This is a genomic window from Arthrobacter sp. TJ-240, assembly GCF_058269195.1.
On record NZ_JBZCNG010000006.1, the window covers coordinates 57,672 to 171,128 of the forward strand.

A 113,457-nucleotide genomic window follows, 5' to 3' on the forward strand; every position below is an offset into this window, starting at 1 on the left:
TCGCTCGACTCGGGCGCTGTGGAGGAGGGCCTGCTGCCGGCGCTGCCTGGCCTCACGGAACGCCACGTCGTCGTGGTCGCCTCGGTCCGCGATCCGCGCCTCGAGGAGATGGCGGCCGACCGCTCGACGGCGGCGGCGACGTTCCGTGCCGCCGCGGCGGAACGCGCCCTGCTGGACCGGGCGGCGGTGGCCGACCAGCTCCGTCTCGTCGGCGCGGAGGTCGTGGACGCGGTGCCCGCGGAGCTCCCCCCGCTCCTCGCCGACACGTACATCAGGCTGAAGGCCACAGGCCGCCTGTGAGGGGCTTCGACCCGCCACGGCCCGCAGACCCGCCTACCACGCGCTGCCGGCCGAGGTGCGCGCCGTGATCGGCGGACTGCTCGGTGGGCAGCCCGACGACGTCCGCCCCGCGGGCGGCGGGTTCACCCCGGGGTTCGTCGCAACGGTGGTCCGCGGAGACACGGCCCTGTTCGTGAAGGCCGCGTGCGAGACCGATCCCTTCACCTACCCGGCATACCGGCGAGAGGCGGCCATCCACGGGGTCCTGCCGGCCGGACTGCCGGTCCCCCGGCTCCTCGCGTCGCGATCCGTCCGCGTCCCCGGGCCGGGCGGCACCTGGACCGTCCTCTGCCTCGAGCACATCGAGGGTGCCCTGCCGGGCGGACCGTGGACCGGCGAGCAGGCGGCCGCGGTCCACGCGGCGCTCCTCGACGTGGACCGCGGACTCCGGACGGTCCCCACCCACGCGGCCGGCGGGTCGATCACCGACGGACTCACCGACAACCCGTCCGTGATGGGCGTGTTCGGCCGATGCGCCGACGGGGATCGGCCGCCGTCGTTCCTGCCTGCCCTGGGTGAACAGCAGTGGCTCGACCTCCAGTCGCTCGTCGAGCGCGCCCCGTCCCTGGTGCGCGGGTCGTCGCTCCTCCACAACGACCTGCGGCCCGACAACGTCATCATCGAGCGCTCGTCCGGGCGCGCGCTCGTCTGCGACTGGAACTTCCTCACGCGGGGTCCGGCGTGGGCCGACTGGGTGGGGCTGCTCCCCTATCTCCGGCACGACGGTCTCGACGCGGACGCCCTGCTCCGCGCGTCGCCCCTCTCGGCCGACGCCCCCGAGGAGGCCGTCGACAGCTGGCTGGCCCTGCTGGCCGCGTACATGGTGGTCAGCGGCCTCTCGCCCGAGGTCCCGAGCAGTCCCAAGCTCCGGTCCCACGGGCGGTTCACCGCCGGCATCATGATTGACTGGTTGTCCGAGCGACGGAAGTGGGCGGCATGACCTCGATCTACCAGCAGGCGATGGGCAGCGACTTCGGCCGACTGCAGCCGGAACTGCGCGAGTACTTCGGTCTCCACGCCGGCAGCAGTCTCGCCGGCCACGGGCACGGGGTGTTCGACGTCGCCGGGTGCCCCGCCTGGTTCGCGCGCCCCGCCTTCCGGCTCACGGCGCTCGACAACGCGTTCTTCCCCGAGTACCGCGACGATGTCCCTTTCACCATCAGGAACTTCCCACACACGGACCCGTTCGGCCGACCGGCGCTCACCGCCCGGCGTGAACTGGATTTCGGGACCGCCCTGCGCGTCTTCGAGGACACGACCTCCCTGCAGGACGGCGTCCTCACCGACTACGTCGGCCGCCACCGGCGGATGGCCACCCTGCTGACCTGCACCGCCACGGACGAGGGGCGCATCCGCATGGTGTCCTCGCGGACGCGGGTGTTCGCGGGCCTTCGCCTGCCCCTGCCCGACGCCGTGGGTGCGCTCGCCTACGTGGAGCAGTGGTGGGACGACGACGCGGGTGCCTTCAGGATCAAGACCCGGGTGGTGCACCGTCAGCTCGGGACCCTGCTGGTGTACGCAGGGTCCTTCCACTACGCGCTCGAGGAGTTCGACGGCGTCCTGCCCGCGGAGGTCAGTCCTCGGCGGTGGGAGCACCGCGTCTGACCGGGGCCGGAGCGAGCCACCCGGCCGGGTGGCCGGGTGCGTGGACAAGGCGGACGGGGGCTCAGCCCTCGGCGCGCACCTGGTCCAGGGCGTCGGCGACCTGCGCCATGCGCCTGAGCACCCGGGTCGCATCCGCGGGCGTGCGGCCCTCGAGGCCGGGCCGGGTGGTCACGGTCAGTGCCCCGAGCATCGTCACGGGCAGCCCGACACGCCGCCACGCGGTGAGCACCGTCTCCGCCAGGACCGTCACCTGGGGAAGGGCGGTCCCGGGATCGAGGATCGCGAGCTCCAGCGGGCGCCCCGCCTCGATGTCCTCGGCGAGTGCCTCCCAGTGCCGGTCGGAGACCCCGGGCAGGTCGAGGGACAGTCCCGTGGCGGCGCTGGAGCGGGCTGCATCGAGGGCGACGTCCCCGCCACCCGGCACGAGCACCGTCCCGGCGGCCCCCGCGGCGACGACCGACGCCGTCACGAGGTCCCACGCCTCCGTGGCCTCACGCCGGTCGACCGCGCGCAGCGTGCGGTAGCCGCTGGCCGTCGGGACGCGTCCGGCGAGGATCGCCCCGGCCTCGGGCTCGTCGAACTGGAGCAGCACCTCGGCGCCCCGCACGACGGCGGACACGCGGCGCACGAGGTCCGCGGCCCCTGCAGCGAGCGACGCGTAGACCTCCCGGCGGGCGCCGGGGTCGATCAGGACGCGCTCACCGTTGTGGAGGTGGACGCCCGCGGCGAGGGACAGCGGTCCCCGCAGGTGCAGCTTCAGGTGGGACGCCGGGCGCTCCTCGGCGCCGGCGACGTCGCCGAGGGCGTTGATGTCGGAGGACAGGGCCGACTCCGCGCGGCGCTGGTCCCTGCCGGGCCGCTGCACGAGCCGCCAGCCGTGCGGCTGCAGGTCGAAGGGCAGCTCGACGAGGATCCCGAGCGTCCGCCCGAGGGCGTCGCTCCCCGGCCCGCGCGCGGGCAGCGACGGCAGGAAGGGCAGGTTCGCTCCCCCGAGCTCGCCGCGCACGGCACGGTTGGCCTCGAGGGGGTCGGTTCCGGGCCAGTCCCCGGCGGCGGTCGCCGCCACGGATCGGACGGGCTCAGGCATGGGTACCGTGGACGGGGGTCCCGGACGCGGGCGGCGCCGCGCCCTCGGTGCCGGGCCTGCGGTTCTCGGAGATCGCCTGGTGGTGGCGGATCACCTCGGAGATGATGAAGTTCAGGAACTTCTCGGCGAACGCGGGGTCCAGCTGCGCCTCCTCGGCCAGCATGCGGAGCCGGGCGATCTGTGCGGCCTCGCGCTGCGGATCACCGGCGGGGAGGTCGTGCTCGGCCTTGAGGTGCCCCACCCGCTGCGTCGCCTTGAAGCGTTCGGCCAGGAGGTAGACGAGGGTGGCGTCGATGTTGTCGATCGAGCTCCTCACCGAGAGCAGCTCCGCCATCACCTCGGGGGCCACGTCTCCCGTGAGTGAGCTGGCTGCCGGGTCGAAGCCGCTGCGTGGATGCGTCATGACTCCAGTCAAGCAGACGCCGGAGGCACTCCGTGAACTGCGACTACCCTGCGGCTGCCGGCTCGGGTCGCAGGGCGGAACGCGCGGAATCGATGGTCGCCTGGCCGAGTACACGCGTGCCCTGGTACAGCACCACAGTCTGGCCCGGTGCCACGCCGCGCATCGGTTCGACCAGCCGCACCACGAGCTGCTGCACGCCGTCGGCCCATTCGACCGACGCGCGTGCGGGCACGGGATCGCCGTGGGCCCGCACCTGGGCCGTGCAGTCGAACTCCTCCCCGGTCCGCACCTCGTCGATGGGCAGGCCGGCCCAGGACACCTTGATGCCGCGCATCTGGTCGATTGCGAGCAGGTGCTCCGGCCCCACGATCACCTCGTTCTGCTTAGGGCGGATCTCCAGCACGAAGCGCGGCTTGCCGTCCGCGGCCGGGGTGCCCAGCTTGAGGCCGCGGCGCTGGCCGACGGTGAAGGCATTGGCGCCCGGGTGACTGCCGATCCTCTCGCCGTCGACGTCGAGGATGTCGCCCTCGGTCATCTCGATGCGCTCCTCGAGCCAGCCGCGCGTGTCCCCGTCGGGGATGAAGCAGATGTCGTGGCTGTCGGGCTTGTTTGCGACGGAGAGGCCACGCCGCTCGGCCTCGGCCCGGACCTCGGCCTTCGACGGCGTCTCGGCGAGCGGGAACATGGAGTGCTTGAGCTGCTCGTGGGTCAGCACGCCGAGCACGTAGGACTGGTCCTTCGCCCAGTCGGCCGCGCGGTGCAGTTCGGGATTGCCGTCGGCGTCCTCGACGACCTTCGCGTAGTGGCCGGTGCAGACGGCGTCGAACCCGAGGGCGAGGGCCTTCTCGAGCAGGGCGGCGAACTTGATGCGCTCGTTGCAGCGCATGCAGGGGTTCGGGGTGCGGCCCGCCGCGTACTCGGCGACGAAGTCGTCGACGACGTCCTCCTTGAAGCGCTCGGAGAAGTCCCACACGTAGTACGGGATGCCGAGGATGTCGCAGGCACGCCAGGCGTCCCGTGAGTCCTCGATGGTGCAGCAGCCGCGGCTGCCCGTCCGGAGCGTCCCGGGCATGCGGGAGAGGGCCAGGTGCACGCCGACGACGTCGTGCCCCGCCTCCACGGCGCGTGCCGCCGCCACCGCGGAGTCGACGCCGCCGCTCATAGCTGCCAGTACCCTCATGAGAAACCCGTTCCTGCCGTCCTGATGGATGATGCGTGCCCGGCCATGCCCGCCGTGCGGGCCCGGGCGTAGGCTCCCCCGATGGCGCCCACCACGGCGTCAACGTCGTCGGCCGTGGATGTATGCCCCAGGCTGAACCGCTGGGCGCCGCGCGCCTCGTCCTCCGTCAGTCCCATGGCGAGCAGCACGTGCGACGGCCGGGGCACGCCCGCGGTGCAGGCGGAGCCGGTGGAGGACTCGATCCCCGCGAGGTCGAGGAGGAACAGGAGCGAGTCGCCCTCGCAGCCCGGGAACGTGAAGTGGACGTTGCCGGGGAGCCGTGTGCCCTCGGGGGCGGGGTGCGCGACGCCGCGCAGCACCGCGTCCGGCACCTCGCGGAGGATGCCCTCGATGAGGCGGTCCCTGAGCGCTGCGAGGCGGGGAGATTCCGCTCCGAGGCGGGCGACGGCGTCGTCGGCCGCGGCGGCGAATGCGACGATGCCCGCGCCGTCGAGCGTGCCCGAGCGGATGTCGCGTTCCTGCCCGCCGCCGTGCTGCACGGGCGTGAGGGTGACGGCGCGGCCCACGAGGAGGGCACCTACGCCCACGGGGCCGCCGATCTTGTGCGCGCTGACGGCCATGGTGGCGAGACCGGAATCGGCGAAGGACACCGGGAGGGCCCCGAACGCCTGCACGGCGTCGCTGTGGACCGGGACCCCGTACCGCGCGGCCTCGTCGACCACGGCCCGCACCGGCTGGACGGACCCCACCTCGTTGTTCGCCCACATGACGGTGACGAGCGCGGTCCTGTCCGGTGCGTCGGCGAGCGCGGCGCGTAGCGCGTCGAGGGACACGACGCCCGCGGCATCCACGGGCAGCCAGACCACCTCGGCCCCCTCGTGCCGTTCGAGCCACTCGACGGTGTCCTGCACGGCGTGGTGCTCCACGGCGCTGCAGAGGATCCGGGTACGGGCCGGGTCCTCGGCGCGGCGAGCCCAGTAGAGGCCCTTGACGGCGAGGTTGTCCGCCTCGGTGCCGCCCGAGGTGAAGACGACCTCCGACGCGTGGGCCCCGGCGGCCGCGGCGATCGTCTCGCGGGCCTCCTCGACGGCGCGCCGGGCACGACGGCCCGAGCCGTGGAGGGAGGACGGGTTTCCGCTCCGGCTGAGTTCGCGGGTGAGCGCGGCGAGCGCCGGCGCCGAGATCGGCGTGGTCGCCGCGTGATCGACATACACGGGCATCCCTCGATTCTACGGGCGCCACGCCGCCCGGCCGATTCCTGTGGAGCACGTCACGTACGCGGCCGCGGCGGTCCTCCCAGCCCCCGGTGGTACAAAGACAGGGTGGACAGTCAAGAAGCGGCTCCTTCCTCGCCCGGCAGCTACCTGCCCGGCCTCCGGCACGCGACGCATACGTTCGGCACGCGCACCCTGGACTTCGACCGGCAGGTGGCCCTCATGGCGGTCGTCAACCGGACCCCGGACTCCTTCTACGACGGCGGCGCGACCTTCGCCCTGCAGGCGGCCGTCGACGCCGCCCTGAGGGCCGTCGAGGACGGCGCCGACTGGGTGGACATCGGCGGGGCCCCCTTCTCCCCGGGGGAACCGATCCCGGTGTCGGAGGAGGCGGAGCGCATCGTGCCCGTCATCGCCGCGGTCCGGGCGGCGTCCGACGTCATCATCTCCGCCGACACCTTCCTGCCGGAGGTGGCCCGGCAGGCGCTCGCGGCCGGCGCGAACGTCGTCAACGACACCACGGGCCTGCGGGATCCCGACATGGCGGCGGTGGTGGCCGACGCAGGGGCGCACCTGGTCATCACGCACAGCCTCGCCGAGCCCCGCACCGTGTACCCGCGGCCCACGTACGGCGACGTGGTCGGGGAGATCGCCGATTTCCTCCTGCGCAAGGTGGACTCCGCCGTCCGGCTCGGCATCCCCGAGGACCGCATCCTCCTCGACCCGGGCCACGACCTCAACAAGAACACGCTGCACTCGCTCGAGATCACGCGCCGGTTCTCCGAGATCGCCGGGCTGGGCTTCCCCACCCTGGCCGCGGTGTCCAACAAGGACTTCATCGGCGAGACCCTCGACCGCCCGAAGCGTGACCGCGTGGAGGGCTCGCTCGCCGCCGCCGTCATCTGCATCCTCGGCGGCGCGCGCGTGGTCCGCATGCACAACGTCGCGGCGTCCCGGGCGGCCATCAACCTCACGGAGGCGGTCCTCGGGTGGCGCGAACCCGTCTACCTGCGCCACAACATGGGTGACGTCAACGAACCGGTGGCACCGTGATCACCTCCCTCATCCCCGCGTCCCCCGGCGCCGTCGACGACGCCGGCCTGCACCGCCTCTACGCGTACCCCGTCTCGGACCGGCCCTTCATCAGGTTCAACTTCGTGGCGGCCGCGGACGGCGCCGCGACGAGCGGCGGCTTCTCCGCAGGGCTCGGGAACGACGGCGACAAGCGCATCTTCGCCGTCCTGCGGCGCCTCGCCGACGTGGTGCTGGTGGGCGCGGGGACCATCCGCGCGGAGGGCTACGGGGGCAGCCTCGTCGACGACGACGCCCGGTCCTGGCGCGCGGGGCACGGGCTCGCGGAGCACCCCGCGGTCGCGGTCATCTCCGGCAGCCTGAACCTCGACCCGGCCGGCAGCTTCTTCGGCAGCGCCCCCGTCCGCCCGCTCGTCCTCACCAGCGCGTCGGCTCCCGCCGGGCGGCGCGCGGCACTGGAGGACGTCGCCGACGTCGTCGACTGCGGGGAGGACACCGTCGCCGTCCCCGCGGTCCTCGCCGAACTGCGCCGGCGCGAACTGCTCCGGGTCCTGTGCGAGGGCGGCCCGGCCGTGCTCGGTGACTTCACACGCTCCGACGCCGTGGACGAGCTGTGCCTGTCCATCAGCCCGCTGCTCGCCGGCGGCGACGGCCCCCGCATCGCGGTGGGTGACAGCCCCGACGACGCCGTGGCGCTCACGCTCGTGTCGCTCCTGACCGAGGACTCCGCCCTCTACACCCGGTACCGGCGCGCCTCCTGACCGTCCGGCACGTGCGGGCGCCGGGTCGGACAGGCACCGTTCGACGGGCGCCGTTCCCACTGTGGTGCCGGCCGACGGCCCGGGGCAGCACTCCCCCGCATCCGGCCGGGCAACCGGTCGGACACGACGGGTGAACTTCCCCGGCGTGTCCGCCGTTGTACCTGTACCCGTCTGTCCCCTTTGCGTTCCCTGTGCGCTCGTCCGCCCGGTCGCCTTTGTCCCGTACCGCCGGTGCCTCTAGTCTCGGGGTACCCCGGCGGGGCCTTCCGGCCCGGCAGGCCCGTCCGGACCGCTGACCTCCCACGAAAGGCCTGATCGATGCCAGAGGCACCACGGAAGTCGTACTACGACATCCTCGGCGTGCCCCCGGGAGCCGACGCGAAGGACATCAAGGACGCGTACCGCCGGGCTGCCCGCGCGGCACACCCCGACCTCGGCGGCACCGCCGCCCGGTTCCACGACGTCGCGGTCGCCTACGAGACGCTGAGCGACCCGCAGCGCCGCGAACGGTACGACGCCGACACGGGACGGGGCCGGCCTGCCGCGGCCGCCTGGGGCCGGGAAGGGGCCGCCCGCCGGAACGGCACCCCGCAGCCGGCGTCGACGCGCACCAGGGTCGAGGACGAGGACGCCGCGAAATCCCCGCCCGAGTACCTGCCCCCGTTCTCGCCGTCCTCCCCTCCCGTCGTCCCCCTGATCGACGCCGGTCGGCAACTCCACGGGGTCGCCCGGCAACCCGGGATGTTCGGCAGGCTGTCCGCCGGTGCGCGCGCACGGGTCGACGGCGAGCTGCGGACGTCGGCCCTGCTCGAGCGCGCCCTGCTCCCCACCTACCCGGCCGCGCGCCTCGTCAACGGTGTCGTCCTCGACGACCGGGAGAAGATGGCCGCGGGCGCCGTCCTGCTCGCCGGCTACCGGATGGCCGTCATCGACTCCTTCACGGCTCCCCCGGGCAATTTCTCCTGGGACGGCCGGGCCCTGCGTCACCAGGGCCGGCCGGTCGACCTCCGGATGCCGCGTACGGTGCGGGCCGTGCAGGACCTGTTCCCCGATTGCAACGTGACCGGATGGATCGTCATCCACGGGGCGCCGGACAATCCCTTCGCGCCTGTCATCGACGTACCACCGGGGTTCGACCGCGGCGCGCCGGGCCTGGTGCAGGTCGTGAACGCGGGGACCGCCGTGCGGACCCTGCGTTCCTTCCTGTCCTCGGGGCCCACACCCAACGTGGTGCAGCTGCCGGTGCTCGCGCGCCTGCTGGCAGCGGCCGGAAGCTAGGATGAACGGGTGTTCCGTATCCTCTTCCACACCCCCGAAATACCCGGCAACACCGGCGCCGCGATCCGCCTTGCCGCCGTCGCCGGCGCCGAGCTCCACCTCGTGGAGCCGCTCGGGTTCTCCCTCGAGGATTCGAAGCTCAAGCGGGCCGGGCTCGACTACCACGACCTCACCGTGCTCCACGTCCACGCGAGCCTGGAGGACGCGTGGGCGGCCCTGCAGCCACGCCGGGTGTTCGCGTACACCTCGGACGGCGACGTGTCCTACACGGACATCGCCTACGACCCCTCGGACGTCCTCATGTTCGGCAGGGAGTCGGACGGCCTCCCGGACGACGTCAAGCACGACGCCCGCGTGACCTCCCGCGTGCGCGTCCCCATGCTCGCCTCCCGCCGTTCGCTCAACCTCGCCAACACCGCGTCGATCGTCCTCTACGAAGCCTGGCGTCAGCAGGGCTTCGCGGGCGCCCAGCGATGACCACCGCCCAGGAGTCCTGATGCCCGCTCGCCACGCCGCAACACTGCCCGACGGCGGTGCCGAGGACTACGACCGCCTCGCCCCGGCCGTCTGGAACCCCGTCAGCAACGCCGTCGTCGCCGCCGCCGACGTCCTCGTGGGGGAACGCGTGCTCGACGTGTTCGCCGGCACCGGCACCGGCACCATCCCTGCCGCGCAGCTCGCAGGACCGGACGGGCACGTTGACGCCGTCGACCGGTCCTCCGCCATGCTGGACCTCGCGGAGGCCAAGGCCGAGGCGCTCGGGCTCGGCAACGTGTCCTTCCACCGCACGGATCCCGAGGCCTGGGTCACCGACGTGCCGTACGACGCCGTCGTCAGCTGCTACGGCGTCTTCCTCCTCGACGACATGGACGCCGGCATGGACCGGATCGTGGGCCTGCTGCGGCCCGGCGGGCGGATCGCCCTGAGCGCTTGGGACGACGGCGCCCTCGAACCCCTCGGCGACCTCCTCCTGGCGACCCTCCGCGACACGGGAGCGGCCGGCGTGGGTGCCGCGGAACACCCCACCGCCCCGGTCTTCGTGGAGAACTCCAGGAGGCTCGCCTCCGTCGACCGGCTGGCGGACTGGCTGGCGGCGCGGGGCCTCATGGAAGTGTCCGTCGAGAGGTTCGGCCTGGCCGTCCCCCTCGACGCCGACCACGCCTGGTCCCTCGCGCTCGGCAGCGGCTACCGCGGGCTGCTGCCCGACGAGCCCGAGGCGCTGCAGCGCGTGCGGGAGGCGTTCGTCGAGCGCCTCGGCACCAGCCTCGTGCTCAACGCCGATTCGCTCATCGCAGTCGCCTCCCGCCCGCCCGCCCGCGGCGTGGATCCGGGGACACAGCCGGGTGCCGTCCCGGGGGTCGGGTAGCCGTCGGGCCATCCCTCGACGCCGCAGCACCGAATGTGAGGTGTCAGGGGAAAACCGGCGGTGAGGGGGGTGGTGGCATGGTGCTCGTGCATCAGGGACGTGCCCCCCGACCGCGGCGCGGCACAGGCCGCGGTGTTCGGTCCGGGACGACCGGCGCTCTATGCTGGAGCCCTATGGAAACGCCACGAGTAAGCCGGGTCAGCCCTCCCGCTCCCGCCGCGGACGAGGTGGACGTCACCGCCGTCGCAGGTCCTACCCTGACCGATCTGCTGCTGCGGATCGCGCGGCAGGACCGCACCGCCTTCGCCATGTTCTACGAGCAGACGTCCAGGCGCGTCTACGGCCTGGCCCGACGTGTGCTCATCGACCCCGAACTCAGCGAGGACGCCACCCAGGAGGTCTACCTCCAGGTCTGGAACACCGCGGACCGGTTCAACCCGGCCATGGGCACCCCGATGGCGTGGCTCATGACGCTCGCGCACCGCCGCGCCGTGGACAGGGTGCGGTCGGAGCAGAGCGCGACGGACCGGGAGGCCCGCTACGGAGCGGCCACGCAGACCGTCGACCACGACGACGTCGTCGACACCGTCACGCAGCGCCTCGAGGCGGAGAGCGTGGTCAGGTGTCTCGACACCCTGACCGGGACGCAGCAGGAATCGGTGAAGCTCGCCTACTACGGGGGCCTCACGTATCGCGAGGTGGCCGAGACGCTCGGCGTCGCGGTACCGACCATCAAATCGAGGATCCGCGACGGGTTGATCCGACTCAAGACCTGTTTGGAGGTGACCTGAGATGCAGGACAAGGATATGAACAGACGATTCGCAGACGACCTCGACACGGACCTGGCACGAGGTCACGTTCTCGAGTGGGCCGAGCTGTACGCGCTGGACGCGATCAGCGACGAGGAACGGCGGGGTCTCGAAGCGTTCCTCGAGGACGCCGAGCCCACGGTCAGGACCGCTTTCGCGGACCGGGTCCGCACGTGCCGTGAGACCGTGACGTCGGCCTATGCTGCCGACGAGGCCGAGCCGCCGGCCGATCTCTTCGAACGGATCCTCGGGCGGCTGCCGGCTGCGGGTGACACCGGCACCGCTTCACCGGTCCGTGAACCGTCGCTCGTGTCGGTCGGCGCAGGCAGTTCCGCCGCCGCGCCGGAGGACGGGTCCGCCGGCGACGAGGTACTCCCCGGAGGGCAGGACGAGCTGGCGGAGCGACGCGCCGCACGGACGTCCCTGAGGTCACGGGCCTCCCGCTGGGTGGTGGCGGCGGCCGCAGCCGCCGTGATCGCCGTCGGCGGCGTGACCATCGCGCAGAACCTGCAGCCGACCACGGTCGAGCAGCAGGTCCTCCAGGCGTCCGACGTCCGGAAGGCGCAGCTTGCCCTCGAAGCCGGCGGTACGGCCGATCTCGCCGTCTCCGGCGAGGAGGACGCGGCGGTCGTCACGCTCTCCGGCGTACCGGCCCCGGCCGAGGGATACGTCTACCAGATGTGGCGGATCCCCGCCGACGGGACGGCGCCGGTGTCCGAGGGCCTCATGACCGGCGAGGACGTGGCGGGAACGAAGGTGACCGAACTGTCCGGCATCAGCGGTTTCGCGGCGGTCGCCATCACGGTGGAACCCGAGGGTGGCTCCGAGACGCCGACCCTGCCGATCGTCGCCCAGATCCCCCTCGGAGCCTGAGCCGCCCGCTCACCCGGCACCTGCGGGTACGGCCCCGCCCCTGTCGGCGGGGCCGTACCCGCTCCTGCGGCGTCGCCCGGGACCCCCTGGCACCGCCCGTCGCGGGCGGCTAGAAGCCCGCGATCGTCTCGTCGGTGTTGATGCCGACCACGTGGAAGGCCTCGGCGCTGCGCCCCTCGGGCAGTCCACCCCGACGGGCATTCTCCTGGAGGATGGCCCGCACCCTCGACTGCATCCGCCCGATGTCCGGGTGCTGGCTCCGGTGCGCCGTGATGGCGGCGACCTTGAGCTCCTCCAGACCGGTCACGTCCACGAAACGGTTCTCGAGGTGCGCCGGCCCGCCGTAGAACCACAGCCAAGGGACACGGAAGCTCCGGAGACCGGCGGCCTCGAGCTCGGGGTAGGCGAAGGGATTCTCCACCGCCGGGTACACGGCCCTCGTCACCGCTTCCCCGCAGGCGAGGTGGTCCGGGTGGCTCTTCTGGATCCGGTCCCAGCTCCGCTCGGGATGCATGGACAGCACGATGTCCGGGCGCACCTCGCGCATCCGCCGGACGATCTCCCGGATCACCGAGTCCGTCGGCTCGAGGTAGCCGTCGGGGCCGCCCAGGAAGGTCACGTCGGTCACGCCCACCAGTGCGGCGGCATCGCGCTGCTCGGTGCGCCGCAGAGCCGCGACACCGGGGCGGTCCTCGGCCGAGAAACCCCCGGCGTCGCCGTCGGTGAGGATGCAGTAGCTGACGGACACTCCGGCGGCGGTCCATCCGGCGATGGTGGCGGACGCTCCGAAGTCGATGTCGTCCGGATGCGCGGCGAACACCAGCACGCGCTCCGGGCCGGATGGAGCCGGGTCAGAAGCCATGCGCTACAGGCCGCGCTTGCGGATCTCTTCGGTGGCCTGCGGCAGCACCGTGAAGAGATCGCCCACGATGCCGAAATCCGCGATCTCGAAGACGGGAGAGTCCGCGTCCTTGTTGATCGCCACGATCACCTTCGAGGTCTGCATGCCTGCCTTCTGCTGGATCGCGCCGGAGATCCCCGCCGAGATGTACAGCTGAGGTGACACGGTCTTGCCCGTCTGACCGATCTGGGCCGAGTGCTCGATCCAGCCGGCGTCGGTGGCCGCACGGGACGCGCCCACCGCGCCTCCCAGGGCATCGGCCAGGTCCTCCAGCGGCCCGAAGTCGCCGTTCACCCCGCGACCGCCCGCGACGATCACGCGGGCCTCGGCGAGTTCCGGCCTGCCGCTCACGGGCTTATCCACCCTGCCCGTCACGCGCGCGGCGGCGGCCGGCAGGTCCACGGGGACGGGTACCTCGCGCGGCGACGACGGCAGGCCCGCCTCGACCGCCTCGACGCTGTTCGGCTTCACAGTGAGGATCGCGACGTCGGTGGTGACGCGGCACTCCACGCTGTACGAGCCGGCGAAGTCGGACTTCGTGGCCGTCACGTCGTCGGCCAGCGCGACGACGTCGGTGATGACGCCGGCCTCGAGGCGCACGCCGAGCCGCGCGGCGATCTCCTTCGCCTCGTAGGAGTTGCCGAGCAGCACGATGCCCGCCCCGGTCCGGCGGACGGTCTCCGCGAGGAACGCGGCCTTCCCTGCGACCAGCACCTCGGACACGGCGGCGTTCTCCGGCCGGTGGACCTCCTGCACGCCGTACGAGCCCACCCCGTCGAGGTAGGCCTGGTCGGCGTCGCCCGCGAGGGCCACGGTCACCTCGCCGAGCGAAGCCCCGAGCGAGAGGAGTTCGCGCTCGCTCTTGGCGAGGCTCGCCCCGGCGTGGTCGAGGAAAACGAGGACGGTGGTCATGGCGGATTCTCCTGGGGGTCGGGAACGGGCGGGAGCGGGCTAGAGGAGTTTCTGTCCCGCGAGGAAGTCGACGAGCCGGACGCCGGCGTCGCCTTCGTCCGTGATGACGATCCCCTGGCTCCGGGGCGGCCGCGGGGCCGCCGCCTCCACCCGGGTCCAGGACCCGGCGAAGCCCACCTCGTCCTGCTGCACGCCGATATCGGCCAGTGAGAGGACCTCGATCTGCTTCTTCTTCGCCGCCATGATCCCCTTGAAGTTCGGGTAGCGCGGCTCGTTGATCTGATCCGTGACGGAGACGAGCGCCGGCAGGGACGCCTCGATGGTCTCCGCGTAGGTGTCGTTGTCGCGTCGTGCGCTGAGGGTCCAGCCGCTGTCACCGGGAGCGAGCTCGAGCGAGGCCGCGAAGGTCACCTGCGGCAGGTCCAGCCGTTCCGCGAGCTGCGCCGGCACGAGCGACGTCTCGCCGTCGGTCGACGCCATGCCGGTCAGCACGAGGTCGAACGGGCCGGTGTGCCGCAGCAGCGCGGCCAGCGCCCTGGAGGTGGCCGACGCGTCGGATCCGTTGAGTGCCTCGTCGGTGAGGTGCACGCCGTCGTCGGCCCCGATCTGCAGCGACTTCTTCACCGCGGCGACGGCTGCGGCGGGTCCCATCGTGATGGCCGTGACGCGGTGCCCGGCGGCCGGTCCCCCGTGCGCCTCGACGAGTTGCAGGGCGGCTTCGAGGGCGTACTCGTCCAGTTCGGACAGGATGCTCTCCGCCCGGACCGTCGTCAGGTCGTCACCGCCGATGTGGCGGTCGAACTGGGCGTCGGGAACGTGCTTGACGAGGACTGCGATGCGCAGTCCTCCTGCTGTGGCCTCGTCCATGAATGACCTTCCTCGATCGGGGATCTTCCCACCGACTAGCTAACCATAGGGGGCTGTCGGGAGCGGACGCGTGTCCGCTGTCCGTTCAACGCACGAGCGGCGCTCCCGGATCCGGGAGCGCCGCTCGTGCGTCGAAGGGATCGTGCCTGATGCCTGCTACGCCGTCCTACTGGGCGGGTGCCTGGGAGAGGGTGACCTCCACCGTGCGGGCGTCCCCGCCGCGGATGATCTCCACAGGGACCTGCTGCCCGACCGCCTGCATGCGCACCGCCGCCGTCAGGGACTGCGGGTCGCCGATGGAGAAGGTGCCGACCTTGGTGATGACGTCGCCCACCTCCAGCGAGGCCCCCTCGGCCGGTGAACCCGGTTCGACCGACTGGACGAGGGCGCCGGACGAGAACGTGGACTCGCTCCTGGATCCGTCGCTGGAGGCCGAGGTGACGCTGACACCCAGGAATCCGTGGGTGGCCTCGCCGTCGGCGATGATCTCCTGCGCGATGCGCTCGGCGTAGTTGATCGGGATGGAGAAGCCGACGCCGATGTTGCCGGTGGACTCCCCCGAACCCGCCGAGGCGATGGCCACGTTGACGCCGATGATCTTCCCGTCGGTGTCGACGAGTGCGCCTCCGGAGTTGCCCTGGTTGATGGCGGCGTCCGTCTGGATGACGTTCAGGTAGATGGACCCCTGCGCCGCGCTCTGCTGGCCGCTGGAGCCGCCCGGGGGGAGGAAGTTGAAGCCCTCGCCGTCGTCGGGCTCGGTGCTGTCCGGCTGCTCCTCCGGTACGGCCGAGGAGGCGACGCTGATGGTGCGGTTGAGCGTGGAGACGATGCCGTCGGTGACCGTTCCGCTGAGGCCCAGCGGGGCGCCGATGGCGATCGCCGTGTCCCCGACGTTGAGCTCGTCGGAGTTCCCGAGGGTGGCGGCCGTGAGGTCGGGGGCGTCGATCTTGATGACCGCGAGGTCGCTGAGCGGATCCGTACCGACCACCGTCGCGGCGAACACGCGTCCGTCGTTGAGCTTGACCTCGACCGTGGGCTCCGAGACCTGACCGCCGAGGGTGACCACGTGCGTATTCGTGAGGATGTGGCCGTCGGTGTCGAGGATGATGCCGGATCCGGAGCCGCTCGCGCTGCCACCGCTGACCGCGATGGTGACGACGCTCGGGGACGCGGTCACTGCCGCGCCGGTGATGGTGTTTACGTCCTCGGTGTTGTTCACGACGACGGACTCCGGCGCTCCCTGGGAGGTCCCGGCGGACGCGGTCCCGTCGAGCGCGTTGTAGCCGGCCGTCGCGACGCCACCGCCGATGAGCCCTGCGACGAGGACCCCCGCTGCGAAGGTGCCGAGGCCGACGCGCCTGCGGTCCTTCGTCACGGTCTGCCCTCCCGCGTACGCGGTTCGGTCGGAGCCGCTCTGCTCACCGTAGAAGGGCTGGTGACCCGCGTACGCGGGGTGCGCGGCCGGGTCCGCCTGTCGGAACGGGGCGTGGCGCGCGTCGTACCCGGGCGCCGCGGCGGGGACCACCGGCTGCTGGGCCGTGGGCTGTCCGGCGACGGGCTGGACCGTCGTCTCGGGGGTTCCTCCGATGTCCCCGCCGCGGCGGGCCTCCCTACCCGGGGCTCCCTGTCCCTCGGCAGGACGGTCTCCTCCGGGCTGCTGCCAGCCGGATCCCCAGGACGGAGGATTCTGCGGCTGGGGAGGGAGCGGGCGGTCCGGGTTACCCGGGGTGCCTGGCTGCTCGTTCACGGGAGGTCCTTTCGTTGCTGTTGACCACATCATGGCAACCTTCTCTGAGGATCCAGCATGCGTTCGCTGAGCGGTGTCTGAGAGGATGCTGGAGCCCGAACCGGAGTCCGCGACCCCGCGGGCGGGTGGTCGGTCCTCCCCCAAGTATCGTCCGTCGCAGCGTGGAGACGCACCGCCCGTGCCTGTCTGCGCAGCACGGCCCCGACACGATGGACGCGTGGTAGGCAGGCCGGGGACCTGCGCGAAGGCCCGACGGCTCGCCTGAGTGCTCCCCGGCGTGCCCCCCGCCGTGCCGCGACCATTCGGAACCGGAGACCAGGACGCCGTCGCCCCTTTCGCTAGAGGCATAGTGGCGGTGGTGGACGCTCCCGGGGCCCAACCATAGAATCGGAAAGACAGGGAGCCTCCGGCGTCCGCCGGCCCCAGTCCTGGGACCGGTAGGGTCCGGGGGCCGTGCCGAAGGGTCGAAAATGCGAATGTTGAGCAGGCGCACCCGCGTCTCTGCTGTCCTGGGCGCCGTCGTGGCGATCCCGTTCCTCTCGAGTGCAGCGGCCTTCGCCGACGCACCGATCACGTTCCCGTCGGGTGACTACGTCGTCGACAACGCCGGTGTCCTCAGCCCCGACGAGGAGAGCGCGCTCGAGGCTGCCATCGAGGACCTGCGCTCGCAGGAAGGCTTCACCGTCCGCGTGGCGTACGTGGACGCGTTCGAGGATCCCACGGATCGCTCGTCCTGGGCCACCGCCACCGCGCAGCTGAATGACCAGACCTCGAACGAGGGCGTGCTCGCCGTCGCCGTCGACCAGGGGGCGGCTGCCTACGTCGTCGGCAGCGGGTCGGCCATCGGCGGGCAGGGCCAGGCGATCTACGACGAGTACATCGGCCCCGAGCTCCGGGCGGGGGACTTCGACGCTGCGGCCGCGGGTGCCGTCCAGGGCACCGAGCAGGCCCTCGCCGGCAACACCGGCGGCGGCACCGGCGGCACCGGCGGCACCGGTGGTGGAACCTCCTCGGGCACCACCGGTTCCTCGAGCGGCAGCGGACTCGGCGGGCTCGTCCTCGTCGGCGGACTCGTAGCCGTCGCCGGCGCCGGCGGCTATCTGGTGCTCAAGAACCGCGGCACCAGCACCGCGCAGCGCAAGCGCGAGCAGTACGGCTACGGGCCGGTACCGTCCGCGAGCGGCGAAGTGGTCGACCCGCTGGCGTCCCTCAGCGTCGAGGACCTCCGCAAGCGGGCCGGCAGCCTCCTGGTCGCCGCCGACGACGCCATCAAGTCCAGCGAGCAGGAGCTCGGCTTCGCGGAGGCCCAGTACGGCAGCGAGGCCATCGCCACCTTCTCCCAGGACATCGCCGCCGCCCGGCAGCACATGAGCGAGTCCTTCAAGCTGCAGCAGCAGCTCGACGACCACATCCCCGATACGGAAGAGCAGCAGCGTCAGTGGCTCGGCGAGATCATCCGCCGCTGCGAGGACGTGAATGCCTCGCTGCAGGCGCACAAGGCCGATTTCGACGCGCTCCGGGAGCTCGAGCGAAACGCCCCTGAGGCTCTGCGCCGCGCCCAGTCCGCCGCCGGGGACGCCCAGCGGCGCTTCGCCGCCGCCGAGCAGTCCCTGAGGTCCCTCCAGGGCCGCTACCTCGAGACCGCCACGATCCAGGTCGCCGACAACATCGCACAGGCCCGGGAACGCCTCGCCTTCGTCGACAGCGCCGCGACCGAGGCGCAGTCCCGCATGGCGGCCGGTGACACCGGCCGCGCCGTCGTCGCCGTCCGGGCCGCCGAGGAGGCGGTGCACCAAAGCACCGTGCTGCTGGACGCGATCGACAAGCGCGCCGAGGAGCTCGCCGCGGCCGAGCGCGAGCTCGAACGCGCCCTGCCCGAGGCCGAGCAGGACCTCGCCCAGGCACAGGCCATGGATCGCGCCGGGCAGTACCGCGACCTCGCCGGCCCCATCGCGGCGGCGCAGGCAGCCGTGACGACCGTGCGGCAGGAGCGCCGGGGCGCACGGAGCAATCCCCTCGCCCTCCTGCAGCGGCTCGAGGCCGCCCACGGACAGCTCGATGCCGCGCTGGGCGGCATCCGGGACCAGGCGGAGAACGCCCGACGGGCCCAGGACTCCCTGCAGCACGCCATCGTCGCGGCGCAGTCGAGCATCTCCGGCACCGCCGACTACATCCGCGCGCGACGCGGCGGAGTAGGCAGCGAGGCACGGACCCGCCTGGCGGAGGCTGAACGCAACCTCGACTTCGCCGTCGACCTGCAGCGCTCCGACCCGGTGACCGCACTCTCCCACGCACAGCAGGCCTCGATGCTGGCCGACCAGGCCGCGCAGCTCGCGGAGCAGGACGTCGACGGCTTCGGCCGCAGCGGCATGGGGATGGGCGGGTACGGCGGACGAGGCGGTGACGGCATGGGCGGCGCCCTGCTCGGTGGCATCCTCCTCGGTTCCATCCTGAACGGAGGCGGCGGCTTCGGTGGCGGCTTCGGTGGAGGCGGATACAGCGACGGCGGCGGCGGCTTCGGCGGCGACGGCGGTAGCTTCGGCGGAGGCGGCTTCGGCGGCTTCGACGGCGGCGGCGGCGGCTTCGGAGACTTCGGCGGAGGCGGCGGCGACTTCTAGGCCGTTGCCTGCGCCGACAGCAGGACGCAGGAACCTCAGGAAGAATCGAAAGGGAAACCCATGGTAAAGCAGTCAATTTTCGGCAGGATCGCCCAGCTCACCCGAGCGAACGTCAACGCGCTGATCGATCAGGCCGAGGATCCGCAGAAGATGCTGGACCAGATGGTCCGTGACTTCACCAACAGCATCGCGGAGGCAGAGAGCGCCGTCGCGCAGACCATCGGCAACCTCCGGATGATGCAGGACGACTACAACGAAGACGTCGAGAACGCGCGCAGCTGGGGCAACAAGGCCCTCGCCGCATCCCGCAAGGCCGACGAGTACCGGGCGACCGGTGACACGGTGGACGCCCAGAAGTTCGACAGCCTCGCGAAGGTGGCCATCCAGCGCCAGATGGCCGCCGAGAACGAGGCCAAGGGCGCCGAGCCGACCATCGCGTCCCAGACGGAGATCGTCGACAAGCTCAAGGACGGCCTCAACCAGATGAGGGGGAAGCTCGGTGAGCTGACGAGCAAGCGGGACCAGCTGGCCGCCCGCGCCCGCACTGCACAGGCGCAGCAGCAGGTGCACGACGCCGTCAAGAGCATCGACTTCATGGACCCCACGAGCGAGGTGGGCCGCTTCGAGGAGAAGATCCGGCGCGAGGAGGCCAAGGTCCGCGGACAGCAGGAGCTGGCGTCGTCGAGCCTGGACGCACAGTTCGAGAGCCTCGAGGACCTGGGTGAGCAGACCGAGATCGAGGCGAGGCTCGCCGCCCTGAAGTCCGGGTCCGGCGCGCAGTCGGCGATCGGGCAGGGCGCGGGCGAGAATGCCGCGGCCGGTGCGCCGTCGTCCACCGGCGAGACGGCGTACTGACGCCGACGCGCCGACGCACAGGTGGGCCGATGCGCTGACGCACCGACCCGCCTAGCACAGGGGGACCGTGGCCGCCGGGCTGCGGTCCCCCTGCGGTTGCCGGGACCGCCGTGTCGGAGCCCGCCGGTACATTGAGGGCATGGCTGTGACAGTGGTGTGGTTCCGCGACGATCTCCGAATCTCCGACAACCCGGCGCTCGCCGCCGCCGCGGAAAGCGGGGACGACGTCGTCGCCTGCTACATACTCGACGAGCAGACCGACGGCATCCGCCCCCTGGGAGGGGCGTCCCGCTGGTGGCTGCACCACTCCCTCGCGGCGCTGGGCGCCTCGCTCGGCGAACTGGGCATCCCCCTCGTCCTGCGGCGCGGTGCGGCCGCTGAGGTGCTGCCGGGCCTCGTGCAGGAGGCCGCTGCGCACGCCGTCGTGTGGAACCGCCGGTACGGGCTCGCCGAGCGCACCACGGACTCCTCCCTGAAGGAGTCCTTCACGGAGCAGGGCATCCGGGCGACGAGCTACCAGGCGAACCTGATGTACGAGCCGTGGGAGGTCACCTCGGGCTCGGGCGAGGCCTATAAGGTCTTCACCCCCTTCTGGCGTGCGTGCCTCGCCTACCGCACCCCGCGCAGGCCCCTGCCCGCTCCGGATGCCCTCCGCGGTCCGGCGCTCGGCTCCGACGACCTCGACGCGTGGGGCCTGCTGCCGACCACCCCCGACTGGGCGCAGGGACTCCGCGCGACGTGGACGCCCGGCGAGGCCGGGGCCCACGCCCGCCTCGACGACTTCCTCGAGGACGCCGCGCACGGGTACAAGGACAACCGCGACCTCCCCGCGGTCCAGGGCACGAGCAGGCTCTCACCGCACCTGCGGTTCGGCGAGATCAGCCCCTTCGAGGTCTGGCATGCCGCGCAGGACCGCAAGGACAGCTCGACGGCGGAGGACATCCGTGTATTCGGCTCCGAGCTGGGTTGGCGCGAATTCAGCTGGCAGCTGCTGTACTTCAATCCGCAGCTCGCCACGGTCAACTACCGTCCCGAGTTCGATGCCTTCGCCTGGGAGGACTCCACGGAGAGGGAGCTGGAGGCCTGGCAGCGCGGCCGCACCGGGTATCCGCTGATCGACGCCGGGATGCGCCAGATGTGGGAGATCGGGTGGATGCACAACCGCGTGCGGATGGCGACGGCGTCGTTCCTCATCAAGAACCTCATGATCGACTGGCGCGTGGGCGAACGGTTCTTCTGGGACTGCCTGGTCGACGCCGACGCGGCGAGCAACGCCGCGAGCTGGCAATGGGTCGCGGGTTCGGGCGCCGATGCCAGTCCGTACTTCCGGATCTTCAACCCCGTCCTGCAGAGCAGGAAGTTCGACCCGCAGGGCACGTACCTCGTCCGGTTCGTGCCGGAACTCGCGAACGCCGAGAATCTGCACGAACCGTGGAAGGGCGCCGCGCCCGGCTACCCGGAGCGCGTCGTGGACCTCAAGGAGAGCCGGCAGCGGGCCCTGAGCGCCTACAAGGCCCTGTCGGAGGGCTAGGTCCGCCAGAGGGGCCACTTCCCCTGGGTGGGCCTTCAAAGCTCCGGCACGGGTGCGTGCGGGCCCGGAAGGGCCGGCACGCCCGGCTTCCGATGTCCCCGGTGACCCAGGACGAACGGTCGGCGCCTCCCGCCGGACACCCGTGACAGCAAGAAGCCCGGCCCACCTGTGGTGGACCGGGCTTCTCTTCGTTGCGGGGACAGGATTTGAACCTGTGACCTCTGGGTTATGAGCCCAGCGAGCTACCGAACTGCTCCACCCCGCGGCGTGTAACCAACGTTACCGGCCGCGGGGCCCAGAGGCAAATCGAGCAGGTGCCCGAGCGCCTCCGGCTACTCCCCGGGGGTCCCCGAGACGCGTTCCTCGGCGTCGAGGGCCCGTTCCAGGGCGTCCTGCAGGCGGTCCTGCGCTTCGCCGTACGCAGCGAAGTCACCGGCGGCGAGCGCTGCATTGCCGTCCTGGATCGCCTGGTTCGCATCGTCCAGCGCGGTGCGGAGGTCGGCAGCAGGATCACCCGTCGTCCCACCGGGCGTCCCGCCCTCGGACGGGGTCGGAGCCGGCGTCGGACTGGGCGTCGGCGTCGCTCCTCCCTCGGTGGGAGGCGTCGCCGGATCCTCGGGAGTCTCACCGACGTTCTCCTGGTCGCCCGTGGTGGCGCCGGAGCGCCCGCCGAAGACCTGGTCGAGGGCTTCGGCGAGGGTCGGCGCGAAGCCGACGTTCTCGCCGAAGCTCACGAGGACGCGTCGCAGGACGGGGAAGGACGAGCTGCCCGAGGACTGCACGTAGACCGGCTGGACGTAGGCGATGCCCCCGCCGATCGGCAGGGTCAGCAGGTTGCCGTTGATGACCTCGGACGCTCCCTGCCGCAGGAGGTTCAGCTCCTGGGAAACCTCGGTGTCGGAGTTGAACAGGTTCTGGGCCTGACCGGGCCCGACCACCGAGTCCTGGCCGGAACTGTCGAGCAGCGTCAGCCGCCCGTAGTCCTCGCTCTTGACGCCGTCCTCCCCCGTGCCGGCGTCGCCGTTGGCCGCGAGGAAGCCGTAGAGCACGTTCCTCGGGGTCTGACCCGCGGGTACGAACGGGATGAACGGCGTGGTGAGGGAGAAGGCCGCGGTCTCCTGGTTCGGCATCTGCAGGGTCAGGTAGAACGGCGGCTGGCGGTCGGTGGCCGCCGTCGTCGTCGCCCCCTCCGACGTGGCCCCCGGGTCGGCCGGGACGTTCCAGGCCTCGCTGTTGAAGAAGAACGCGTCCGTGTCGGTGACGTGGTAGCGGGCCAGCAGTTCACGCTGGACCTTGAACAGGTCCTCCGGGTAGCGCACATGCGCCATCAGGTCCGCGGACATGTCGCTGTACTGCTTGAGCGAGGACGGGTAGACGTTCTGCCAGGACATGAGGACGGGGTCCTGGTCGTCCCAGGCGTACAGGTCCACCGAGCCGTCGTACGCGTCGACGGTGGCCTTGACGGCGTTGCGGATGTAGTTGACCTGCTCCGCGGGCAGCGCGGTCGCGAGACCCTCCGCCGTCTGCGAGTCCTGTGTCGCCGACTCGAGTTCCTGCTCCGTCGAGTACGGGAAGTTCGCGCTGGTCGTGTAACCGTCGATGATCCACTTCACGCGGCCGTCGACGATGGCGGGGTAGCTGTTGCCGTCGAGCGTGAGGTAGGGGGCGACCTTCCGCACGCGCTCCACGGGGTCGCGGTCGTAGAGGATCTGCGACTCGCTGGTGACCTGGTTGGAGAGCAGGAGATCGGTGGACTGGAACTTCAGGGCGTACACGAGCCGGTTGAAGGGGTTGCCCACGTCCGGTCCGCCGTCCCCACTGAAGGTGGTGCGGGAGTCGGTGTCCGAGTTCTCGCTCTGCGGCCTGTCGATCTCGGCGGGGGGCCGGCCCTCGGGTGCGCCGACCACCGAGTACTCGGGCGATCCCTCGCCGAAGTAGATGCGGGGCTCGTAGGTCGTGTCGTCGCCGAGCACGCCCGTGGAGGGGATGCCCGACTGCAGGAAGGACGGGCGGCCGTCCGGCTGCACGGTCGAGCCGGCAGCCGCCACCACACCGTACCCGTGCGTGTAGAAGGCGTGCTCGTTGACCCAGCCCGCGGGGACGCCGTTGGTGTCGAGCTCGCGCACGGCGATGACGGTGTCCTGTACCTCGCCGTCGATCTCGTAGCGGTCGACGGCGAGCGTCTCGGGGAACTGGTAGTACTGGCGGAACTGCTGCAGCTGGCTGAAGGCGTCGGACACGATGTTCGGGTCCAGCAGCCGGATGTTCGCGGTGGTCTGGCCGTCGTCATTGAGAGCGCCCGCCTCGGGCACGTCGGTGGGTGTGTAGGGCTCCACCTCGACACGGTCGAGTCCGTAGGCCTCCCGCGTCATGTTGATGTTGCGGTCGATGTACTCCCGCTCGGCGTCGAGCTCGGACGGCTGCACCTGGAAGCGCTGGACGATGGACGGGTAGACGCCGCCCGCGAGCAGTGCGGTGATGATCAGCATCGCCGTGCCGATCAGCGGCAGGCGCCACCGGCCCAGGAAGGCGGAGGCCACGAACAGGGCGGCCACGATGAGCGCCGCGACGGCCAGGATGGCCTTGGTGGGGATCACGGCGTTCACGTCGGTGTAGAGCGCGCCGGCCCAGGTGCCCTGGTTCAGCAGCGTGTCGTAGCGGTCCAGCCAGTAGTTCACGCCCTGCAGGACGAGGAAGAGCGCCGCGATGACGGCGATCTGGATGCGGGCGGCCTTCGTGGTGAACAGGCCCTTCTCCTCGAGCCGGATGCCGCCGTACAGGTAGTGGGTGAGGATCGTCGCGATCGCGCTGATGATGACGACGCTGATGAGGAAGCCCGTCACGAAGCTCAGGAACGGCAGCGTGAACATGTAGAACGCGTAGTCCATGCCGAACTCGGGATCGGACTTACCGAACGGCTCCTGGTTCAGGAAGAGCAGCACCTCCTGCCACTGGGACGACGCGGCCGTGCCCGCGAAGGCGCCGAAGACCACGGGGATGCCGAGCATGAGCAGGCGGCGGATCGGTTCGAGCTGCGCCTGGTAGCGGTTCAGGTTGTCCTGGATGGCGCTGTCAGGCGCGTAGATCGGCCGACTGCGGAACGCGATCCGGAGGCTCGTGTACACGGCGCCCGCCATCACGAGGAACGCCAGGATGAACAGCACGATCCGCGCCAGATTCTCGGTGACGAACACCTCGAGGAACCCGAGCTGGTTGTACCAGAGCACGTCCGCGTACACCTGGGACAGGTAGACGAACGCGATGACGATCACCGCCACGACGATGATGGTCGGGATCAGCGGGCTGCGACGCCGGCTTGTGGCTGCACTTGCGGGGCTCGGCCTACTGCCGAACGGACGATCTGGTCCGGATGTCACATCTACCTCATCGTTAGCTGCTGCGGGTCACGATGACCGGCGGTCCGCTTCTCTCCCCGGCCCGGACCCCGGGCAGAGGCCAGCGCAGTTCGGCCCTTCGTGGTTTCATTCTGCCTTGTCCACGCTCGGGCGGACCAATTAGGTTCCCGTGCACGCCTCGCGCGGCAGGGATCGTCACCGAACCGTGTCGTGCGGGCCGTCGATCCTCGCTCCTCTCCTGCCCCGCTGTCCCCTGCCCGCTGCCGGACTGCCGTCCGGCCACCGCCGGCGGTGTCAGCACGCGGGGAGTCCCTCGGAGTCCCCGCCCGCACCGAGCGTCTCGACGGCCTCGACGGCGTCGTCGAGGGTCTCCACCCGGACCACGGTCAGCCCGTCGGGGATGTTGCCGGCCACCTCGTCGCAGTTCGCGGCGGGTGCCAGGAAGAACTCGGCTCCCGCGGCGCGGGCCCCGACGAGCTTCTGCGCGATCCCGCCGATGGGGCCGACGGCGCCGACGGAATCGATCGTCCCCGTCCCGGCGAAGTGGCGTCCCCCGGTGAGGTCGCCTTCCGTCAGGGTGTCGATGATCCCCAGGGCGAACATCGACCCCGCCGAGGGGCCGCCGACGTTGTCGAGCTGGATGGTCACGTCGAACGGGAAGTCGAACGTGGAGGCGAGCATGATGCCCAGCTGGTAGTCGCCCTCGGACGACTTCCGGGGCGTCACGGAGACGTCCATCGGTACGCCGTCCCGCACGATCGAGAGGGCTGCGGGAGCACCCTCGGCGTCGTTGAGCGCCGACCGGAGCGTCGTGATGTTCTCGATCTCCTGCCCGTCGACGGAACGGAGGAGGTCGCCCTCCCGGAGGATGCCGTCCGCTGCGGCGTCGGGGGCGAGTCGCGCGACGGACAGCTCCTCGGTGAAGTCGATGTCCTCGTGCGCGAGCGCCGCAGCGATCGCGGACTCCTGCGAGGACGTCATCGCCACCGCGTTCTGCTCCTGCACATCGGTCGAGGTCGTCCCCTCCGGGTACACCAGCTGCTCGGGCAGGACGTTCGCGCTGGGGTCCGCCCAGGCACGGAACGTGTCGAGGATGTTCACCGCCCCGTTCGGTCCACCGCTCACGAACACCGTCGTGAGGTCCAGCTGACCCGAGGGCGGGAAGCTCTCCCGGCCCTCCACCTGGATGAGGGGCCGACCGTCGACCTCGCCGATCGTGTTGAAGGTGGGCCCGGGGGTCTCGAGCACATAGGGCGCCGGCAGGAGGACCGCTGCGGCGCAGAGCGCGACGGCGAGGCCTCCTGAAACCGCCATCGCGCGGAAGCGCGGGTCCCTGGCCTGCGTGGGCTCCTCGGGGACGTAGGTCTCGACGTGGACAGGCGGCGTCACTGGTCTTCTCTCTGTAGGGCGCACTTCCATGCTGTGAGCGGGCGCCGGCGCGGGCGTCGGCACGCTCCCGGCACCCCTAGGGTAGACGCTTCCGGCGACACCGGGCTGGGGTGTCGGCTGCGTGGGCGTCCTCCTCCGGCATCTCTTTGCCCTCAGCGAACGGCTCACGCGGCGAGGGACACCGGCGAGGCCGGGCCGGTAGCGTGTTGTGCACAGCCGGCAGGCGTGGCATCGCCTCGTCTGCCGGACCCCGAGCTACTCCCAGGACCGGTGGTATCAGTGACCAACCCATCCAATCCGTCGAACGGCGACGACGACACACCCCAGGACCCGCTGTCCGAGATGCTGGCGAAGATGTTCGGCGGCGGGGCCGGCGGCTTCGATCCGCAGGAGATCGCCCGGGCGGCCGGCCTGCCCTCCGATCCTGCGGCCATGGCCATGATGATGCAGCAGGTCCAGGCCATGTTCAGCACGCAGAGCGAAGGCCCCGTGAACTGGCAGATGGCGCACGAGCAGGCGCGGCGCGTCGCCGCATCGGACAACGACCCCTCCGTCACCGCACTGCAGCGCCGCAGCGTCGACGAATCCCTGAAGCTCGCCGAAATGTGGCTCGACCCCGTGACCGACTTCCCGAGCACCGGGCAGCTGGGTCGGGCGTGGTCCCGCGCCGAATGGGTCGAGGCGACCATGACGACGTGGCGACGCCTCACCGAGCCGGTCGCGACGAGCATCGCCAAGGCACTGTCCGACGTCATCTCCGAGCAGCTGCCCGAGGAGATGAAGTCGATGATGGGCATGATGGGCGGCCCGTCCTCGATGCTCCAGAACGTCGGCGGCGCCATGTTCGGCATGCAGCTGGGCCAGGCCGTCGGCGCGCTCTCGAAGGACGTCGTGGGGTCCACCGACATCGGTGTCCCCCTCGCCGACGGGCGGATGGCGCTGCTTCCCGCCAACGTCGCGGCGTTCGGCGCCGGCCTCGATGTCCCCGAGCAGGAGGTGCAGCTCTTCCTCGCCGTGCGCGAGGCGGCACACGTGCGCCTGTTCACCCACATCCCGTGGCTCACCGGACACCTGCTCGGCAGCATCGAGCGGTACGCGAGGGGCATCCACATCGACATGGGCAAGATCGAGGAGGCCGCGCGCGACATCGATCCGACCAATCCCGAGAGTCTGCAGGGTGCGCTCTCGCAGGGCGTGTTCATGCCGGAGCGCACGCCCGAGCAGGACGCCGCGCTCGTGCGGCTCGAGACGACGCTCGCCCTCGTGGAGGGCTGGGTGGATGAGGTGACGGCGGCGGCCGCGGCGAACCTGCCGTCGGCCGGGGCCCTGCGCGAGATGGTCCGCCGACGGCGGGCGACCGGCGGTCCCGCGGAGCACGCGTTCGCGGCGCTCGTCGGTCTGGAGCTGCGCCCGCGCAGGCTGCGCGACGCGGCCGCGCTGTGGGCGCTCCTGCTCGAGGAGCGGGGGGCCGAGGGGCGCGATGCCCTGTGGCAGCACCCGGATCTCCTGCCGACCGCCGAGGACCTCGACGATCCCGCCGGTTTCACCGAGCGCCGGAAACTGATCGAGTCCTCCGACGCCGACGTCGACGCCGCCCTCCAGCGGCTCCTCGCCGGGGATTTCGAGCAGGGCGGCGACGCTGCAGCCGACGATGCCCCGGCCGACGGCGGGACTCCTCCTGCAGCCGCCGACGACGATCCGGACGCCGGCCGTCCCGACCCGGACGGCAACAAGGCCGGCTGAGCCGCGGGGCGCCCCTGCCCCGGATCGATCCCTGGGCCGATGCCCGGGAGGCGGTATGCGCGCCTAGAGCCCGTCCGTGTGGCCCATGAGATTGCGGTGGGCGGCGAAGGCTGCGCCGTCGAGGAAGGCCTTCGCCGTCTCCGTGCGCGGATAGGACGTGAGCAGAGCCCAGAACACCGCATTGTGGGAGGGCTCGATGAGGTGCGCCATCTCGTGCAGGATCACGTAGTCGACGACCCACTCGGGCATGCCCTGCAGCCGGTGCGACAGCCGGATGGACCTGTAGGCCGGCGTCGCGGAGGCCCAGCGGGAGTTCTGGTTGGTGACCCAGCCGATCGTCGAGGGCACACCCCTGCCGCCCAGGTACTCGCGGGCCAGCCGCTCGGCCCGCTGCAGGAGCGCGGGTACCGGCTGGTCGTCGGTGATCGCCGGCGCCTCGAGGTACTTCTCGGACATCCGCGCCGTCATCCGCTCGACCCAGTGGCGTTCCTGGCCGGCCGAGAAGTGGCCGGGGATGGAGATCCTGATGACGCCGTCCCTGATGTCCGCGCTGACCGTCCTCTTGCGCCGCGCGGAGCGGCGCACCTCCACGGGCAGCCGCGCCGGGCCCGTCGTGCCCGGCTCAGGCACTGTCGGCCAGGATGCCGAGCACCGCTTCGCCATACCGCTCGAGCTTCGCGGAACCGATCCCCGCGAGGCCGCCGAGCTCGTCGAGCGTCTGCGGTCTGGCCTCGGCGATCGCCACGAGCGTCGCATCGGTGAACACGACGAACGCGGGCACATCCTTCTCCCGGGCCTCCGTGCGCCGCCACTCCCGGAGCGCTTCGAACGTCTCCTCCTGGTAGCTCGCGGGGCAGTCGCTGCAGCGTCCGATCTTGCGCTCCGAGCCGGTGAGGAGCGGGCGCTTGCACACGCGGCAGACGGCGGGCGCCGACGACTTGCGGTCGGTCTTCGCGCGCGGCTGGCGGAAGGCGGCCTGTCCCGTCCCCGCGGGACGCAGCGGGTCGAGGAAACGCGAGGGCTTCCTGCTCGCCCGGCCCCCCGGGGAGCGCGAGGTGGACCAGGAGAGCGAGAGGTGGATCCGGGCACGGGTGATGCCGACGTACAGCAGCCGACGTTCCTCGTCGATGGCCTCCTGCGTGTCGGCGAACGAGATGGGCATGAGCCCCTCGCTCAGGCCGACGAGGAAGACGGCGTCCCACTCGAGCCCCTTGGCCGAGTGCAGTGACGCGAGGGTCACGCCCTGGACCGTCGGGGCGTGCTGGGATGCGGCCCGCTCCTCGAGTTCGGCGACGAACATCTGGAGCGTGAAGGCCTCGGCGCCGCGGACCCTGTTGAGCTCGTCCGCGAGCCCGACGAGGGCCGCGAGCGACTCCCACTTCTCGCGGACCGCCCCGGAGTTCTGCGGTGCCACCGAGGTGTAGCCGAGCGAGGCGAGGACGTCGCGCACCTGCTGGGGCACGTCGGCGTCGCCCTGTGTGCGCGCCGCTGCCCGGAGCTGCAGCAGCGCGTCGCGGACCTCCCGGCGCTGGAAGAACCGCTCCCCGCCGCGGAGCTGGTAGCCGATGCCGGCACTGGCGAGGGCCTGCTCGTACGCCTCCGACTGCCCGTTCGTGCGGTACAGGATCGCGATCTCGCTCGCCTTGACACCCTGGTTCAGCAGGGCACCGATGCGCCTCGCGCATTCCGCGGCCTCGGCCTCGTCGTCGGTGCACTCGGTGAAGACGGGCTCGGGCCCGGCGGCACGCTGCGCGATCAGCTCCAGCGGCGCGGACCACGTGGTGCTGACGGCGCGCCGGTCGGCGTCCTCGCCCCTCGCTGCCAGGAGGGTGTTCGCGGCACGGACGACCTGCGGCGTGGACCGGTAGTCGCGCACCAGCCTCACCACCTGCGCGCCCTCGTAGCGCTTCGTGAAGTCGAGCAGGTGCCGCGACGTCGCACCGGTGAACGAGTAGATGGTCTGGCTCGCATCCCCGACCACGCACAGTTCGCGGCGCTCGCCCAGCCAGAGGTCGAGCAGGCGCTGCTGGAGCGGCGAGACGTCCTGGTACTCGTCGACGACGAAGTGGCGGTACTGCGCCCGCACGGTCGCCGCCACCTTCTCGTCCTCCTCGAGGATGGCCACCGTGGTCAGCAGCACGTCCTCGAAGTCGATCAGGTTGCGGTCGATCTTGAGGTCCTCGTAGGCCGAGAAGATCCGGGACACCGACACGAGGTCCATACCCGCGGGCTCCGCGCGGCCTGCCGCCGCGGCGGCATATCCGTCGGGCGTCAGCATCGAGACCTTCGCCCACTCGATCTCCGCCGCGACGTCCCGGATGGCGGCGCGGTCCGTGGTCAGCCGCAAGCGCCGCGCCGACTCGGCGATGAGCTGCGCCTTGTGGTCGACCAGCGCCGGGAGCGGCCCGCCGACGGCCTGCGGCCAGAAGTACTGCAGCTGCCGGAGCGCGGCGGCGTGGAAGGTCCGAGCCTGCACCCCGCCCGCTCCGAGGTCGCGGAGGCGCGTGCGCATCTCCGCCGCCGCACGGGCTGTGAATGTCACGGCGAGCACCTGCTGCGGCTTGTAGACGCCGGTGTGCACACCGTACGCGATGCGGTGGGTGATCGCGCGGGTCTTGCCGGTCCCCGCTCCCGCGAGGACGCAGAGCGGGCCCGTGAGGGTGCTCGCCACGGTGCGCTGTTCGTCGTCGAGCCCTTCGAGGATGCTGTCCTCGAGCAGAATCCCGGTCATCAGGGGCGTGCCTCCGATGGCTGCTCGTCCAGTGGTCCGCCGTACCAGCGCTCGATGAGCGCACGCGCGATCGAGATGCCGCCCGGGACGGTGATCGTCCCGTCCCGCACCTCGGTGAACAGCTGCTCGCGCGTGAACCACCGCACGGATCGTATCTCCACGAGGTCGGGTACGGCGTCGGTGCTGACGGCCCGGGCCGTGAAGCCGAGCATCAGCGACGCCGGGAAGGGCCAGGGCTGGGACCCGAGATACTCCGGGGACTGGACCTCGATGCCGGATTCCTCCGCCACCTCGCGGATGACCGCGGCCTCGAGCGGCTCCCCCGGCTCGACGAACCCGGCGAGGGTGGAGTAGCGGCCCTCGGGCCACGCCGCCGCGGACCCGAGGAGCAGGCGGTCGTCGTCGTCGACCACAGAGACGATGATCGCAGCGTCGGTGCGCGGGTAGTGCTGCGAGCCGTCCGCCGGGCACTGCCGCACCCAGCCGGCGTCGCGGACCTCGGTGACGGTGCCGCACCGGGGACAGTGGGTGTGCGTCGCATGCCAGTTCGCGATGGCTGCGGCCTCGACGAAGAGCCCGGCGTCGCGGGCGTCGAGCGACGCGGCGACCTCGCGTAGGCCCAGCCACTGGTCGAGGGGTGCCACCGCGGAGTCCTCCGCGTCGAGGACGGCAAGGACCACGGTCCTGCCTGCGTCGGCGGCTCCCTCGTTGATCCGTCCGAGGTAGACGAGCAGTTCGGGCCGCTGCAGCTCGGAGGGCGCGAGGAGCCGCAGCGCCGTCCCCTCCACCGGTGCCTTCCCGCGGGCCAGGACCAGGACCTTCGTCTCGTCCGAGGCCCAGAACCCCTCGAGGAGGTTTTCAGTGGTCCTCGCGTCGCCGTCCCGGTCGGAATCCGTACGCGAGAGCAGCAGCGATCCGAGAGGAGGTAGCACAAGGGTCCGGAGGGGTTCGGTCATGGTTCTACGGTACGTTCTCGCTCTCCCAAAACCCATTTCGATCGGAGCCCGTGGAGGAGGAGTGCAGGCCCGAAGACGAGTAGTCCATCTGGCGACGCGCCGCACTGCAACTGGGCGGTCGGAGCGGGGACGCCCTACGGTGGAACTTGTGAAACGGACACCCATGGAACTTGCTGCCATCGCAAGCGCCGCTGTACCCGGCCTGGCCCCTACGGGCGTCGCCGGTACGCCCGACGACGCTGCGGATTTCGATTCCGCCCTGCTGGTCGACGATGCGGGCAAGCAGTGGAGGGTCCGCTCGCCGAGACATGCCGAGGCCAGCATGCGGCTCGAGACGGAGTTGCAGGCACTCCGCGCCTTCACGCCCGCGGTCAAGGCAGAGCTGCCCTTCCTCATCCCCCACATGGCGGGCAGCGTGCGGCAGGGGGAGCTCAGCACGTTCGTGTACTCCCACCTCGCAGGAATCACCCGCCCCCTGGAAGCACTGACGGCCGGCGGTCCGCCGATGGCGCGTGAGCTCGGGCGCGTCCTCGCCGCGATCCACGAACTACCGATGGACATGGTCCAGCGCGCCGACCTGCCCAGTTACGAGGCGAACGAGTACCGCCAGAGAAAGCTGAACGAGCTGGACCAGGCGGCCACCACCGGCAGGATCCCCGCGATCCTGCTGCGCCGCTGGGAGCACGCCCTCGAGGACGTGACGCTGTGGCGGTTCAGCCCGACCGTGGTCCACGGCGACCTCCATGAGGACCACCTGCTCGTCTCCGCGGGCCGGGTGTCCGCGGTGACCGGCTGGACCGACCTGTGCGTCGGCGATCCGGCCGAGGACTTCGCCTGGCTCGCCGCCGCCGAGGACACCGCCTTCGTGGACGCCGTCCACGAGGCCTATGCCGGTGCCCGGACGACCGCCGTCGATCCCCACCTCTCGCGCCGCGCAGCGCTGGCCGCCGAGTTCGCCCTCGCCCAGTGGCTGGTGCGCGGGGTGGCTCTCGAGGATGCCGGGATGATCCGTGAGGCGGAAGGCATGCTCGCCACGCTCGAGGCGGACGTGGAATCCATCGAACGCGACCAGCACGAGGCCGCCGAGCGCGCGCGCCTCGCCCACGAGGAGCGCCTCGCGTGGGGCGACGAGCTGGGGACCGACGCCTACGGTCGCGAGGTCGACGGGCTGCCCGATGGCGGGGCGCACTCGGAGGCCTTCCCCGGTCCTGTCGAAGGCCCGGCCGATCCCACCCCTGGAACGTCCGCTCAGGTCTCGGCGGCGCAGCGCGAGCACGGCGTGACGCCTGTCGGCGCGGGGGCCGACGACGACCGTGCCGCGAGGACCGGCAGCCATGCGTACGACCCGGATAATCCCGGCGGTCAGCGGTTCCACCGCCTGCCCGACGGCAGCCCCGTGCAGACGACGGGCCACGCCGCGGAGACCGGCCCCCGGCGCGACGACGACCACGGGACCGCCTCGGGCTCGTCCCTCGCCTATGCGCGCCTCACGGCGGGTCGCCAGCGATCCGCACCGACTTCCACGAAGGTGACCCTCCTGCGGACCTCCGAGCAGTCGGCCGGTTCACCGGACGACGTGGCCACCTCGGCCCTGCCGATCGTCTCGTTCGGCAGCTGACCGCCCTGTCCGGCCCGAGGGATGCCCGGGACCGCGACTTCAGCCCGCGACTTCAGCCCGCCACGGCGTCCGCGGCGCGGATGATCTCCTCGAGCTCCGCCGCGTCGGCGAGATCGTGGGGCCGCACCACGAGGTTGTCCGCGACGTAGAAGAAGGCGGCCCGCACCTTCTCGAGTGGTACGTCCTTCAGCCGTGACCAGGCCAGACGGTAGACCGCGAGCTGGACGGCCTTCGCCGCACGCCGGTCGGGGGCGGGAGGACGGCCCGTCTTCCAGTCGATGAGGTCCCAGCCGCCGTCGGCGTCCCGGAACACGGCGTCGATCCGGCCGCGCACCACGATGCTGCCGATCCTCGTCTCGATCGGTGCCTCGATGGCAGCCGGTTCGCGCAACGCCCACTCGGACTGCTCGAAGATCGCCGCCATGTCCTTGAGCCCGAGCGTCTCGTCCACGTAGGCGTCCGCCCCTCCCGGGTACTCACCGAGGTCGAGCATGCCGCTGGATCCGTAGAACTCCTCGATCCAGGCGTGGAAGGCGGTACCCTTGCGGGCTGCCGAGCCCGGGCGCCGTGGCAGGGGTCGCCGCAGCTGCTGCATCACGGCGCCCGGGTCCTCGCGCAGCTCCACCAGCGTGGAGGCGGAGATGTGCGAGGGCAGCGCCAGCGGCAGCCGCTCCCTCTCGCGTGCCTGTCGGGCCAGTGCGAGGCGCACCTCGCGGCCCCAGCGGCCCCTGTCCGGGCCGGCTTCCGCCGCGGGCGCTGTCGCCTGCTCGAGGACGGCCTGCGCCGCCCGTTCCATCACGGCACGGCGGGGACCCAGCGGGTCGAAGGGCCAGGTGGCGCGCTCGGGGCTCGCATTCGCGGGGTTGGAGTCCCCCTCGGCCTCCTCCGGGACCCAGTGCGGCGCGGAGAAACCGTCGGTGCCGTCCTCCGTGAGGCGCACCAGGTCCGTGAGGTAGCCGGATGCGCCGTACGGCCGCGACCGACCCCCGCCCCACGCCGACGAGGTGCAGACGAGCGAATGCTTGGCGCGGGTGAACGCGACATAGGCGAGCCGGCGTTCCTCCCGCTCCGCGTGGGCCCTCGCCTCGCCCGTGAACTCCTTCTCGCTGGCCAGCCATCCCTTCTGGTCCTGCTGCTCCCAGTCCCACTGGGGAAGCTCGGCGGCGTCCCCGCGCAGGGGCCATGGGATGGACGCATCGCCGCTGCTCCACCGTGAGTCCTTGCCGCTGGGGAACGACCCCTCGTTGAGACCCGGCACGAAGACGACATCCCACTCCAGTCCCTTCGAGGCGTGGACGGTCAGGAGTTGCACGGCGTCCCTGCTCGCCTCGAGCTGCGTCACGGGCAGCCCGTCCTCCTCCTGGTCCGCGGCTTCCAGCCAGGCCAGGAACGCCGGCAGATCGACCCGCTCGGCGGTGGACACGAACCCTGCGACGGCCTCCGTGAAGGCGTCGAGGTTCCGGCGGGCCTCGTGGATGCTCACCCCCGGCTTGGCCGCCACCTCGATGTCCAGCAGGATGGTGCGCTCGACCTCCCCGATCATGGTGCCGAGATCGTCGCCGACGAAGCCGCGGAGGCTCCTCAGCTCGCGTCGGAGCGCGTCGAGGCGCCGCCGGGCCTCGTCGCTCAGCGACCGGCCGGACGAGGACACCCAGCCCGCCGGCGGCAGGTGGTCGACGGCCTCGACCAGACTGCCCGCCTCCGCGAGGTCGGGGGCGACGACGGCGTCGGCCGCCTGCTCATGGTCGAGCTCCTCCCCCTGGTGGGCGCCGCGGCGGAACGCGGCCTCCCGCGTCCGCGCGAGCTGCCGGGACCAATCGCCGAGGGCCATGAGGTCCGCCGGCCCGAGGCGCCAGCGCGCGCCCGAGAGCAGCCTCAGCATCGCGTCCGAACGGTCGGGGTCGCCGAGCACCCTCAGGGTGGCCAGCAAATCGACGATCTCCGGGGTGCGCAGCAACCCGCCGAGGCCGACGATCTGCACCGGCACACCCACGCGTTCCAGTTCGCGTCGGATCGGATCGAACTGCTTGCGCCCCCGGCACAGCACGGCCATCGTCGGTCGCAGCGGGTCACCGGCGTCGTCGGTCTCGAAGCTGCGCCGGCGCTGCCGGAGGATCTCCCGCGCGATCGCCTCGGCCTCGCTCAGGGCGGGGACGCGGCCTCCCTCACGCCCTCCGTCGTGCGCTCCGTCGTGCGCTCCCTCGTGCACTCCGCCGGCGCTGCCGACCGGTGCGTCCGTGAGGAAACGCCCGAGCATCACGGTCCCGAGTGGTGCTCCGGGCCGCGCCACGAGCCCGGGGACCTGCTGGACCGGGGTGTTGCGGAGCCACGCCGCCGGTACGTTCAGGGGCGCGGACACCGTGTTCGCCGCCTCGAGGATGGAGGTCGCGTTCCGCCAGGCGACCGACAGGTGGGCGACCTGCGACGGGGCGCGACCGGTGTCGCCCACCGTCGGGAACGCCGTGCGGAAGGTGGCCAGCTGGCCGGCCGACGCTCCACGGAAGCCGTAGATGGACTGGTGCGGGTCGCCGACCGCCGTGACGGAGCGCCCGTCGGCGAACAGGCGCGAGAACAGCACCATCTGCGCGTGGGAGGTGTCCTGGAACTCGTCCAGCAGCACCACCCTGTACTTCTCGCGTTCCATCCGGCCCGCTTCGGGGATGTCCCGGGCGATCCTGGCCGCGAGGGACACGAGGTCACCGAAGTCGAGCTGCCGGCGCGCGAGCTTCGCCGCGGCGTAGCGTTCGACGAGTTCCGTGACGGTGATGCGGGTGCGCAGCTTGTCGAGGAGTCTGGCCGCGTCCTGGGTGGTGGGTTTCGCGGACCCCGCGACGTACGACAGGGAGGTCACGTACTCGATGTGGCGGCGGAGCTCGTCCCGGACGGTCGCGGGGCTGACGAGGTGCTCGGCGCACTCCCCCGCCATGTCGAGCACGGCTTTCACGAGCGTGCTCTTCGCCGCCGTGAAGTGTTCCCACTCGCCGTCGTGGGTCTCGACCACGGTGTGGGCTAGCTGCCAGGACTGGGCTGTGCCGAGCATGACCGAGTCCCGTTCGACGCCGATGCGCAGCCCGTAGTCCTGCACGATGCCGTTGGCGAAGGAGTGGTAGGTGGAGATGGCCGGGTCGAGCCGGTCGAGGGAATCCCCACCGGCCGGGGTGGCGTCCCGTTCCAGCGCAGCGTAGAGCTGGGCGAGGCGCTGCCGGACGCGTGAGGCGAGCTCACCGGCCGCCTTGCGCGTGAAGGTCACGCCGAGGATCTGCTCGGGGCGCACGAGCTCGTTCGCGACGAGCCACACGACCCGGTCGGCCATCGTCCGGGTCTTCCCGGACCCGGCGCCGGCGATGACGAGGAGCGGTTCCAGCGGTGCCTCGATCACGCGCGCCTGGTCCTCGGTGGGGTACTGCACGGGGGAGCCGGGCTCCGTGTGCAGCAGCTCCGCGAGCTCGCGGGCGGAATACCGGGCGGAGTGCCGGGCGGGCTGTCGGGCGGTATCCGTTCCCGCGGTCACTGGGTCACCTGCTTGCCTTCTTCGCACAGCGGGCAGATCTCGGGCAGGCGGCAGCCGCTGCCGCCGAACCCGGATCGCCGTGGATCGTGGATGGTGTCGAACGTCGCGGCGGCCATGAGCGCCGCGGCGTCCTCGATCATGGTCCGCGCCCAGGTGTCCTCCGGGCCGACCGGGGGTTGCTCCTGGACGGAGACCCCCTTGGAGTCCTTGCCGAGCTGGACGAGCGACGCCCCGCCGGGAATCCCGGGCGCCTTGGACGCCTCGACCGTCGCGGTCCCGTCGGCGGCGTCCTGCACGGCGTCCTGCACGGCGTCCTGCACGGCACCCTCGGCCACGGCGGCCTGGTAGGCGGCGAGCTGCGGGTGCCGCGCGATCTCCGGCGCGGTCGGCGCGCTCTTGCCCGTCTTCAGGTCGACGACGACGAACCGGCCCTCCGCGTCGATCTCGAGCCGGTCGATCTGGCCGCGCAGCCGTGCGATCCGCTCCGCCCCGCCGAGCCGGACGTCGAGGTCCACGGAGAAGTCGACCTCCGTGGCGGCCAGGGTCCGCCCGGCCTTCCGCATCGACAGCACATACGCGGCGAGCTTGCGCACCATGCCCTCGGCGCGCCGGAAGTCGGCCCGCCCCTCCCAGGTGTCGCGGATACCGAGCTGCGGCCAGCGTCGCTCCAGTTCGCGGACGTACTCGTTGCCGGTTGCGTCGGGGAGGTCCTGCGCGATCTGGTGCACGAGGGTGCCGAGCGACCGCGCGAAGTCGGTGGTCCGCTCGCCTCCGGCTGCGGAGACGAACCAGCTCAGGGGCGAGGTGAGCACGGACTCCACCTTGGAGGGTGACACGGGCACGGGCTGGTCCGGCGGCACCACGGGTTCCTCGCTGCTCATGGAGAGCACACCCCACCACTGCGCCGGGTGGGCGCCGGGTACCGGCGGTTCGAGGACGGCCATGCGGCCGAGGTGCTGGACGGCCTCGCGGGAGAGGGCCGGGTTGGCCTGCGGGTCCTGCGCGAACTTGCGCAGCTCGGCGACCAGCGCGCGGAGCGTCACCGGCCGCAGGACCTCCGTGCGCGGACGCTCCTGCACGCCGGCGGGCAGGGGGTCGAGCACGTCGAGGAACTGGGACGCCTGTTCGTCCTGCGAGGAGACGGCGCAGCAGACGAGCTCCTCGGTGGCCCGGGAGACTGCGAGCGAGAAGGTCCGCAGCTCGTCGAAGCGGATGTCCTGCAGCAGTGACACCGGGTCCCGGGTGCTGCGGAAGGACTCGCCGTGGTCGAGCAGGGCACGGAGCTCCCCGGATCCGAGAAGCTCACCGCGCAGCCGGAGATTCGGCCAGACGCCGTCCTGCACCCCCGCGACGATCACGAGCGGCCAGTGACGGCCGGCGGCGCTCGCGGGTGTGAGCACCGACACGGAGGCGTGGCGCGTGGTGCGCTGCGTCAGCGTGTCCATCGGGATGTCCTGGCTGAGGATGTAGTCGAGGAACAGCTCGGGATCGGCCCCGGGCATCTGCTCGACGAAGCGCTCGGCCGTGGTGAACAGCGCCATCATCGCGTCCAGGTCCCGGTCCGCGCGCGCGGAGGAGGGACCCTCGGACACCGCCGCGGACGACCACTGCTGGGCCAGCCCGGACGCCGACCACAGCGCCCAGAGGACCGTCTCCGGGTCCCTGCCCGGATCGGCGATCGCGGCCCGGGCGGCCTCGAGCATGCGGTGCAGCCGGCGGACGGGGGCGCCCTCCGACGGGAGCGCGGCGATCTCCTCGGGAGCCGAGAACAGGGCCGCGAGGAGTTCGTCGCTCGTGCGGCCTCCGCCCTGCTGCAGTTCCGTGCGGCGCAGGACCTGGCGGAGCCGGCGGAGGTCCAGGCTGCCCGCTCCGCCGATCCTCGAGGTGAGGAGCGAGATGCACAGCTCCGTATCGAGCTCCGCCCGTCCCACGACGACGGCGTAGAGGTCGAGCAGGGGCCGCACGGCGGGTTCCTCGCGGATGGCGGTCTCCGCGGCCGGGACGTTCACGGCGATCCCCTGCGCGGTCAGGAAGCGCTGCACGGCACTCACCTGGGCCCCGTTGCGCACGATCACCGCCATGTCGTCGAGGCTCCGCCCGCCGAACAGGTGGGACTCCAGCACCCGCTGGGTGATGAACCTCTGCTCGTGGAAGACGCTGTCGAGCACGTGGGCCGACACGACCGGCAGCCGGACCTGCTCTCCGTCGTCCTGCCCGTCGTCCTGCCCGTCATCCTGCCCGTCATCCTGCCCGTCATCCTGCCCGTCGTCCTGCCCGTGGTTTCGACTGTCGTCCTGCCCGCGCCCGGGGGCACCCTGCGGTACGCGGTAGGCGGTGCTGACGCCGGTGGTGGAGATCCGCGCGGCCACGTTCCCCCACGCCTCCGCGAGCCGCTCCCCCATGGTCAGGGACGCGGGCAGCGTCACCGTGGTCAGCCCCTCACCCCGGCGGAACAGGGTGGAGAGCCGTCCGGTGAGCTCGGGGCGTGCGCCGCGGAAACCCTGCGCCACGGTGTCGGGGCAGGAAGTGACGACGACGTCGTTGCCGGTGCCGATGAGTCCCAGCAGTGCGTGGACGGCGGGGTTCGCCTCCTGGTAGTCGTCGACCAGGACGAGTTGCAGCCGCTCGCGTTCCTGGTCGAGGAAGTCCCGGTCGGTCTCCAGGATCTCCCGGGCAGCCGTGAGGATACCCGCCGGATCGAAGGCCTCGGGCATCCTGAGGTCGAGGACGTCGCGGTACTCGCGGTACAGCGCCGCTGCCGCCACCCAGTCCGGGCGGTCGAAGCGGCGCCCCCACTCCGCGAGGTCCTCGGCCGACACCCCGTACTCGCTCACGCGGTCGAACAGATCGCGGATCTCCTGCCGGAACCCGCGGGTGGGCAGCGCCAGGGCGAGGCTCGACGGCCACTCGGGGGACGCGGCGCCGTCGCGTCCGTGCCCGGAGAGGAGCTCCTTGATGATGAGGTCCTGCTCGGCGCCGGCGAGGAGCCGCGGCGGACGCGTGATCAGGGGCGTGCGTCCCTCGGCCCTGGCCCGGCGGATGAGGTCGAAGGCGTAGGAGGACCAGGTGCGCGCGGGCGCCGTGCTGATGCTGCGGTCGAGCTTGGCAGTGAGGTCGTCCCTGAGTCGGGTGGCAGCAGCACGGGTCGGCGCGAGGAGCAGCAGCCCGTCGGGGACCACCGCCCCCGCCTCGATGCGCCGGACGGCGAGATCCGTGAGCAGGGAGGACTTCCCGCTGCCGGGGGCGCCGAGGACGAGGACCTGACCGGCGACGGTCTCCAGCGACGCGAGGACGACGTCGTACCCGCGGGCGGGCGACGACATGCCCGCGGGAGGGCCGCCGGCCGCGGTCGTCGGGGCGTCGTGAAGAGTGCTGGTCATGCCTTAAGACCATCACATGCCACGGACAATCGGGACCGTCGACGGGTGTCCGCCGCGCTGCGGCGCTACGGGCCGTGGCGGAGGGACGCACCGAGCTCGGCCATGCCGTGCTGCTCCTCCTCGGAGGGCCACCAGCGCGCCACCCGGAGGTCCACCCGGTACTCCCAGGCCGCCGCGCCCGGTCGGACGGACAGAACCGTGCCCTCGTCCTCGTAGTGGGGCAGAGCCTCCAGGGCGAATCCGCGCGGGGGGTGGCCTCCGGCACGCAGGACGCGCCACCACGGGACCTCCCGCGTGCTGCGCGACAGGGCCCTGCCGACCTGCCGGGGACCGCCGCAGCCAAGGAGCTCCGCGATGTCGCCGTACGTGAGCACGCGGGCCGCCGGGATCAGCTCGGCGACGGTGAGCACGGCGGCAGCGTACGCGCGGGGGTCGATGCGTCCGACGACGGCCTGCGGCAGGGACTCCCCCATCTCCCCGCCGTCCGTCCCTCGAGCCCGCATGGCCCCACCCTAGTCCGCACCCGCTCGCGCCTCCCCTCGTCGCGGAGCCCAATTGGTCGGAGCCCACCAGTACGGTGGATCCATGAGCAGCTGGCACGTGGGGCCGAGGGCGGCCTTCGACCTCGAGACGACGGGACGCGACCCGATGAGCGCGCGGATCGTCACGGCGACGATCGTCCTCGTCGACGGCGACGGCGACGTGCTCGAGCACCACGAGTGGCTGGCCGACCCGGGCGTCGAGATCCCGGACGGTGCTGCTGCCATCCACGGCGTGACGACGGAACATGCCCGGGCGCACGGGCTGGCAGCCGCGCACGTGGTCCACGGCATCGCGGCGGTGCTCGCACGGCTCTTCGGCGACGGCGTCCCGGTGCTGGCCTACAACGCACGGTACGACTTCACGGTGCTCGAACAGGAGGGGCGCCGGCACGCGGTGGAGATACCGCGGCCCTCGCCCGTGATCGACCCCTACGTGATGGACAAGCAGGCGGACCGGTACCGGCGGGGCAAGCGGACGCTGACTGCCCTGTGCGAGCACTACGGCGTCCGGTTCGAAAACGCGCACACCTCGGCCGCCGACGTCCTCGCTACGCTGCAGGTCGGACGGATCCTCGCCGACCGCTACGCGTTCCTGCAGCGCCCCGCGGCCGATCTCCACGCCTCGCTGGTCGTATGGGCGGACCGCCAGGCGGCCAGCTTCGAGGAGTACCTCCGGCGGACCGAACCCGACGCGGTCATCGAGCGGGCATGGCCCGTCATCGGGGCGTCGGACCGGCCCACCGGCACGACGGCGCTGTCCGACCCCACGGCGCTGTCCGACCCCACGGCGCTGTCCGGCGCGTCGGCGGGGACCACGGCGGGCTGACGGGGCGGCCCCGAAGCAGTGCTCCGGGGCCGTCAGCGCGTCAGTCGACCGGGACGGCGGCCGCAGCCGCCCGGGCCGCCGCAGGGAGGGCGTCGTGGACGCGTTCCATCGCCGCGTCGTCGTGCGCCGCGGACAGGAACCACGCCTCGTACACCGACGGCGGGAGGTAGACGCCCGAGTCCAGCATGGAGTGGAAGAACGGTCCGTAGCGGAACGATTCCTGACCCAGCGCGTCGGCGTAGTTCCAGACGCCGCGCTCGGAGGTGCCGAACGCGACGCTGAAGAGATTGCCCGCGCGCTGGATCGAGTGGTCGACGCCGGCCGTCGAGAGTTCCGCCGAGAGGGCGTCGCTCACCTCGAGGGAGCGCGCGTCGACGTGCCGGTAGACGTCGTCGGTCGCCGCGGTGAGGGTCGCGACGCCCGCCGCCATGGCGATCGGGTTACCCGAGAGGGTGCCCGCCTGGTACACGGGCCCGATCGGCGCGAGGTAGTTCATGACGTCGGCGCGTCCGCCGAGCGCGGCGGCCGGGATGCCGCCGCCGATGACCTTGCCGAAGGTCAGCAGGTCCGGCGTCCAGGGGTGCTCGGCGTCGTCGGCCCCGCCGGTGAGCTTCCAGTAGCCGCCGGCGTGCGTGCGGAAACCGGTCATGACCTCGTCGACGATGAACAGCGCGCCGTGCTCGGTGGTGATGCGGCTCAGGAACGCGTTGAAGCCGGGCGCGGGCGTCACCACGCCCATGTTCGCCGGTGCCGCCTCCGTGATGACGGCGGCGATGTGCTCGCCGTGGGTCCGGAAGGCCTCTTCCACCGCCTCGACGTCGTTGTACGGGAGCACCAGGGTCTCCGCCGTCGTCGCCTCCGTGACGCCCGCGGAGCCCGGCAGCGCCAGCGTCGCGACGCCGGAGCCCGCCGAGGCGAGGAGGCTGTCGACGTGGCCGTGGTAGCAGCCGGCGAACTTGACGATCAGGTTGCGCGAGGTGAAGCCGCGCGCCAGGCGCACCGCGGTCATGGTGGCCTCGGTGCCGGTGGACACCATGCGCAGCAGTTCGACGGCGGGGACGCGGTCCTTCACGAGCTGCGCGAGGTCCGCCTCCGCCGGCGTCGAGGCACCGAACGTGAGCCCGTGGTCGACGGCGCGGTGGACCGCGGCGATGACGTCCGGGTGGGAGTGCCCGAGCAGCGCCGGACCCCAGGAGCCGACGAGGTCCACGTACTGCCGGCCGTCGGCGTCGGTGACGTAGGCGCCGTGCGCGTCGACGAGGAAGCGGGGCGTCCCGCCGACCGACCCGAAGGCCCGCACCGGGGAGTTCACCCCGCCGGGCATGAGGGCGCGGGCGCGTTCGTAGAGGGTGTCCGACGCGGTCGGGGAGGCCGGGGAGGTGGTCATGGAGGGTTCCTTAGTTCGTCTCGTCGAGCCAGAGTGCCAGCTCGGGGGCCCAGTAGGTGAGGATCATCTGCGCGCCGGCGCGCTTGATGCCGAGGACGGACTCCTCGATGGCACGGCGACGGTCGATCCAGCCGTTCGCCGCGGCGGCCTCGATCATCGCGTACTCCCCCGAGATCTGGTACGCGGCGACGGGCACCGGCGACATGGCGGCGACGTCCGCGAGGATGTCGAGGTAGCTCATGGCGGGTTTGACCATGACGATGTCGGCTCCCTCCTCGATGTCGAGTTCCACCTCGAGGAGGGCCTCGCGCCGGTTGGCGGCGTCCATCTGGTAGGTCCGGCGGTCGCCCTGGAGCTGGGAGTCCACGGCCTCGCGGAACGGCCCGTAGAACGCGGAGGCGTACTTCGCGGCGTAGGCGAGTACCACGGTGTCCTGGTGTCCGGCCTCGTCGAGCGCCTGGCGGATGACGGCGACCTGGCCGTCCATCATGCCGGACGGGCCGAGGACGTGGGCACCTGCGTTCGCCTGCTCGACGGCCATCTGCGCGTACAGGGCCAGGGTCGTGTCGTTGTCCACCGACCCGTCCTCGGCGAGCACGCCGCAGTGGCCGTGGTCGGTGAACTCGTCGAGGCAGACGTCGCTCATGACCACGAGCGCGTCACCCACCTCGGCGCGGACGTCGGCGATGGCCCGGTTGAGGACGCCGTCGGGGTCGATGCCGGCGCTGCCCGTCGCGTCGCGGCGCTCGGGGACGCCGAACAGCATGATGCCGCCCACGCCCCGCTCGACCGCTTCTGCGGCGGCGCGCTTCAGGGAGTCCGTGGAGTGCTGCACGACGCCCGGCATGGACAGGATGGGTGAGGGCTCGGTGAGTCCCTCCCGGATGAAGGCGGGCAGGATGAGTTCGGACGGGTGGACGCGGTACTCGGCCACCATGCGCCGCAGGGCGGGCGTGGAGCGCAGCCGCCGGGGCCGGTGCTGGGGGAAGCTCAAGGTCGATCTCCGATCTGTGGTGCGGGATGGGTGGTCGCGCCGCGCGAGAAGGCTTCCACCACGGCGGCCGTGATCCCCGGTGGTGTGGGTTCGCCCGCCGTCGCGGCGGGTTCCCAGCCCTGGGACCGCAGGGCCGCGGCCGTGGTGCGCCCGATCGCGACGGGGAGGAACGCGAGCGCCCCGCCTCCCAGCCTTTCACGGAACTGCAGCACGGTGCTCGGGGCCGTGAACACGACGGCGGGGTGGACAGGGCCCGCGGCGAGGCGGGCGACGGCGGGGACGGACAGCAGGGGTGGCGGCGTCCCCTCCTCCTCGACACCGGGGACACGGCGGGCGGGGTGCGCGGGATAGGGCACGGTGCGGTACGCCTCGACGCGGCACACCGACCAGCCGAGGTCGGCCAGTCCACGGCGCAGGTCGTCGGGGGCGAGGTCGGCCTGTGGCAGGAGGACCGCGCCCGCGCCGGGCCCGAGGGCGTCGAGGAGCCCAGACGATGACGCCTCCGCGGGGACCAGGTCGACGGCGATGCCCGCGTCGGCGAGCAGGCGCGCGGTGCCCGCCCCGACGGCGGCGACCCTCGCTCCACCGGTCCGGACGAGGCCGGCGAGCGTGGCCCCGCCCGTGCCGGCCAGAAGCTCCAGGGCCTGGACGGTGTTGCCGCTCGTCACGGTGAGCCACGCGAATCCGCCCTGGCCGAGCGCTGCGAGTGCCGCCGTGACGGCACCGGCGTCGGCGGGTAGTTCCGTGTCCGTGAGCGGCAGCGCGTACGCCGTCATGCCCGCGGCCCGGAGCGCCTCGGCGATCCGGACGGCACGCGCAGGATGCCGCAGGACGATCACCGGCCGCTGGACGGCCGAGGGCGGCTGCTGCTCCACCCCGGCCTCAGCTGTTCAGCGGTGCGATGCCCGCGGCACCGGCCGCGAGCAGGTCCTCGGCGAGCTCGAGTCCGAGCTGCGCGGCACCCACGGCGTCCGTGACCGGCGCCGAGCGCGTGAGCCGGAGGATCGACCGTCCGTCGAGGCTGCACACCACGGCCTCGAGGGCCAGCTCGTCCCCCTGCAGGCGCGCGAGCGCACCGATCGGCGCGGCGCAGCCGGCTTCGAGCTGCAGCAGGACGGCGCGCTCGGCCGTCACCGCGAGGCGGGTGGGCAGGTGGTCGTAAAAGGCCAGCGCCTCCCGGACGTGCGGCGTCACCTCGCTCTCGCGGCACTCGACGGCGAGGGCGCCCTGCCCGGGCGCGGGCAGCATGACGTCCGTGTCGATGAGTTCCGTGACGGCGGCGTCGCGCCCCAGCCGGCGAAGGCCGGCAGCGGCGAGGACGACGGCGTCGAGGTCTCCCGGCGCGCCCGGCACGAGGCCTGCGACGCGTCCGAGCCGGGTGTCCACGTTCCCGCGGATGTCGACGACCTCCAGCCCGGGCCGCGCGGACCGCAGCTGCGCCGCGCGGCGCGGCGACCCGGTGCCCACGCGTGCCCCGTCGGGGAGCGTGGCGAGCGTCAGGCCGTCGCGGGCGCACAGCGCGTCGCGGACGTCCTCGCGCTCCGGCACCGAGGCCACCGTGAGCCCGGGCGCGGGCAGCGTGGGGAGGTCCTTGAGCGAGTGCACCGCGATGTCGCACCGTTCCTCGAGCAGCGCGTCGCGGAGCGCCGCGACGAAGACGCCGGTGCCGCCGATCTGGGAGAGCGACCCCTTGGAGACGTCCCCTTCCGTCTTGACCCTGACCAGTTCGTACGGAAGCCCCGCGAGGTCCGCCACGCGCTCCGCGACCGTGGTGGTCTGCGTCATCGCGAGGGCGCTGGCCCGCGTGCCGACCCTGATTCCCGTCGCCATCACATACCGGGGTTGGGCAGCGGTGTCCCCACGGTGGAGTCGACGGCCGCGATGGTCGGCTTCTCCCCGCGGCGGTTGGCGCAGCAGTTCGGCCGGCACACGTCGTACCAGGGGCCGAGCGTCGTGGCCGAGGGACGGTCGGCGATGTTGTTCTCGATGGTCCGCTCGAGGATGAGGTCCACGAGGCCCTCCACGAACTTCCGGTGCGTGCCGGGCGTCGGCACGCGGTCGGCGACGATCCCGAGCTCGCCGCAGGTCTCCATCGCCTCGGTGTCGAGGTCCCAGGCGACCTCCATGTGGTCGGACACGAAGCCGAGCGGGACGATCACGACGCCGCGCGTGCCCTGCTCGTAGCGGTCGCGGAGCGCGTCGCTGATGTCGGGCTCGAGCCACGGGATGTGCGGCGCCCCGGAGCGGGACTGGTACACGAGCGACCACTCGACGGCCTCGGCCTCGGGGATGCGGTCGAGCACGGCCTGCGCGGTCGCGAGGTGCTGCGCCACGTACGCGCCCTCCTCGTAGGCCGGGCCGCCCTCGCCGTTGCGCGGGCCGGCCGCCTCGGCGTCGCCCATCGGGATGGAGTGGGTGGAGAACATGATGTGGACGGGGGCATCGGGGGTGCCTTGCTCGGCGAGGCCGGCGCGCACCTTGGCGAGGCCGTCCGTCACACCCTCGACGAAGGGCTCCACGAAGCCGGGGTGGTCGAAGTACTGGCGCACCTTGTCGACCTCGAGCCGTCCTTCAAGACCGGTCTTCACGAGGGCCATACCGAGGTCCTCGCGGTACTGGCGGCAGCTCGAGTAGCAGGAGTACGCGCTCGTGGTCACCGCGAGCACCTTCCGGTGCCCGGCGTCGTAGGCCTCCTGGAGGGTGTCGGCGATGAACGGCTCCCAGTTGCGGTTGCCCCAGTAGACGGGCAGGTCGATGCCGCGACCCCGCAGTTCCGCCTCCATCGCGGCCCGGAGGGCGCGGTTCTGGCTGTTGATGGGGCTGACGCCGCCGAACGCGCGGTAGTGGTGGGAGACCTCCTCGAGGCGCTCGTCCGGGATCCCCCGGCCGCGCGTGACGTTCCGCAGGAAGGGGATGACGTCGTCCTGCCCCTCCGGGCCGCCGAAGGACGCGAGCACGACGGCGTCGTACGCCTTCGGCGCCATGCGGCCGCTTTCGTCGACTCCGTCGAGGGGGTTGAATGCCTGTGTCGTCACTGGAGCACCTCTGCAATCTCGTCGTGGTTGATCCGCCGGCCGGTGTAGAACGGCACTTCCTCGCGGACGTGGCGGCGGGCCTCGGTCTCCCGGAGGTACCGCATGAGGTCCACGAGGTCCACGAGCTCCGGGGCCTCGAGTGCCAGAATCCATTCGTAGTCGTTGAGGGCGAAGGATGACACCGTGTTGGAGATGACCTGCGGGTACTTGCGCCCCTTCATGCCGTGGTCCATGAGCATCTCGCGGCGCTCGTCCTGCGGCAGGATGTACCACTCGTAGGAGCGGACGAACGGGTACACGCACACCCACTCCGCGGGGGCCACGCCGCGCGAGAAGGCGGGACTGTGGGACTTGGAGAACTCGGCGTCGCGGTGCACGCCCATCGCGGACCACACCATGCCGGTGCCGGCGAACGTCTCGGTGCGGCGCAGCCGGCGGACGGCGGCCTGCAGGTCCTCGGGGCGCGGCCCGTGGAGCCAGACCATCACGTCGGCGTCGGCCCGCATGCCCGAGACGTCGTAGAAGCCGCGCAGCACCACGCCGTCCTGCTCGAAGGAGGAGAGGACGTCCTCGAGCTGCCGGGCGTGGGACCCGGTGGTCGCGGCATTCCGCGCGAAGACGGTCCAGAGGGTGTAGAAGAGCTCGCCGGGGGCTTCGCCGCCCCCGTCCTGCTGCGGAGCGTGGGTGGGGGTGCTACCTGTTGGCTCAGTCATGGTACTAGTCTGCCCCTCGCCCCGAGGCGAACCGAAACCCTTTTCTTCTACACCGAGTAGAAGAGACGAACGTCACATCGCTGCGGCAGGTCCGTCCGCGGCAGGGGCGCCGTCGAGGGCGTCGGCGAGCGCCTGCGCCCGGGCACGGGCATCGTCGATCACGGCCACGAGACCCGTCCCGGCGAGCCAACCGCCGGTGACGGCGAGGGAGGCGGACTCCCCGGCGACGACCGCCCGGATCCGCGCGACCCGCTCGCGGTGCCCCACGGAGGCGTGGGGCAGCGCGCCCTCCCAGCGCACCACGTCCCAGTCGAGCACGTCCGCCTCGACGATGGGGACGTCGAGGAGGGTGGAGGCGTCGGCCAGCGCGTGACGGTAGAGGGCTTCGTCGGGCGTGGCGAGGCCGACGTCGGCCGGGGTGTCCCCGACGCGCCCGAACGAGAGCCGCAGCACGTGCGAGCCGGGGCCGGCCTGGTCGCGCAGCCACGCCCATTTCGCCGTGGAGTGGGTGAGCGCCTTGGCGGCGACGCCGTCGACGCCGCGGGCGACGAGCACGCCGGTCCCGCGCGGGCGGGCGTCGAGCTCGGGCACGTCGACGATCAGGGTGACGAGCGCGACGCCGGGCACCGGGTCGGGCCGCTCGACCGCCAGGGCGGGGATCACCGGAGCTAGGAGGTCGACGGCGGCCCGACCCTCGGTGGCAACCAGCACGGCGTCGGCCGGGATGCGGCGCGTCAGGCTGGAGTGTTCGGTCGTCACCGTCCACCCGGTGGCGGATCGGGCAAGCCCGGTCACCTGCTCGCCCGTCCTGAGGTCGGCGCCGTCCGCGAGGAGCTCGGCGACGAGGGCGTCGCGTAGCTGGGCGATCCCCCCGACGAGCCCGCCGACCGCGGCGCCGGCCGGCGCCGCGGTGCGCAGCGCCCCCGCGGCCGCCCCCAGGGATCCGAGGCGGGCCATGGTCGCCCGGAGGCCGGGTGCCACGGAGTCCACGTCGAGGTCGTCGGGGTCGGCGGAGAAGACGCCACCCGCAACGGGCGCCACCAGGCGGGTGAGGACCTCCTCCCCCATGCGCGTGCGGACGAGCTCGCCGAGGCTCACCCTGCTGCGCGTCGCGAGCGACCCGACGGGCAGCACCCTGTCGAGCGCGGCCCGCAGCGACCCGGTACGGCCGATCACGGCGGTGATCGCGGGGTCGGCCGGGTCGGCGGGGATGCCGAGGACGCCGGAACTCGGCAGGGGCTGCGCCGACGCACGGAGGTCCCTGCCCGGGAGCTGCACCCAGGCACCGGTCGCGTCAGGGGTGACGATGCGGTCGGCGAGTCCGAGCTCGGCGGCGAGAGCCGGCACGGTGGCGGAGCGGGTCGAGAAGGACTCGGCGCCGCTGTCCAGCTGGAAGCCGCCGAGGGAGCGCCCGTCCACGGTGCCGCCGAAGCGTCCGGACCGCTCGAGCAGGGTGACGTGGAGCCCCCGCCGGCGCAGTGCCCGCGCGGCGACGAGTCCGGCCATGCCGCCGCCGATCACCACGACCTTCCGGCGCCGTGCGCGCTCCTGCGGCGGCTCGGCCACGGGGAGGCCGGTCGTGGGGCGACCGGCCGCGGCGTCGTCGCGCCCTGCGTCCGGTGCCTCCGGTGCCTCCCGTGCCTCCCGTGCCTCCCGTGCGTCCCCTGCGCCTCCCGCGGCCCTCGCCACGGTTACGGCTCCACGGAGTGGACGAGGTCCACGACGCGCGTCAGCACGTCGGGGTCCGTGTCCGGCGGGACGCCGTGCCCGAGGTTCACCACATGGCCGGGAGCCGACGCGCCCGCCGCCAGCACGTCGCGGACGTGCCGCTCCAGCACCGGCCACGGTGCAGGCAGCAGGGCCGGGTCGATGTTGCCCTGCAGCGGGACCGTCCCGCCGAGGCGCCTGCTGGCCTCGTCGAGGGGCAGGCGGTAGTCGACGCCGATGACGTCGACGCCCACCTCGTGCATCGCCACCAGGAGCTCCGAGGTGCCCGTACCGAAGTGGATCAGGGGCGCGCCGAGGCCCCGGACGTGGTCCAGCGCCCGGCGCGAGGCGGGCGCCACGTGACGGCGGTAGTCCGCCAGGCCGAGGGATCCGGCCCAGGAGTCGAACAGCTGCGCCGCGCTGGCTCCGGCCTCGAGCTGTGCGCGCAGGAACATCCCCGACGCGTCCGCGGCCCAGTCGGTCAGGGCCCGCCACGTGTCCGGGTCGGCGTGCATCATGGTGCGGGGGCCCAGGTGGTCGCGCGACGGGCGCCCCTCCACCATGTAGGCGGCCAGCGTGAACGGGGCGCCGGCGAAACCGATCAGTGGCGTGTTCCCCAGCTGGTCCACGGTCAGGGCGACCGCCTGCCGGATGGGATCGAGCGCCGCGTCGGTCAGGGTGGGCAGTGCGGCGACGTCGGCGGCGGTCCGGACCGGCTTGCCGAGGACCGGCCCCACGCCGGGCACGATGTCGACGTCGACGCCCGCGAGCTTCAGCGGGATGACGATGTCGGAGAAGAAGATGCCGGCGTCGACGTCGTGCCGACGGACGGGCTGCAGGGTGATCTCGGATGCCATCTCCGGATCGAGGCAGGACGCGAGCATGTCGGTACCCTCGCGCAGCGCCCGGTACTCGGGCAGCGACCGGCCCGCCTGGCGCATGAACCACACGGGCCGCCGGTGCGGCGCCTGCCCGCGGTAGGCCGAGATGAGCGCCGAGCCGGACGTGCGTCCGTCGACGAGCGGGTGCGATGCGGCGAGGTCCATACCGCCGATTCTGCCGAAGATCCAGCCGGAGCGTTAACCGGAGTTCCCCTGCCCCGGGGGCGCGTGGGCAAGATCACCCCGGGCGCGGGAGGGCACGATCCCGCAGAAATCCGCGGAAGGCAAGCTCCGGTAAGGATCACCTGTTCAGTGGAGAGTGCTCGTTCTCGGTATGATCGAAGGGCTGTGGTACTTCTTTCACTTGTTGCGACTCACTCGAACGTGGACCTGGAAACCGTTGCCCGACTCAGCGTCGGGGCACCCCAGGTCCCTTCCGCCGTGCTCGCCGAGGACCGGGCCGTATCCGGGGCCGTCGTCCTCGCGACCTGCAACCGCTTCGAGATCTACGCCGAGACACCGTCCGAGGACGACGTCGAGGCCGCACGCTCCGCGATCGTGTCGACCATCAGCGAGTACTCCGGCATCCCCGAGCGGTCCGTCTCCGCCTCCTTCGAGACCCACACCGGCCAGGGCGTCGCCGAGCATCTCTTCGCCGTCGGCGCCGGACTCGACTCTGCCGTGATCGGCGAACGCGAGATCGCCGGGCAGGTGCGCCGCGCACTCATCGAGGCGCAGGGCTCAGGGGCCGCCAGCGGCGGACTCGTCCGGCTGTTCCAGGCCGCGTCGAAGACCGCGAAGGACGTCGGTGCCCAGACCGCGCTCGGCAGCCGCGGCCGCTCCATCGTCTCCGTCGCCCTCGAGCTCGCCGGTGATCTCTCCGCCGACGCCGACTGGTCCCGCAAGAGCGTCGTGCTGTTCGGCACCGGCGCCTATGCGGGGGCCACCATGGCGGCCCTGAAGGACCGGGGCTGCACGGACATCTCCGTCTTCTCCTCCTCCGGTCGCGCCGAGGCCTTCGTCGCCTCGCGCGGCGGCACCGCCGCGACGGCCGCCGACCTGCCGGGCGCCATGCGCCGCGCCGACGTCGTCATCGGCTGCAGCGGCAGCGACGCGCGGATCGACGCCGCGGACATCGAACGGGTCCGCCAGGGCAGCAACCGGCCCCTCGTCGTCATCGACCTCGCGCTCAGCCACGACTTCGACCCCGCCGTCGGGACGCTCGCCGACGTCGAACTCATCACCCTCGAGTCCGTCCGCGCCGCCGCCCCCGAGGAGCAGGCCGACGCGTTGGCCCAGGCCGGCGACCTCGTCCGCGACGCCGCCCGGTCCTTCGAGGAGCAGCAGACCACGCGCGCCATGAACGCGGCGATCGTGGCGCTGCGCCGGCACACCCAGTCGGTCCTGGACTCCGAGATGGAACGCGTCCGGGCCCAGCACGGCTGCACGGCCGCCGCCGAGGAGGTCGAGTTCGCGCTGCGGCGCATGGTCCGCCAGCTCCTCCACGTACCCACCGTCCGGGCCCGCGAGCTCGCTGCCGAGGGACGGTCGGACGACTACACAGCCGCGCTGGAGGCCCTCTACGGGATCGACGTGGCACCTGCGGAGAAGGCGCCCGCGCCGGAGCGGTCCCTGCGAGCCAACGCCGGCGCCGGCGCCGCCGATGTCGTGCCGGTCGCCCACCCGCACACACACCCCGACGGCGCCGTCTGCCCCGTGGACCACGAACGGCCCGCTCAGAGCGCCTGACCCGCGGGGCCCGGGCGCGTCAGTAGGTCATCTTCTCCGGTTCGATCCGCCGTACCCACTCGATGACACCGCCGCCCACCGAGACGACGGAGCGGTGCCCCTGCCCGCGGAGGAACCGGACGACATCGGCCGACCGGACACCGGACTTGCAGTGGACGTACACCGTCCTGCTCCCGTCGATCACGGCGTCGCCGTCCAGGATCAGGTTCTTCGGCACCAGCACGGCACCGTCGATGCTCACGATGGCGTGTTCCTCCGGGGTGCGCACGTCCAGCAGGTCGAAGTCCGCGCCGCCCGCCGAGCGCTCCGCGAGGAGCACGGCGAGCTCCTCGACGGACACGGTCGGCACGGCGCCCTCCAGGTCATCCGACGTGTGCTCCGACGTGTCCTCCGATACGGGGGCGGCCGCCGGCGACGGCAGGCCGCAGAACTGCTCGTAGTCGATGAGCTCGGTGATCCGAGGGGCGGCCGGATCGGGCCGTACGCGCAGTTCCCGCCAGGTCATCTCCAGCGCGTCGAACACCAGCACCCTGCCGAGCAGCGTGGTGCCCACTCCGGTGATGAGCTTGACGGCCTCGTTGACCATCACCGAGCCGATCTGCCCGCACAGCACGCCGAGCACCCCACCCTCGGCGCAGGACGGCACGGAGCCGGGCGGCGGCGCCTCCGGGTACAGATCGCGGTAGGTGGGGCCGTGGTCCTGCCAGAAGACGCTCACCTGGCCGTCGAAGCGCAGGATGGAACCCCATACGTACGGCTTGCCGAGGATCGCCGCGGCGTCGTTGACGAGGTAGCGCGTGGCGAAGTTGTCCGTGCCGTCGACGACCAGGTCGTACCCGGAGAACAGCTCCAGCGCGTTCCCGCGCTCCAGCCGCTCCTCGTGCAGGACGACGTCCACGAGCGGGTTGAGTGCCAGGATGCTGTCGCGGGCGGATTCCGCCTTCGACCGGCCGAGGTCGGGCATGCCGTGGATGACCTGGCGCTGCAGGTTGGAGAGCTCGACGGCGTCGTCGTCCACGATCCCGAGCGTCCCCACCCCTGCCGCTGCGAGGTAGAGCAGCGCCGGCGAACCCAGACCGCCCGCGCCGATCACGAGGACCCGGGAGTTCTTCAGGCGCAGCTGCGCCTCGGTGCCGAAGCCGGGGATGATGAGGTGCCGCGAATACCGGAGCGTCTCCTCCTGCGAGAGGCTCCCCGTCGCCTCTACCAGCGGCGGCAGGCCGCCGGGCACGCGTGGCGTCGGAGGGGCGAGCTGGGGATCATGCGACGACGGGAAAGCGGTCATGCCCAAGGGTAGAACCCGCCGCCGGTGCCGGGCCACCGGGCGCCGCGCGACCGCGACCCGGAGCGGGGCGCGACGCATCATCCTCCCGGCGGCAGCGGGCCGCCGCCCACTGACGGGTAAGCTGGGCGGACCCCCGACCGAAGAGCCCGAGGAACACCGTCCGTGAGTGCTGAACCGACCACCGCAGGAAAAGCCGTCCGGTTGCCGCGGGACGAGCGACGGCGCCAGCTCCTGGCGGCCGCGCAGGAAGTCTTCGTGAGCAACGGCTACCACGGCGCAGCGATGGACGACATCGCCGTGGCGGCGCGCGTGAGCAAGCCGGTGCTGTACCAGCATTTCCCCGGCAAGCGCGATCTCTACCTCGCGCTGCTCGACGGGCACCTCGCCGAACTCACGCAGCTGCTCGTCGACGCACTGCGCTCCACCGACGACAACAAGCTGCGGGTCCATGCGACCATGCGCGCCTATTTCCAGTTCATCGCGCAGGACAGCCAGGCGCACCGGCTCGTGTTCGAATCGGACATCGGCAACGAGCCCGACGTCCGGAGCCGGCTCGAGGAGTTCAATGCCCAGTTCGCGAGCGCCATCGCCGGGGTGATCGCGGGCGACACGCAGCTCTCGACGGTGGAGGCCACGCTGCTGGGCCGTGGACTCGCCGGCATGGCCCAGGTCAGTGCACGCTATTGGCTCGAGACCGAGGGCAGCCTCGACATCGATGCCGCGGCCGAGCTGGTCTACCGTTTAGCTTGGCGCGGAATCAGCCGTTTCCCCAAGGAGATCTAGGGTAGTTTTCGAAGCAGTAGAACGCCCACACAACAGGAGGCAAACGCCGTGGAAGTCAAGATCGGTATCCAGAACGTCAACCGGGAGATCATCCTCGAATCCTCCGAGAGCGCTGACGCGATCGCCGACCTCGTGGCCCAGGCGATGAGCGGTGGCACAGAGCTGCGCCTCAAGGATGTCAAGGGTCGTCAGGTGATCGTCCCGACGTCGGTGCTCGGCTATGTCGAGATCGGCGCCGAGGAGACGCGACGGGTAGGCTTCGGCGCGCTCTAGCCCAGGACGTTCCTCCTCGCTCCGGGACCCGTGCCCGGCGGTCTGCGCCGCCGGTCACGGGTCTTCTGCGTTCCGGGGCAGGTGCCGGGCCCTCGCTCCGGGTGATGTCTAGGCGGTGAGCCCGAGGGCGCTCATGCGCCTCGAGTGGTTCCGCGTGAGCTGCGCGAAGAGCGCCGTGGTGTGCTGCGTGTGGTCCGGCTCGTTCGCGAAGAGGAGCCCTGCGAGGTACTCGCGCTCGATCCCCACGCGCTGTGCCTGGGTCAGGGCCTCCCCCACCAGCCGCCGGCCCCAGAGCGCCAGGCGTGAGGCGAGCCGCGGATCGTCGGACAGTGCCTCCCTCAGTCGGCGCTGCAGGTGGGCCGCGCCTTCCCCTGAGTCGATGGCGCTGATGAGTTCGCGGGTGCGCGGGTCGAAGCTGTCCGCGAGCGACCGGTAGAAGTCGCCGGAGAAGGCGTCGATGACATAGGCCTTCATGAGGGACTCGTACCAGTCACCTGGGCGGGTCCTCTCGTGGAAGGCGTCGATGGACGCCTGGAACGGTGCCATGGCGTCCTCGATCGTGATGCCGAGGTCCGCGAGGAACGCGGCCACCATCTCGAAGTGCTCGAACTCCTGCACGGCCAGCCGGCCCAGGCCGGCGCGGTCCGTGAGGGTGGGCGAGAACCGGGCGTCGGAGGACAGCCGTTCGAATCCGGACAGCTCACCGTAGGCGACGATGCCGAGCAGATCGGTGACGAAGCGCGCGTACAGGGGGTTCGCGAGCGGGTCCTCCGGGGCCTCGGGAGCCTCGGGAACGGTGCGGTCCCGTGCGGTCGCCGAGAGGGCCGTGGTGTCGGAGGAGCCGTTGTTCATTCTGCTAAGAGTACGCACTCCGGGGGGCGCGGCAACCGGTCGTACGGCGTCGGGATCTGTTGCACACCGCCGTCGCCCGTCTATGCTCGGTCTCCACCGGCCGGACGGATCAGGCGCCGGACCGGTCATCGCAGATTAGGGCCGCCGGCCCGACGGGAGGCAGGGTCACATGGAGTTCTCGGGTGTCCTCGAACTGGCGGGCCGCACGGCCACGGGCATCGAGGTGCCCGAGGACGTGCTGGTGGCGCTCGGCGGGGGCAGGCGTCCTGCAGTGACGGTGAGGCTCGGTGCCTACACCTACCGCACCACCGTCGGGTCGATGAACGGGCGCGCGATGATCCCCGTCAGCGCCGAGCACCGGAACGGCGCGGGGCTGGCCGCCAACCAGACGGTCGCGGTGGACCTCGACCTGGACCGTGAGGAGCGGACGGTCGACGTGCCGGAGGATCTCGCCGTCGCCCTCTCGGCCGATCCCGCACTCGTCACGGCGTTCGGCGCCCTGTCCGTCAGCCGGCGAAAGGCGCTCGTCCTGCCGATCGAGCAGGCGAAGGGCGCCGACACGCGTGAGCGCCGCGTCCTGAAGGCGGTCGAGTCGCTCCGCGCCAGGGAGTCCTAGCAACCCCCTGCTCCCGGCCGCGGGGGATCCCCGATGTCTGTGAGGTGCGTTACCGTAAGGCGTGTGCCCGCACAGCATATGGATCTCAGGGACCGGGAGTCCCAGCAGCGCCTCACGGAGTCGCTGCGTGCCCTCCGTGAGGAACTCGAGGTCCGCGAGGACTTCCCCGAGGACGTCCTCGCGGAGGCGCGGGACGCCGTAGGAGCCCGGAACCTGCCGGAGACGGACCTGCGGGACCTCCCGTTCCTCACCATCGACCCTCCGGGCTCCATCGACCTCGACCAGGCCGTGCATCTCCAGCGGACCGGCACCGGGCCCCCGGACGCGGGTTACGAGGTCTGGTACGCGATCGCCGACGTGCCGCTGTTCGTCCTCCCCGGGGGCGCCGTCGATGCGGAGGCGCGGCTCCGCGGGCAGACCCTGTACGCCCCGGACGGGCGGATCTCGCTGCACCCGGAGGTCATCTCCGAGGACGCCGCGAGCCTCCTCCCCGACTCCGACCGCCCCGCCTTCGTCTGGCACTTCCGTCTCGACGGCGAGGCGGTCGTGCAGTCCGTGACCGTCGGCCGTGCCGTCGTCCGCAGCCGGCGCCAGCTCACCTACGCGCAGGTGCAGGCGGAGATCGATGCCGGCACCGCCGACGAGCAGCTCACCCTCCTCCGGGAGATCGGGATGCACCGCATCCAGCAGGAGCTCGCCCGCGGCGGCGCGAGCCTCAACCTGCCCCGCCAGGAGATCACGCACGACGGCGAGAGCTACGGGATCGTCACGGAGCCCGCCCTGCCCTGCGAGGACTGGAACGCCCAGATCTCCCTCATGACCGGCATGGCCGCGGCCCGCATGATGATCGACGGCGGCATCGGGATCCTGCGCACCATGCCCGAGCCGGACGACGGCGCGCTCGCGAAGTTCCGGCGCCAGTCCGAGGCGCTCGAGCACCCCTGGCCGGCGGGCATGCCCTACGGCGCGTTCCTGCGCACGCTCGACGTCGCCGACCCGCGGCAGCTCGCTCTGATGCACGCGGCGGCGTCGCTCTTCCGGGGTGCGGGCTACACCGCGTTCGACGGGGAGGTGCCCTCCGCCGTCGTGCAGTCCGCGATCGCGGCCCCGTACGCGCATGCCACCGCTCCCCTCCGGCGCCTCGTGGACCGTTTCGTCCTCGTGATCTGTGCGTCGCTCTGCGCGGGCGAGGAGGTGCCCGGGTGGGTGCGCTCGGCCCTGCCGGACCTCAATGCCCTCATGACGTCCTCTAACCAGACGGCATCCCGCCTCGATTCGGGCGCCATGGACGCCGTGCAGGCCGCACTGCTGAGCAACCGCATCGGGGAGGCGTTCTCCGCCGTCGTCCTGCAGGGCTCGCCACCCGCCGTCGAGGACGCCCCCGGCAAGCAGGCGCCGCGCCTGTCCGGGACCGTGCAGGTCACCGAACCGCCGATGGAGGCGAAGTGCTACGGCGAGCTGGTGGCCGGTGAGCGCGTCACCGTGGTGCTGCTGGAGGCTGATATCGCCCGCCGTCGCCTGCGCTTCGAGGTCAAGCCACCGGATGCACCCGCGCGCAGCCCGCGGTGACGCAGCCCGTATCAACCGTGCCAGGCAGCTGTGCCAGTCAACTGCCCCAACCAACTGCCCCAACCAATTGACATCGGCAACTACCGGTGACAACTGCCAGTGACACCGGCGGGGAGCGGGCAGGGTAGGCTTGAGGCTGTAGTAATGGATGCCCGGTCGTTATCACTCTCCCGATAACCCGCAGTACCTACTCGATCCCGAGTTCCCGTGGGCGCAGGTCTTCCTCCGCAGCCCGCACGCAGTAGCAAGCCCGCGATCGGCTTCCACTGGACGCCCTGGCGCCCGCCGATACGCTCCGCCCCGGATGAACCGATCCCGGCGTCGAGCCTCAGCGGCCGCGGGGCCTGAATGAACGGTAGAACGTGCACGACATCAACTCAGGCAATACCCCGGTGACGGATGCCCACCACCTCGTCGCCGACAATTCGGCCGACGCCATCGACGTCGAGGAGACGCTGGTCACCACCGAGGAGCCGCACGCGGTCGTCCCCGAGACCTTCGCGGACTTCAACGTCCGGCCCGACATCGTCGAGTCCCTCGCGGACGCCGGCATCATCCACCCCTTCCCCATCCAGGCGATGACGCTCTCGATCGCCCTCGGCGGACACGACATCATCGGCCAGGCGAAGACCGGCACGGGCAAGACCCTCGGTTTCGGCATCCCGGCGATCCAGCGCGTCGTCGGTCCCGACGACGCCGGCTACGAGAAGCTCCCGGTGCCGGGCGCCCCGCAGGCCCTCGTCGTCGTCCCGACGCGCGAGCTCGCCGTGCAGGTGGCCAACGACCTCACGACGGCGGCGAAGAAGCGCAACGCGCGCATCGTCACCATCTACGGCGGCCGTGCGTACGAGCCCCAGATCGAGGCCATCAAGAAGGGCGTCGAGATCGTGGTCGGGACTCCCGGACGCCTGATCGACCTGTACCGGCAGAAGCTGCTGGTGCTCAAGAACGTCAAGATCGTGGTGCTCGACGAGGCCGACGAGATGCTGGACCTCGGCTTCCTGCCCGACGTCGAGACCCTGATCGCCGCGACGCCGCCGGTGCGCCAGACGCTCCTGTTCTCCGCGACCATGCCCGGCCCTGTCATCGCGATGGCCCGCCGGTACATGACGCAGCCCACGCACATCCGGGCCGCGGATCCCGAGGACGAGGGCATCACCAAGAAGGACATCCGCCAGGTCATCTACCGGGCGCACAACCTGGACAAGGCCGAGGTCGTGGCCCGCATCCTGCAGGCCCGTGGCCGCGGCCGCGCCATCATCTTCTGCAAGACCAAGCGCACCGCCGCGAAGCTCTCCGAGGAACTGATCGACCGCGGCTTCGCGGCCGGGGCCATCCACGGCGACCTCGGCCAGGGTGCCCGTGAGCAGGCGCTGCGGGCGTTCCGCGGTGACAAGATCGACGTGCTCGTCGCCACCGAGGTCGCTGCACGCGGCATCGACGTCGAGGACATCACGCACGTCATCAACTACCAGTGCCCCGAGGACGAGAAGGCCTACCTGCACCGCGTGGGCCGCACGGGCCGCGCCGGCAAGAAGGGCACCGCGGTCACGTTCGTGGACTGGGACGACGTCCCGCGCTGGGGCCTGATCAACAAGGCGCTCGGGCTCGACACGCCGGAGCCCGTCGAGACCTACTCCTCGTCGCCGCACCTCTTCACGGACCTCGACATCCCCGAGGGCACCAAGGGGCGCCTGCCCCGCAAGGACCGCAAGCTCGCCGGCATCCAGGCGGAGGTCCTCGAGGACCTCGGTGAGACGGGCAAGCGTGGCGGCGGCGCGCACGGCGACGACGGCGGACGCGGTCGTTCCGGCGGACGCGGTGGCTCACGCCGCGACGGCTCCGGTTCGAGTTCAGGCTCCGCCTCCGGCGACGGCTCCAGGGGTTCGCGCGGCCGGGGCCAGGGAGGCACCGGCTCCGGCGGCGCCGGGTCCCCCGCCGCATCCGCTCCGGCCGACACGGTCGAGGGCGGCGGACGCCGTCGTCGTTCCGGTAGCGAGGGCGAGGCCCCGTCGGGCGACCGTCCGCGCCGCAGCCGGACCCGCCGCCGCAACGGTGAGGTCGTCGGGAACCCAGCCGGCGGCACGGAGGACTGACACCCGGTGTCGGAGCTTCCTGCGCCGTCCGCGCCTCCCTCATGGAGTGCGGACGGCGCCAATCTCGTGGTGCACGCCGACAACGCGGAGTACCTCGCAACCCTGCCCGACGCGGCGTTCACGATGATCTACGTGGACCCGCCCTTCAACACGGGCCGTGTGCAGCGCCGCCAGCAGACCTCCATGGTGCGGGCGATGCAGGGCGAAGGGGACCGTGTGGGCTTCAAGGGGCTGTCCTACTCGACGGTCAAGGGGATGCTCGCAAGTTACGACGACGCCTTCGAGGACTACTGGGACTTCCTCCTGCCCCGCCTGGCGGAGGCGTGGCGGCTCCTGGCCGACGACGGCACGCTGTACCTGCACCTGGACTACCGCGAGGTGCACTACGCGAAGGTCATGCTCGACGCCCTGTTCGGGCGCGACTGCTTCCTGAACGAGATCATCTGGGCCTACGACTACGGTGCGAGGGCGAAGCGGAAGTGGCCGGCGAAGCACGACAACATCCTCGTGTACGTCAAGAACCCGTCGGGCTACTACTTCAACAGTGACGAGGTGGACCGGGAACCGTACATGGCGCCGGGCCTCGTGACCGCCGAGAAGGCGGCCCTGGGCAAGCTGCCCACCGACGTGTGGTGGCACACGATCGTGTCGCCGACGGGCCGGGAGAAGACCGGCTACCCCACGCAGAAGCCCGAGGGCCTGCTGCGGCGCGCCGTCGCGGCCAGCAGCCGTGAGGGCGACTGGGTGCTCGACTTCTTCGCGGGCTCCGGGACCCTCGGGGCAGTGGCCGGGAAGCTCGGCCGCCGCTTCGTGTGCGTGGACCGCAACCCGCAGGCCGTCGAGGTCATGCACGCGCGCCTCGCCCCCTGGACCTGATCACCGCCGTCGGCGAGGAGGGGGCCTGCCCTGCCGGGCCGCTGCCCCTGGCCGCCCCGCGCAGGACCTAGCCCGCAGCAGTGCCGGTCGCGAGCGCCGTGATGGCCTCGAGGGTCTCCTCCGACGTGAGGTTCTCCCCCAGCAGATTGGGCTTGCCGCTGCCGTGGTAGTCGCTGGATCCCGTGATGAGCAGCCTGTGGTCCCGTGCGATCCTCCGCAGCTCCACGCGCGCCTCCTCGGGATTGTCGCGGTGCTCCACCTCGAGGCCCAGCAGCCCGGCGTCGATCATCTCGTCGATCACCGCCCCGCCCACCACGGCTCCGCGGTTGAACGCCGACGGGTGCGCGAAGACCGGCACACCGCCTGCCTCCCGGATGAGGGCGACGGCGGCCGCAGGGTGCGGCGCGTAGTGGCTCACCCAGTACGGCGAGCGCGCGGTGAGGATGCGTTCGAACGCCTCCGAGCGCGTCTCCACGACCCCGAGGGCGATCAGCGCGTCGGCGATGTGCGGGCGGCCCACCGTGGCCCCCTCCGTCACGTGCTGCTGCACCAGCTCCCAGGTGATCGGGAAGTCGCCCGACATCAGCTCGACCATGCGCCGTGCCCGCGTCAACCGTGCAGACCTCGACTTCGCGATCTCCTCGGCCAGCCCGGCGTGGGCGGGATCGTGCAGGTAGGACAGCACGTGCACGCTGATGCCGGTGTCCGTGCGGCAGGAGACCTCCATACCGGGAACGAATCCGATACCGAGGTCCTCCGCGGCGGTCCTCGCCCGGTCCCAGCCGGCGGTGGAGTCGTGGTCGGTGAGCGCGACGACGTCGAGCCCGGCCGCCGCCGCGGAGCGGATCAGGACGTCGGGGTCCTCGGTGCCGTCCGAGACGTTCGAGTGGGTGTGCAGATCGATTCTCACCGGATCCAATCTACGCGCCACGGGCCCCGGGCCCGCTTACCGGTGCCTGCGCCGCTCCGGTCACCAGGACGAGCTCGCCCGCCACCTGCCCGCCCTCGCTCCGGTGGCGGGCCTCTGCAGCCTCGGCGAGCGGATAGGTCCGGTCGGCGACGACGCGCAGCTTCCCCGCGTCGATGAGGTGGAAGGCCGCAGCCCTCATCGAGTGGTCGTGCCGGCCGGACGGACGAGGGAGAGGAGCCGTCGGAGGTCCGCGACCTCGTCCGTGGTCAGGTCGTCGAAACGGGGAGCGATGGCCTCGATCCGGCCGCGCCGGAACTCGGCGACCTCTGCGTGCGCCTGGTCGGTCAGCCGCACGACCCGTACGCGCGCGTCGGCGGGGTCGACGTCGACCGTCACGAGACCGGCCTTCCGGAGCAGGTCCACGTGCTGGCTCACCGCTCCGCTGGTGACGTCGAGCAGGGCGGCGAGCGCCCCGATGCCCAGCCCGCCGGTCCGCGACAGCCGGTACAGCACGTTCATCGGGGCCCGGCCGAGGCGCCGCTCGCGGAACGGGTACGAGCCGGCGGCCGCGAGGTCCCTCGTCAGCGACGCCATGCTGTCGATCGCCTGGGCGAGCAGTTCGTCCCGACGGGGATCGGCGGGCATCAGTAGCTGACCATGGGGGGCTGGTGGATGAAGGAGCGGTCGTCCACCTGCCGCAGGAGGAACTCGGCGAGGTCCGCGCGTCCGACGGTGGTGCTCGAGTCGACGCCGACCCGGCCCACGCGGTAGGTACCGGTGCGCGGCTTGTCCTGCAGGCGCGGACCGCGGACGACGGTCCACTCCAGACCGCTGTCGCGGAGGACCCGGAGGTGTCCCTCGGCATCCGCGAGCACCTTGGGTGAGAGCAGCCTCAGCAGGGCCCGGATGATCCGGTCCGCGGCCTTCGTCCTGTCGTGCACCGGGTCGGGCAGTCCGCCGCCGGACAGCGAGACGATGCGCCGGACTCCGTGCCTCCCCATGGCCTCCGTGATGTTCCGGATGCCGCCGGTCTGCAGGGTGGCCGGGGATCCCGCGACCTGCCCGATGACGCTGATGACGGCATCACTCCCCGCGATCACGCGGTCGACCGCGGCGGGGTCGAGGACGTCTCCCTCGAAGACCGTCGACCGTGCTCCCGAGGACCGGATGGAGCCCGCCGATCGTGCGAGGACGCGCACGGCGTGCCCGGCCTCGAGAGCCTGTTCGATGACATGGCGCCCGGTCCAGCCGGAGCCGCCGAAGACCGCGAGCGTGGCCACAGGTCCGCCTTCCTGATGCGCGAGCGGGTGAGAATATGTTAGTTCCTAAACTAACTCCGATCCCGGACTTTCACGACCCCCGGCGATGGTGGGACGATGGCGGGGTGAGCACCGACGACACCGCCCCCGCATCCGACTTCCCCATCGACGCACCGGAGGGCCAGCCGCTGTCCGACCGCAACGAGAACCGCTCGCAGCGGCCCGACTCCGAGGCCTTCAAGGCGTTCATGGCCGGTAGCTGGGCGCCGGCCTCGGACGACCTCCCGCCCGCTGCACCCGTCGCGGAGCACGCGGCCCGCCGCCGCCGAGCCATCTCCGACCGGTTCCCGGGCGAGCGCATCGTCATCCCCGCCGGCCCCTTCAAGGTCCGCTCCAACGACACCGACTACCGGTACCGCCCGCACTCCGGTTTCGCGCACCTGACCGGCCTCGGCCTCGACCACGAGCCCGACGCCGTGCTCGTCCTCGAACCTGTGGACCCGGGAACGGGCGACGACGGCGGCAACCACACCGCCACGCTGTACTTCCGCGAGCTCGCCGGGCGCGACAGCGCCGAGTTCTACGCGAACGCCCGCTACGGCGAGTTCTGGATCGGCCAGCGCCTGTCCATGGCGCAGATCAGGGCTCAGCTCGACCTCGAGACCGCCGACCTGGCCGAGCTCGAGGTGGCCATCACGAAGGACGCCGGCGTCTCCGCGGTCGGCGGTGTCAGCATCCGCCTGCTCCGCGAGGTGGACTTCAACGCGGACGCGCTGGTGGACACCTCCCGGATCAACACCGGCGTGGACCTCGAGCAGGCCGACGCCCTCGACGCCGTGCTCGCCGAGGCGCTCTCCGAACTCAGGCTCATCAAGGACACCTGGGAGATCGAGCAGATGGAGGCCGCCGTCGCCGCCACCGTCAACGGCTTCCACGAAGTGGTTCGGACCCTCCCCCGGGCCCTGACCCACCCGCGCGGCGAGCGCGTCGTCGAAGGGGCGTTCTTCACCCGGGCGCGGGAGGAGGGCAACGACCTCGGCTACGACACGATCGCCGCATCGGGCAACAACGCCACCACCCTCCACTGGATCCGCAACACGGGCCAGGTGAGCGCAGGGGACCTGCTCCTGCTCGACGCGGGCGTCGAGGCCGAGAGCCTCTACACCGCCGACATCACGAGGACCCTCCCCGTCACCGGTCGGTACTCGGAGACCCAGCGCAGGATCTACCAGGCGGTGCTCGACGCCGCCGACGCGGGCTTCGCCGCCGCGCAGCCGGGCCGGAAGTTCCGCGACGTGCACGCGGCCGCCGTCGCCGTCCTCGCCGAGAACCTCGACAGCTGGGGGCTCCTGCCCGTCCCCCTCGAGGAGGCCCTGGCGCCCGAGGGCCAGCACCACCGCCGCTGGATGCCGCACGGCACGAGCCACCACCTCGGCATGGACGTCCACGACTGCGCGCAGGCCAAGCGGGAGCTGTACCTCGACGGCATCCTCACCGAGGGCATGGTATTCACCATCGAGCCGGGCCTCTACTTCAAGGCCGAGGACCTGGCCGTCCCCGAGGAGTACCGGGGCATCGGTGTCCGCATCGAGGACGACATCCTCATGACCGCCGACGGCCCCGTGAACCTCAGCGCAGCACTCCCCCGCAGCCCCGACGACGTCGAGGCCTGGATGGCGGGCATCTGGGGCAGCACCGGCGAGTAACGCTCGCCCCGCGCCAGCCGCCCGACACCGGCAGGCAGTGAAGGCGAAGGCCGGGACCCATCGGGTCCCGGCCTTCGCCTGTCCGGAGAGTGCTAGCGCGGCCCGCCCCCCGCGGAGGATCCGTGGCTACCGGGCCGGTCGTCCGTGGAGCCGCCTGCGCCCGCAGCCGTGTCCCCGGTCCCCGCCGCGGTCCCGGCGGGAGTCCCCGACGCGTCGCCCGAGGGGTTGACGGCCTGCGGCTCGTCGACGCGCACACCGTACTGCGGCCTGCCGTCGGGCAGGTCGGGGAACTGGCCCCGCCGGGGGCCCGTGGTGCCCGGACCCGCGGTCTGCTCCTCGGCCGTGCCGGGCTGCTGCTGACCCTGCTGACCCTGCTGACCGGCGTAGGGGTCGTTCCAGCCCGCGGGGCGCTCGGGAGCCGGCTGTTGGGCCTGCCCGGGCAGCTGCTGGGGGGCCTGGCCCGGTACCTGTCCGGGAGCCTGTCCCCAGGCCGCAGGAGCGCCGCCGGGGTGCTGGGCCTGCCCGTTCATGGGCAGCTGTTGCAGAATGCGCCGGGCCTCCGCGGCAAGACCAGGCTCCACGATCACGTCGTAGCTCGTCGCCACGACCTGGCTCGTCGAGGTGAAATCGCGCCGCCCGCGCTGGAAGGTGTAGGTCAGGACGCCGAAGAGCAGCCAGAAGATGGCGCCCAGCGCGATGGAGGAGGAGATGGTGATTCCCGACTCGCTGCCGGCGAACAGGCTCAGGATCAGTCCGACGAAGAGGCCGAACCAGGCTCCCGTCGCGGCACTCGCGAGCGCCACCCGCGGGTAGCTCAGTCGCCCCGTGACGCGCTCGACGGTCTTCAGGTCGTTGCCGATGATCGCCACCCGCTGGACGGCGAACTTGTTGTCCGCGAGGTAGTCCACGGCTTTCTGGGCATCGAGGTAGCTCGTATACCGGCCGATGGTCTCGCCCGTGGGCAGCACCCGGCCCAGATCGCGGGAGGCAGTGGTTCCAAGTGGTGATGTCGACATGGTGTCCATTCTTGCCTAACGCCCGCGACCGCGGGAGGATTCGCAGGAGTTCCCCGGACATTGTGCTGCCGGGAGGCCGCGCACGGCCTGGACGCGATGCCGTGCGAGTCCGTCCGGGCCGATAGCCTAGAGCTGTGACTACCAACCCCACCCGCGTCTTCGTGGCCCGCCTGCTGGGCCTCGATGTGTTCGATCCCCTCGGTGACCGCCTGGGCCGTCTGCGGGACGCCGTCGTGCTCGACCGTGGCCCCGCCAAGGCCCCGCAAGTCGTGGGTCTCGTGGTCGAGGTGCCCGGCAAGAAGCGCGTCTTCGTGCCGATGACACGCATCACGTCGATGGATCCGTCCCAGATCATCTGCACCGGCCTGGTGAACCTCCGCCGCTTCGAGCAGCGCGGCGCCGAGATGCTCGTCGTCGCCGAGCTCTTCGACCGCCGGCTCACCCTCCGGGACGGCAGCGGCAGCGCCGTCGTCGAGGACATCGCGATGGAACGCAACCGCGCCGGCGACTGGCACGTCTCCCAGCTGTTCGTGCGCCGCGGCGGCGCGGTGTCCCCCCTGCGCGGGCTACGCCGCGGCGGCGAGCGCCTCATCATCGACTGGCTCGACGCCTTCCACGGCAATACCGACGAGCCGCAGGGCGCCACGCAGTTCGTCGCGCAGCACGACGATCTCAAGCCCGCCGACTTCGCCGAGGCGATGCACGAGATGAACGACAAGCGGCGCCTCGAGGTGGCGGGCGAACTGCAGGACGACCGCCTCGCCGACATCCTGCAGGAACTGCCCGACGACGACCAGGTCCAGATCCTCACGTCCCTCACGCGCGAACGCGCAGCGGACGTGCTCGAGGAGATGGATCCCGACGACGCCGCGGACCTCCTCAACGAACTGCCCGACGCGCAGAAGGAGGAGCTGCTCCAGCTCATGGAGCCCGACGACGCCGAGGACGTGCGCCGTCTCCTCGAGTACGAGGAGGGCACGGCGGGTTCCCTCATGACCACTGTGCCCGTGATCCTCCCCCCGGAGGCCACGGTCGCCGAGGCCCTCGCCCATGTGCGGCGGGAGGAGCTGACCCCCGCGCTCGCCTCCTCGATCTTCGTGTGCCGCCCGCCCCTCGAGACACCGACGGGCCGCTACCTCGGCGTGGTGCACATCCAGCAACTGCTGCGCTACCCGCCGCCGGAACCGCTCGGCAACATCATCGACACCGATCTCGAGGCGGTCGGTGACCAGGCGAACGTCAGCGAGGTGTCGCGGATCCTTGCCACCTACAACCTGAACTCCCTGCCGGTCGTCAATACGGACGGCAGGCTCGTCGGTGCCGTGACCGTCGACGACGTCCTGGACCATCTGCTGCCCGACGACTGGCGCGCACAGGACGACGCAGCTGTACCGAGACGAGGTGACCGCCGTGGTTGAGAAGATCCGATCGAATTCACGCGGACTCGACACGCCGCGGGAGGCGCGCAAGCGCTTCCTCCCGCGCCTGCGACCGAACCCGGACCGGTTCGGCAGCGGCACGGAGAACATCGCACGCTTCATGGGCACCCCGCAGTTCCTCTTCTACATGACGGTCTTCGTCGCGCTCTGGCTGATCTGGAACACCGTAGCACCGGAGAACCTGCGCTTCGACAGCGCGGCACTGGGATTCACGGCGCTGACCCTGATGCTCTCCCTGCAGGCCTCCTACGCCGCGCCCCTGCTTCTGCTCGCCCAGAACCGCCAGGACGACCGCGACCGCGTCTCCATGCGGGAGGACCGCCACCGGGCCGAGCGGAACCTCTCCGACACCGAGTACCTGACGCGCGAGATCGCGGACCTCCGCATCGCCATCCGCGAGGTCGCCACGCGAGACTACGTGCGATCGGAACTCCGTTCGATTCTCGAAGAGCTGCTCGAGACGACCGATGGCCAGGAACTCACCCTGCAGAAACGCAAGCCCCGCAAGCCGTCCGACGGCACGACGTCGCTGCCGAGGGTCCAGTCCACCGGGAGGAAGCCCTCCCGGTGAACCACGACCTGCCGGCCGAGACCGCCGTCCGTGCCGCCCTCTCGACCGTGATCGACCCGGAGCTGCGCCGTCCCATCGACGAACTCGGGATGCTCGAGTCCGTGACCGTCGACGGCGCGACGGTCCGCGTCCGGGTGCTGCTGACGATCGCCGGGTGCCCGCTCCGCGACTCGATCACGGCCGACACCGAGGCCGCTCTCTCGCGCGTCGACGGCGTGGAGCGCGTGGAGGTGGAGCTCGGCGTGATGGACCAGGCGCAGCGGGATGCGCTGAAGGAACGGCTCAAGGGTGCCGGCGGGCAGCGCGGCATCCCCTTCAACGAGCCGTCGTCGCTCACGCGCGTGTATGCCGTCGCCAGCGGCAAGGGCGGCGTGGGGAAGTCCAGCGTGACCGTGAACCTGGCCGCCGCCATGGCAGCGCAGGGCCTGCGGGTGGGGATCGTGGACGCGGACGTCTACGGCTTCTCCGTCCCCGCCCTCATGGGCATCACGCAGCAGCCCACGCGCGTGGACGAGCTCATCCTGCCGCCCGTGGCGTACGGGGTGAAGGTGATCTCCATCGGCATGTTCGTGGAGGGCAACCAGCCCGTCTCCTGGCGCGGACCCATGCTGCACCGGGCACTGGAACAGTTCCTCACCGACGTGTACTTCGGCGACCTGGACGTCCTGTTCCTCGACCTGCCGCCGGGCACCGGGGACATCGCCATCTCCGTGGCGCAGCTGCTGCCGGCCTCCGAACTCCTGGTGGTCACGACGCCGCAGAGCGCCGCCGCGGACGTCGCCGAGCGGGCCGGCGCCATGGCCGCCCAGACGGGGCAGCGGGTGGCGGGGGTGATCGAGAACATGTCGTGGCTCGAACTGCCCGACGGCGGGCGGCTCGAACTGTTCGGCGCGGGCGGCGGGAGCACCGTCGCTGCGCGCCTGTCGGCGACGCTCGACGCCGACATCCCCCTGCTCGGCAGCATCCCGCTGGACGTGTCGCTGCGGGAGGGCGGCGACGCCGGTGTCCCCCTCGTGCTGGGCACCGTGGACTCGAGGGCGCGGCAGGAGCTGGCGACGATAGCGTCGGCGCTGGCGCGTCGCCCGCGTGGCCTGGAGGGCCTGAAGCTTCCCGTCCGGGTCCGCTGAGGCGGCTCCGACCGGGCGGCCCGGACCGGCCTAGGTCGCTTCGCGGTCGTAGGGCGCGGGATCGCCGGCTTCCAGGCGGGGCCCGATCGGCACCTGGACGGCGGGGCGGGAGGCCGCGACCGCTGCGGCAGCGGGAGCGGCGACCGCGGGTGTGGGGGCGTTGGGGCTCACGGGCTTGAAGACGTCCTCGATGTCGTCGAGGAGGGCCTCCTTGATGATGCGGCGGGGATCGTACTGGCGGGGGTCGAGCTTGCGCCAGTCCACCTCGTCGAGCTCCGGGCCCACTTCCTCCCGCAGCTGCTCACGCGCTCCGCTCGCCATGCGCCGCAGTCCCCTGACGAGCCGCGCGAGCTGCGCTGCGTACTCCGGAAGTCGCTCCGGGCCGAGCACCACGACGGCGATGATCGCCAGGACCACGAGTTCGAGGCCGTTGATTCCCAACACGTGAAAAGACTACCTTCCCGGCTCACGCCGAACACATTCCCCCGGCACCCTCGGACACCCGGACGTCGGGGCCGTCGAAGGTCCACGTCCGCGTCGCCCGGCGGCTACCTAGTCTCCCCGGGGATGGGTGATCCGGGAGAGACCGCGGATGATCCGCTCCATCATCGAATCGTCCTGGCCCTGCGGTGCCAGCGACAGCTGGGCGTGCTCCGTCGCCACGAGCTGGGTGAGGGTCTGCGGCATCGCGGCCGCGGGCAGGTCCGAGACCACGGTGTAGGTGACCGTGGGGCTGTCGAGGACCACCTGCCACGGCCGGCCCGAGCGCACCCAGATGTCGCGGTCGGCACCGCCGACGTGCTCGAACCCGTCCGTGGTCACGTCGCTGCCGGTGACGGCGTTCAGGGGCGGCTCGCCGCCGCTCCCGGTGTCTCCGACCTTCCGCTGCTCGTAGACGGTGACCGTGTCGCCGTCGTTCTCGAGGACCAGCTCGAGGGTGGGCCTGCCGCCGACCGTGATGCCCTCGGCGCTCTGGAGCGTGAACCCGAGCGACTCGAGCTCCGGACAGTACCAGCCGCCGGCCCGCAGCGTCTCGAGCTGGGCGGTGTCGAGATAGGTGGGTGTGCGCGGCGCTACGGAGTCCCAGCCCGCGCGCAGCGCCGTGGACCCCCGAGCACCCTCAGGTGCCGTGCCGGCCTCGGAGCCGACGATGTACGCACCGGCGAGCACTGTGGTGGCGACGACGGCGGAGCTGCCCGCCAGGACGAGCGTCCGGTGGCGCCGTCGCGGCGTCGTGCGCTCGTGGTGCGCACGGACGAATGCGGCGCTGGAGCCGGTGCGCGCCTCGCGCCCGCCTGCGGGAGACCCGCCGGGGGACGCCGCGGTATCGAGTGCCGGCAAGAGGAGTCGCTGCTGGAACTCGGGGTCCGGCGAGGGGTTCCGGAGGCCCAGCAGGGCGCTCTTGAGGCTCCGGAGGCGCGCGACCGCCGTTGCACACGAAGCGCAGCGGGAGACGTGCCGTTCCACGGCGATGCGGCGCCGATCGGACAGCTCGCCGTCCACGAGGTCCTGGAGCGAACGTTGGGGATGAAGCATCGGTCCTAGCCCAGGCCGGCGATCCGCGGGACTCCGAGGGCGGCGCCGTTCCCGCCGGACCTGCGCGGATCGCGGTGGGCGAGCTTCTCGCGCAGCATCGTGCGTCCGCGGTGGATGCGGGACCGGACGGTGCCGAGCTTGACGCCGAGCACCTGCGCCACCTCGTCGTAGGCGAGACCCTCGAGGTCGCAGAGCACCACGGCGGCGCGGAAGTCCGGCGGCAGCTCCTCCAGGGCGGCCTGCACGTCGATGTCGAGATTGTTGAACTCGAAGCTGCGCTCGGGGCCGGGGTGCTTGCTGGGCAGGCGGCTCTCCGCCTCCTCCGTGAGCCCGTCGAAGCGGATCCGGGTCTTGCGCCGTGCCTGGTCGAGGAAGAGGTTCGTGGTGATGCGGTGCAGCCAGCCGTCCAGTGTGCCGGGCTTGAAGTTGGCGAGGGACCGGAAGACCCTCACGAAGACCTCCTGCGTGAGGTCCTCTGCGTCGAACCGGTTGCCCGTGAGCCGGTAGGCAAGACGGTAGACCTTGGGCGAGTACGTGGTGACGACTTCCTCCCACGACGGCGCGACCCACGGATTGCCGTGCTCATCGAGGATGGGCGCGTCCGCTTCGGCGACCGCCTCCATCGCGGCGCGTGCCGCCTTGACGCTGGACATCATGTACCCCTTCTCGCCGTGGATCCCGGACCGGCCCCTGCTCCTGCTGACGGGCACGAGCCGTGGTACGGGGGATTCGGGACTGCACGCATGCCGGATGTCCCGAGTGGGAAGTCTTTCCCACGAAGCTGGGAGCAAGCTGGCAGCACCGCGCGTGTTGCGCGGCGCTCCGCCGGTCGGATGCGCTACCCTCCCGCACTGCGGCCGGGCCGCCCGCATGGAAGGAGGGGTGCGCCGCACAGTAGTGTTGACGCGGGGCTCCCGCCACCCGACAGCCCGCATGATTTCCCGCACGATTTCCCGCGAACGACAGAACGGACGCCCATGGCCGCCGACAAACACAGCAGCTGGTCCTACACCGAAGGACTCCCGGACGAGGACGACGTCCTGCTCAGGGCACGCGACAGGTCCCACGAGCTCGGCGTCGCGCCCGTGACGCCCGCGGTCGGCGCCGCCCTCACGGTGCTCGCGGCCGCCTCGAAGGCCACCACCGCCGTGGAGGTCGGTGCCGGAGCAGGGGTCTCGGGCGTGTGCCTGCTGCGGGGGCTCGGCCGCAACGCCGTACTGACGACCATCGACTCCGATGTCGACCACCTGCGCGCAGCCCGTGAGGCGTACGCGGAGGCAGGGATCCCCTCGAACCGCACGCGGACCATCTCCGGGCGCGCCGCGGATGTGCTGCCGCGGCTCACGGACCGGGCCTACGACCTGGTGTTCATCGACGCGGACAAGCCGGGCCTTCCCGCGTACGTGGAACAGGCCACACGCCTGCTGAAGGACGGCGGCATCCTGATCGTCAACGACGCACTGGACCAGGACCGCGTGGCGGAACCGGCCGTGCGCGAGCAGTCGACCAACACGCTGCGACAGATCGGGAAGGCGATCCGGGAGAACGAGGCACTCGTGTCGGCACTCCTGCCGACCGGCACCGGACTCCTCCTGGCGGTCAAGCAGCGCGCCTGAGAGCGCTGCCTAGTTCGTGGCGGTGAGCAGGCAGTCCTTGAGCTTGCCCGCCTCTTCGGCGTTCAGCTCGACGACGAGGCGGCCACCGCCGTCGATCGGCACCCGCATGATGAGGCTGCGCCCTTCCTTGGTGACTTCCATCGGTCCGTCGCCGGTTCGCGGTTTCATGGCAGCCATGGGGGTGTCCCTTTCAACAGGGCGCGACCGCGACCAGCGGTAGCGCGACAGTAAACAGTGCTCCGCTCCGGCGCCCGATGAAAGGTCCGGCGGTGCACGTCATCACCATCATTATTCAGCACAAGGGCTGCTCCTGCTAATTCAGGTGCGGCGTGGATCACACTCAGGGTGGATAATCCCCGTCCGGGCCGGTGGGCGTCCACCCCCACAGCCGGTCCACCCAGAGGAACTGGAGCACCACGGAGACCGGCAACACCACCCAGAGGATGCGGCCCCGGCCGACGGTCGCGACCGCGAGGGCGAGCGGGAACAGCGGTGCCAGGATGCGCCACGTACTGGACTGCGGGTCCCAGAAGGCAGCGAGGTACAGCAGGTACCCGGCGCACCAGGCGCCGGTCACCAGCCCGAGGGAACGCACCGCCGGCGTCAGGAAGAGCGCGGCGGCCCCGATCACGAGGGCCGCGACCACCAGCACCGCGGCCCCGGGGCCGAGCACCGCGGCGGGCGCGTCGAACCACGGGACGAACGGGGCGAGCGGCTCACCGCGCCAGGCCGTCTCGGTAGCCACATAGGCGTCGCGCTGTCCTGTGACAGCCCAGGCGATCCCGGGCCACGCGACGGCGGCGAGGGACGAGACCACGCCCAGCAGGAAGAGCGGAAGCACCGCCCGCCGGAGCGCCGGGTCCGCCCCCGGGCGGCGGGCGGACCAGAGCGTCGCGACGAACAGGATGCCCACCGCGATCGCGAACGGCACCCCCGCAGGCCGTGCCGAGCACATCAGCGCTACGACGGGCATCGCCGCGTAGTAGCGCCGTGTCGCCACGAGGTAGAGCGAGGAGGAGAGCAGCAGCAGGTGCAGCGACTCCGCGTACGGCACCTGCAGGATCACGGCCACGGGGGCGAAGGACACGACGGTGACCCCCGCGAGCGCGGTCCGGTGGGCGGTGCGGAGACGGAAGAGCCGGTAGACCACGAGCGAGGCCCCTGCTGCGGCCGAGACCGTGACCACGGGCGCGAGGACCCCCCAGCCGAGGCCGGTGCCGGCGTCGAGGAGCCGGACCAGTCCCGGGAAGAGGGGGTAGAACGCCCACTGGTTGTGGCTGACGACGCCCGCGTCGTCCCGGGGCAGTTCGGACGGGTAGCCCTCCCTGAAGATGCGCTCGTACCAGCCGCTGTCCCAGTAGTTGATGAACGTGCCGTAGCCGGGAGCCGCGCCGGACCACGGACTCGGGCCCTGGCGTGCGGCGGCGATCAGGAGGATCGCGGTGGAGACGAGGCGGCCGGCGAGGAAGACCGCGAGTACCTGCACGGACCAGTGCACGGCGGAGAGCCTGGACGCCAGGGTGGAGGGGAGCGCGGGGGACGGCGTCCGGCGGGTCCTGGCCGCGCCGGTGCGGCTCACGGCGGCCCTCCGCCGGCGATAGCCGGCGCCTCGGCGTCGCGGACGGAGCGGACCCAGCAGCCGCGGAGGTGATCGTCGACGTAGCCTGTGGCCTGCAGCATCGCGTATGCCGTGGTGGGGCCGACGAAGCGGAGGCCGAGCCGCTTCAGCTCACGGGCCAGGGCCGTGCTCTCGGCCGTGATGGCCGGGACCTCCGAGAGGTCGGCGGGCGCCGGGCGCGGCGGCGGACGATGGTCCTCGAGGACGGACGCGAGCGTGGTGCCCTCCGGGAGGCCGAGCAGTGCCCGGGCATTGGCGATCGTGGCATCGATCTTCTGCCGGTTCCGGACGATCCCCGGGTCCGCCAGGAGCCGCTCGACGTCGTCGGACCCGAACGCCGCGACGGCCGCCGGGTCGAAGCCGGCGAAGGCACGGCGGAAGGCGTCCCGCTTGCGCAGGATCGTGATCCAGCTCAGTCCGGACTGGAAGGCCTCGAGGCTCAGCCGCTCGAAGAGCGCTGCCTCACCCTCGACGGGCCGGCCCCATTCCTCGTCGTGGTACCGCTCGTAGTCCGCGCTCGCGACCGCCCAGCCGCAGCGCAGGCGGCCGTCCGAGCCCGGCACGGCTCCGCTCACCATGCCGTGTCCTGCCCGGCGTGCTGCCCGGCGTGCTGCCCGGTCTCCCGCACTGCGTCCCGCCGGGCGAGCTGCGAGCGCAGCCCTGCGATCACGGCGTCCCGCTCCTCGAGCGCCACAGCCAGCCGGTCGAGGACCTCGTCCACCTGGTCCATGCGGTACCCGCGGAGTCCGAGGCCGAAGCGGATCGCGTCAACGTCCTGCGCCGAGGGGCTCTCCGGCAGCAGGACGGGCGGAAGGGAGGCCACGGGCTCCACGAGGCCGAGCCCGTCCCAGCGTGCGGCGGGTTCCTCCGACCCGGCGGAGGCGGCCGGCCCGGCCCCGCCGGCGGAACCGTCCCGCGCGCTCACCGCGAGTCGCCGGAGGGGGGTGGGCAGCGGTCGGCCCGAGGCGAGGACGGCGGTCCCGCCGACCAGCAGGATGGCGAGGATCACCAGGAAGATAGTCACACCGCAATGGTGCCAGAGTCGCCCCGGCCGTCGGCCTCGGAACCCGGGATCCTGGCCCGGGGCCGGGGCCGGGGCCGGGGCCTGGGCCGTTACGGCTCAGGCGGGGTGGTCGTGGCCGGCCGAAGCGGCGACGATGCGCACGGCCTCCTCGGCCGTCTCGACGAGCTGCAGCAGTGAGAGGTCCTTCTCGGAGATGGTCCCCTCGGCCAGCAGGGTGCCGTGGATCCAGTCGAGCAGCGGCTGCCAGTACGCGACGCCGACGAGCACGATCGGGAAGGACGTGACCTTGCCCGTCTGCACGAGGGTCATCGCCTCGAACAGTTCGTCCAGCGTGCCGAAGCCGCCCGGCAGCACCACGAAGCCGCTCGCGTACTTCACGAACATCGTCTTGCGGGCGAAGAAGTACCGGAAGTTGATGCCGAGGTCCACCCACTCGTTCATGCCCTGCTCGAAGGGCAGCTCGATCCCCAGACCCACGGAGGTACCGCCCGCCTCGCATGCGCCCTTGTTGGCCGCCTCCATGGCACCCGGGCCTCCGCCCGTGATGACGGCGAAGCCGGAGTCGACGAGCCTCCGGCCCACCTCCTCGCCGATGGCGTAGAAGGACGAGTCGCGTGCCGTGCGTGCGGACCCGAAGACGCTGATGGCCGGCCCGAGGTCGGCGAGCGTGCCGAACCCCTCGACGAACTCGCTCTGGATGCGCAGGACGCGCCACGGGTCGGTGCGGGTGAACCCTCCGGAGTCGTCCGCATCCAGGAGCATCTTGTCCGCCTGCGGCATCGTGGCCTGGCTGCGCCTCAGCTCCACAGATCCTTTCCGCCGCGTCGCGGGCCCTTCTGCCGACGCCTCCCTGCGGGGTCGGGCCGAGCCGTTGGACCCGGGCGCCGCAGGCACAGCGGATGCGGCCTGACCGTCCTCGGGCAGCGCGAGGAGCCGTGCGTCGTCGCCGGCGGAGGGATGCTGGGAAGGAGACATTTTCCTAGGCTAACCAACGCTGGATGGCGTGCGCGCTTTGATTGCTCTTGAATTACGATCGCCGCCTTTGCACCGGGGTGTATTGCCGCGAAGGAATAGTTCGCTAGATTTCTCCCATGACAAGTGAACCGCGACCGGCTCCGTCCGCGTCCACCGGAGGCCCTCTCGTCTCCCTCAAGCGCGTCAACAAGCACTTCGGGGACCTGCACGTCCTGCGCGACATCAACCTGGAGGTCGCGCGCGGCGAGGTCGTCGTCGTGATCGGGCCGTCCGGGTCCGGGAAGTCGACTCTCTGCCGCGCGATCAACCGCCTCGAGACCATCGACGACGGCGAGATCACCATCGACGGCAAGGTGCTGCCCGCGGAGGGCAAGGCCCTCGCGAAGCTGCGCGCCGACGTGGGGATGGTCTTCCAGTCCTTCAACCTCTTCGCGCACAAGTCCATCCTCGAGAACGTGACCCTCGGCCCCGTCAAGGTTAAGGGCATGAGGAGCAACGAGGCGAAGGAACTGGCGATGTCCCTGCTGAAGCGGGTCGGCGTCGACAACCAGGCGCAGAAGCTCCCGGCCCAGTTGTCCGGCGGCCAGCAGCAGCGTGTGGCGATCGCCCGGGCCCTCGCGATGCAGCCGAAGGTCATGCTGTTCGACGAGCCGACCTCCGCGCTGGATCCGGAGATGATCAACGAGGTCCTCGACGCGATGGTGTCGCTCGCCAAGGAGGGCATGACCATGATCGTGGTGACCCACGAGATGGGCTTCGCGCGCCGGGCCGCCGATCGCGTCATCTTCATGGCCGACGGCCAGATCGTGGAGCAGGCCACACCCGAGGAGTTCTTCACGAACCCGCAGAGCGAGCGCGCCCGGGACTTCCTCGGCAAGATCCTCTCGCACTGACCAGGTCCAACCACCCACCCGATCCACGAGGGCCTCGCGAGGCCGCACACCAAGGAGAACCCATGCAGAAGACCCGATACGCAGCAGCCGCGGTGGCTGCTGTGGCCGCACTGACCCTGTCCGCCTGTGGCGGCGGCGACAGTGCCGAGAGCGGTAGCGGTAGCAGTGCGGAGGGCGGCGGCGAGAGTCTCCGCATCGGCATCAAGTTCGACCAGCCCGGCCTCGGGTACGACGAGGGCGGCTCGTACTCCGGCTTCGACGTCGACGTCGCGAAGTACGTGGCGGGCGAGCTCGGCGTCAGCGAGGAGAACATCGAGTGGGTCGAGGCCCCCTCGGCCAACCGCGAGAACCTCCTGTCCAACGAGCAGGTGGACATGATCTTCGCGACCTACTCCATCACCGATACACGCAAGGAGACCGTCGACTTCGCCGGACCGTACTTCGTGGCCGGCCAGGACCTCCTCGTGCCCACGGACAGCGACATCACGGGCCCCGAGGACCTCGAGGGCAAGAACCTCTGCTCGGTCACGGGCTCCACGTCCGCGCAGAAGATCAAGGACCAGTACCCCGGCGTGCAGCTCGTCGAGCAGCCGGGCTACGCCGAGTGCGTCACGGCGATGGGCGGCGGCCAGATCGACGCGGTCACCACCGACGACATCATCCTCGCCGGCCTCGCTGCGCAGGAAGCCAACGCCGGCAAGTTCAAGGTCGTCGGCAACACGTTCTCCGAGGAGAACTACGGCGTCGGCCTGACCAAGGGCAGCGACCGCTGCGAGGACATCAACGCCGCCATCACCAAGATGATCGACGACGGTGACTGGGAAGAGGCCATCACCCGCAACACCGAGGGTGCCGACTACACCTTCAACGCAGAGCTGAACCCGCCCACCCCGGCGCCCTGCGCCTAGCACTGCTCCCGTTGGTGGGGTGGTCCGTGCGGACCACCCCACCAACGCCATGTTCCCCACCAGGAAAGAGGTGAACCGTGGAGAACTACCTGTCGCTGTTCGAGACCTACGACGTGCCCGCAGCATTCTGGATCAACATCCAGCTGTCCTTCTGGGCCGCCCTGTGGGCCCTCGGGATCGGCACGGTGCTGGCCCTGTTCCGCATCTCGCCCATCCCGAGTCTTCAGTGGTTCGGTGCGGCCTACGTCAACATCTTCCGGAACACGCCGCTGACGATCATCCTCGCCTTCGGGTTCCTCGGGCTGTTCTCCGTCATGCAGATCAACCTCGCCGGAGAGCTCGACGTCAGCCTGTTCAGGATCGCGATCGTGGGCCTCGCGCTCTACCATGCGGCCTTCGTGTGTGAGGCGATCCGCAGCGGCGTCAACACGGTCCCCCTCGGTCAGGCGGAGGCCGCGCGGGCCATCGGCCTCAGCTTCCTGCCGGCGGCGCGGCTCATCATCCTGCCGCAGGCCTTCCGGGGCGCCATCGCCCCGCTCGGCAACGTGCTGATCGCGCTCATCAAGAACTCGACCGTCGCGGCCGCCGGTTCCGTGGCCGCCGAGGCCTCGGGCCTCATGAAGACCATGATCGAGTTCCGCTCGGACCTCGTGATCCCGATCTTCCTCACGTTCGCCCTGGGATTCGTGATCCTGGTGATCCCGATCGGACTGCTGACCACCTGGGCCTCACGGAAACTGGCGGTGGCACGATGAGCGCGCAGCAGGTCCTGTTCGACGCGCCGGGACCCCGCGCGCGCAGGAACATCATGATCGGCAACATCGTCGGTGTGCTGATCGTCCTCGGCATCCTCGCGTGGGTCGTCTCCGCGCTGGCCGACAAGGGGCAGCTCGCCGCGAGCATGTGGACGCCGTTCCTCGAGTCGCGGACCTGGGAGTTCTTCATCCTGCCAGGCCTCGTCAACACCCTGAAGGCGGCCGGGATCGCGATCGTCACCTCGGTGGTCTTCGGGCTGGTCTTCGGTGTCGGCAGGCTCTCCCACGTGGCGCCGATCCGCTGGGTCGCGGGCGTCGTCGTCGAGTTCCTGCGCGCGGTGCCGGTGCTCCTCATGATGATCTTCTTCTGGCTGGCGCTCGGCAGCTCCGGCGCCGTGAAGCCCCAGGACGCACCGCTCATCGCCGTCGTCGTCGCCCTCACGCTCTACAACGGCTCCGTGATCGCGGAACTCGTGCGCTCGGGCGTCTACGGGCTGCCCAAGGGGCAGCGCGAGGCGGGCATGGCGATCGGGCTCACCCGGAACCAGTCGCTCCGGAACATCGAGGTGCCCCAGGCGCTCATCGCCATGCTGCCGGCCCTGATCAGCCAGTTCGTGGTGATCCTCAAGGACTCGGCGCTGGGCTTCATCATCACCTATCCCGAACTGCTGCAGTACATGCGGCGGCTCGGCGTGGGCGAGGGCAACGTGATCCCGTCGCTGTTCGTCGCCGCGGCGATCTTCATCGTCATCAACTTCGCCCTCTCGACGCTGGCCACCCGGCTGTCCGTGCTCCTGAGCTTCCGGACGAAGGGCCGTAGGCCCGCGGCGAAGGAGGCCGTCGCGATGGACGCCGCCTCCACCTGAGGTCGACCGGAGGCAGGAACGACGCAGGGCCCGGCAGCTGCCGGGCCCTGCGTCGTCGGGAGCTCGCCCGGCCGGTCAGGACAGCCAGGCCACCATCGCCGCGAGGCAGGCACGGACGGCGTCGGCGTGCACGTGCTCGTCGTCGGTGTGTGCCAGGAGCGCGTCGCCCGGGCCGAAGTTGACGGCGGGCACGCCCAGGGCGCTGAACCGCGCGACGTCGGTCCAGCCGTACTTGGGTTTGGGTTCGGCGCCCACCGCGGCGACGAACGCGGCGGCCGCGGGATGCTGCAGCCCGGGCCGCGCCCCGGCGGCGGCGTCGGTGCGCTCCACCGTGAACCCCTCGAGCAGCGCCCGCACGTAGGCCTCGGCCTGCTCGGGGCTCTTGTCGGGTGCGAAGCGGTAGTTCACCTCGACGACGGTGCTGTCAGGGATGACGTTGCCTGCCGTGCCGCCGGAGATCTTCACCGCGTTCAGGCTCTCCCGGTAGTCCAGCCCGTCCACGTGGACGGTGGCGGGTTCGTGGTCGCGGAGCCGGACGAGGATCTCGGCTGCCCCGTGGATGGCGTTCACCCCCCGCCAGGCCCGTGCCGAATGCGCGGCCCTGCCCGCCACGCTCACGTGGAAGCGCGCGGTGCCGTTGCACCCGCCCTCCACGGTGCCGTCCGTGGGTTCGAGCAGCACGGCGAAGTCCGCGACGAGCCACTCGGGATAGGAGGCCGCGACACGCCCGAGACCGCTCAGCGACGCCTCGACCTCCTCATGGTCGTAGAAGATGAACGTGATGTCCCGGGTGGGCTCCGTGAGCACTGCCGCCAGCGCCAGCTGCACCGCCACGCCGCCCTTCATGTCCGTGGCTCCCCTGCCGTACAGGACCTCCCCGTCCCAGGAGGACGGCACCGTCCCCCGGGAGCCGGGAACCGACGGCAGCGGCACGGTGTCGAGGTGACCGGCGAGGATGACGCGCTCCGCCCGTCCGAGCCGCGTGCGCGCCATGACGCAGTCGCCGTCGCGCACCACCTCGAGATGGTGCAGGCGCCGCAGCGCCTGCTCGACGGCGTCGGCGAGACCGGCCTCGTTGCCCGAGACGCTCTCGAGATCGATGAGCCGGGCGGTCAGGAGGGCCACGTCGGAGCCGAGATCGAGCTCGGCGGCGGGTGTCTGGATCATCCTGCAACTCTATCCCTCGGTAGACTGGGCCCCATGACTCCTCCCCTCCCCGGCCGGTCCATGCCCTCCTCCGCGCAGCAGTCGGCCGGTGGTACCGGTCTGGCCACGGTGGCCTCGGACGGAACGGTGCTGGACACCTGGTTCCCCGCGCCGTGGGTCGGCGAGGACCGCGCGACGTCCGCCCACCTGCGCGACTCGCTGGAGGCCCTCGCGGAGGCCGGGGTGGACAACGCGCGCAAGGTCACGCAGCGCGTCGTCGACGTGAGCATCGACACGGATGCCGCCCCGGCCGGCACCGAGGACGCGTATCTGCGGCTCCATCTGCTCTCCCACAGGCTGGTGCAGCCCAACACCATCAACCTCGACGGCATCTTCGGGCTGCTCCCCAACGTCGTGTGGACGAACCACGGGCCGGCGCCGGTGCAGGACTTCGAGACCGTCCGCGTCGCCCTGCGTGCCCGCGGCCCTGTCCTGGTGCACGGGGTGGACAAGTTCCCGCGCATGGTGGACTACGTCGTGCCCGCAGGCGTCCGGATCGCCGACGCCGACCGCGTGCGCCTGGGCGCGCACCTCGCCGAGGGCACCACGGTCATGCACGAGGGCTTCGTGAACTTCAACGCCGGCACCCTCGGGCACTCGATGGTGGAGGGCCGGATCTCGGCGGGCGTCGTCGTCGGCGACGGCTCGGACGTCGGCGGCGGCGCCTCCATCATGGGCACCCTCTCCGGGGGCGGCAAGGAGCGGATCACCATCGGCGAGCGGTGCCTCCTCGGCGCGGAATCCGGCGTGGGCATCTCGCTCGGGGACGACTGCGTGGTCGAGGCCGGGCTCTACCTCACCGCCGGCACCAAGGTCACGCTGCAGGACGGGACCCTTGTCAAGGCCAAGGACCTCTCCGGGGAGTCCGGCATCCTGTTCCTGCGCAACTCCGCCACCGGCGCCGTCGAGGCGCGGCCCCGCACCGGGGAGGGCATCGCCCTCAACCCCGCCCTGCACGCCAACTAGCGCGTGGTTCCGCGGGGTCCGTCCGCCGCCGTCCTCCGGCGCAGGCGCCGGCTGAGGACCGGCGCCATGCTCACCGCCCTGGCGGCCGTCGTCGTCGGAGGCGCCGTCGTCGCCGGCCGGCAGCTGGACGACAGCGAGGTACTGGTCCGTGAACGCTGCAGCGCCACCGTGGGCGCGGACACGTTCGAGCTCACGCCTCCCCGGGCGGCGAACGCGGCCCTGATCTCCGGCGTCGCCGTGGGCCGCGGCCTCCCGGCCCGCGCCGCGACCATCGCCATCGCGACGGCCATCCAGGAGTCGAGGCTGGAGAACATCGACTACGGCGACGACGCCGGACCCGACTCACGGGGCCTGTTCCAGCAGCGCCCGTCGCAGGGGTGGGGGTCCGAGGAGCAGATCATGACGCCCGTCTACGCCGCGGGGGCGTTCTACGACGCCCTCGTGCGGGTACCGGGTTACGAGACGCTGCCGGTCACGGTGGCCGCACAGACGGTCCAGCGCTCCGCCTACCCGGACGCGTACGCGGACCACGAGCCCGAGAGCCGCGCGTTCGCCTCGGCACTGACCGGCTACTCCCCCGCCGCACTCGAATGCACCCTGCGCGAGCCGCCCGCCGCCGGCGATCCCCTCGCCGTCGCGACCGCCGCCGAGGAGGTCTTCGGCGCGCTGGGCGGGACGGTCGAGGGGAACCGGCTCACCGTGGAGCTCACCGGCACCGCCGGCTGGGCGGCCGCACACTGGGCCGTGGCGCACGCCTCCGCCCTCTCCGTCACCTCCGTGGCCTACTCCGGGCTCGAGTGGGTCAGGTCCGACGGCGGGTGGACGCCGACGACGACGGCCCCCGGAACGCTCACCGTCACCGTCGCGGGCGCGACACCCTGACCGTCGCGGGCGCGACACCCTGACGGTAGCGGGCGCGACACCCCGACCACCCGGCGGGCGCGGGACACGGGGGTCAGGCCAGGATGCGGATGACCGGCTCCACATAGCTGCGGAACGCCTGCTCGTCGTCGAACAGGTCCTGGCACATGAGCAGCTTGTCGGGCTCCACCCACCATGCCCGCCGGACGCCCAGCGGCAGCTCGATGATCTGCAGGGTGAAGCGGTGGGCGTCGCGGCCGAGTTCGAGTTCGCGTTCCTGCATCAGGCGCGCCAGCAGGCCCTCCATGCTGTCGGCTCCCCGCGCGCCGGCGTGCAGGGCGTACTCCGCGCACCGCTCCTCGGCCCAGTCCATCGCGGCACCGAAGTGGGCCCGCAGCAGCGACTTGAGGGCCTCCATGCCGTCGAGGGCCTCGAAGAGCGGCGGGACGGGCAGAACGGCGGCGCTGATCCGGTGCGCCAGCAGGCTGTGCCACCACGCCTCCCACTCGACCCTGAGCAGCGTGGCCTCCCCGGAGCGGGCCAGGCGGCCCGTGTCGACGGCCCGGACGGCGGGGCGCACGGGTGGCAGGGGCGGCAGGCCGACACCCCGCAGGCCTGCACGGTCCCTGAGGTAGAGCGCCACGAGGAGCACCTCCGAGGTGTCCACTGTGAAGTACGCGCTGTGGCCGTCTTCGGGGTACGACATGGGCCTCCTTCAGGACCGGTCAGGCTGCTCCTACAGTAGACCCGGCACTGAGGACGCTTCAAAGGCCGACCGGCACTCGACGGCGCGCCCGCCCTGGCCCACGGCTGCCCGGTCTGCCCGCCAGTGCCCTTCGGCAGTGGCACCGTCACCACCGACGACTACGCCCTGTGCGACACCGTTGCAGCCCCTTCACACCGGCCCCTTCACTCCGAGCACGGCGGGCGGGGCGCCGGGGACCGGTCCCCGGTGCTGCCGACCTAGGATGGGAGCATGAAGATCCTCGTTACCGGTGGCAGCGGCTACATCGGCTCGCACACCGTCCTGACCCTGCTCGAACACGGCCATGACGTCGTCGTCGTCGACAACCTGCTCAACTCCACGGTGACGTCGCTGGAGCGCGTGGCGGCCCTCGCGGGCCGCACCCCGACGTTCCACCAGGCCGACCTCCTCGATGAGCCCCGGCTGCGGGCCATCTTCGCCGAGGAGCAGGTCGACGCCGTCATCCACTTCGCGGGGCTGAAGGCCGTCGGCGAATCGGTCGAGAAGCCGCTGTACTACTACTCGAACAACGTCGGCGGCACGCTGAGTCTCCTGCGCGTGATGGACGACGCCGGTGTGCGCACCCTCGTCTTCAGCTCGTCGGCGACCGTGTACGGCGCCTCCGAGGAAGTGCCCCTGACCGAGAAGCTGCCCCTCGACGCCGTGAACCCGTACGGGCGCACCAAGGAGCAGATCGAGGACATCCTGACGGACCTCGGGGCTGCGGACCCGCGCTGGAACATCGCCCTGCTGCGCTACTTCAACCCCGTGGGCGCACACACCTCGGGGACCATCGGCGAGGACCCCACGGGCGTCCCGAACAACCTCCTGCCCTTCGTGGCGCAGGTCGCCGTGGGCCGGCGCGAGAAGGTCCTCGTGTTCGGCAACGACTATCCGACACCGGACGGGACCGGCGTCCGTGACTACATCCACGTCGTCGACCTCGCCGAGGGCCACCTGGCCGCCCTGGACTACCTCGTGGCGCACGGCGGCGTGCACACCTGGAACCTCGGCACCGGGCACGGCTCCTCGGTCCTCGAGGTGCTCGCAGCGTTCTCCGCGGCCGTGGGCACGGACGTCCCCTACGAGTTCGCGCCGCGCCGCCCGGGCGACGCCGCCGTGAGCTACGCCGACCCCTCCTCCGCTCTCGCCGACCTCGGCTGGTCCGCGAACCGGACGCTGGCCGAGATGTGCGAGGACCACTGGCGCTGGCAGAAGAACAACCCGCAGGGCTACGCGCAGGCCGGCTGACCCGTCCGCGGAACCCGGCCCACGCACGACGGCGGCCGCCCACCTGAGGTGGGCGGCCGCCGTCGTGCCGGGGATCAGTTCGCGGGGTAGTGGCGCTCCGCCTCGCCCGTGTACAGCTGGCGGGGCCGGCCGATCTTCGTCTGCGGGTCCTGCATCATCTCGCGCCACTGGGCGATCCAGCCCGGCAGGCGACCGATCGCGAAGAGCACGGTGAACATCTTCTCGGGGAACCCCATGGCCTTGTAGATCAGGCCCGTGTAGAAGTCCACGTTCGGGTACAGCTTCCGCTCGATGAAGTAGTCGTCGGCGAGCGCCTTCTCCTCGAGCCGCATCGCGATGTCGAGCAGCTCGTCGTTGCCGCCGAGCTTGGTGAGGATGTCGTGGGCTGTGGCCTTGACGATCTTCGCGCGCGGGTCGTAGTTCTTGTAGACGCGGTGCCCGAAGCCCATGAGCTTCACGCCGTCTTCCTTGTTCTTGACCTTCTCCATGAAGTCCTCGGGCTGCATGCCCTTGGCCTTGATGTCGCGCAGCATGTTGAGCACGGCCTCGTTGGCGCCACCGTGCAGCGGTCCGAACAGTGCGTTGATGCCGGCCGAGACGGAGGCGAACATGTTGGCGTTCGAGCTGCCCACGAGGCGCACGGTGGACGTCGAGCAGTTCTGCTCGTGGTCGGCGTGCAGGATGAGCAGCAGGTCGAGGGCCTTGACCATCATGGGGTCCAGGTCGTAGGGCTCCGCGGGCAGGCCGAAGGAGAGCCGCAGGAAGTTCTCCACGAGGTTCATGGAGTTGTCCGGGTACAGCATCGGCTGGCCGATGGACTTCTTGTGCGCGTAGGCCGCGATGACGGGCAGTTTCGCCATGAGGCGGAACGTGGAGAGTTCCACCTGCTCGTCGTCGAACGGGTCCAGCGAGTCCTGGTAGAAGGTGGACAGCGCCGAGACGGCCGAGGACAGCACGGGCATCGGATGCGCGTCCCGCGGGAACCCGCCGAAGAAGCCCTTGAGCTCCTCGTGCAGCAGCGTGTGACGGCGGATGCGTCCGTCGAATGCGCTCAGCTCCTCGGGGGTCGGCAGGTTGCCGTAGATGAGGAGGTAGGAGACCTCGAGGAAGCTGGAGTTCTTCGCGAGCTCCTCGATCGGGTACCCGCGGTAGCGCAGGATCCCGGCGTCGCCGTCGATGTAGGTGATCGCGGACGTGGTGGCCGCGGTGTTCATGAAGCCTGGGTCGAAGGTGACCTGGCCCGTCTGCTTCAGCAGTTTCGACACGTCGTAGCCGTTGTTGCCCTCGACGGCGGGCACCAGCGGGAGGCTGAGCTTCCCGCCGTCGTAGTGCAGGGAAGCAGCATTGTGCTCGGTCATTGGTTCTCCTTCAGGAGCTGGAGCGAGGTCGTCGCCACAAATCATCACTACGCAGGAGGACGTACGTCACTCCAGGAACAGCACATTCAGCGACAAACGCTACCGTCAGCGGGCCCCTGAGCACTAATCCTGCTGCCCATCCCCGCCGGGGGCAAGAGGGCCGCCCGCACGGGGTCCCGCCTCGGCCAGGCGCGTCGCGGCCGCCGCGACCCGCTCGTCGCTGCCCGTGAGCGCCACGCGGACGAAGCCCTGCCCCGCGTCGCCGTAGAACGTCCCGGGACCGGCGAGGATCCCGAGCCCGGCGAGCCAGCCGATGGTGTCCCACGTGGGACCGCCGTCGGACGCCCACAGGTACAGGCCTGCGGCTGACCCGCTGATCGTGAAGCCGGCCGCCTCCAGGGCGGGGACGAGCAGCGCGCGACGACGGCGGTACAGGTCCTTCTGCTCCGCGACGTGCGTGTCGTCCCCGAGGGCCACGCGCATGGCCTCCTGGACGGGTCGCGGCACGATCATGCCTGCATGCTTCCGGGAGTTCACGAGGTTGGCGATGATCGCGGGGTCGCCGGCCGTGAAGGCGGCCCGGTAACCGGCGAGGTTGGACTGCTTGCTCAGCGAGTAGACGGCCAGCAGGAGCTCGTGGGACCCGCCGCAGACCCGCGGGTCCAGGACGCTCGGCACCGGCTCGCCGCCCTCGGCCGGATCCCACGGACCCCAGCCCAGCTCGCCGTAGCACTCGTCGGAGGCGACGACGGCACCGAGGGACCGTGCGTCGTCGACGACGGCCCGCAGGGCGTCGACGTCGAGGACCTCACCCGTGGGATTGCCCGGCGAGTTGATCCAGACGAGGCGCACGCGGGACCGGACGTCGTCCGGCAGGTCGGCGAGGGAATCGGCGGGCACCGGCGTGGCACCCGCGAGGTGCGCGCCCATGTCGTAGGTGGGGTAGGCGACCGTGGGGCGCACGACGACGTCGCCTGCTCCCAGGCCGAGCAGCAGCGGCAGCCACGCGACCAGTTCCTTCGAACCGACGGTCGGCAGGATGTCCAGCGGGTCGAGCCCGGGTACTCCCCTGCGGCGCGCGAACCAGCTGCTGATCGCCTCGCGGAGTGCCACGGTGCCGTGCGTGGTCGGGTAGCCGTGCGCATCGGAGGCTGCGGCCAGTGCGGAGCGGATGAGCTCCGGCGTCGGGTCCACAGGCGTGCCGATGGACAGGTCCACCACGCCGTCGGGGTGCCGCGACGCGGTGTCCTGGTAGGGCGCCATAGCGTCCCACGGGTAGTCCGGCAGCTGCAGGCCGAAGGGCTTCGGCTCCCCGGCCGTCACCTAGGCGGGCTGGTTCTGGGGCGGCAGGGCCGCGATGATCGGGTGGTCGAAGCCCGTGTTGCCGACCTTGGCGGCGCCGCCGGGCGAGCCGAGGTCGTCGAAGAACTCGACGTTCGCCTTGTAGTACTCGGCCCACTGCTCGGGGGTGTCGTCCTCGTAGTAGATCGCCTCGACGGGGCAGACGGGTTCGCACGCACCGCAGTCCACGCACTCGTCGGGGTGGATGTAGAGCGACCGCTCGCCCTCGTAGATGCAGTCGACAGGGCACTCCTCGATACAGGCCTTGTCCTTGACGTCCACGCAGGGCTGCGCGATTACGTAGGTCACGTCCCACGCCTTTCGTTGAATCCGGGGTCGGCTGCCGCACCCTCGGTGCGGTTCCCAGCTTAACGCACCCCTCCCTCGGGCCGGACCACGGCGCCGGAGACGCCGGGATGCCCGGCCGCCCGGCCGGGGGCCTACCCTTGACGGGTGCAGACTCCCGCCGGCCTCCTCGCCTCGCTCCCCCTGACCACGCGGGTGGTGGTGCGGCGCCGCCTCGGCGACGGGTTCACGGACTCGCTCGGGGACCTCGTGGCGCTGGATGCGACCACGTGTACCGTGCGGACGCGCAGGGGGGACGACGTCGTCGTGCTGGCCGACATCACGGCGGCGAAGGCCGTGCCGCCCGCGCCCCCACGCCGTGCTCCGCGGCGCGTGGAGCCCTCCTGACGCAGTGATTGGGACCCGTCAATCAATCGGTCGATGTCCCGTATGATCGGCAGATGGACATCGACGAGGACCTCCAGGCGCGCGGCCGGGCGCTCAGCTCCCCTGTCCGGCTCCGCATCCTGCGCCTGTGCCTGCACAAGCCGCGGACCAACAAGGAGATCGCGGAGACGCTGGAGCTCAACCCGGCCACCTCGCTGCATCATGTGCGCACCCTGCTGTCCACCGGCTTCCTCGCGGCCGACGACGCCCGCACAGGCAACCGCGGCGCGAAGGAGATCCCCTACCGTGCCACGGGGCTGTCCTGGCACACGCGCATGCCGAACTCCGCCCCCGTGCTGGTCGAGACGTTCCTGCAGGAGATCGAGGGCCTGCAGCCGTCCGAGATCGACGTCTGGCGGCTCGGTGTCCGCCTGAACGACGAGCACCGCGCCGAGATGATGGGCCGGATCCGCGCGGTCTTCGAGGAATACGCGCAGCGCGGCCCCGACCCCGACGGCACGGCGACGTCGGTCATGCTCGCGCACCACCTGGACCGCACGGCGGACTGATCCGGAAGCGTGCTCCGGGCGCCCGGCGACATGCACCCGGCACGACCGGCACCTGCGCGGGGTCCTAGCGTCGGGCCGGACGCAGCAGGACGCTGCCGGCCACGACGGCCGCCAGCGTCACCACGAGCACACCGAAGAGCCAGAGGTTCCCGGCGAGGGCCGTTGCCGGGGCGGCCTCCGAGGTCCCCGTGAGGATCAGGGTCTTCGACGACGTCGAGAGCAGCGCCACCGCACCGTAGGCGACGGCACCGGCCACGGCCGTCATGATGATGCTCCGCGCCCAGAGCCCGCAGAGCAGGAACAGGCTGCCGGCGAGCACGAGCGCGGCCACCGCCCCGACCGGGAGCCCGTTAGCACCGACGTAGACAACCTGGCCGTGCAGCACGGTGCCGAAGACGGCCGCGACGATCCCGGCCGCGGCCGCGGCGATGACGGCGCTCAGCCGGCCCGGCGCCCTGGCCGCAGGCACCGCGGCGCCGGCGCTAGGGGCAGCGGGCACGGCAGGGCCGGCCGTGTGAGCGCCCGGCACGGCAGGGCCGGCCGTGGGGGCGCCCTGCTCGGCAGGGGTGACCGGTGGAGCGCCGGGCTCCGGCGGCGCAGCGGCGCGGGAAGCAGGCTCGGCCGCCTCGGCAGCCGGCCCTCTGGCGTCCGGAGGGACCGGGAACGCCGGACGCCGGCCTTCCCCTGCAGGGGAAGAGCCGGCGTCGTCGTGTGCCATGGTGCTGCGCGGTGCAGGTCAGGCGCGGGCGCGTGAACGCGATGCGCGCATGCGCTCGTTGGCGTCGAGGATGACCTTGCGGATGCGGATGGACTCCGGCGTGACCTCGACGCACTCGTCCTCGCGGGCGAACTCGAGGGACTCCTCGAGCGTGAGGTTGCGCGGCGGGGTCAGGTTCTCGAAGGTGTCCGAGGAAGCGGCACGCATGTTGGTGAGCTTCTTCTCCTTCGTGATGTTGACCTCCATGTCGTCGGCGCGGGAGTTCTCGCCGACGATCATGCCCTCGTACACCTCGGAGGTGGGCTGCACGAAGAACGAGCCGCGCTCCTGCAGGTTGATCATCGCGAACGGGGTGACCACACCGGCGCGGTCGGCGATCATCGATCCGTTGGTGCGGTACTCGATGTCACCGGCCCACGGCTCGTAGCCCTCGGAGATCGACGCTGCGATACCGGCGCCGCGCGTGTCGGTGAGGAAGCGGGTGCGGAAGCCGATGAGGCCGCGGGCGGGCACGATGAACTCCATGCGGACCCAGCCGGTGCCGTGGTTGGCCATGTTGGTCATGCGTCCCTTGCGGGCGGCCATGAGCTGCGTGACGCCGCCGAGGTACTCCTCGGGGACGTCGATGGTCATGTGCTCCATCGGCTCGTGGATCTTGCCGTCGATGGTCTTGGTGACCACCTGGGGCTTGCCGACGGTGAGTTCGAAGCCTTCGCGGCGCATCTGCTCCACGAGGATGGCCAGCGCGAGCTCACCGCGGCCCTGGACCTCCCAGGCGTCGGGGCGGGCGGTGGGCAGCACGCGGAGCGAGACGTTGCCGATGAGCTCCTTGTCGAGGCGGTCCTTGACCTGGCGTGCGGTGACCTTGGCGCCCTTGACCTTGCCGGCCAGCGGCGAGGTGTTGATACCGATGGTCACGGAGATCGCGGGATCGTCGACCGTGATGAGCGGCAGCGGCTGCGGGTTGTCGACGTCGGTCAGGGTCTCGCCGATGGTGATGCCCTCGATGCCGGCGACGGCGACGATCTCGCCCGGTCCGGCGGAATCGGTCGGGACGCGGTCGAGCGCCTTGGTGGCGAGGAGTTCGGTGATCTTGACGGTCTTCAGCTCACCGTTCTGGCGGGCCCAGGCGACCTGCTGGCCCTTGCGCAGCGTGCCGTTGAAGATGCGCAGCAGCGCGAGGCGGCCGAGGAACGGCGAGGCGTCGAGGTTGGTGACGTGCGCCTGGAGAACACCGTCGGGGTTGTAGCGGGGTGCCGGGATGTGGTCGATGATCGTCTGGAACAGGGGCTCCAGATTGTCGTTGGCCGGTGCGCTGCCGTTGGCCGGCTGCTCGATCGACGCCGCACCGACGCGGGCCGCGGCGTAGACGACCGGGACGTTGAGGATCAGGTCGAGATCGAGGTCGGGGACCTCGTCGGCGAGGTCCGACGCGAGGCCGAGGAGGAGGTCCATCGACTCGCTGACGACCTCCTCGATGCGGGAGTCGGGGCGGTCCGTCTTGTTGACCAGCAGGATGACGGGGAGCTTGGCCGCGAGGGCCTTGCGCAGCACGAAGCGGGTCTGGGGCAGCGGGCCCTCGGACGCGTCGACGAGCAGCACGACGCCGTCGACCATGGACAGGCCGCGCTCCACCTCCCCGCCGAAGTCGGCGTGGCCCGGGGTGTCGATGACGTTGATGGTGATGGTCTCGCCCTTGGCGGCCGGACCGTCGTAGAACACCGTGGTGTTCTTCGCGAGGATGGTGATGCCCTTCTCGCGCTCGAGGTCACCCGAGTCCATGACGCGGTCGGCCACGTCGCCGTGGGCCGCGAACGAATTGGTCTGCTTCAGCATGGCATCGACCAGGGTGGTTTTTCCGTGGTCAACGTGAGCCACGATGGCTACGTTGCGGAGATCGCTGCGGACAGCGGTGTTGCCTGTGGTTTCAGACATGCGTGATTACTCAATTCGGTATCTACTGCGGGGAAAATGACGGCGGCTGCACTGCGCGCCCTCTTACCAGTCTAGGGGACACGTCAAAAACAGACCTAATGCTCCGTGTCAATGGCCGCCCGAATCCGCTGTGGGCGCATCCGCGACGACCGGGACGGGCGGTGGGACGGGCGGTGGTGGGACGACGACGGCGGCCCTCCGGATGGAGAGCCGCCGTCGTCGGTGCTGCCGGTGCTGCCGGTGTCCTCGCGGCTATGCCACCTCGGGGGGCAGGACGAGCCCGGCCCCCGGGATGGCGGCGAGGAGCGCCTGGGTGTAGGCGGTCTTCGGGTTGTCGAAGACCTCGTCCGTGGTGCCCTGCTCCACGAGCCGGCCCTTCTCCATCACGGCCACGTGGTCGGCGATCTGGCGGACCACCGCCAGGTCGTGCGTGATGAACAGGTAGCTCAGGCCGAGGTCCGCCTGCAGGTCGGCGAGCAGGTTCAGGATCTGCGCCTGCACCAGCACGTCGAGCGCCGAGACGGCCTCGTCGCAGATGACCACCTCGGGGTCCAGGGCCAGGGCCCGGGCGATGGCGACGCGCTGACGCTGGCCGCCCGAGAGCTCGTTCGGGAAGCGCTGCATCATCGAGGACGGCAGGGCCACCTGGTCGAGCAGTTCGCGGACCTTCTTCTCCCGGCTCTTCGCGTCGCCGATCCCGTGGACACGGAGCGGCTCCTCGATGGTGCGGTAGATGTTGTACATCGGGTCGAGCGAGCCGTACGGGTCCTGGAAGATCGGCTGGACGCGGCGGCGGAAGTCGAACATCTGCTTCCGGCCCAGCGTGGTGATGTCCACGCCGTCGAACCGGATGCTGCCCGACGTCGCGCCCTCGAGCCCGAGCACCATCTTCGCGACGGTGGACTTGCCCGAACCGGACTCGCCCACGACGGCGGTGGTGGTGCCGCGCGCGATCGAGAAGGAGACCTTGTCCACGGCGGTGAAGTCCGTGGACTTGCCCCAGCTGCCGCGGATCTTGAAGACTTTCGTCAGGTCCTCGACCTCGATCACCTTGTCCAGCGACGGACCCTTCGCGACGGCCGGAGCGAGGAGGTCGTCGGTCTCGACGCCGGCCTTCTTCGCGGACTCGATACGGCGCGACGCGATGGACGGCGCCGAGGCCACGAGCTTCTGCGTGTAGGGGTGGCGCGGGTTGGTGAGGAGCTCGAGCGCCGGGCCGGCCTCGACGACCTGCCCCTTGTACATCACGATCACCTTGTGCGCGCGCTCGGCGGCGAGGCCGAGGTCGTGCGTGATGAGCAGCACGGCTGTGCCGAGCTCCTCGGTCATCGAGTCGAGGTGGTCGAGGATCTGCCGCTGCACGGTGACGTCCAGGGCCGACGTCGGCTCGTCGGCGATGAGCAGGCGCGGGCGGCAGGACAGGCCGATGGCGATCAGGGCGCGCTGGCGCATGCCGCCGGAGAACTCGTGCGGGTACTGGTTGGCGCGCGAGGCGGCGTCGGGCAGTCCGGCTTCCGAGAGCACCTTCGCGACATCCTGCGGACCACTCGGCAGGCCGTTGGCCCGCAGGGTCTCCTTGACCTGGAACCCGATCTTCCACACGGGGTTCAGGTTGGACATCGGGTCCTGCGGCACCATGCCGATCGAGGAGCCGCGGAGCTCGATGATGCGCTTCTCCGAGGCGTGGGTGATGTCCTCGCCGTCGAAGATGATGCTGCCGTTGGAGACGCGCCCGTTCCCGGGCAGGAGACCGATGGCGGCGAGCGCCGTGGTCGACTTGCCCGAACCGGACTCGCCCACGATCGCGACGGTCTCGCCGGGCATGACGGTCAGGTGCGCGTTGCGCACCGCCGGCACGTCGCCGTTCGACGTCGTGAAGGTGATGGCGAGGTCGCGGAGCTCGAGCAGCGGCTGGACGCCTCCCGACGCTGCGGTTGCCGCCGTGTCGTTGCGGGCGGCGCGGCGGCCGCCCCCTCCGGCCGTTGCGTTGCTGGTGCTGTGGCTCATCGTTTGCGTGCCTTCGGATCGAGAGCGTCACGCAGGGCGTCGCCCAGCATGATGAAGCTCAGAACGGTGATCGACAGGGCGAGGCCCGGCCAGAAGATCGCCATGGGGTTGCTGCGCAGCGAGGGCTTGGCCGAGAAGATGTCGTTGCCCCACGACATGACCTCGGGCGGCAGTCCGATGCCGAGGAACGACAGCGTCGACTCCGCGACGATGAACGTGCCGAGCGAGATCGTCGCGATGACGATGACGGGCGCGAGCGCGTTCGGGATGACGTGCTTGACGAGGGCGCCCAGCGGGGAGACACCGAGCGATCGCGCCGCCGTCACGAAGTCCGCGTTGCGGACCTCGATCACCGCGGCACGCGTGATCCGGGCGATCTGCGGCCAGCCGAAGGCCACGAGGATCACGACGAGCGTCCACACGTTCCGGTTCTGCTGGAACACGGGCAGCTGCACCACGACGATGGCGCCGAGGATCAGCGGGAGCGCGAAGAAGATGTCACCGATGCGGGCGAGCACGGCGTCGATCCAGCCGCCGAAGAAACCGGCCAGCGCACCGATGAGGCCGCCGATCAGCACCACGCCGAGCGTGGCGAACAGGCCGACGGTCAGCGAGGACTGCGTGCCGTGCACCACGCGGGAGAGGATGTCGCAGCCCTGGACGGTGAAGCCGAGCGGGTGCCCGGGTGCGGGACCGCCGTCGGAGTTCTCCAGCAGGCAGTTCTCGTTCGGCGGCTCGTTCGTGAAGAGCCCGGGGAACAGCGCCACGAAGATGACCGCGAGGATCAGGATCGCGCTGATGATGAACAGCGGCTGCTTGCGCAGGCTGCGCCATGCCTCGCCCCAGAGGCTGCGGGGCGCGGCGTCGGACACGGCGCTGTCCGTGGCCCGTACCGGCGTCTCGTCGAGGTCGGCGACGAAGTGCTCGATCGGATAGGCGGACCGCTTGGTGCGTGCCGCCGGCGTGGGTGCCACGGTCGCGGCGGCCTCGATGGGTGTTGTCGGTTCAGGCATATCGAATCCTTGGGTCCAGCCACGCGTACAGGAGATCCACCAGCAGGTTCGCCAGGCAGAAGATGAGGATCAGGAACGTGACGATCGAGACGACCATCGGTCCGTCACCGTTGAGCACGGCGCGGTAGAGGGTGTTGCCGACCCCGTTGACGTTGAAGATGCCTTCGGTGACGATCGCGCCGCCCATGAGGGCGCCGAGGTCGGCGCCGAGGAAGGTCACGACGGGGATCAGCGAGTTGCGGAGGACGTGCACCACGACGACGCGTCGGCGGCTGAGGCCCTTGGCCGTCGCCGTCCGGACGTAGTCGGCGTTCACGTTCTCGATGATGCTCGTGCGGGTCAGGCGCAGCACATAGGCGAAGGACACCAGCCCGAGGACCACGGCCGGGAGCAGGAGCTCCGTGAAGGTGGCGTCGCCGCTCACCGTCGGGTTGGTCCACTGCAGCTTGACGCCGATGAGGAACTGCATCAGGAACCCGAGCACGAAGATGGGGACCGCGATGACGATCAGGGACAGCACGAGGACGGAGGAGTCGAAGATCCTGCCCTTGCGCAGGCCCGCGATGAGGCCGAAGACGATGCCGAAGACGGCTTCGATGACCAGCGCCATGATGGCGAGCTTCGCTGTGGTCGGGAAGACCTCGGCGATGATGGTGGCGATCGGGCGGCCCGAGAAGTTGGTGCCGAGATCGAACGTCAGCACGCCCTTGAGGTACAGCAGGTACTGGATCCAGAAGGGCTGGTCCAGGTTGTACTGCTCGCGGAGCCCTGCGACGACGGCGGGCGTGCAGCCGCGCTCGCCGCAGATGGCCGCGGTGGCATCGCCGGGGAGGCTGAAGACGAGGAAGTACACCAGCAGCGTGGCGCCGAGGAAGACGGGGATCAGCTGCAGGAAGCGTCGGACGATGTACCAGACCATCAGTGCGCACCTCCCGGTGCGGCGTGCGTCCGGACGGGACGCAGTGAGGGGTTGCTCATGAGGTGTTGAACCTTTTCGTTGGAGCACGGAAAAGGGGCCCGCCCTGTGCCGGGCGGGCCCCGAGACCGCTAGGGGTTACTTGCCGGTGATGGCGTAGTAGAGCGGAACACCGTTCCAGCCGAACTCGACGTTGTCCACGTTGCTGCTCCAGCCGCCCTGGGCGACCTGGTACCACAGCGGGATGGCCGGGAGATCCTCCAGGAGCTGCTCCTGGGCCTGGTTCATGGCCTCGTTGCCCTCCTCGACGGAGCTGGCGGCGAGTCCCTCGGTCAGCTGCTGGTCGAACTCGGGGTTGCTGTAGCGGGCATCGTTGGACCCGGCGCCGGTGGCGTAGATGGGTCCGAGGAAGTTGTACAGCGACGGGTAGTCGGCCTGCCAGCCGGCGCGCAGGGCACCCGTGAGGGTCTCCTCCGTGGCTTCCGTGCGGGCTTCCTTGAAGGTGGCGTAAGGCTTGCCCGAGATCTCGATGCCGAGGTTGTTCTTGATGTTGTTCACCACGGCCTCGACCCACGTCTTGTGGTCGCCCTTGTCGGCGTTGTAGCCGATGGTCAGGGGCTCCGACTCGTCGTAGGGCGCGATCTTCTCGGCCTCGGCCCAGAGCTTCTTGGCCTCGTCCGGGTTGTACTCGAGGTTCTCGCTGCCGGGCAGGTCCTCGCTGTAGCCGTCGAGGACGGGGGCGGTGAAGTCCTTGGCAGGCGTGCGGCCGTTGTTGAAGATGACCTCGGTGATCTCGTCACGGTTGATGGCCATCGACAGCGCCTGGCGGCGGAGCTTGCCGGCCTCGCCGTCCCAGTTCGGGAGGTAGTACGGGATGGCGATGGTCTGGTTGCCCGCGTACGGCGACTCGATCGAGCGCTCGCCGAGGTCGTTCTTGAAGTTCTTGATGTCGCTCGTCGGGATCGTCTTGAGGACGTCCAGGTTGTCCGAGATCAGGTCCTGGTAGGCCGTGGTGTCGTTCTGGTAGATCTTGAACGTCACACCGGCGTTCTGGGCGGCCTGGGGGCCCTCGTACTCCTCGTTCGGCACGAGCTCGATCTGCTGGTTGTGCTGCCAGGCGCCCTCGGAGGCGAACTTGTAGGGACCGTTGCCGATCGGGTTCTCGCCGAACGCCGCGGGATCCTCGAGTGCGGCGGCGGGCAGCGGGAAGAACGCGCTGTAGCCCAGGCGCAGCGGCCAGTCGGACTCCGGCTGGGACAGCTTGACGGTGAACGTCTGGTCGTCGACGACGGTGAGGCCGCTCATGGTCTCCACCGTGGAGCCCTCGGCGCTGGCCTCGTCGTAGCCCTCGATGCTCTCGAAGAAGTAGCTCGACAGCTGGGCGTTCTTCGCGGCGGCACCGTAGTTCCAGGCGTCCACGAAGGAGCTCGCGGTGACGGGATCACCGTTGGTGAAGGTCTTGCCCTCCTTCAGCGTGATCGTGTAGGTCTGGGCGTCCTCGGTCTCGATGGACTCGGCCACCTCGTTCTGGGGCTTGCCCTCGGCGTCGTAGCTGACCAGACCCGCGAAGATCAGGTCGAGGATCGCTCCGCCGCCCACCTCGTTGGTGCTGGTCGGGATCAGCGGGTTCTGGGGCTCGGAGCCATCGACGACGATGACCGCGTCCGTGCTGCCGGTGGTACCGCTGGTGGTGCCGGACTCAGAGCTTCCGCCACCGCATGCACTGAGTGACAGTGCGGCGAGGGCCGCGACGCTGAGCATCTTGGAAGTGCGCGTGAAACGCATTCCGCCTCCTAGTTATTGGGTCGATCCGGCGCTGATGTGGCCGGGATAGTTGCTCCGCAGACAGCGAGAGCCAACTCACACCGAAAGATCATATGCCCGTTCCGTTGCTTCGTTGAACATCATGTATACAACGACTCCCGGCGGACCCTCAGCTTCGGCGCGGCCCGGTTCTGTTTCCGCAGGCCAGCGCCCTGGGATCCGCTGCATCACGCTTCCGTAACGAAAACCGGAAGAGGCACTCGGGCACTGTACAGGAGCCCCGGACAGCGGGCGGGAGGTCGGGGCCGCTCAGTCGGTCGAGGCGAGGAGTTTGGCCCTCAGTTCGCGGCGCTCGCGCTGCAGGGCAGGGTCCGGCAGCGGGACGGCGGCCAGCAGGCGCTGCGTGTACGGATCCTGGGGGCGCCGGAGGATCTGGTCACGGGGGCCCTGCTCCACGATGCGCCCGCGCTTCATCACGCAGATGTAGTCGGCCAGCACATCCACCACGGCGAGGTCGTGCGTGACGAACAGGCAGGCGAAGCCGAGGTCGCGCTGCAGGTGCTGGAACAGTTCGAGCACCCTCGCCTGCACGGAGACGTCCAGGGCCGACGTCGGCTCGTCCGCGACCATGAGCTTCGGCTTCAGGGAGAGTGCGCGCGCGATCCCGACGCGCTGCTTCTGCCCGCCCGACAGCTCGTGCGGATAGCGGTTCCGGTAGGAGCGGGGCAGCTCCACCTGGTCGAGCAGCGTCTCGATGCGCTTCTGCAGTGCGGCGCCCTTGGCCTCGCCCGCGAGGAGCATTGGTTCGCCGATGCTCTCGCCGATGGGGAGGCGCGGGTTCAGCGACGACGACGGGTCCTGGAACACCATGCCGATGTGGCGGCGTACCTTCACGAGCTCCCGCGAGCTGGGCCGGAATCCCGAGATGTCCGTCCCCACGACCCTGAGCGAGCCCTGCGCGACCGGCAGCAAGCCGACGGCGGCACGGCCGATCGTCGTCTTCCCCGATCCGGACTCCCCCACGAGCCCGATGACCTGCCCGGGGTAGACCGTCAGGTTCGCCCCCTCGACCGCGCGGAACGCCGGGACGCGGCCCTGCTTGGGATACTCGATCGCCACGTCGACCAGCTCCAGGACGGGATCCCCGGTGCGCGGCGCCGTCCTGTCCTCCCCCGCGAGCCGCGCGAGGACGTCGCGCTCGCGGCGCTCCAGTTCGTCGTGGTCCACGGTGTGCAGCTCGGTGTGGGTCGCCGCGGCGAGGGCCGCCGTGATGTCGACGTCGTCGTTGCCGTCCCCCTGCCCGAGGTGCGGCACGGCGGCCAGGAGCGTCCTGGTGTACTCGTGCTGCGGATGGTTGAAGATCTGGTCAGCGGTGCCGGTCTCCACGATCCGGCCCTTCCGCATGACGGCGATGCGGTCGGCCAGGTCCGCCACCACGCCCATGTCGTGCGTGATCAGGACGATCGCGCTGTTGAGCTGGTTCCGCAGGTTGCGCATCAGGTCGAGGATCTCGGCCTGCACGGTGACGTCGAGGGCCGTCGTGGGCTCGTCGGCGATCAGGAGCTTCGGGTCGCAGGACAGGGACTGCGCGATCATCGCGCGCTGCCGCTGCCCGCCGGAGAGCTGGTGCGGGTAGGACCTGAACGCCTTCTCCGGGTCCGGCAGTTCGACCATCTGCAGCAGGCGCAGGGCCCGCTGCCTGGCCTCGTCCGGGGAGATCTCGTTGTGCAGGCGCAGCGTCTCGACGATCTGGAAGCCCACGGTGTAGACGGGGTTCAGCGCCGTCATGGGCTCCTGGAAGATGACGGCGACGTCGTTGCCGCGCACCTCCCGCAGCCTGGCCGGGGGCATGGTGAGGACGTTCTGTCCGTTGAGCAGCACCTCGCCCGCCACGCGGCTGTTCGAGGGCAGCAGTCCCAGCAGCGACATGGAGCTCGCGCTCTTACCGGACCCGGATTCACCGACGATCGCCAGCACCTCACCGGCCCGGACCTCGTAGGTCAGGTCGATGGCCGCCGGCACCCACCGTTTGTCCACGCCGAAGTCCACGCAGAGATCGCGGACCTCGAGCACGGGGCCGCGGTGGCCGGGGCGGCCCGCACCGTGATCCCCGTGATCCCCGTGATCCCCGTGATCCCCGTCGTCGTTGCCGCCCGTGCCGCCGATGGCCTGGGTGCTCATGAGGGGTCCTCCTTCGTGGAGGAGGCCGCGCGGCTGCGCGTGCGCTCCTGACGGGATACGGGCGGGTGCGGTACTGGGATCATGGAGCCATGGAAAGCTCGAGGGTGGCCGGGGTCAGCGTCTTCAGACCACGGACCGGCGTCTGGTTCACGGGGGCGGCGGTGCTCGTCGCACTGGGCGGCCTCGTCTCCGTCGCGGCGACCGAGGGCCCTGCCGGTGTGCTGCGCGCCTGGCCGCTCCTCGGCGTCGCCTACGCGGGCTGGTGGCTGTTCTGGTACCCCGTGGTGGTCGTCGCGGAGGACGCCGTCACGGTGCGCAACCCGCTCGCGACCATCAGGGTCCCGTGGTCCGCGCTGATCGACGTCGACACCAGGTACGCCCTGAAGCTGGTGACGCCGTCGGGCGCCTTCACTGCCTGGGCGGCTCCCGCTCCCGGCGTGTGGGGGACGCACGCCGGGAAGCCCGAGCACGTGACCGACCTGCCGTCCACGAGCTACGGCCCCGGCGGGTCCATCCGCCCGGGGGACCTGAAGAACACCGATTCGGGGTACGCCGCCTACCTCGTGAGGTCGCGCTGGCAGGACCTCGTCGAATCCGGTGCCATCGACGTCGACTCCCCCGCCCGCGCACACCGCACCTGGAACCGGGCGCAGATCGCCGGCGCGGTCGTGCTGGTCGCAGGCGCCGCGGCGGCCGGCCTCGGCTCGTAGGGACGCGCTCACGCCGCGGGCTTCTCTGGGTCCTTGGCCCGGCCGGCGTTGAACTTCCGCTGCCGCGGGTCGAAGGCGTCGCGCAGGCCGTCACCGATGAAGTTGATGCACAGGCAGATGAGCACGATGAACAGGCCCGGGAACCAGAAGAGCCACGGCCGTGTCTGGAAGGCCTCCTGGTTCTGGCTGATGATCAGGCCGAGGGACACATCGGGGGCCTTCACCCCGAAACCGATGTAGCTCAACGCCGTCTCGAGCAGGATGGCGGCGGACATGAGCAGCGTGGTGTTGACGATGATGACGCCCACCGCGTTCGGGAGGATGTGCTTGAAGATGATGCGCGCGTTGGACGCGCCGGCGATCTTCGCCGCGTCCACGAATTCGCGTTCACGCAGCGTGAGGAACTCGCCGCGGACGAGGCGCGCCAGGCCGGTCCAGAGCACGAGACCGAGGAAGACGCCAAGCAACCAGACCTGCGCCCCACTGCCGACGAAGCGGTTGACGGACTCCCCGAGGGTGGCGGCGGCGAGGACGACGGGGATGATGATGATGATGTCGGTGAAGCGCATCAGCACCGCCTCGGTCCAGCCTCGGAAGTAGCCGGAGCAGGCCCCGACGACGACGCCGGTCAGACCGGCGAGTGCTCCGATGATGAACATGATGAGAAGCGAGTTCTGCGCCCCGCGCATGGTCATCGCGAAGTAGTCGCGGCCGATGGAGTCCTGGCCGAACGGGTGCTCCCCCCAGCTGAAAGGGCCTGTGACCGTCGGGGCGCCGTCACCCAGCAGGGGCACGAACTCGGTGTGGTTGTACTTCCACCAGCCGGGGATGCCCGCGAAACCCACCGATGTGAAGGCCAGGATCAGGACGACGGCGAACACGACGAGGCTGATGATGGCCGCGGTGTTGTCGAAGAACTTCCTGCGGACGATCTGCCCCTGCGACAGCCCCGGCGCCTCGGCCTCGGGTGCGGGCGGCACGGTCGCGGGAACGGTCTCGGCCTGGCCGGGCACATCGGCGGGTGTCTGTGTGCTCATGCTTTCACCCTTACGCGAGGATCGAGGAACGAGTAAGCGACGTCGGCCACCAGGTTGAAGACCAGCGCGAGGATGCCGGCCACGAGGAAGAAGCCCATGATCGGGTCGGGGTCGGTGCGCTGCAGTGCCTGGACGAACAACTGCCCCATCCCGGAGAAGGCGAAGACCTGTTCCGTGATGATGGCTCCGCCGATGAGCGCCCCGATGTCGAAGGCCACGAGGGTGGCGAGCGGGATCAGCGCGTTGCGGAAGGCGTGCCGCATGACGACGGTGCGCTCGCTGAGGCCCTTGGCCCGCGCGGTCCTGATGAAGTCCATGTTCATGATCTCCAGCATCGAGGCCCGGGAGTAGCGGCTGTAGCCGGCGAGCGACGCGAGCAGCAGGGCGATCGTCGGCAGCAGCAGGTGCGTGAACGTGTCGAGGCCGGTGATCCAGAACGTCCCCTCGAGTCCCGGTGTCTCGGCGCCCACCGTGGCGATCGGGCGTCCTCTCACGCGCGGGTTGCTGACGTAGGCGGGCCAGGTGACCAGGAAGCGGTCCACCACGACGAGGAGGCCCATGAGCAGGCCGGTCAGCGCCGCGGCCCGCATGCTCTGGCCGCGGTCGTAGCCGCCCATCGCGTAGCCGACGCCGATGCCCACGAGCACCGTCAGGACCGCGAGGGCGAGGATCATCCAGACGGTCGCGGCGTTCAGGATCGGGTTGACGACGTAGTAGGCGACGAGGCCGAGCGCGACCATGATGAGCGACGCGTACAGCGCCTTGCGGTTCCGGAGGCCCGCGGTGAGGAGGACGATCCCGAAGGCGATGCCTACGCCCGTCACGAGGATGACGACCGGCCCGAGCCCCGGGTCGGAGAACCAGTCGACGAGCTGGAGGACGGTGAGGAGCGCCGCGGCGACGGCAGCTCCGATCACGAAGGCGATGGCCTTCCGCCTCCAGGACGCGCTGGCGAACAGTGCCCAGATGAGGCCGCTCGCGATGGCGACGACGACGATCGTGGAGGCCGGTATCCGAGGGTCGGCGAGGAAGTTGTTGAACCCGATGGCCCCGAACTCCTTGAGCAGGACGGCGAGCCAGAAGATCGGGAGCGAGAAGAAGAGGAAGGACATGAAGGTCACGCCGTAGTCCAGGCCGCTGTACTGGCGGAGCGCCGTGATGATGCCCAGGGAGATACCGATGATGATGGCGAGCACGGTGGCCGTCGTGACGAGGGTGATCGTGTTGCCCATGGCGCGGACCAGGGACGTGGTGACCGCCTCGCCCTGGATGCTCGTGCCGAGGTCACAGGTCGCGGCGAAGGGCACGAGGCACTTGGCAGCACCCGCGAGCCACCCGAAGTACCGCAGCGGCGCAGGGGTGTTGAGGTCGAGCAGCTCCGTGCGGGCCTGGATCAGCTGCTCCCGGTTCGGCGCGTTGCTGGCCCTCAGGTCCTCGAGCGGATCACCCGAGAGGGCCGTGAGCTGGTAGACCACGTAGGACGCACCGAAGAGGATGAGCACGGCCGTCACCAGACGGCGGACGATGTAGGTCACCATGGGTTTTCCAGCCTCGAGGTCGGGTCCGCGTGGGGGAAGGCGCCAGGGCTCGTCCCCGACGCCTTCCCCTCACGGGCGTGCTTGATCCGGTGCGCGTGATGCGGCTGGACCTACTGCGCGATCTGCCAGTCCCAGAAGTTCCACCAGACGCCGGTCAGGTTCGGCATGTATTCGACGCCGCTGACGTTGTCGCTGTGCGCGTTCATGCCCGGCACCTGGTAGAGGGGTAGTCCGTACTTCGAGTCCCAGATCAGCTTGTCGATCTGGACCTGCAGGTCGTTCTGCGCGTCCGGGTCGGTCTCGACCACGAGCTCGTCCATGAGCTCGTCGGCCTCGGGGCTCGAGAACCCGTTGAAGTTGGAGCCGTTGCCGCTCTTGAAGATCTGCGGCACATTGGACACGCCGACACCCGAGCTGATCCAGCCGAAGATGGTTGCATCGTAGGTGCCGTTGCCGAGGGCCGCGCTCCAGTCGGAGGCGCCGAGGCCGACGTCGACGATCTTGAAACCGGCCTGCGAGGCGGACTCGGCGATCAGCGTGTAGGAGTTCAGGCGGTTCGGGTTGTCACGGTTGTACATGATCCGCACCTCGGGGGTCGCGCCGTCGAGCAGGTCCTTCGCACCCTCGATGTCGACCTCGGCATAGGCCTCTGAACCGTTGTTCGTGGCGGCCTCCTCGTAGGGCTCCTGGTCCTGCAGGAAGAGCTGAGAGTCGACCGGCTCGGCGTCCGGGTTCAGCTTCTTGATGATGGAGTCCACCAGCTGCTGGCGGGGCACCGTCTTCATGAAGGCCTCGCGGACGCTCTCCTCGGCGAACACGCCGCTGAAGTTGAGGTCGAGGTGGTCGTAGGACAACTCGTTCCCGCGCACGACCGTCACGCCCTCGAGTGCTTCGAGCTGCTCGACCGTATCCGCCGAGGCCTGCGGCGCGATGATGTCCACTTCGCCGTTCTGCAGGGCCTGCACCTGGGCGGGAGCCTCTCCGATGTAGCGGACCGTGATCTCGTCCACCTTGGGCATCGGACCCCAGTCGTAGTCAGGGTTGCGGGTCAGCGTCATGGACTGGTCCGGGGTCACGGCCGACGCGATGAACGGACCGTTGGACAGGAAGAGCGTGGGATCGTCCGGGAGGGACTTGGTGTCGAAGCCGGTGTTCCAGAAGTCCGCCACGGCCTGCACCTCGGGACGCTCCACGGGATTCTCGGGGTCGCCTGCCGGTTCGGTCCGGATGAGCTCGATGAGCGCGTCCTCGTCCGTGAGTCCGCCCTTCTCGGCCAGCACGTGGGCCGGCGTGTCGAGCCCTCCCTCGTTCATGAGGCCGAAGGCGACCTCGTAGTCGGCGAAGGGCACCGAGTAGTTCAGGGTGATCGAGCGCCCGTCGTCACCGATCTCCGGGAGCTCGGTGAGCGCGAGTCCGGTCGTGTCACCCGCGTAGTCGAAGTAGGTGGCGCCCGACACCACTTCGCCCGCCTCATCGGTGGTGGAGTCATTGAAGTAACCGGACTCGATGGCCCACTGCAGCAGCAGGTCGCCGCCGTCGACCGGTTCGCCGTCGGACCAGCTGACGCCCTCGTTGACCGTGTACCTGACGCTGAGGGGGTCCTCGGAGAGGACATCCACGGTTCCGAATTCTTCATTCGGGACGACCTCGAGGTCGTTGTTGATGTAGTTGAAGCCGGAATGGGTCGAGTAGGCGATCACGCCGTTGATGTCCACGTTGCCCTCGGACGTGCTCGCGTTGAACGAGCTGAAGGCATTCACCTCGGCGATCCGGATGTTCCCGCCCGTCGCCTCCCCCTCGGCGGTCTCCTCCGGTGTCTCGGTCCCCGTGTTGGCAGCGCAGGCACTCAATACGAGTGCTGCTGCCGCAGCCACACCCACAGCCCTGGAAGTACGTCCGACACGCATACAGCCTCCTGTTTCGTAGCGTGGTTCCGGCCCTACGCGGTGTTGCGGGTCAGCCGACACGCGCCACGCAAAGGTGACGCAACTCACGCGAGCAGAAGCATAGTGGCACATTGCTGCAGACAGGTATCGGCCGGAGGAGCCGGTCGCGGGTTGTTATCGAGCTGCAACTCAAGCGGGGACGGCAGGCGTCCCGGTGAGCGTGCAAGCGTTCGCACAGGTGCTTGATCGGGCGCTCCGGGCGGTGATTTGCTTGAACGACCCCGAGCGGCCGGACGACGACCGCGCGGGTAGCGTGCCGGACGGGCGCGTGATCCGAGGCAGACAGGTGTGATGCGGGATGGCCTGGCTTTTCGTCGACAAGCACGCGGCGGTGTGGGACGACGACGCCGATGTCCAGGCCGCCATCGGAGCCCTCAAGGTGCGCCTCGATCAGCACGCCGAGGTCCATCTGTCGATCCAGAGCAAAGGGCTCAAGGGTCCGGTCTTCGTCATCACCAAGGACACCGTGCTGAGCTCCCCCGAGCTGAGCAACCGCTTCAACGCGGACCTGTTCTCTGAGCTCACGACGCCGACTGCCCGGAACAGCCCGACGATCCACTGGTTCTCGGACGGGCGCGGCTTCGTGTCGGAGACGAACAGCCGCATGTGGTGACGTCGTAGCCGGGTAGCTGCGCGTCGGCCGGTTGAACCGGCCGACGCGACCGAGCATGGCATGAGCGTCGGACTAGGCTCTGATCACCGAACAACTGATAGCGAACATGGGGGTAGCAATGGCTCTTGGTGGACAGGAAATTTTCATCGTCCTGCTGGTATGGCTCGTCGTGATCACTGCTGTGGGCCTTGTGCTGTATCTGATCATCCGGCTGGGCGTGAAGCACGGAATGCGGTCCTACTACTCCAGCGCTTCACAGACTCCTGGTCCTGATCCGCAGTCCGGTTCGTGATGAACGATTACTCGGGAACGATCAGTACCTACTCCGAATCGGTCAACAATGCTCCTACACCGGAAGGCGGTGCCTTCTGGTTCGCGTTGGCCCTGGTCAACGCGGGGCTCGCTGAGCAGAAGAATCGCTCCCGGCTGGCATGGTTCCTCATCTCGCTGTTCCTGGGGCCGCTCGCCACCGCGCTCATCGTCTTCATGAGGCCGCCGGCACCAGCGCCTCCGTCCATATCGCACCGCGGCGGACGGAAGAACCCTGACAGGTTGTCGATGAGGAGCCAGAGGAGATCGACGGGCCCCGCAAGCTAAGCCGGCCCCTCGATCGGATCACCCGTACCGTGCTCGATCCAGGCACCGCTTCCGGTGACTGGGCAGGTGGCATCCAGGGCCCTCGACGTGGTGTCGTAGTCGATCGTGTGGAGCCCGTACGTCGCGTCATCGAGCCAGTCAGCGGCATGGACTCGCGGGGCTCGTACCGGTGATCTCACGATTCTTGTTGCACCACTCGGGAAGGGTCGCTCTGTCCCTTCGCGCCTGAAGGACCGACGTGGGAGCGTCTGCTGACCGAAAGCTACCGAACTCTTTCTGATACCCGGCGTCTCCTGCACGCGACAGACCCGACACGTCATGTGAATGAGTGGAACGATAGACTCCGTACCTCAAGGTCTGCCTGTCAGCCGCTCCGATCCATTTCGGCTTATAGCCGCTAATCCCCCTGTCGCTGCCCCGGCCGCCCCAGTGCCGGCGCCCGGCCCTCCCGCGAATGCCCCGACAACTCCGTCGCCCGGCAAGGGCCCGGGACCTGAACGCTGAGGTGGAACAACCACGATGCCCGGGCGCCTTGAGATAAATGCCGAGGCAAAGGTGTCTGCCAAGTGTCTGAGATGATTCGATCAGATCAACCGTGCAGCTGATCGAGTCGCCGAACCGGCAACCTATTCACACGTCAAATTTGAACTCGACGACGTTCCGTAGCCGAATAACGTCTGAGCTCACCGTGGGTCGCCGACTTCGTGGTCGATGCCCTCTCCAGTCAGCCCCTGCTGGTCGACTCCCCCATTTCCCGACCAGCGCCCCTGAACGGCCCCATCGGAGACCGGCTGCATCCTTTCCGCACATAGGGAGGGCGAGCTTCAAGGCAAGCCGGCGCGCTGATGAGAAATCTGTCGGCAGAGGACCTCGCGCACCAACGTTACCGACGTGCTAGCGGTGGTCATCGGCCTGTCCCGGGTCGGTCGGTGACTCCCCGGCGGCGGTTGTGCCGGTGGCTCCGCGGGGGCTTTCCGTGGTGGATCCACCGAGGGTGGTGTCGGCGGTGTCGTCGGCCATGATCTGTCGCGCACTCCGGGTCGCCGCGGCGACCACCCTCTCCATTGGGCCCTGACCGAGCTTGCGGTGCCAGAACCAAGCTATTGCGGCAGCTGCGATCAGATGCAGGACGAACCACACGCCCTGGTCGTCGTAGTGCACTTCCGGGGCCAGGGCGAGCAGGTGGGCGAAGTAGAGGGTGAGGGTCATGGCGCCCATGGCCGCCAAGGGCTTCAGCAACCGCTCGGCCCGGGGGGCGATGAGCAGGAAGACGCCCAGCACCAGCATCCCCGTGCCGAGGCTGGAAGCGATGGCCAGCGGGGTATTGGTGTGTGGTGTGGCGATGGCCAACCACCACCCGGAGGTGTCGGGCAGGCCCTCCGAGCCGAACACCAAGGCCTCATCGAGATCGTGCGACGTCATGCCCGGGGTGGCCAAGAGCGCCTCGTAACCTCCGGCGCGCAACAGCAGGAAGGAGACCACGTTGGACAGGACCGCCAGGGCCGCGCCGACCCCAGCGATGAGTCCCTGAACCCGGACACGGCGCAGGTCCAGCCGGCCCAGGCCCAGCCCGGCCAGCAGGTAGGTCATATAGACCAGGGCCGGATAGGAGCCGGTGAGCAGCAGTTCCGAGGTCGAGCCGCCCGGCTCGGTGACCAGGTTCACCACGGTGTGGTTCCAGGCCGAGGATTCCGGCAACGCCGGACCCAGTTGCTGTATCAGGACCGGGGCGGTGAGGCCGAACACCGCTGCCCACGCGAACAGTGCCCGGGACCGCAGGAGTAGGAAGGGAATGGCCAGCAGGAAGAACACTGCGTAGTAGAGCAGGATGCTGTAGGCCGGGGGATCCCAGGGCAGGATCGCCGAGATCACCAGCCCCAGGGAGCCGATCACCACGGCCCGTGCTGCCAGACCCACCCGGTCCCCGGTCATCCGCCGGCCCTGGTGCGGGGCGGACCCGCCGGAGGACAGGGCCAACCCCACCCCGGCCAGCAGTGCGAACAGCGCAGCCGAGTCCCCGGAGAACAGGTTCCACGACAAGGTCGGCTCCCCGGTATCCTCGTCTGCGTCGGGCAGGATGTGGATGGCCATCAGCCCGATCAGTGCCAGGCCGCGCGCGGCGTCGATGCCGATCAGCCGATTCTTGGGACGGTCTTTCACTGCCGCGGGAGGATTCGCGGTGTCCTGCGGGACGATTTCTGCACCCATCGGATCCTTGTCCTCGTTCGTCATGGAGGCTCCTGGGTCTGGTTTCTCGTGTGGCTGCTTCGATGACCAGATCAACACCTCCGGCTAGGTCCCCCTTGTGCTGTTGCTGTGCAGAGCCTGTGATCAGCGTTCCCGGCTCGCCACGGGCGGTCCGACTTCGGCGCGGGGCAACCTCAGGTCCGTACCGTGAAATCCACCAACTGAACCTCTTTATCCGGTCCGGATCGCCCATCAGAGCAGCATGTGCCGCTGACGGCGCCACGCTGGCGCCCCGGGCGCGGCGGCCTGATCCTGCCGGCCGGGGGGGGCAGTCGTGGGTGGTGCCGGTCCGTTCGGGACATCGCAGCTGTACCGGGGCTGATGTTGGTGGGATCCGAGGGAGATTGTTGCACCATCAGGAAGAGTGGTTGCGGGCCGGGATTCGAGGGTGACCGTGACACAGCAGTCCCTGCGTGTCACGCTGCTGGCAGCTCCACGGTGAACAGGGTCCGGCCCGGTTCGGATTCCACGGTGGCATCTCCTCCGTGGGCGCGGGCCACCGAGCGGACGATCGACAGTCCCAGTCCCGTGGAACCCTCACGCGCGGTCCGGGCGGTGTCCCCGCGCACGAAGCGGTCGAACAGCCCGGACCGCAGTTGCTGGTCGACCCCCGGGCCGTCGTCCTGCACGGTGAGGCGCACGGTCGCGACGCCGGCCGGGGTCTCCTCCTGGAGGCGCACCAGCACGGTGGTGCCGATCGGGGTGTGCTTGCGCGCATTGGAGAGCAGGTTGGCCACCAACTGGGCCAGTTGCCGCCGGTCACCGAGTACCCTGACGGGCTGATCGGGCACGTCCATCACCCAGCTGTGGCCGGGACCGGCTGCTGTGCCGTCCATGACGGCGTCCACCACGACCTCGCCCAAGTCCACCTCGCCGCGCGGCACGTCTAGTCCGGCGTCAAGACGGGCCAGCAGCAGCAGGTCCTCCACCAGGGAGCCCATCCGGTCGGCCTGGTTGAGCACCCGGGCCACTGATTCCCGGCCGCGGTCGGTCAAAGGCTCGGCCAGTCGGATCATCTCGGCGTATCCGCGGACGGCGGCCAGCGGGGTGCGCAGCTCGTGGGAGGCGTCCGCCACGAAGGTGCGAAGGCGTTGCTCGGATTGGTTGCGCTGCTCGAACGCGCCGTCCACGGAGTCGATCAGCCGGTTCAGCGCCTGGCCCACATCCCCGACCTCGTCGCCGGGGCGGGCCAGATCCCCGGGTACGCGATATGGCGTCAGGGAGACTTCACCGGATCCCATAGGCACCGCCGCCACTTGGGCCGCCGCGTGGGATACCTTCTTGAGGGGCCACAACGAGCGGCGGATCCACCACCAGCTCAGCAGGCCAGCCAGAACCAGAGCAGCCAGCGAGCCGAGGATCTGCACCTGCGCCAGGTTGGCCTTGGTCCTGTCCACCGCCGCCGTGGGCAGTCCAACGACCGCCACGCCGTCCTCATCGTCGACGACCTCCGCGTGCACGAGGAACTTGCCCTCATCCAGGTCCATGGTGCGGATCAACCGGACATCGTCTATGGCCCCTGCCTCCTCCTCCGGCAGCTCAGCCAGCTCGGGGTCCTGCGCTTCCTGGGCCCGCAAAGTCTCCTCGGCCAGCGCGCCCAGCCTATCCACACCGGGCGCAGAGAGCTCCACCGTCTCCCATTCCTCATCCAACCTCGACGCCTGGACTACCTGGCCGCCGGTCATGAGTAGCACCAGCATCCCTGCCGGCTGGCCCGAGGCGTTCAGAGGATCGTGGTCGAAGTCCGGCGCGTTCTGCCTGCCGCGCCACAGGTAGGACCAGGAACGATCCCAAGCCTGCTCCACGTTCTCCTCCAACTGGGCGTCCAGCGTGCGCCCGGTCAGGGCCACGGAGGTCAGGGTGAAGGCGCTCAGCACCACGGCCAGCAGCACCACGACACCGACCGCGGTCCTCACGGCCAAGGTCATCCGCAGACGTGGCCGGGCGGTCACACCCTCCCGGCCGGAGCCGTCGGCCGAGACGGGCCCCCGGCCCGGGGCCGGGGCCGGGGATGCCGATGACAGGGTGGACGTCGGGGAGGAACCGGGAGGCGGGCCGGAGGACGAGGTCACGGTCCCCGCCTCAGGTCGCGGGTCGCAGGACGTACCCGGCGCCGCGGACCGTGTGGATCATCGGTGCCCGCCCGGCGTCGATTTTCTTGCGCAGATATGAGATGTACAGCTCGACGATATTCACTTGGCCGCCGAAGCCGTAGTGCCAGACTTGGTCCAGGATCTGCGCCTTGGACAACACGGCCCGGGGATTCTCCATGAGGTACTGCAGGAGCTTGAACTGGGTGGCGGTGAGGTCCACCGGCTCACCCTCGCGCCGGACCTCGTGGGTGCGGACATTGAGCACCAGGTCCCCCACCACCAGTTCGTCCGAATTCTGCGCGGCCACCCCGGAACGCTGGACCAACCGGTGCAGGCGGATCAGCACCTCCTCCAGCGAGAACGGCTTCGTGACGTAGTCGTCCCCGCCGGCGGACAGCCCACGGATCCGGTCATCCACCGAGTCCCGAGCGGTCAGGAACAACGCCGGCACGTGGGGGCGGAAGGCGCGGATCCGCTCCAGCACCTGAAGCCCGTCGAGTTCCGGCAGCATCCAGTCCAGCACCAGCACGTCCGGGTGGGTGTTGCGCGCGGTCTCGACAGCGGCGCGTCCGGCATGCGCGACGTGCACCTCCCAGCCGCACAGGGCCAGGCCCATGGAGACCAGATCCGCCAGCATCGGCTCGTCGTCCACCACGAGCGCGCACAAGGGACTGCCGTCCGGGTGGGCGAGCTTGGGCAACACCTCGCGCAGGGCCGCCAAAGACGTGGGCGAACCTAAGCCGGTCGATGAGGACACGAGGGGACTCCTGAGATCGGGCGGAGCTGACGACATCATACTGACAGTCCAGACGCCCATCCTGTCAGGAACAGCAGCAGAAACTGTGCCCTGCCTGTGCATTCTGTGCCCGGCATATGGCTCCCGCAGCCGGGCCTGCCGTGGCCCCCTCTGCGTGTCGACCACGGTGGGGGCTGCGTAGACAACGACCAGTGTGAATCCGACCTCGACGGCGGACAGGTGACCGAATACCGGCTCGGTGGCGTCTTGCAGGGGCCTGCGCGACACCGGACGCTCGGATGATCCTGATTGCTCCGTCACCGACGCTTCCCCTTCCGGAAAACATGTGCTGATGAACGAGGGGAGCGTTTGTCCAGTTCTCACGACCGCTCCTGCGTTGGAGGTGGGCCACAGAATTACAGGTTCTGCACAGTGACGGCAAAGGTGGGACAGAGCTTGCGGTGTTGGTCTGGAAATGGACCGAATTACGCGTAGACCAGACATGAGGAGCATCCCATGACAAGCCCCGGCAAGATCCTCGGAAATCAACTTCCGGCACTGTGGCCCCTTGACCGGCCCCGCACCAACAAAGCCCCGGCAGACCCGCCCAGTGGCGGAGCACCCCTCAGCAGTGCCGTGGGGGCCCAGGCATGAGCGCCGCCTTCGAGCTCACAGAGACGGTGGTTTCCTACGGTTGGGAACAGGATGAGTACGAACTGGGCGGGAACCAGCCCCGACTGTCACTCAACGCCCGGCTGCACGGGCCGGTGCGCGGCACAGTCCAACGATCCTCGGGCCTCCGCCACCACCTGACGGTGGACGACTGGGAACTGACCGGCCCGCTGGACCTACCCGCGAGGTGGGTACATCGGGCGCAGCACGCCCTGACCCACTTACGTCTCCGACTGGCCGGACAGCCCCATACCAGCCCGGATGTCGACGGACGCTGGGACGTGTCGGTGCGCCACCGCTTGCGGATCACCGAAGGCAAAGAAGTGCCCGGGCAGCTGACGCCACACTGGACATTCATTCCGACCGAGATGTTCTTGGAGGCCTCCACGAGCGGCGGTGGGTCGATGTGCCTGTTCGGCTCCGGGCCCATCGAAACCGACTCGAAACGCTATGACTTCGCCGTGGGCCTTGACGGTGCCGTCGCCTTCGACCAGCTCGACTCGGGTAACCAAGTGCCGCTCTGGGCGCAAGCTCCCGCGCAGAGAACGGCCCGGCTGGCTTTCGACCTAGCCGCTGCGGCAGATCAGCAGCTCACCGACGAGATGGCCATGACACCACCACCGGCGAGGCCCGGCGCGGTGTCCTGCTAGGTTCTGTCTGCCGCTGGGTTTGGGCATACCCTTCGTGCTCGTCGAAGGCGCCCGGGTTGGGTGAGCACCGCCCTGGCCTTCGCGCGACGCCACATGCGCCATCGACATGGCCGGCGAATCCCTGCTCGTGCTGGTCGGCGTCCCAAGGGCCGCAGGGATCGACGACGCTTACCGCAGGACTGAAGTGCAGGCCTTGTGCTCCTCCCTTTCTTGAAGACCCCTGCCGTTCTGGTGCCGGCTGATGTTCCCGTTCAGCCGCGGTTCCGGAGCTCGCCGCGGAGCTTGCCCAGGCTGGTGGCTTTGCGTACGAGGCGGTCAACGATTTCGCCTGTGCGGTAGGGGCGTTCGCCGTCCTTGGCCATCACGTTCATGTAGTCCCGTTCCCTCGGTGTTGCGCGGTCCCATCGGGAAGGAAAAAAACCGGCGTCCAGGCGTCGCAGTCCGGCGGCGACGGCGCTTCTGCATCGTCGCCGGTGAACGGTGTGCCGATGGCTACTTCCCAGACTGCGCTGCCGAGTTCCTGGATGAAGTATGGGTAGTAGTCGGATGCCTTGAGGGGGCGTTCAGGGGCAGGTGGCCGGTGCTCAGCTGAGGACACGAAAAGGGGCGGCACGGCCGGTACCCGTACCGCCCTCCTCGGGCTGCATCCCTTGGTGAGGGCGTGTCTACCCGCAGAGATTCTTGTCCCCTGCCGGCGTCCTCGGGAGATCGACCCGCTCGAGGTGGGAGAACGTCACGGGCTCGGACTTAGGACGGTCCTCGAGCAGGCCCTCAGCGGTGGGTGCTGCCAGCTGAGGGACGTGGACGCCGAGGCCCTCGCTGAACGGCTTCGTCATGGTGATACTCGAGGTAGATTGCGTAATGTAATCCGTGGGTTCCATGGGTGCCTCTTCCTGGTTGGCGGCTCGGTTTTCATTCACTCATCGGGCCCGGTCGGAACCACGCGGCGTCTTCGACTCGAAGGGTGGCCCCTACTCCTGATCGGCGGCGGCGAGAACCTGGTCCACAAGATCTTCGAGGACTGCGATGTCGGCAGTCGGGCTGTCCACCGACTGGCTGATGACCGCGACGCTGATCGAGCCGCGCGCCGCGCTGACCGTCGTCGTGTTCTGCTTCTGACCCGTCGGTAGAGTCAGGACACCGCGAGCACCCATCGAGATTGCGCCCTCGTTGGTCGTTTCCACCACCGTGGATTCGCCTGTCGCCGTTTCGCCCTGCAGCTCGACCTGATAGGTGGAACAGGTTCCGGCGCGTGCTTCCGCATCCCCCTGCTGGGATCTGATCAGTTCCTCGGCACCGTCGAGTTCCGTGATGGTGATGATGGTCGTGCTCTGGTCGGTCGGGTTCACAGCGGCGCCGACCGCGTAGCGAGTGCCTTCAGGCATCTGCGCGGCCGCTTCTAACACCGCGCCACACTCCTCGGGGGTCACCACGAGACCTTCGATCGATTGCAGACCCTGCTGCGACAGCGCAGCGAGCTGCTCCGCAGGAACGATGGTGAGGGGTGTACCGTCCGGCATCGAGATCGTGGCGAGCACGGCAGAGAGCTCCTCGGAACCACTGACCCCCGCCGAGGAGCCCGAGGCGGAATCGGACGGCTCAGCTGTGGCTGCCGCGGAGGGCGCTGCGGACGCGGACTCGGACGCTGAAGCAGACGGAGTACCGGTCGACGACTCGGAGGCGACAGCCGAGGACGACGCCGGGGCTGCCGCCTCGTCCCCTCCTCCACAGGCGGTCAGGCCCAGCAAGGCGCCGGCGGCGAGAACGGACAGGGAAAGGACGCGTGACATGTGGACCCCCATTGTGATGGAGCCCACCCGGCTCCTCGTCAGAACCCTACAAGAACAACTCCTGGAACCGAGGGCCACACGAGCAAGGTGAGAGGACGGTCAGCCCACTGCAGCGAGGATCGCGTCGACGAGCCCCGGCATTTGGTTCCGCGCCCTCTCGGGCACCTCACCCGTTGGGCACCTCACCCGTTGGGCACCTCACCCGTTGCGGTGCGGACAGCGGCGACCGAGAAGAATCCGCTGCTGCCGACCCCGTCATGATTTGCTGCTCCCCGCCGTTCGAGGATGTCTGCCGTGTCACCGTGCCACACGTTTCCTGTGCATCGGGCTTTGTGGGCGTGGTCGGGGCGGCAGTAGCGGCCGCCGTCGACGGTAATCATCGGTACAGCCACCCCTCGGGTAAGAGCCGGCCCTCATCGATAAGCTTCGTGGTCGCGCGGCAGATACAGCACTGCGCCAGGGCCGGAATCATCATCAGGTGACTCAGTCCATCCCGTCGCTGTCCGGGGAGCGCTCTCATCAAGTACAACTGTGGTTGAGGGCCCTGGTCGCCTACGTGTTTCCCCCATTCACGTAGCCTGCCGGGGCCTTCCTCTATTCGTCCTCGAACGCACCGGGCGGCGGCGGTTTGTGCTCGCCGCGCTGCCCGTCGAGCCCGCCTGGCCTGTACGTCTGGATGATGTCCTGCCAGCCTTCGGGCATCCGCGGCCGGTGCAGCGGGCATTGCGTAATCTGCGCGTCCGCGCCGTAGGCCCAGCCATGCGGCGTGCCACCTCCCGTGCGGGTCAGCGGTGAGGTGCGTTCGCACTCGAAACACTCGGCCACCTGGTCACTTGTTGGTTGATTCGCGGCGATCCTT

Annotated in this window: 102 protein-coding genes and 1 tRNA gene (1 of these 103 cut by a window edge); 41 read left to right on the forward strand and 62 right to left on the reverse strand. The window is 70.6% G+C overall.

Going from position 1 to position 113,457, the window contains the following annotated elements; genetic code table 11:
- The 3 genes from AC4D2C_RS14635 to AC4D2C_RS14645 all read left to right on the forward strand — a co-directional run.
- Positions 1–300 carry the final stretch of a DUF58 domain-containing protein gene (locus AC4D2C_RS14635; RefSeq protein ID WP_490915588.1) on the forward strand. Its footprint begins 993 nt before the window's first position, so only the last 300 of its 1,293 coding nucleotides appear in the window; its start codon lies beyond the left edge, outside the window; its stop codon occupies positions 298–300.
- A gap of 64 nt (positions 301–364) precedes the next feature.
- A complete protein-coding gene (locus tag AC4D2C_RS14640; protein ID WP_490915589.1) occupies positions 365–1,279 on the forward strand; it encodes a phosphotransferase family protein in 915 nt (304 codons plus the stop codon).
- Entirely contained in the window at positions 1,276–1,944 is a 669-nt protein-coding gene (locus tag AC4D2C_RS14645; protein WP_490915590.1) for a DUF4166 domain-containing protein, read from the forward strand. The genes AC4D2C_RS14640 and AC4D2C_RS14645 overlap by 4 nt, the downstream gene beginning before the upstream one ends.
- A 61-nt stretch (positions 1,945–2,005) precedes the next feature.
- Here AC4D2C_RS14645 and AC4D2C_RS14650 read toward each other — a convergent pair whose 3' ends face one another.
- The 4 genes from AC4D2C_RS14650 to AC4D2C_RS14665 are packed head-to-tail and all read right to left on the reverse strand — an operon-like array spanning position 2,006 to position 5,834.
- On the reverse strand, positions 2,006–3,031 hold the full coding sequence (locus AC4D2C_RS14650; RefSeq protein WP_490915591.1) for a uroporphyrinogen decarboxylase/cobalamine-independent methonine synthase family protein: 1,026 nt from the start codon (positions 3,029–3,031) through the stop codon (positions 2,006–2,008).
- On the reverse strand, positions 3,024–3,434 hold the full coding sequence (locus AC4D2C_RS14655) for a chorismate mutase (protein ID WP_490907648.1): 411 nt from the start codon (positions 3,432–3,434) through the stop codon (positions 3,024–3,026). The genes AC4D2C_RS14650 and AC4D2C_RS14655 overlap by 8 nt, the downstream gene beginning before the upstream one ends.
- 43 nt (positions 3,435–3,477) lie before the next feature.
- Positions 3,478–4,614, reverse strand: coding sequence for a tRNA 2-thiouridine(34) synthase MnmA (mnmA, locus tag AC4D2C_RS14660; protein WP_490907649.1), 1,137 nt, complete (start codon positions 4,612–4,614; stop codon positions 3,478–3,480).
- Entirely contained in the window at positions 4,611–5,834 is a 1,224-nt protein-coding gene (locus tag AC4D2C_RS14665) for a cysteine desulfurase family protein (protein WP_490915592.1), read from the reverse strand. Before AC4D2C_RS14665 ends, mnmA begins: the two co-directional genes overlap by 4 nt.
- Before the next feature lie 102 nt (positions 5,835–5,936).
- Between AC4D2C_RS14665 and folP the strand changes: the two genes are divergently transcribed.
- The 7 genes from folP to AC4D2C_RS14700 all read left to right on the forward strand — a co-directional run bounded on the left by folP (position 5,937) and on the right by AC4D2C_RS14700 (position 11,948).
- Positions 5,937–6,881, forward strand: a complete 945-nt coding sequence (gene folP / locus AC4D2C_RS14670; RefSeq protein WP_490915593.1) for a dihydropteroate synthase — start codon at positions 5,937–5,939, stop codon at positions 6,879–6,881.
- Positions 6,878–7,621 (forward strand): pyrimidine reductase family protein, encoded by a 744-nt coding sequence (locus AC4D2C_RS14675; protein WP_490915594.1) that lies wholly within the window; start codon positions 6,878–6,880, stop codon positions 7,619–7,621. The genes folP and AC4D2C_RS14675 overlap by 4 nt, the downstream gene beginning before the upstream one ends.
- A 318-nt stretch (positions 7,622–7,939) precedes the next feature.
- Positions 7,940–8,899 (forward strand): J domain-containing protein, encoded by a 960-nt coding sequence (locus AC4D2C_RS14680; protein WP_490915595.1) that lies wholly within the window; start codon positions 7,940–7,942, stop codon positions 8,897–8,899.
- Between the two features lie 9 nt (positions 8,900–8,908).
- The gene (locus AC4D2C_RS14685) at positions 8,909–9,376 is read left to right on the forward strand and encodes a tRNA (cytidine(34)-2'-O)-methyltransferase (protein ID WP_490915596.1); all 468 of its coding nucleotides are present in this window, start codon (positions 8,909–8,911) and stop codon (positions 9,374–9,376) included.
- Between the two features lie 19 nt (positions 9,377–9,395).
- Entirely contained in the window at positions 9,396–10,265 is an 870-nt protein-coding gene (locus tag AC4D2C_RS14690; RefSeq protein ID WP_490915597.1) for a class I SAM-dependent methyltransferase, read from the forward strand.
- 173 nt (positions 10,266–10,438) lie between these two features.
- On the forward strand, positions 10,439–11,056 hold the full coding sequence (sigK, locus tag AC4D2C_RS14695) for an ECF RNA polymerase sigma factor SigK (protein ID WP_490915598.1): 618 nt from the start codon (positions 10,439–10,441) through the stop codon (positions 11,054–11,056).
- 16 nt (positions 11,057–11,072) lie between these two features.
- Positions 11,073–11,948: an anti-sigma factor gene (locus AC4D2C_RS14700; RefSeq protein ID WP_490915599.1), complete on the forward strand. Its 876-nt coding sequence runs from the start codon at positions 11,073–11,075 to the stop codon at positions 11,946–11,948.
- A gap of 109 nt (positions 11,949–12,057) precedes the next feature.
- On the opposite strand, the gene AC4D2C_RS14705 is transcribed toward AC4D2C_RS14700, so the two are convergent.
- The 4 genes from AC4D2C_RS14705 to AC4D2C_RS14720 form a co-directional block, all read right to left on the reverse strand.
- Positions 12,058–12,810, reverse strand: a complete 753-nt coding sequence (locus AC4D2C_RS14705) for a PIG-L deacetylase family protein (protein ID WP_490915600.1) — start codon at positions 12,808–12,810, stop codon at positions 12,058–12,060.
- Positions 12,811–12,813: 3 nt separating this feature from the next.
- Entirely contained in the window at positions 12,814–13,761 is a 948-nt protein-coding gene (locus AC4D2C_RS14710; protein WP_490915601.1) for an electron transfer flavoprotein subunit alpha/FixB family protein, read from the reverse strand.
- 39 nt (positions 13,762–13,800) lie between these two features.
- Positions 13,801–14,628, reverse strand: coding sequence for an electron transfer flavoprotein subunit beta/FixA family protein (locus tag AC4D2C_RS14715; protein ID WP_490915602.1), 828 nt, complete (start codon positions 14,626–14,628; stop codon positions 13,801–13,803).
- Positions 14,629–14,794: 166 nt separating this feature from the next.
- Entirely contained in the window at positions 14,795–16,375 is a 1,581-nt protein-coding gene (locus AC4D2C_RS14720; protein WP_490915603.1) for a S1C family serine protease, read from the reverse strand.
- Positions 16,376–16,845: 470 nt separating this feature from the next.
- Between AC4D2C_RS14720 and AC4D2C_RS14725 the strand changes: the two genes are divergently transcribed.
- The 3 genes from AC4D2C_RS14725 (at position 16,846) to AC4D2C_RS14735 (ending at position 21,379) form a co-directional block, all read left to right on the forward strand.
- On the forward strand, positions 16,846–18,993 hold the full coding sequence (locus tag AC4D2C_RS14725; protein WP_490915604.1) for a TPM domain-containing protein: 2,148 nt from the start codon (positions 16,846–16,848) through the stop codon (positions 18,991–18,993).
- A 60-nt stretch (positions 18,994–19,053) separates the two neighbouring features.
- Positions 19,054–19,848, forward strand: a complete 795-nt coding sequence (locus tag AC4D2C_RS14730; protein ID WP_490907662.1) for a PspA/IM30 family protein — start codon at positions 19,054–19,056, stop codon at positions 19,846–19,848.
- Positions 19,849–19,987: 139 nt separating this feature from the next.
- The gene (locus AC4D2C_RS14735) at positions 19,988–21,379 is read left to right on the forward strand and encodes a cryptochrome/photolyase family protein (RefSeq protein WP_490915605.1); all 1,392 of its coding nucleotides are present in this window, start codon (positions 19,988–19,990) and stop codon (positions 21,377–21,379) included.
- A 191-nt stretch (positions 21,380–21,570) separates the two neighbouring features.
- On the opposite strand, the gene AC4D2C_RS14740 is transcribed toward AC4D2C_RS14735, so the two are convergent.
- The 3 genes from AC4D2C_RS14740 to AC4D2C_RS14750 all read right to left on the reverse strand — a co-directional run bounded on the left by AC4D2C_RS14740 (position 21,571) and on the right by AC4D2C_RS14750 (position 26,124).
- Positions 21,571–21,644: transfer RNA gene (locus tag AC4D2C_RS14740), tRNA-Met, on the reverse strand.
- Between the two features lie 67 nt (positions 21,645–21,711).
- Positions 21,712–24,678 carry a UPF0182 family membrane protein gene (locus AC4D2C_RS14745; protein WP_490915779.1) on the reverse strand — a complete coding sequence of 989 codons (2,967 nt, stop codon included), beginning with the start codon at positions 24,676–24,678 and terminating at the stop codon, positions 21,712–21,714.
- Between the two features lie 351 nt (positions 24,679–25,029).
- Positions 25,030–26,124: a YlbL family protein gene (locus AC4D2C_RS14750; protein WP_490915606.1), complete on the reverse strand. Its 1,095-nt coding sequence runs from the start codon at positions 26,122–26,124 to the stop codon at positions 25,030–25,032.
- Positions 26,125–26,466: 342 nt separating this feature from the next.
- Here AC4D2C_RS14750 and AC4D2C_RS14755 point away from each other — a divergent pair, with 342 nt between their 5' ends.
- Positions 26,467–27,867, forward strand: a complete 1,401-nt coding sequence (locus tag AC4D2C_RS14755) for a zinc-dependent metalloprotease (protein ID WP_490915780.1) — start codon at positions 26,467–26,469, stop codon at positions 27,865–27,867.
- Positions 27,868–27,930: 63 nt separating this feature from the next.
- Here the strand turns inward: AC4D2C_RS14755 and AC4D2C_RS14760 are convergent, their stop codons facing one another.
- From AC4D2C_RS14760 to nudC, 3 genes are read right to left on the reverse strand one after another with little or no spacing between them, the layout of a single operon-like run.
- Positions 27,931–28,497, reverse strand: a complete 567-nt coding sequence (locus tag AC4D2C_RS14760; protein WP_490915607.1) for a M48 metallopeptidase family protein — start codon at positions 28,495–28,497, stop codon at positions 27,931–27,933.
- On the reverse strand, positions 28,490–30,598 hold the full coding sequence (locus AC4D2C_RS14765) for an ATP-dependent DNA helicase UvrD2 (protein WP_490915608.1): 2,109 nt from the start codon (positions 30,596–30,598) through the stop codon (positions 28,490–28,492). The genes AC4D2C_RS14760 and AC4D2C_RS14765 overlap by 8 nt, the downstream gene beginning before the upstream one ends.
- Entirely contained in the window at positions 30,598–31,554 is a 957-nt protein-coding gene (nudC, locus tag AC4D2C_RS14770) for an NAD(+) diphosphatase (RefSeq protein WP_490915609.1), read from the reverse strand. Before nudC ends, AC4D2C_RS14765 begins: the two co-directional genes overlap by 1 nt.
- 163 nt (positions 31,555–31,717) lie before the next feature.
- On the opposite strand from nudC, the gene AC4D2C_RS14775 reads away from it, so the two are divergent.
- Complete coding sequence (locus AC4D2C_RS14775) at positions 31,718–33,172, forward strand: macrolide 2'-phosphotransferase (protein ID WP_490915610.1); 1,455 nt, start codon at positions 31,718–31,720, stop codon at positions 33,170–33,172.
- A gap of 52 nt (positions 33,173–33,224) precedes the next feature.
- On the opposite strand, the gene AC4D2C_RS14780 is transcribed toward AC4D2C_RS14775, so the two are convergent.
- From AC4D2C_RS14780 to AC4D2C_RS14790, 3 genes are all read right to left on the reverse strand, one after another.
- The gene (locus AC4D2C_RS14780; RefSeq protein WP_490915611.1) at positions 33,225–36,683 is read right to left on the reverse strand and encodes an ATP-dependent helicase; all 3,459 of its coding nucleotides are present in this window, start codon (positions 36,681–36,683) and stop codon (positions 33,225–33,227) included.
- Complete coding sequence (locus AC4D2C_RS14785; protein WP_490915612.1) at positions 36,680–40,063, reverse strand: ATP-dependent helicase; 3,384 nt, start codon at positions 40,061–40,063, stop codon at positions 36,680–36,682. Before AC4D2C_RS14785 ends, AC4D2C_RS14780 begins: the two co-directional genes overlap by 4 nt.
- A gap of 65 nt (positions 40,064–40,128) precedes the next feature.
- Positions 40,129–40,566 carry an MGMT family protein gene (locus AC4D2C_RS14790; protein WP_490915613.1) on the reverse strand — a complete coding sequence of 146 codons (438 nt, stop codon included), beginning with the start codon at positions 40,564–40,566 and terminating at the stop codon, positions 40,129–40,131.
- A gap of 82 nt (positions 40,567–40,648) precedes the next feature.
- On the opposite strand from AC4D2C_RS14790, the gene AC4D2C_RS14795 reads away from it, so the two are divergent.
- A complete protein-coding gene (locus AC4D2C_RS14795; protein ID WP_490915614.1) occupies positions 40,649–41,431 on the forward strand; it encodes a 3'-5' exonuclease in 783 nt (260 codons plus the stop codon).
- Between the two features lie 40 nt (positions 41,432–41,471).
- On the opposite strand, the gene hemL is transcribed toward AC4D2C_RS14795, so the two are convergent.
- The 8 genes from hemL to hemE form a co-directional block, all read right to left on the reverse strand.
- Positions 41,472–42,818 carry a glutamate-1-semialdehyde 2,1-aminomutase gene (hemL, locus tag AC4D2C_RS14800; RefSeq protein WP_490915615.1) on the reverse strand — a complete coding sequence of 449 codons (1,347 nt, stop codon included), beginning with the start codon at positions 42,816–42,818 and terminating at the stop codon, positions 41,472–41,474.
- A gap of 10 nt (positions 42,819–42,828) precedes the next feature.
- Entirely contained in the window at positions 42,829–43,812 is a 984-nt protein-coding gene (gene hemB, locus AC4D2C_RS14805; RefSeq protein WP_490915616.1) for a porphobilinogen synthase, read from the reverse strand.
- Entirely contained in the window at positions 43,809–44,687 is an 879-nt protein-coding gene (locus AC4D2C_RS14810) for a uroporphyrinogen-III synthase (protein WP_490915617.1), read from the reverse strand. The genes hemB and AC4D2C_RS14810 overlap by 4 nt, the downstream gene beginning before the upstream one ends.
- Positions 44,688–44,694: 7 nt before the next feature.
- Positions 44,695–45,642 (reverse strand): hydroxymethylbilane synthase, encoded by a 948-nt coding sequence (gene hemC / locus AC4D2C_RS14815; protein ID WP_490915618.1) that lies wholly within the window; start codon positions 45,640–45,642, stop codon positions 44,695–44,697.
- On the reverse strand, positions 45,642–46,796 hold the full coding sequence (locus AC4D2C_RS14820) for a ferrochelatase (RefSeq protein ID WP_490915781.1): 1,155 nt from the start codon (positions 46,794–46,796) through the stop codon (positions 45,642–45,644). Before AC4D2C_RS14820 ends, hemC begins: the two co-directional genes overlap by 1 nt.
- Positions 46,797–46,843: 47 nt before the next feature.
- A complete protein-coding gene (gene hemQ, locus AC4D2C_RS14825; RefSeq protein ID WP_490915619.1) occupies positions 46,844–47,560 on the reverse strand; it encodes a hydrogen peroxide-dependent heme synthase in 717 nt (238 codons plus the stop codon).
- Between the two features lie 72 nt (positions 47,561–47,632).
- Positions 47,633–49,249, reverse strand: a complete 1,617-nt coding sequence (gene hemG, locus AC4D2C_RS14830) for a protoporphyrinogen oxidase (protein WP_490915620.1) — start codon at positions 49,247–49,249, stop codon at positions 47,633–47,635.
- 2 nt (positions 49,250–49,251) lie between these two features.
- Complete coding sequence (gene hemE, locus AC4D2C_RS14835; protein WP_490915621.1) at positions 49,252–50,313, reverse strand: uroporphyrinogen decarboxylase; 1,062 nt, start codon at positions 50,311–50,313, stop codon at positions 49,252–49,254.
- A gap of 183 nt (positions 50,314–50,496) precedes the next feature.
- Here hemE and AC4D2C_RS14840 point away from each other — a divergent pair, with 183 nt between their 5' ends.
- Positions 50,497–51,897 (forward strand): glutamyl-tRNA reductase, encoded by a 1,401-nt coding sequence (locus tag AC4D2C_RS14840; protein WP_490915622.1) that lies wholly within the window; start codon positions 50,497–50,499, stop codon positions 51,895–51,897.
- A gap of 19 nt (positions 51,898–51,916) precedes the next feature.
- Here AC4D2C_RS14840 and moeB read toward each other — a convergent pair whose 3' ends face one another.
- Positions 51,917–53,182, reverse strand: coding sequence for a molybdopterin-synthase adenylyltransferase MoeB (moeB, locus tag AC4D2C_RS14845; protein WP_490915623.1), 1,266 nt, complete (start codon positions 53,180–53,182; stop codon positions 51,917–51,919).
- A gap of 162 nt (positions 53,183–53,344) precedes the next feature.
- On the opposite strand from moeB, the gene AC4D2C_RS14850 reads away from it, so the two are divergent.
- Both AC4D2C_RS14850 and AC4D2C_RS14855 read left to right on the forward strand, forming a co-directional pair.
- Positions 53,345–53,965: a TetR/AcrR family transcriptional regulator gene (locus AC4D2C_RS14850; protein ID WP_334210519.1), complete on the forward strand. Its 621-nt coding sequence runs from the start codon at positions 53,345–53,347 to the stop codon at positions 53,963–53,965.
- 48 nt (positions 53,966–54,013) lie between these two features.
- Complete coding sequence (locus tag AC4D2C_RS14855) at positions 54,014–54,238, forward strand: DUF3107 domain-containing protein (RefSeq protein WP_490907682.1); 225 nt, start codon at positions 54,014–54,016, stop codon at positions 54,236–54,238.
- A 108-nt stretch (positions 54,239–54,346) separates the two neighbouring features.
- Here the strand turns inward: AC4D2C_RS14855 and AC4D2C_RS14860 are convergent, their stop codons facing one another.
- Positions 54,347–55,090, reverse strand: coding sequence for a ferritin-like fold-containing protein (locus tag AC4D2C_RS14860; RefSeq protein WP_490915624.1), 744 nt, complete (start codon positions 55,088–55,090; stop codon positions 54,347–54,349).
- 169 nt (positions 55,091–55,259) lie between these two features.
- Here AC4D2C_RS14860 and AC4D2C_RS14865 point away from each other — a divergent pair, with 169 nt between their 5' ends.
- The 4 genes from AC4D2C_RS14865 to AC4D2C_RS14880 all read left to right on the forward strand — a co-directional run bounded on the left by AC4D2C_RS14865 (position 55,260) and on the right by AC4D2C_RS14880 (position 60,247).
- Positions 55,260–55,706 carry a YdeI/OmpD-associated family protein gene (locus AC4D2C_RS14865; protein WP_490915625.1) on the forward strand — a complete coding sequence of 149 codons (447 nt, stop codon included), beginning with the start codon at positions 55,260–55,262 and terminating at the stop codon, positions 55,704–55,706.
- A gap of 63 nt (positions 55,707–55,769) precedes the next feature.
- A complete protein-coding gene (locus tag AC4D2C_RS14870) occupies positions 55,770–57,275 on the forward strand; it encodes an RNB domain-containing ribonuclease (protein ID WP_490915626.1) in 1,506 nt (501 codons plus the stop codon).
- A gap of 392 nt (positions 57,276–57,667) precedes the next feature.
- Complete coding sequence (locus tag AC4D2C_RS14875; protein ID WP_490915782.1) at positions 57,668–59,371, forward strand: DEAD/DEAH box helicase; 1,704 nt, start codon at positions 57,668–57,670, stop codon at positions 59,369–59,371.
- Between the two features lie 6 nt (positions 59,372–59,377).
- Positions 59,378–60,247 carry a DNA-methyltransferase gene (locus AC4D2C_RS14880; RefSeq protein ID WP_490915627.1) on the forward strand — a complete coding sequence of 290 codons (870 nt, stop codon included), beginning with the start codon at positions 59,378–59,380 and terminating at the stop codon, positions 60,245–60,247.
- Positions 60,248–60,314: 67 nt separating this feature from the next.
- On the opposite strand, the gene AC4D2C_RS14885 is transcribed toward AC4D2C_RS14880, so the two are convergent.
- From AC4D2C_RS14885 to AC4D2C_RS14900, 4 genes are read right to left on the reverse strand one after another with little or no spacing between them, the layout of a single operon-like run.
- The gene (locus AC4D2C_RS14885; protein WP_490915628.1) at positions 60,315–61,157 is read right to left on the reverse strand and encodes a PHP domain-containing protein; all 843 of its coding nucleotides are present in this window, start codon (positions 61,155–61,157) and stop codon (positions 60,315–60,317) included.
- Between the two features lie 10 nt (positions 61,158–61,167).
- The gene (locus AC4D2C_RS14890; RefSeq protein WP_490915629.1) at positions 61,168–61,356 is read right to left on the reverse strand and encodes a zinc-binding dehydrogenase; all 189 of its coding nucleotides are present in this window, start codon (positions 61,354–61,356) and stop codon (positions 61,168–61,170) included.
- The gene (locus AC4D2C_RS14895; protein ID WP_490915630.1) at positions 61,353–61,802 is read right to left on the reverse strand and encodes a MarR family winged helix-turn-helix transcriptional regulator; all 450 of its coding nucleotides are present in this window, start codon (positions 61,800–61,802) and stop codon (positions 61,353–61,355) included. The genes AC4D2C_RS14890 and AC4D2C_RS14895 overlap by 4 nt, the downstream gene beginning before the upstream one ends.
- Entirely contained in the window at positions 61,802–62,437 is a 636-nt protein-coding gene (locus AC4D2C_RS14900; RefSeq protein ID WP_490915631.1) for an NAD(P)-dependent oxidoreductase, read from the reverse strand. Before AC4D2C_RS14900 ends, AC4D2C_RS14895 begins: the two co-directional genes overlap by 1 nt.
- 35 nt (positions 62,438–62,472) lie before the next feature.
- Here AC4D2C_RS14900 and AC4D2C_RS14905 point away from each other — a divergent pair, with 35 nt between their 5' ends.
- Positions 62,473–64,122: an aminopeptidase P family protein gene (locus AC4D2C_RS14905; RefSeq protein WP_490915632.1), complete on the forward strand. Its 1,650-nt coding sequence runs from the start codon at positions 62,473–62,475 to the stop codon at positions 64,120–64,122.
- Between the two features lie 92 nt (positions 64,123–64,214).
- Here the strand turns inward: AC4D2C_RS14905 and AC4D2C_RS14910 are convergent, their stop codons facing one another.
- A complete protein-coding gene (locus AC4D2C_RS14910) occupies positions 64,215–65,138 on the reverse strand; it encodes a YflT domain-containing protein (protein WP_490915633.1) in 924 nt (307 codons plus the stop codon).
- 134 nt (positions 65,139–65,272) lie between these two features.
- Here AC4D2C_RS14910 and AC4D2C_RS14915 point away from each other — a divergent pair, with 134 nt between their 5' ends.
- The 3 genes from AC4D2C_RS14915 to AC4D2C_RS14925 are packed head-to-tail and all read left to right on the forward strand — an operon-like array spanning position 65,273 to position 68,275.
- Positions 65,273–66,556, forward strand: a complete 1,284-nt coding sequence (locus AC4D2C_RS14915) for a magnesium transporter MgtE N-terminal domain-containing protein (RefSeq protein ID WP_490915634.1) — start codon at positions 65,273–65,275, stop codon at positions 66,554–66,556.
- Positions 66,549–67,148, forward strand: a complete 600-nt coding sequence (locus AC4D2C_RS14920; RefSeq protein ID WP_490915635.1) for a DUF1003 domain-containing protein — start codon at positions 66,549–66,551, stop codon at positions 67,146–67,148. The genes AC4D2C_RS14915 and AC4D2C_RS14920 overlap by 8 nt, the downstream gene beginning before the upstream one ends.
- On the forward strand, positions 67,145–68,275 hold the full coding sequence (locus AC4D2C_RS14925) for an Mrp/NBP35 family ATP-binding protein (protein ID WP_490915636.1): 1,131 nt from the start codon (positions 67,145–67,147) through the stop codon (positions 68,273–68,275). Before AC4D2C_RS14920 ends, AC4D2C_RS14925 begins: the two co-directional genes overlap by 4 nt.
- A gap of 30 nt (positions 68,276–68,305) precedes the next feature.
- On the opposite strand, the gene AC4D2C_RS14930 is transcribed toward AC4D2C_RS14925, so the two are convergent.
- The 3 genes from AC4D2C_RS14930 to sigE form a co-directional block, all read right to left on the reverse strand.
- Complete coding sequence (locus AC4D2C_RS14930) at positions 68,306–68,719, reverse strand: sec-independent translocase (protein WP_490915637.1); 414 nt, start codon at positions 68,717–68,719, stop codon at positions 68,306–68,308.
- A gap of 108 nt (positions 68,720–68,827) precedes the next feature.
- Positions 68,828–69,811, reverse strand: coding sequence for an anti-sigma factor family protein (locus AC4D2C_RS14935; RefSeq protein WP_490915638.1), 984 nt, complete (start codon positions 69,809–69,811; stop codon positions 68,828–68,830).
- Between the two features lie 5 nt (positions 69,812–69,816).
- Positions 69,817–70,467: an RNA polymerase sigma factor SigE gene (gene sigE / locus AC4D2C_RS14940; protein WP_490915639.1), complete on the reverse strand. Its 651-nt coding sequence runs from the start codon at positions 70,465–70,467 to the stop codon at positions 69,817–69,819.
- Positions 70,468–70,788: 321 nt separating this feature from the next.
- On the opposite strand from sigE, the gene AC4D2C_RS14945 reads away from it, so the two are divergent.
- Positions 70,789–71,427: an O-methyltransferase gene (locus tag AC4D2C_RS14945; RefSeq protein WP_490907699.1), complete on the forward strand. Its 639-nt coding sequence runs from the start codon at positions 70,789–70,791 to the stop codon at positions 71,425–71,427.
- A 9-nt stretch (positions 71,428–71,436) separates the two neighbouring features.
- Here the strand turns inward: AC4D2C_RS14945 and AC4D2C_RS14950 are convergent, their stop codons facing one another.
- The 5 genes from AC4D2C_RS14950 to AC4D2C_RS14970 all read right to left on the reverse strand — a co-directional run bounded on the left by AC4D2C_RS14950 (position 71,437) and on the right by AC4D2C_RS14970 (position 75,044).
- Positions 71,437–71,604: a DUF3117 domain-containing protein gene (locus AC4D2C_RS14950; protein WP_104049533.1), complete on the reverse strand. Its 168-nt coding sequence runs from the start codon at positions 71,602–71,604 to the stop codon at positions 71,437–71,439.
- 163 nt (positions 71,605–71,767) lie between these two features.
- Complete coding sequence (locus AC4D2C_RS14955) at positions 71,768–73,006, reverse strand: hypothetical protein (RefSeq protein WP_490915640.1); 1,239 nt, start codon at positions 73,004–73,006, stop codon at positions 71,768–71,770.
- Positions 73,003–73,623 carry a DNA-3-methyladenine glycosylase I gene (locus AC4D2C_RS14960; protein ID WP_490915641.1) on the reverse strand — a complete coding sequence of 207 codons (621 nt, stop codon included), beginning with the start codon at positions 73,621–73,623 and terminating at the stop codon, positions 73,003–73,005. The genes AC4D2C_RS14955 and AC4D2C_RS14960 overlap by 4 nt, the downstream gene beginning before the upstream one ends.
- A complete protein-coding gene (locus AC4D2C_RS14965; RefSeq protein ID WP_490915642.1) occupies positions 73,617–74,069 on the reverse strand; it encodes a DivIVA domain-containing protein in 453 nt (150 codons plus the stop codon). The genes AC4D2C_RS14960 and AC4D2C_RS14965 overlap by 7 nt, the downstream gene beginning before the upstream one ends.
- Before the next feature lie 96 nt (positions 74,070–74,165).
- Positions 74,166–75,044, reverse strand: a complete 879-nt coding sequence (locus AC4D2C_RS14970) for an LOG family protein (RefSeq protein WP_490915643.1) — start codon at positions 75,042–75,044, stop codon at positions 74,166–74,168.
- Positions 75,045–75,160: 116 nt separating this feature from the next.
- On the opposite strand from AC4D2C_RS14970, the gene AC4D2C_RS14975 reads away from it, so the two are divergent.
- From AC4D2C_RS14975 to AC4D2C_RS14990, 4 genes are all read left to right on the forward strand, one after another.
- Positions 75,161–75,937 (forward strand): amino acid ABC transporter ATP-binding protein, encoded by a 777-nt coding sequence (locus tag AC4D2C_RS14975; protein ID WP_490915644.1) that lies wholly within the window; start codon positions 75,161–75,163, stop codon positions 75,935–75,937.
- Between the two features lie 62 nt (positions 75,938–75,999).
- Positions 76,000–76,845: a glutamate ABC transporter substrate-binding protein gene (locus AC4D2C_RS14980; protein ID WP_490915645.1), complete on the forward strand. Its 846-nt coding sequence runs from the start codon at positions 76,000–76,002 to the stop codon at positions 76,843–76,845.
- A gap of 77 nt (positions 76,846–76,922) precedes the next feature.
- Positions 76,923–77,600 carry an amino acid ABC transporter permease gene (locus AC4D2C_RS14985; RefSeq protein WP_490915646.1) on the forward strand — a complete coding sequence of 226 codons (678 nt, stop codon included), beginning with the start codon at positions 76,923–76,925 and terminating at the stop codon, positions 77,598–77,600.
- Positions 77,597–78,466, forward strand: a complete 870-nt coding sequence (locus AC4D2C_RS14990; RefSeq protein WP_490915647.1) for an amino acid ABC transporter permease — start codon at positions 77,597–77,599, stop codon at positions 78,464–78,466. Before AC4D2C_RS14985 ends, AC4D2C_RS14990 begins: the two co-directional genes overlap by 4 nt.
- Before the next feature lie 75 nt (positions 78,467–78,541).
- Here the strand turns inward: AC4D2C_RS14990 and dapE are convergent, their stop codons facing one another.
- Positions 78,542–79,633, reverse strand: a complete 1,092-nt coding sequence (gene dapE / locus AC4D2C_RS14995) for a succinyl-diaminopimelate desuccinylase (RefSeq protein ID WP_490915648.1) — start codon at positions 79,631–79,633, stop codon at positions 78,542–78,544.
- A gap of 33 nt (positions 79,634–79,666) precedes the next feature.
- Here dapE and dapD point away from each other — a divergent pair, with 33 nt between their 5' ends.
- Entirely contained in the window at positions 79,667–80,638 is a 972-nt protein-coding gene (gene dapD, locus AC4D2C_RS15000) for a 2,3,4,5-tetrahydropyridine-2,6-dicarboxylate N-succinyltransferase (RefSeq protein ID WP_490915649.1), read from the forward strand.
- Between the two features lie 66 nt (positions 80,639–80,704).
- On the forward strand, positions 80,705–81,520 hold the full coding sequence (locus AC4D2C_RS15005) for a hypothetical protein (protein WP_490915650.1): 816 nt from the start codon (positions 80,705–80,707) through the stop codon (positions 81,518–81,520).
- A 73-nt stretch (positions 81,521–81,593) separates the two neighbouring features.
- On the opposite strand, the gene AC4D2C_RS15010 is transcribed toward AC4D2C_RS15005, so the two are convergent.
- Positions 81,594–82,205 (reverse strand): hypothetical protein, encoded by a 612-nt coding sequence (locus tag AC4D2C_RS15010; RefSeq protein ID WP_490915651.1) that lies wholly within the window; start codon positions 82,203–82,205, stop codon positions 81,594–81,596.
- A 270-nt stretch (positions 82,206–82,475) separates the two neighbouring features.
- Between AC4D2C_RS15010 and galE the strand changes: the two genes are divergently transcribed.
- Positions 82,476–83,495 (forward strand): UDP-glucose 4-epimerase GalE, encoded by a 1,020-nt coding sequence (gene galE, locus AC4D2C_RS15015; RefSeq protein ID WP_490907712.1) that lies wholly within the window; start codon positions 82,476–82,478, stop codon positions 83,493–83,495.
- A gap of 74 nt (positions 83,496–83,569) precedes the next feature.
- Here the strand turns inward: galE and AC4D2C_RS15020 are convergent, their stop codons facing one another.
- From AC4D2C_RS15020 to fdxA, 3 genes are all read right to left on the reverse strand, one after another.
- Entirely contained in the window at positions 83,570–84,853 is a 1,284-nt protein-coding gene (locus tag AC4D2C_RS15020; RefSeq protein WP_490907713.1) for a citrate synthase, read from the reverse strand.
- 123 nt (positions 84,854–84,976) lie between these two features.
- Positions 84,977–86,176, reverse strand: coding sequence for a succinyldiaminopimelate transaminase (dapC, locus tag AC4D2C_RS15025; protein ID WP_490915652.1), 1,200 nt, complete (start codon positions 86,174–86,176; stop codon positions 84,977–84,979).
- Positions 86,177–86,503: a ferredoxin gene (fdxA, locus tag AC4D2C_RS15030; protein ID WP_049829022.1), complete on the reverse strand. Its 327-nt coding sequence runs from the start codon at positions 86,501–86,503 to the stop codon at positions 86,177–86,179.
- 144 nt (positions 86,504–86,647) lie between these two features.
- Between fdxA and AC4D2C_RS15035 the strand changes: the two genes are divergently transcribed.
- Positions 86,648–86,887 carry a putative acetyltransferase gene (locus AC4D2C_RS15035; protein ID WP_490915653.1) on the forward strand — a complete coding sequence of 80 codons (240 nt, stop codon included), beginning with the start codon at positions 86,648–86,650 and terminating at the stop codon, positions 86,885–86,887.
- A gap of 53 nt (positions 86,888–86,940) precedes the next feature.
- Positions 86,941–87,435 (forward strand): ArsR/SmtB family transcription factor, encoded by a 495-nt coding sequence (locus AC4D2C_RS15040; RefSeq protein ID WP_490907716.1) that lies wholly within the window; start codon positions 86,941–86,943, stop codon positions 87,433–87,435.
- Positions 87,436–87,499: 64 nt separating this feature from the next.
- Here AC4D2C_RS15040 and AC4D2C_RS15045 read toward each other — a convergent pair whose 3' ends face one another.
- The 7 genes from AC4D2C_RS15045 to AC4D2C_RS15075 form a co-directional block, all read right to left on the reverse strand.
- Complete coding sequence (locus AC4D2C_RS15045) at positions 87,500–87,934, reverse strand: hypothetical protein (protein WP_490915654.1); 435 nt, start codon at positions 87,932–87,934, stop codon at positions 87,500–87,502.
- Positions 87,935–88,171: 237 nt separating this feature from the next.
- Complete coding sequence (typA, locus tag AC4D2C_RS15050) at positions 88,172–90,088, reverse strand: translational GTPase TypA (protein WP_490907718.1); 1,917 nt, start codon at positions 90,086–90,088, stop codon at positions 88,172–88,174.
- 252 nt (positions 90,089–90,340) lie between these two features.
- Entirely contained in the window at positions 90,341–92,095 is a 1,755-nt protein-coding gene (locus AC4D2C_RS15055; protein WP_490907719.1) for an ABC transporter ATP-binding protein, read from the reverse strand.
- Complete coding sequence (locus tag AC4D2C_RS15060) at positions 92,092–93,108, reverse strand: ABC transporter permease (RefSeq protein ID WP_334210557.1); 1,017 nt, start codon at positions 93,106–93,108, stop codon at positions 92,092–92,094. The genes AC4D2C_RS15055 and AC4D2C_RS15060 overlap by 4 nt, the downstream gene beginning before the upstream one ends.
- Complete coding sequence (locus AC4D2C_RS15065) at positions 93,101–94,027, reverse strand: ABC transporter permease (protein ID WP_104049511.1); 927 nt, start codon at positions 94,025–94,027, stop codon at positions 93,101–93,103. Before AC4D2C_RS15065 ends, AC4D2C_RS15060 begins: the two co-directional genes overlap by 8 nt.
- Before the next feature lie 135 nt (positions 94,028–94,162).
- Positions 94,163–95,809, reverse strand: coding sequence for a peptide ABC transporter substrate-binding protein (locus tag AC4D2C_RS15070; protein WP_490915655.1), 1,647 nt, complete (start codon positions 95,807–95,809; stop codon positions 94,163–94,165).
- Between the two features lie 288 nt (positions 95,810–96,097).
- Positions 96,098–97,969, reverse strand: coding sequence for an ABC transporter ATP-binding protein (locus tag AC4D2C_RS15075; protein WP_490915656.1), 1,872 nt, complete (start codon positions 97,967–97,969; stop codon positions 96,098–96,100).
- Between the two features lie 89 nt (positions 97,970–98,058).
- Between AC4D2C_RS15075 and AC4D2C_RS15080 the strand changes: the two genes are divergently transcribed.
- Positions 98,059–98,679, forward strand: coding sequence for a PH domain-containing protein (locus AC4D2C_RS15080; protein ID WP_490915657.1), 621 nt, complete (start codon positions 98,059–98,061; stop codon positions 98,677–98,679).
- An 8-nt stretch (positions 98,680–98,687) separates the two neighbouring features.
- Here AC4D2C_RS15080 and AC4D2C_RS15085 read toward each other — a convergent pair whose 3' ends face one another.
- The 3 genes from AC4D2C_RS15085 to AC4D2C_RS15095 form a co-directional block, all read right to left on the reverse strand.
- Positions 98,688–99,716: an ABC transporter permease gene (locus tag AC4D2C_RS15085; RefSeq protein WP_490915658.1), complete on the reverse strand. Its 1,029-nt coding sequence runs from the start codon at positions 99,714–99,716 to the stop codon at positions 98,688–98,690.
- Entirely contained in the window at positions 99,713–101,254 is a 1,542-nt protein-coding gene (locus AC4D2C_RS15090) for an ABC transporter permease (protein ID WP_490915659.1), read from the reverse strand. Before AC4D2C_RS15090 ends, AC4D2C_RS15085 begins: the two co-directional genes overlap by 4 nt.
- 110 nt (positions 101,255–101,364) lie before the next feature.
- Positions 101,365–103,128, reverse strand: a complete 1,764-nt coding sequence (locus AC4D2C_RS15095; RefSeq protein ID WP_490915660.1) for an ABC transporter family substrate-binding protein — start codon at positions 103,126–103,128, stop codon at positions 101,365–101,367.
- A 370-nt stretch (positions 103,129–103,498) separates the two neighbouring features.
- On the opposite strand from AC4D2C_RS15095, the gene AC4D2C_RS15100 reads away from it, so the two are divergent.
- Positions 103,499–103,813, forward strand: coding sequence for a hypothetical protein (locus AC4D2C_RS15100; RefSeq protein ID WP_104049504.1), 315 nt, complete (start codon positions 103,499–103,501; stop codon positions 103,811–103,813).
- Between the two features lie 118 nt (positions 103,814–103,931).
- Positions 103,932–104,105 carry a hypothetical protein gene (locus tag AC4D2C_RS15105; RefSeq protein WP_490915661.1) on the forward strand — a complete coding sequence of 58 codons (174 nt, stop codon included), beginning with the start codon at positions 103,932–103,934 and terminating at the stop codon, positions 104,103–104,105.
- Positions 104,106–105,304: 1,199 nt separating this feature from the next.
- On the opposite strand, the gene AC4D2C_RS15110 is transcribed toward AC4D2C_RS15105, so the two are convergent.
- From AC4D2C_RS15110 to AC4D2C_RS15120, 3 genes are all read right to left on the reverse strand, one after another.
- Positions 105,305–106,642, reverse strand: a complete 1,338-nt coding sequence (locus AC4D2C_RS15110; RefSeq protein WP_490915662.1) for a heparan-alpha-glucosaminide N-acetyltransferase domain-containing protein — start codon at positions 106,640–106,642, stop codon at positions 105,305–105,307.
- A 431-nt stretch (positions 106,643–107,073) separates the two neighbouring features.
- Positions 107,074–108,573, reverse strand: coding sequence for a sensor histidine kinase (locus AC4D2C_RS15115; protein ID WP_490915663.1), 1,500 nt, complete (start codon positions 108,571–108,573; stop codon positions 107,074–107,076).
- A 166-nt stretch (positions 108,574–108,739) separates the two neighbouring features.
- A complete protein-coding gene (locus AC4D2C_RS15120; protein WP_490915783.1) occupies positions 108,740–109,543 on the reverse strand; it encodes a response regulator transcription factor in 804 nt (267 codons plus the stop codon).
- Between the two features lie 593 nt (positions 109,544–110,136).
- Between AC4D2C_RS15120 and AC4D2C_RS15125 the strand changes: the two genes are divergently transcribed.
- Positions 110,137–110,808 (forward strand): hypothetical protein, encoded by a 672-nt coding sequence (locus AC4D2C_RS15125; protein ID WP_490915664.1) that lies wholly within the window; start codon positions 110,137–110,139, stop codon positions 110,806–110,808.
- 251 nt (positions 110,809–111,059) lie between these two features.
- On the opposite strand, the gene AC4D2C_RS15130 is transcribed toward AC4D2C_RS15125, so the two are convergent.
- The 4 genes from AC4D2C_RS15130 to AC4D2C_RS15145 form a co-directional block, all read right to left on the reverse strand.
- Positions 111,060–111,179, reverse strand: coding sequence for a hypothetical protein (locus AC4D2C_RS15130; protein WP_490915665.1), 120 nt, complete (start codon positions 111,177–111,179; stop codon positions 111,060–111,062).
- 294 nt (positions 111,180–111,473) lie between these two features.
- On the reverse strand, positions 111,474–111,644 hold the full coding sequence (locus AC4D2C_RS15135) for a hypothetical protein (protein WP_490915666.1): 171 nt from the start codon (positions 111,642–111,644) through the stop codon (positions 111,474–111,476).
- Positions 111,645–111,779: 135 nt separating this feature from the next.
- Positions 111,780–112,346: a hypothetical protein gene (locus AC4D2C_RS15140; RefSeq protein WP_490915667.1), complete on the reverse strand. Its 567-nt coding sequence runs from the start codon at positions 112,344–112,346 to the stop codon at positions 111,780–111,782.
- Positions 112,347–113,192: 846 nt separating this feature from the next.
- Positions 113,193–113,423 (reverse strand): hypothetical protein, encoded by a 231-nt coding sequence (locus AC4D2C_RS15145; RefSeq protein WP_490915668.1) that lies wholly within the window; start codon positions 113,421–113,423, stop codon positions 113,193–113,195.
- Positions 113,424–113,457: the final 34 nt, after the last annotated feature.

What these genes read in the sequence shown, in the direction of transcription:
- AC4D2C_RS15065 (WP_104049511.1), bottom strand. Translation starts at nt 94,027, where the DNA reads ATGGTCTGGTACATCGTCCGACGCTTCCTGCAGCTGATCCCCGTCTTC.
- sigK (WP_490915598.1), top strand. Translation starts at nt 10,439, where the DNA reads ATGGAAACGCCACGAGTAAGCCGGGTCAGCCCTCCCGCTCCCGCCGCG.
- AC4D2C_RS14975 (WP_490915644.1), top strand. Translation starts at nt 75,161, where the DNA reads ATGACAAGTGAACCGCGACCGGCTCCGTCCGCGTCCACCGGAGGCCCT.
- AC4D2C_RS14970 (WP_490915643.1), bottom strand. Translation starts at nt 75,044, where the DNA reads ATGTCTCCTTCCCAGCATCCCTCCGCCGGCGACGACGCACGGCTCCTC.
- AC4D2C_RS15100 (WP_104049504.1), top strand. Translation starts at nt 103,499, where the DNA reads ATGGCCTGGCTTTTCGTCGACAAGCACGCGGCGGTGTGGGACGACGAC.
- AC4D2C_RS14715 (WP_490915602.1), bottom strand. Translation starts at nt 14,628, where the DNA reads ATGGACGAGGCCACAGCAGGAGGACTGCGCATCGCAGTCCTCGTCAAG.
- AC4D2C_RS14945 (WP_490907699.1), top strand. Translation starts at nt 70,789, where the DNA reads ATGGCCGCCGACAAACACAGCAGCTGGTCCTACACCGAAGGACTCCCG.
- hemC (WP_490915618.1), bottom strand. Translation starts at nt 45,642, where the DNA reads ATGGCGACGGGAATCAGGGTCGGCACGCGGGCCAGCGCCCTCGCGATG.
- AC4D2C_RS14960 (WP_490915641.1), bottom strand. Translation starts at nt 73,623, where the DNA reads ATGGTGAGCGGAGCCGTGCCGGGCTCGGACGGCCGCCTGCGCTGCGGC.
- AC4D2C_RS14950 (WP_104049533.1), bottom strand. Translation starts at nt 71,604, where the DNA reads ATGGCTGCCATGAAACCGCGAACCGGCGACGGACCGATGGAAGTCACC.
- AC4D2C_RS15040 (WP_490907716.1), top strand. Translation starts at nt 86,941, where the DNA reads ATGGACATCGACGAGGACCTCCAGGCGCGCGGCCGGGCGCTCAGCTCC.
- AC4D2C_RS14935 (WP_490915638.1), bottom strand. Translation starts at nt 69,811, where the DNA reads ATGCTTCATCCCCAACGTTCGCTCCAGGACCTCGTGGACGGCGAGCTG.
- AC4D2C_RS14910 (WP_490915633.1), bottom strand. Translation starts at nt 65,138, where the DNA reads ATGTCGACATCACCACTTGGAACCACTGCCTCCCGCGATCTGGGCCGG.
- hemQ (WP_490915619.1), bottom strand. Translation starts at nt 47,560, where the DNA reads ATGACTGAGCCAACAGGTAGCACCCCCACCCACGCTCCGCAGCAGGAC.
- AC4D2C_RS14820 (WP_490915781.1), bottom strand. Translation starts at nt 46,796, where the DNA reads ATGGCGCCGAAGGCGTACGACGCCGTCGTGCTCGCGTCCTTCGGCGGC.
- AC4D2C_RS14865 (WP_490915625.1), top strand. Translation starts at nt 55,260, where the DNA reads ATGGAGTTCTCGGGTGTCCTCGAACTGGCGGGCCGCACGGCCACGGGC.
- hemE (WP_490915621.1), bottom strand. Translation starts at nt 50,313, where the DNA reads ATGGACCTCGCCGCATCGCACCCGCTCGTCGACGGACGCACGTCCGGC.
- AC4D2C_RS15130 (WP_490915665.1), bottom strand. Translation starts at nt 111,179, where the DNA reads ATGAACGTGATGGCCAAGGACGGCGAACGCCCCTACCGCACAGGCGAA.
- dapE (WP_490915648.1), bottom strand. Translation starts at nt 79,633, where the DNA reads ATGATCCAGACACCCGCCGCCGAGCTCGATCTCGGCTCCGACGTGGCC.
- AC4D2C_RS14795 (WP_490915614.1), top strand. Translation starts at nt 40,649, where the DNA reads ATGAGCAGCTGGCACGTGGGGCCGAGGGCGGCCTTCGACCTCGAGACG.
- AC4D2C_RS15005 (WP_490915650.1), top strand. Translation starts at nt 80,705, where the DNA reads ATGCTCACCGCCCTGGCGGCCGTCGTCGTCGGAGGCGCCGTCGTCGCC.
- AC4D2C_RS14890 (WP_490915629.1), bottom strand. Translation starts at nt 61,356, where the DNA reads ATGAGGGCTGCGGCCTTCCACCTCATCGACGCGGGGAAGCTGCGCGTC.
- nudC (WP_490915609.1), bottom strand. Translation starts at nt 31,554, where the DNA reads ATGACCGAACCCCTCCGGACCCTTGTGCTACCTCCTCTCGGATCGCTG.
- AC4D2C_RS15055 (WP_490907719.1), bottom strand. Translation starts at nt 92,095, where the DNA reads ATGAGCCACAGCACCAGCAACGCAACGGCCGGAGGGGGCGGCCGCCGC.
- AC4D2C_RS14690 (WP_490915597.1), top strand. Translation starts at nt 9,396, where the DNA reads ATGCCCGCTCGCCACGCCGCAACACTGCCCGACGGCGGTGCCGAGGAC.
- AC4D2C_RS14650 (WP_490915591.1), bottom strand. Translation starts at nt 3,031, where the DNA reads ATGCCTGAGCCCGTCCGATCCGTGGCGGCGACCGCCGCCGGGGACTGG.
- AC4D2C_RS15020 (WP_490907713.1), bottom strand. Translation starts at nt 84,853, where the DNA reads ATGACCGAGCACAATGCTGCTTCCCTGCACTACGACGGCGGGAAGCTC.
- typA (WP_490907718.1), bottom strand. Translation starts at nt 90,088, where the DNA reads ATGTCTGAAACCACAGGCAACACCGCTGTCCGCAGCGATCTCCGCAAC.
- AC4D2C_RS15110 (WP_490915662.1), bottom strand. Translation starts at nt 106,642, where the DNA reads ATGACGAACGAGGACAAGGATCCGATGGGTGCAGAAATCGTCCCGCAG.
- AC4D2C_RS15105 (WP_490915661.1), top strand. Translation starts at nt 103,932, where the DNA reads ATGGCTCTTGGTGGACAGGAAATTTTCATCGTCCTGCTGGTATGGCTC.
- AC4D2C_RS15070 (WP_490915655.1), bottom strand. Translation starts at nt 95,809, where the DNA reads ATGCGTTTCACGCGCACTTCCAAGATGCTCAGCGTCGCGGCCCTCGCC.
- AC4D2C_RS14700 (WP_490915599.1), top strand. Translation starts at nt 11,073, where the DNA reads ATGAACAGACGATTCGCAGACGACCTCGACACGGACCTGGCACGAGGT.
- dapD (WP_490915649.1), top strand. Translation starts at nt 79,667, where the DNA reads ATGACTCCTCCCCTCCCCGGCCGGTCCATGCCCTCCTCCGCGCAGCAG.
- AC4D2C_RS14725 (WP_490915604.1), top strand. Translation starts at nt 16,846, where the DNA reads ATGCGAATGTTGAGCAGGCGCACCCGCGTCTCTGCTGTCCTGGGCGCC.
- AC4D2C_RS15090 (WP_490915659.1), bottom strand. Translation starts at nt 101,254, where the DNA reads ATGGTGACCTACATCGTCCGCCGTCTGGTGACGGCCGTGCTCATCCTC.
- AC4D2C_RS14665 (WP_490915592.1), bottom strand. Translation starts at nt 5,834, where the DNA reads ATGCCCGTGTATGTCGATCACGCGGCGACCACGCCGATCTCGGCGCCG.
- hemL (WP_490915615.1), bottom strand. Translation starts at nt 42,818, where the DNA reads ATGACCACCTCCCCGGCCTCCCCGACCGCGTCGGACACCCTCTACGAA.
- AC4D2C_RS14730 (WP_490907662.1), top strand. Translation starts at nt 19,054, where the DNA reads ATGGTAAAGCAGTCAATTTTCGGCAGGATCGCCCAGCTCACCCGAGCG.
- AC4D2C_RS14790 (WP_490915613.1), bottom strand. Translation starts at nt 40,566, where the DNA reads ATGCGGGCTCGAGGGACGGACGGCGGGGAGATGGGGGAGTCCCTGCCG.
- sigE (WP_490915639.1), bottom strand. Translation starts at nt 70,467, where the DNA reads ATGATGTCCAGCGTCAAGGCGGCACGCGCCGCGATGGAGGCGGTCGCC.
- AC4D2C_RS14775 (WP_490915610.1), top strand. Translation starts at nt 31,718, where the DNA reads ATGGAACTTGCTGCCATCGCAAGCGCCGCTGTACCCGGCCTGGCCCCT.
- AC4D2C_RS15135 (WP_490915666.1), bottom strand. Translation starts at nt 111,644, where the DNA reads ATGACGAAGCCGTTCAGCGAGGGCCTCGGCGTCCACGTCCCTCAGCTG.
- AC4D2C_RS14705 (WP_490915600.1), bottom strand. Translation starts at nt 12,810, where the DNA reads ATGGCTTCTGACCCGGCTCCATCCGGCCCGGAGCGCGTGCTGGTGTTC.
- mnmA (WP_490907649.1), bottom strand. Translation starts at nt 4,614, where the DNA reads ATGAGGGTACTGGCAGCTATGAGCGGCGGCGTCGACTCCGCGGTGGCG.
- AC4D2C_RS15075 (WP_490915656.1), bottom strand. Translation starts at nt 97,969, where the DNA reads ATGAGCACCCAGGCCATCGGCGGCACGGGCGGCAACGACGACGGGGAT.
- moeB (WP_490915623.1), bottom strand. Translation starts at nt 53,182, where the DNA reads ATGACCGCTTTCCCGTCGTCGCATGATCCCCAGCTCGCCCCTCCGACG.
- AC4D2C_RS14990 (WP_490915647.1), top strand. Translation starts at nt 77,597, where the DNA reads ATGAGCGCGCAGCAGGTCCTGTTCGACGCGCCGGGACCCCGCGCGCGC.
- AC4D2C_RS15060 (WP_334210557.1), bottom strand. Translation starts at nt 93,108, where the DNA reads ATGCCTGAACCGACAACACCCATCGAGGCCGCCGCGACCGTGGCACCC.
- AC4D2C_RS15080 (WP_490915657.1), top strand. Translation starts at nt 98,059, where the DNA reads ATGGAAAGCTCGAGGGTGGCCGGGGTCAGCGTCTTCAGACCACGGACC.
- AC4D2C_RS14755 (WP_490915780.1), top strand. Translation starts at nt 26,467, where the DNA reads ATGCTGGCGAAGATGTTCGGCGGCGGGGCCGGCGGCTTCGATCCGCAG.
- AC4D2C_RS14645 (WP_490915590.1), top strand. Translation starts at nt 1,276, where the DNA reads ATGACCTCGATCTACCAGCAGGCGATGGGCAGCGACTTCGGCCGACTG.
- AC4D2C_RS14980 (WP_490915645.1), top strand. Translation starts at nt 76,000, where the DNA reads ATGCAGAAGACCCGATACGCAGCAGCCGCGGTGGCTGCTGTGGCCGCA.
- AC4D2C_RS14785 (WP_490915612.1), bottom strand. Translation starts at nt 40,063, where the DNA reads ATGACCAGCACTCTTCACGACGCCCCGACGACCGCGGCCGGCGGCCCT.
- AC4D2C_RS14860 (WP_490915624.1), bottom strand. Translation starts at nt 55,090, where the DNA reads ATGAACAACGGCTCCTCCGACACCACGGCCCTCTCGGCGACCGCACGG.
- AC4D2C_RS14765 (WP_490915608.1), bottom strand. Translation starts at nt 30,598, where the DNA reads ATGACCGGGATTCTGCTCGAGGACAGCATCCTCGAAGGGCTCGACGAC.
- AC4D2C_RS15085 (WP_490915658.1), bottom strand. Translation starts at nt 99,716, where the DNA reads ATGAGCACACAGACACCCGCCGATGTGCCCGGCCAGGCCGAGACCGTT.
- AC4D2C_RS14680 (WP_490915595.1), top strand. Translation starts at nt 7,940, where the DNA reads ATGCCAGAGGCACCACGGAAGTCGTACTACGACATCCTCGGCGTGCCC.
- AC4D2C_RS14735 (WP_490915605.1), top strand. Translation starts at nt 19,988, where the DNA reads ATGGCTGTGACAGTGGTGTGGTTCCGCGACGATCTCCGAATCTCCGAC.
- AC4D2C_RS14655 (WP_490907648.1), bottom strand. Translation starts at nt 3,434, where the DNA reads ATGACGCATCCACGCAGCGGCTTCGACCCGGCAGCCAGCTCACTCACG.
- AC4D2C_RS15120 (WP_490915783.1), bottom strand. Translation starts at nt 109,543, where the DNA reads ATGTCGTCAGCTCCGCCCGATCTCAGGAGTCCCCTCGTGTCCTCATCG.
- galE (WP_490907712.1), top strand. Translation starts at nt 82,476, where the DNA reads ATGAAGATCCTCGTTACCGGTGGCAGCGGCTACATCGGCTCGCACACC.
- AC4D2C_RS14905 (WP_490915632.1), top strand. Translation starts at nt 62,473, where the DNA reads ATGTTAGTTCCTAAACTAACTCCGATCCCGGACTTTCACGACCCCCGG.
- AC4D2C_RS15125 (WP_490915664.1), top strand. Translation starts at nt 110,137, where the DNA reads ATGAGCGCCGCCTTCGAGCTCACAGAGACGGTGGTTTCCTACGGTTGG.
- AC4D2C_RS15010 (WP_490915651.1), bottom strand. Translation starts at nt 82,205, where the DNA reads ATGTCGTACCCCGAAGACGGCCACAGCGCGTACTTCACAGTGGACACC.
- AC4D2C_RS14710 (WP_490915601.1), bottom strand. Translation starts at nt 13,761, where the DNA reads ATGACCACCGTCCTCGTTTTCCTCGACCACGCCGGGGCGAGCCTCGCC.
- AC4D2C_RS14895 (WP_490915630.1), bottom strand. Translation starts at nt 61,802, where the DNA reads ATGCCCGCCGATCCCCGTCGGGACGAACTGCTCGCCCAGGCGATCGAC.